Origin of the sequence: Ensifer sp. NM-2 (genome assembly GCF_003024455.1) — a bacterium.
Classification (GTDB): Bacteria; Pseudomonadota; Alphaproteobacteria; order Rhizobiales; family Rhizobiaceae; genus Ensifer; species Ensifer canadensis.
This window is the reverse complement of record NZ_PVZR01000015.1, coordinates 108,513-193,034: the sequence shown is the minus strand read 5'-3', so window position 1 is coordinate 193,034 and position 84,522 is coordinate 108,513. Positions and strand designations below refer to the sequence as shown.

Genomic DNA, 84,522 nt, shown 5'->3' with positions numbered 1-84,522 from the left:
ATTATGACGAGGCGCTTGCCGTCGCCAACGACACGCCGTTCGGGCTGTCGTCGGGCATTGCCACCACCAGCCTGAAACATGCGACGCATTTCAAGCGCAATGCCGAGGCCGGCATGGTGATGGTCAACCTGCCGACCGCCGGCGTCGATTTCCACGTGCCCTTCGGTGGCCGCAAGGGCTCCTCCCATGGCTCGCGCGAGCAGGGTCGCTACGCCGCCGAATTCTACACAACCGTCAAGACCGCATACACCCTGGCTTAATGGGCGCCGTCGCAGGCCCGCGTTACGGCGCGGGCCGCTCAAGGAAGGATAAGATGAAGAAGAAAGCTGAGTGGCCGCGCAAGCTGCGTTCGCAGGAATGGTTCGGTGGCACGGGGAAGAATGCCATCATGCATCGCTCCTGGATGAAGAACCAGGGTCTGCCCGCCGATACGTTCGACGGCCGGCCGATCATTGGCATCTGCAACACCTGGTCGGAACTGACGCCGTGCAACGCGCATCTGCGCGATCTCGCCGAGCGAGTGAAGCGCGGGGTCTACGAGGCGGGTGGTTTCCCGGTCGAATTCCCGGTGTTTTCCGTGGGCGAGAGCACGCTACGGCCGACGGCGATGATGTTCCGTAACCTCGCGGCCATGGATGTCGAAGAGGCGATCCGCGGCAATCCGGTCGATGGCGTCGTGCTGCTCGGCGGCTGTGACAAGACCACGCCGAGCCTGCTCATGGGGGCGGCGAGCGTCGACATCCCGGTCATTCTGGTCTCCGGCGGCCCGATGCTGAACGGCAAGTGGCGCGGCAAGGACGTCGGGTCCGGTACCGCCATCTGGCAGTTTTCCGAAATGGTGAAGTCCGGCGAGATGTCTCTGGCCGAATTCATGGATGCGGAGCAGGGCATGGCCCGTTCGGCCGGCAGTTGCATGACCATGGGCACGGCCTCGACCATGGCGTCGATGGCCGAAGCGCTCGGCATGACGCTGCCCGGCAATGCGGCAATTCCCGCTGTCGACGCCCGCCGGCGGGTGATCTCCCAGCTTTCCGGCCGCCGCATCGTCGACATGGTCAAGGAAGATCTGAAGCCGTCCGATGTCCTGACCAGGCAAGCCTTCGAAAACGCCATCCGCGTCAACGGTGCCGTCGGGGGCTCGACCAATGCCGTGCTGCATCTTCTGGCGCTCGCCGGTCGTATCGGCGTTGACCTGACGCTGGACGACTGGGACCGGCTTGGCCGCGACGTGCCGACGATCGTCAACCTGCAGCCGTCGGGCAAGCACCTGATGGAAGAGTTCTACTATGCAGGCGGTCTGCCGGTGGTCATCAAGGCGGTCGGCGAGATGGGCCTCCTCCACAAGGACGCCTTGACGGTTACCGGCGATACGATCTGGAACGGCGTCAAGGATGTCACCAACTACAATGACGATGTCATCGTGCCGCGCGAAAAGGCGTTGACGCAGTCGGGCGGCATCGCCGTGTTGCGCGGCAATCTGGCGCCCAAGGGCTGCGTACTGAAACCTTCGGCTGCGTCGCCGCACCTGATGCAGCACACGGGCCGCGCCGTCGTCTTCGAAAGCATCGAGGACTACCACGCCCGCATCAACCGCGACGATCTCGACATCGACGAGACCTGCGTCATGGTGCTGAAATACTGCGGCCCGAAGGGCTATCCCGGGATGGCCGAGGTCGGCAATATGGGGCTGCCGCCGAAGGTGCTGAAGAAGGGCATTACCGACATGATCCGCATTTCCGATGCGCGCATGTCGGGCACCGCCTATGGCACCGTCATCCTACACACCGCACCGGAAGCGGCGGACGGCGGCCCGCTGGCGCTGGTCGAGAACGGCGACATGATTGCGGTGGATGTTCCCGCCCGCACCATCCGGCTCGATGTTTCCGATGACGAACTGGCTCGGCGTCGGGCGGCGTGGGTTTCTCCGGTGAAGCCGCAAAAGGGCGGTTATGGCGGCCTTTACGTCAACACGGTGATGCAGGCCGACACCGGCGCCGACCTCGACTTCCTTGTCGGCACGCGCGGTTCTGTCGTCGAACGCGACAGCCACTAGCAGTTTGAGCCGCCACGGCCCGCCGATGCCGATTTATCCCGGCTTCGGCGGGCCGTGGTGGCTTTATTTTAGCGCATTCTTAAGATTGTCGAGTTCGCGAGTTTCACGCCGCCGGTATCCGGTGTAATGATGCAAGCGGAGTAGAATTTTGGGGACCGTGACGCTTTGCTCTCTTCCTGTCCGCAGGAGGCAGACGAGCGTCGCAGCATTGCATCTCAGACTATTGATTTAAGCTTCGTCTGTATTCGCGGGAGGTGTGTGTTGCTCTGCCGTGGTGCCGGTCGTTCACTTGCAGCAAAGCGGGTGATGCATGATCCTACGTGAACGGATCGATATTCCTGCCGACAAAACGTTCGACATTTGCATCGTCGGGGCCGGTGCGAGTGGATTGACGATCGCGTCGGATTTCGCCGGTGGACGCGTTTCCGTCTGCGTGCTCGAAAGCGGAGGGGCCGATGCGATCCCGACGGCCAGTGATCTCTCGGCGGGCGAAAGCACCGGGCTCACCTATGCCGAACTCGATACATGCAGGCTGCGCGGCTTGGGCGGCAGCACCCAGGCCCTGGGCTGGGGTGGTCTCTGCAAGCCGCTCGACGAGCAGGATTTCGCGGTACGCCCCTGGGTCCGGCACAGCGGCTGGCCCTTCGGCCGCGAGCATCTCCTTCCCTATTACCGACGCGCGCAGAAAACGCTAGGGATTGCGGATGTCGAGGCGCTTGGCCAGCGGCAGCCGCTGTTTCCGGGGAGGTCCGACATCATCTCCGTCGATCATCTCGAGCTCTGTCGGCACAATCGGCCCGGCAAACGCCTGCGTCATGCCCTCGAAAACGCTGACAATATCAGCATCCTTCTGCATTCCACGCTGCTCTATCTTTCGTTTGATGAAGAAAAGCGCACGGTCGGATCGGCTGTCGTCAAAAACGGGGCTGACGAAACCATTCACATCCGAGCGCGGACGTTCGTGCTTGCCGCCGGTGGCATCGAGAACGCGCGTCTCTTGTTGCTGAGCGGCGGACCGGGGAGCGACGACAGAACCACTGGGCGGTTTTTCATGGATCATCCGCGATTTTCCATCGGCACGCTGGTGCCGGCCAATGGCAGTGTTCTGAGAACTCTCAACGCTCTTGATCGAATCCGGATCGCGCGCGGCCAGCGGATCCGCGATGCGTTGAGTTACACGCGACAGCGCCCGTATCTCGTCAACGGGCTGACGCTGCCGGCGGAATTGCAGCAGCGCGAGGAGCTTCTCAATTATCGAGCATGGCTCGAGCCATGCTTCATCGGCCAGGACACAGCCAAGCTGCAGGCGATGAAAGAGAAACTGCTCGCTTACAGGGAGCAGCGGCTGCATGGCGTGGAGGCGAAGTCGGCGGTCCGCGCGGCGGGCAAGGAGGGTCTGGTCAGTTGGACCTGGCTCATGCATCTCGTGCGGCCCTCAAGCCTTCTGCGTTCCTTTCGCCTGCTTCACATCGTGGAGCCGGAACCGGAACCGGAAAGCCGCGTCATGCTGTCGAACAAGAAGGACCGTTTCGGATTGCCGATGGTCAATCTGCGCTGGCAGCTTTCGGCCAAAACGGTCGATTCCGTCATGCGTACGATCACAATTTTAGGCAGCGAGTTGACGAAGACCGGCCTGGGCAAGCTGATCGTGAAACCAGAGGAATTGACCGGGCTCGAAAAGCCGATGTGGACCTGGCACCACATGGGCACGACACGGATGCACGTGGACCCCGGTCAAGGGGTCGTGGATACGCAATGCAAGGTCCACGGAACGGATAACCTTTTCATCGCTGGCAGTTCAGTTTTTCCGACGGCTGGAAATGATACGCCAACCCTTACCGTCGTGGCGCTCGCCCACCGCCTCGCCGACCATCTGCTGCAGGTGGTTGGCGGATAGCTTGTCGGTGACTGGGGCGGTCGACGCACCAGCCAGCGCAATCCTTCTCAAAGTTTCATCCGACCCCAGGAAAAACAGCTGCGCCGCGATCGTACGGCTTCATTTTTCCGTCGGCGCGCTGGCGCCGGCCAAATCCGGAAAGCCGCGTCATGCGGACGACCCTAAGCTGAATTTACGGCGTTTCAGGAGATGGTTCTGGGGGACCTTTAGGCACAGGCACGAGATGGAATTGCTCAGCCCAATGGTTGAGCGCTGTCCCGCTTTCCGTCAGTGAATAGACGACCTTGGTCGGGGAACCCGGATAGACTTTTCGGTTCACAAGCCCGTCGGCCTCCAGTTCACGCAATTGCTGCGTCAGCATCTTTTCACTGACCGCAGGGATAGACTGCCGCAGCCGGCCAAATCGACGGGGCGCTGTGCCGAGCTCGCAAAGGATAGTTATCTTCCACTTGCCGGCGACCATCTTCATCGCTGTCGAAAAACCATTGTCCATAGGCCAGTCCGTCCCATTCGCCTTACCTGCGGGTAACCACTTACGCTTCTGTGCGTATTGGCACAGTACTCTTCACATCGTAGCTCTCTCAACGGCAAGCGTACCGAGCGTTGTGCCGACCAATATGGGGTGTCGGAATGAGGCCTGCAATCAGTGTTTTGGGGACCGGACGCATGGGATCGAGGGACCGAACAGCATCTTGCGGCCAGCCAGCCGACCCCATGACGGCCAGCTGGTTCCGGCAAAAGAAGGAGGACGCGCTCGGGTCTTGTTGCCTGCGCAGCAATTCAAAGTGCTACAGCGACCTTTGGGCGTCAAATAAGACGCGCGGCGCTGTAGTCAGACCAATGATCCATAGGAGTAGAATAAAATGCCTTTAGCGCATCTCATCGATTCGTACTGCGCTGCATGGTCGAACGAGGACGGCGAGCAGCGGCGGGCGTTGCTGCTGCCGATCTGGGCCGACGGCGCAACGTATACGGATCCAACAGTTCATGCTGCTGGCGCAGAAGAACTGCTCGCGCACATCGCAGGAATACAGGCCAAGCATCCTGGTGCACGCATTGCACGGACAAGCGACGTGGATGTTCATCATGGGATCGCACGCTTCGCGTGGAGGTTTGTGATGCCGGACGGATCATCCTTCCCTGAGGGGCTGGACATCATCTTCCTCCACCCTGGGCAGGAGCGGATAACACGGGTCGTGGGCTTTTTCGGGCCGTTGGTAAGGTCTTCAGGGGCATAGGCCCCCAATGGCGTGCTGTGGAAGCCGATCTGCAAAGAGGGTGTCGGCCCGATGCACCGGCGTTTTCGGCATTCGATATCGTCGAACGAGATCGAGAATTGATGCCGGACGGAGTTCGATGGGGCGCACTGCGGTGCGCCCCATCGCCAACCTTATTGGCTTTGCGTCTGGCTCTGGCTTTGCGCCTGCTGCTCGACGGTCACCGATACCTTCAGCGTCTCGTTGGCCTCACCATGGATCAGACCCGATATCGGGGCCGCATCGCGGTAGCAGAGGCCGGAGGCGATGCGCACATAGCGGTCATCCGGGCAGATCTTGTTGGCGGCATCGAAGCCGACCCAGCCGAGGCCCGGCAGATGGATCTCGGCCCAGGCGTGGCTTGCTGTCTGCTCCGTTTGCCCTTCCATCATCAGGTAGCCTGAGATGTAGCGCGCCGGCATGTCGAGCGAACGTGCCGCCGAGATCAGGATATGGGCATGGTCCTGGCAGACGCCGTGGCCGGCCTCGAGCGCATCCTCGGCCGCCGTCTCGGCGTGGGTTTCGCCGGCCTTGTACTCCACCGCCTCATGGATCATCGCCATCAATGCATGCATGCGGGCAAGATCGGTGTCGCCCTCGGCCGATTTCGCCAGGTCGCGGATCAGCTTGCCCCCCTTGGTCAAAGGCGTTTCGCGGGCATAAAGCCAAAGCGGGACGTAGGACTGATGCGGGCCCAAGACGCCGTGGCGGTCCTCGGTGTGGACTTCGCCGCTGGCGGTAATGCGGATCGCCTCGCGGTCGCCATCGACGCTGACGAGATGGACGCGATTGCCGAAGTGATCGTCGTAGCTCACCTCCATCACAGCACCGTCGACGAGCGTCTGCCAGCCGAGCACGGTCTGGCCGACCCCGGTGATCGGCGTCAGGCGCAGCCGCTGCAGCGCATACTGCACCGGCTCGTCGTAGTGGTATTCGGTCGTATGGCTGATTTTCAGGTGCATGCTGTCCTCCCGAAATTCAGTTGAAACGATAGCCGTCGGAGATTTCCTGTCCCAGAAGATTGTTCTGGCTGATGAAATCCTCGAGATATTCGTGCAGGCCCTGGTCCATGATGTCGGTGATCGAGCGGCTGCGCAGCGCGGCCAGCGTACGTTCCGCCGTTTCGTGCGCCTCGTGGCGCTCGCCATATTCGCGCTCGAGATAGCCGAGGTTGCTGGCGATCTTTTCATAGCAATAGGCAAGCGAACGCGGCATGCGACCGTTGGAGATCAGGAAATGGGCGATATTCGCCGGCTTCAGTTCGGCATCATAGACCCAGCCGTAGGCGCGGTGGGCCGAGACCGAGCGCAGGATCGATTCCCACTGCACATTGTCCATCGACGAGCCGACGGCGGCGACCGCCGGCAGCAGTACGTAGTATTTGACGTCGAGGATGCGCGCGGTGTTGTCGGCCCGCTCGATGAAAGTGCCGATGCGTGAGAAATTGAAGATCTCGTTCCTGAGCATCGTGCCGTGGAAGGCGCCGCGGATGAGGCCGGCGCGACGCTTGATCGTGTCGATGATCTCCGGCATGTCGGTCGGACGCGCTTTCCTGGAGAGCATCGCCTTCATCTCGAGGTAGCATTCGTTGGTCGCTTCCCACGTCTCGCGCGTCAGCGCCGTGCGCACCATGCGGGCGTTGTGGCGGCCCGCCTCGATGCAGGACATCACGCTCGATGGATTGCTGCGGTCGCGCAGCAGGAAGTCGATGGCATCGATGCTCGTCAGCGCCTCGTGCACTTCGTCGTAGAGTTCGCGCACACCAGCGCTTTGCAGCACGCCGTCCCAATCGCCTTCCGTTGCGCCGCTGCGCGTCAGCGCCATGCGCAGGCCGGCATCGATTAGCCGGGCGCTGTTTTCGGCGCGTTCGATGTAGCGGAACATCCAGTAGAGACCGTTTGCAGTTCTTCCCAACATGGTCTCAGTCCTCCAGCACCCAGGTGTCCTTGGTCCCGCCGCCCTGGCTGGAATTCACGACAAGCGAACCAGCCTTGAGGGCGACGCGCGTCAGGCCGCCGGGAATGATCTGCACCTTGTCGGAGACAAGGACATAGGGACGAAGATCCACATGCCGGGGCGCGATGCCCTTGTTGACGAGGATCGGAACGGTCGACAGCGACAGTGTCGGCTGGGCGATGTAGTTGGTCGGGCGTGCCTTCAGCTTTTCGGCGAAGAGCGCGCGCTCCTTCTTGCTGGCTGTCGGGCCGACCAGCATGCCGTAGCCGCCGGAGCCGTGCACCTCCTTGACGACAAGTTCTTCCAGGTGTTCGAGCACGTATTTCAGGCTTTGCGGCTCGGAACAGCGCCAGGTCGGCACGTTTTCTAAGAGCGGCTTGCGGCCGGTATAGAACTCGACGATCTCGGGCATGTAGGAATAGATCGCCTTGTCGTCGGAGATGCCGGTGCCGGGCGCGTTGGCAATGGTGATGTTGCCGGCGCGGTAGACATCCATGATGCCGGGAACGCCGAGCGCGGACTCCGGGCGAAATGTAAGAGGATCGAGGAAGTCGTCGTCGACGCGGCGATAGAGGACGTCGATCGCCTCGTAACCGCGGGTCGTGCGCATCTTCACCTTGCCGTCGATCACGCGCAGGTCCGATCCCTCGACCAGCTCGACGCCCATCATGTCCGCTAGGAAGGCATGTTCGTAATAGGCGGAATTGTAGATGCCGGGGGTGAGAACGGCGACGCGCGGCTTGCCGCTGCAGCCGGGGGGCGCCAGCGACGCCAGGCTCTGGCGCAGCAGGTTGGGATAGTTCTCGACCGGGCGCACGCGGTTCTGATGGAAGAGTTCGGGGAACATCTGCATCATCGTTTCGCGGTTTTCCAGCATGTAGCTGACACCGGACGGCGTGCGGGCATTGTCCTCCAGCACGTAGAACTGATCCTCGCCGGTGCGCACGATGTCGGTGCCGACGATATGGGTGTAGACGCCGCCCGGCGGCCGGAAGCCGATCATCTGCGGCAGGAACGCCACGTTCTTCTCGATCAACTCGCGCGGCACCCGTCCGGCGCGGATGATCTCCTGCTTGTGGTAGATGTCGTCGAGGAAGGCGTTGAGGGCGATGACCCGCTGTTCGATGCCCTGGGCGAGCTTGCGCCATTCTCGACCTGAAATGATGCGGGGGATGAGGTCGAAGGGGATGAGCTTTTCGGAGCTGTCTGCGTGTCCGTAGACCGCGAAGGTGATGCCGGTTTTCCGGAAGATGTTCTCGGCGTCCTTTGATTTCGCTATGAGCCGATTTCTGTCCTGGCTGGCATACCATTCATGATAGGTCGAATATGGCTGGCGCGGACTGCTGTCCGCATTCATCATTTCGTCAAATGCCAAAGGCGTGATCCCCTTATTTTTGACCATTTGAGTACAACGCTGGATGCAATGCAAGAAGCGTGCACAGTCGCGGGACAAGAAAGTTTTGGCGCGTTATCCCGCCGCTTCCGGGCAAGGCGATGCTCAACAATGGGGCGGGGACGGCCAGTCACCCGATCGGCCCCGACTTTGGCGTCTTAGAAAATAAGCAAATGCTTGAAATTTGGGCGTGTCTGGGAAGCTAGCCCAGGCCGAACACGGTGATTGCGGCGGCTGCCAGACCGGCCAGAACCAGCAGCGACAGCATGGCGGCGGCGCTGGCGCGCGGCCCGGCATCGGCGAGCTTGCGGATGTCGACCTCCAGCCCGAGTGCCGCCATGGCGATGACGGTGAGCCATGTGGCGAGGTGAGCAGCACCGGCGGCGGCCGCGTCGGGGATCATCCCGCTGTTGCGGGCGACCGCCACGGCGAGGAAGCCGAGAATGAACCAGGGCACGAAATACGCAAACGTGGCAAGGCGCACGCGGCGATTGCCGGCAGGCAGGTTAGGCGCCAGGGGATGCGCCTCGCTCTCGCGGTTGATGATCGAGAAGCACAAGACGACCGGGCCGAGCATCAGCACGCGCACGAGCTTGACCAGCGTGCCGACCTGGACGGACAGGGCGCTGAACGGAGCGGCAGCGGCCAGTACCTGCGGTACGGCGTAGACGGTCATGCCGGCCAGAACGCCGAAGCCATAGGGCGACATGTCGAACCAGCCGCCGATCAGCGGCAGGGATAGAACGACGGCAATGCCGAGAATTGCGGTGAACGAGATGGCGGCGGCGACGTCATCGCCCTCAGCACCGATGGCCGGCGCGACGGCGGCGATCGCCGAATTGCCGCAGATGGCATTGCCGCAGGCGATCAGGGTCGCCATCCGCTTTGGCAAGCCGAGCAGCCGCGCTATCAGATAACCGGAGACGATCGACAGAAAGACGATGCCGACGATGGTTGCGAGCAGCACCGGGCCGCTTGCCAGGATCGCCTTGAAGCTGAGGGTCGCGCCGATGAGGACGATCGCCGCCTCCAGCAGCAGCCTGGAGGAAAAGCGGATGCCGGCCATCCAGCGATCGCCCGGTGTCCAGAAGGTGCGCAGCAGGGCACCGAGAAGGATGGCGATAACAAGCGCTTCCAGCCATGGCCGGCCGGTCCAGCTTGCCTCGAGGCGCTCAAGGCCGAAGGCGGCGAGTGCTACGAGACAACAGAGGATCAAACCCGGCGCGATGCGCGCTATGCGGGAAGAGAGCGTGGGTGCGGGGGCGGCCGATGGGGAATGCGATCTGGACATGGCCGCAACCTAGTCCGATTGATGAATCAGTCTAACGGATTGTTCTTGTCAATTCGATCGCTTTTTGCGATTGATTTTCCATGACCCTTGATCAACTTCGCATTTTCGTGGCTGTCGCCGAGCGTCTGCATATGACACGCGCGGCCGAGGCAATGAACGTCACGCAGTCTGCCGCCAGCGCGGCGATCGCGGCGCTTGAAACGCAACACAACGTCAGGGTGTTCGATCGCATCGGCCGCGGGCTGGCGCTGACGGAGGCGGGGAAGGCGTTTCTGCCGGAGGCGAAAGCCGTGCTTGCGCGCGCGACGGCTGCGACCGCTTGCCTCAACGACCTCTCGCATCTGCGCCGCGGCACGCTCGCGATCGCCGCAAGCCAGACGGTGGCAAGCTACTGGCTGCCGGCACGTCTCGCCCGCTTCACCCATGATTATCCGCATATCGACGTGAAGCTGACCGTGCGCAACACGGCGGTGGTCGCCGAGGCGGTCGAGGAGGGAACGGCGCAGCTCGGCTTCGTCGAGGGCAGGGTCGATGCGGAAAAGCTGGACCATCGCAGCGTGGCGGTCGACCGCATCGCGATCTATGCGCCACCCCGCCACCCGCTTGCCGGAAGGCCGGTCGATCTCGAAGCGCTGCTTGCCGCACGGTGGGTGTTGCGCGAGGAAGGATCGGGGACGCGGGCAATGTTCCTGCAATCGATGCGGGCACATGGTGCGGATATCGATCAGCTGAAGGTCGAACTCGAATTGCCGTCGAACGAGGCGGTACTGACGGCCGTCGAGAGCGGTCCCTTCATCACCGCCGTTTCCAGGCTCGCCGCCCAGCCTTTCGCCGATAGCGGCCGGTTGGTGGAATTGCCGTTCGAACTTGCCGAGCGCAGCTTCGAATTGTTGACGCATCGCGACCGCCAGTTCAGCCGCGCGGCCCGCGCTTTCGTCGATCTGCTCTAGGCGAACGCGAAGGCGATTGCCATCCGGTTCGGCTGCCCTAACAATAGTCGCGCCGGTCCCGGGCGGGCCGGTTCTGGTCTTGCCAGGAGGTGCACCGTGTTCGAAATCGTCGAAAGGCCGGCGCAGCGGATTGCCGGCTCCTTCTGGGAGGGGACCTTCGTCGAGGCGGCCGACGGGGCCGTTCGCCGGCTGATCGCTGAGATGCAGGAGCATCACCTGCGTGTCCATCCGAAGGACCATCCGACGCTCGTCGGTCTGTCGTGGAACGACCGTCCTGATGGCTTCCGCTATCTCGTCGGCTTTGTTTCCCAGACGGCGGAAACGACGCGTCACCCTGGCCATGTGGACCTACCGGCCATGCGTTTCGTCAGCGCCATGCACCACCCTGATGATGGCGACGTCTTCGCGCATTATCAGCACATGTTTGACTGGATCGGGTCTGAAGGGCTCGTGGTCGATACCGGCAGGCTGCACTATCGCGAAGAGTACGAGCCGGGCTTCGTCTCTCTCTCGCTGTCGTCGCTCAGGTTGATGGTTCCGATTACAGCGCCGCGCGTCAAACATGACGCGCAAAGGACGCTGTAACACTTTGAACTTGCTGCATAAGTTTGCCATTAAATCGATTCCGATTTAAGGAACTATGCAGTAGCTGATCGTCAGTATCAGAAAAATTGCTTTGACCATCAACGCCCCCGCGTCTATCGCGGCTGACCTCCCTTTGCCCATTCGGATAGGTCAATGACACTCGCCCGCCTGGCTCCGGCCATCTTCGTACTGCTCTGGTCGACCGGTTGGGTCGTCGCCAAATATGCGGCCGTCTATGCCGATCCGCTGACGTTTCTGGTGCTGCGCTACACCCTGGCGATCCTGCTGTTCATCGGCTTCTGCCTGGTGACCGGGGCGAAATGGCCGAAGTCGTGGTCGGCCGCGGCCCATGCGGTCGTCTCCGGCATGTTTCTGCACGGGCTTTATCTCGGCGCCGTCTGGTGGGCGATCGGGCAGGGCGTGCCGGCTGCGATCTCGGGCATCATCGCCGGGTTGCAGCCGTTGATGACGGCCGTCGCCGCCTCCGTCGTCATCGACGAGAAGCTCAGCGTTCAGCAGAAACTCGGACTGGTGCTCGGCTTCTTCGGCATCGCGCTTGCCGTGCTGCCCAAGGTGTTTTCGATCGACACCGGCGCAACGCCGATCCACCTTTTCCCTGTCATCATCAACGTGCTCGGCATGGCCGCCGTGACCTACGGCACGCTCTACCAGAAGCGGCACCTCCAGAGCGGCGACATCCGTACGATCGCAGCGCTTCAATATCTCGGCGCCCTGATCGTCACGGTCCCGCTGGCCCTGGTGCTGGAGGATCTGCACGTCACCTGGAACCTGCAGATCTTTGCGGCACTCGCCTGGTCGGTGCTGGGGCTTTCCATGGGCGCGATCGCGCTGCTGCTTTATCTGATCCGCCGCGGCCAGGTATCGCGCGCAGCCTCGCTCATCTATCTCGTGCCGCCGCTTGCGGCCGTGCAGGCATGGCTGTTCTTCGGCGAGGCGCTGACGCTGCCGATGATCATCGGCACGGTCATTGCCGTTGCCGGCGTCTATCTCACCAACCGCAAACAGCAGGCATAAAAAACGGCGGGCCGAAGCGACCCGCCGTTCTTATCACTTTGTTTTTACGCATTTCCTGATGGAAAACCTGCTTCGCAGGCTTTCTGAAAATGCGCTAGGCAATGTCTTGCCGATCAGCCCTGCTGGCCGCGGTTGCCGCCACCGGCGCCACGACGCATGCCGCCCTGGCCGCCTTCGCGGCGGTCGCCGGCCTGGCCTTCAGGGCGCGGGCCCTTGTTGCGCCATTCGCCCGGCTTCTGGCCGGGACGACCGTGGTGCTTCTTGGGTTCGTGGTTGCGGTTGCCTTCCGAACGGCCGTCGGCGTGGGGCTGGCCAGCCGGACGCTGATCGCGGCGGTCCTGCTTCGGGCGGTCGTCGCGCAGAAGATCGTCACCGGCAAAGCTGCTTGGAGCCAGTGCCGACTGGCGAGCCGGGCGTTCGCGGCGCGGGCGGGCGTCCTGACGCTGGCCGCCGCCGCCATTGCCGCGGTGCTGGCCGTTGCCATTGCCGTTGCCGCGACCGCCGCGTCCCTTGGACGGACGGGCCTGGTCGGCAGGCGCTTCGCCGCTGGCAACCGCGATGTTGATGCCCATCAGCTTCTCGATGTCGCGAAGCAGGCGGATTTCGTCCGGTGCGCAGAAAGCGATCGCGATGCCGTCGCGGCCGGCGCGGGCAGTACGGCCGATGCGGTGAACGTAGGCATCGGGAACTTCCGGCAGGTCGTAGTTGTAGACGTGGGTGACGCCGGGGATGTCGATGCCGCGGGCAGCGACGTCGGTTGCCACGAGCACGCGGATCTCACCGTCACGGAAGGACTTGAGCGCACGCTCACGCTGGCCCTGGCTCTTGTTGCCATGGATCGAGGCGGCCTTGAAGCCGACGTGGTCGAGATGCTTCATCAGCTTCTCGGCGCCATGCTTGGTACGGCTGAAGATCAGCGACAGGCCATCCGGATTGTCGGTCAGGGTCTTCTTGAGGATGGTCGTCTTCAGGTCCTTGCCGGGGACGAAATGAACATACTGTTCGACCTTGTCGGCGGCCTTGCCCGGAGGCGTCACCTGAACCTTGACCGGGTCGGTCAGATATTCGCCGGCGAGTTCAGCGATCAGCTTCGGCATCGTCGCCGAGAACAGCAGCGTCTGGCGGTTCTTCGGCACGAGCTTCGAAATCTTGCGCAGGTCATGGATGAAGCCGAGATCGAGCATCTGGTCGGCTTCGTCGAGCACGAGGTAGCGACCCTGGGTCAGCGTCACGGCCTTGCGGTTGATGAGGTCGAGCAGGCGGCCCGGCGTTGCGACCAGGATGTCGACGCCGCGGGCGAGCTGTTCGGTCTGCTTGTTGATCGAGACGCCGCCGACGACAACGCCGATCTTCAGCGGGGACTTCTTGACGAACAGCTTGAGGTTGGCTGCGATCTGGTTGACCAGTTCGCGGGTCGGCGCCAGCACCAGGGCGCGGATGTTGCGCGGGTCGGGGCGCTTGCCGTCGGCAACGAGCTTTTCGATCATCGGCAGGCCGAAGGCGGCCGTCTTGCCGGTTCCGGTCTGGGCGAGACCGATGAGGTCGTGGCCCTTCAACACCAGCGGAATGGCCTGCGCCTGGATCGGCGTCGGCTTTTCGAAGCCGTTGGCGGACAGGGTCTCCAGAATGTGTTCGGAAAGACCAAGATCTTTGAAGGTGGACAAATGTATATACCTTTTGGGGGCGCCAAACGCATTCGCCGGAACCGCTATCTGCTGTTCCGGTGTCGTTTGGCGTCAAGAACCCCGCGTGAATTGGGAACTTGTGGGTTAAGAAAAAAGTCGTCAAGCGCCTGTGCTGTCGCCGGTTACGGCGTATGGTTGCGCTTTTCCTTCTTCACGGCTTTCTGTGTTGCCGAGGGCGCGCTCACGCGGCGGCCTGAAGGTGACGCTGCGTCCATGTCGTCGTTTTGGCCCCAAAAGTCAAGGTCCATCTTTTCGCAGGTGCGAAATGAGGTGGGGGCTATTCGGCGACCGACAGCTCGAAATCGGCGTCGGCAGCCTCCTGGCCGTTGACGAGGATCACCACGCGATGGGTGCCGGAATAGTAACGACGGGTTGTGATTGGCCGAATCGCGTGACGCTTTTCGATCCTGATCGTCGCGCCCGGCTCCAGCGTCGCCGATGTCCACTTGAACACCTTGGGCGAGGTCGTGCCATTCGCTTTGCGGTGGTGTACGGCGTAGTCGATCATGATCTTCTGGGTGGTCTTCGCGGTGTGCCTGACCGAAAGCTTGAAGACGAGGCTTTCGCCGAGCGCGATGTCCGACCGGTCGAGCGAGAAGGCTGCGTCTATGCCGGCGGGTGCGGCAAAGCCGAAGTTCGAAAGAGCTGCCTCATGTCCCTGTTTCAGAAGCGTTCGCGAGGCATGGCGCAGCAATTGCTGCCGCTCCGGCGAGGCACCCACCATGTGTTCGGCCACGAAACCGGCCACCAGATCCGGGTGATCCTTGGCAATGTCGTTGAGGCTGTTGGCAACCGAGCGGCGCACATAGTCCTCGGGGTCGTCGAGGAGGGCCGTCAGGATCGGCAGGATCGGCAGGATCGGCTGGGGATCGCGGATGAGCTTCGGCAGCCGCATTGCCCAGGGCAGGCGCGGGCGGGTGCCTTCGCTCGCCAGACGCCTGACATGGTGATTGGCGTCCGTTACCAATGAGCCGATGATCGTGAGCGCCCGCTCCTGGTCCGTGTCGATGAACACGCGGATACCGAACTCGGAGGTGAAGTGCGGCGTCAAAGCGCGCAGCAGCCACAGCGATAGCTCGAAATCGCCAAGCCCGCGTGCGGCGACATATTGGCTGACGGGCAACAGGGTCCAGCCGCTGAGGCCGGGCCTCTCGTCGGTGTGCAGACAATCGCCAAGCTTTGCCGCGGCTTGCGGGAAGGACTGCGGTAGGGTTTCGATGAGCGCATCGCGGATCTGCAGCGATCGTTGCATCAGTTCCAGTGCCTCGAGATTGTCGCTGGCAAGCGCCTCGAACCTTTTGCGGTCGAATGTCGGGCAGACCGCGCTCAGGCGGTCTGCGATGGCGGTGACGACGCCCGGATGCAACAGGTTTTTCAGTGGCTCCGCCATCTCTCGGTACTCTCCCGGCTCAGATCTGCTGTTCGACAGCAAAATGCTGCATCAGCATTACCGCGCTGATTGCCGCCATGTAAGGGGCGAAATCCGGGTCGCGACGCACGCGTTCGCCTGCCGATCTGGCATCATCGAGCGTTTCCCACTCGACCAGATCCGCGAGCATGTCGGGCTTTTCGCACGAGCCGACGGCGCGCCAGGAAATGAAGCCCGGATAGTTTGAAACGGCCTGCATCGCCCGATGGCGCGCGGCTGCGGCCGCGGGCTTGTCCACAACGATGCAGACGGCGAGTTCGAGGATGCTCTTGGTGGTCATGTCATGCTCCATGTTGATTGCCGCTTGACTAAAGCACAGTGCAACTGACAGCCTTATGGCCATAGCCTTACATCGACATGCGATGGGAATACGCGAATGAGACCTGCCGACCGGCTGTTTCGAATCATCCAGCTCATGCGGGCGACCGGCCGGGCGATGACGGCGCAGGAAATCGCCGACAAGATGGAGGTGGCGCGGCGGACCATCTACCGCGACATGGAACACCTGATGGCTTCGGGTGCGCCGATCGACGGCGAGCGCGGTGTCGGATACCTCCTGCGCGAGAGCTTTGACGCGCCGCCGCTCGCTTTCACCTTCGAGCAGCTCGAAGCGCTGGCCTTCGGCGCGCGGGCCGTGCAGATGCTTGGCGACCACCGGCTGGCGCAGGCCGCGCGCGAGGCCATGGAAAAGATCGAACACGGACTTCCGCCCGAGCACGTGGCGCGGCTGCGCAGCGCCCCGATCCGCGCCTTCCGTTCGGCGCTGCAGCCGAAGCCGCCGCCGATGCTGGGTGACCTGCGCCGGGCGATCGCCGAGGAGCGCAAGGTGCGCATGGCCTATGAAAGCCTCGCCGATCAGAGCTCGGAGCGCACCGTCTGGCCGCTCGGCCTCAGCGTCTTCGGCCATCACTGGCTGCTGACCACCTGGTGCGAGCTGCGCCAGGACTTTCGCGACTTCCGGGTGGATCGCATCCGGGAGATGAAACTCGAGCGCGATCATTTCCAGTCGTCACCAGAGCGCAGCTTCGACGCCTATCTCTCGCGCATGTAGGATGACACCGTAAAAGTGCGCGCGATCGAGGAAAAGATGGAACCGGATCGGGCTTCATCCGTTTCTATTAAGGGCTTATTCTGGCCTGCCCACGAGCAACATCATTGCATGGGAGACAATCGTGCAGAACCGGACTTGGATACTGGCCGCGGATGGCAATACGGCGCGCTTCGTCAAGGGCGTCAACCTGCGGAAGGACGAACGTCAGCACCCGGAAGAAGAGGTTATTCACACCGACCCGAAACGCGCCCAGGATATCATGGCCGACAAGCCGGGACGCAGCCATTCGTCCGTCGGTCATGGCCGGTCGGCGATGGAATACAGCAGTGATCCGGTACGCGAGGAAAAGCATCGCTTTGCCGTCGATGTGGCCAGCAGGCTCGAAGGCTATCTGAACGACAACGCCTTCGACAGCCTGGTGATCTGCGCGGCGCCAAGGACGCTCGGAGATTTGCGCAAGCTGCTTTCTGCCAATGTAAGGCAGAAGACGGTGGCCGAAATCGACCGCAACTGCGTCACTGTGCCGATCGAGCAACTGATCGCCACCGCCCGCTCGGCCGTTTATCCCTGAAGCTTTTGCAGGGAAAGTGCTTAGCGGTTTCCCGTCTGGGCATGCGTAAGGCAGAGGGCGGAAATGCTCTCATACGCATGCCGCATCTTGATGTAACAAGGCGTCCCGTCAGAAATCCGTCGGGACGCCGCCTTCCTCCTTGCGTTTTGCAACGAAGGCGTCGAGTTCGTCTTCGATCACCGGGTCCAGCGGCGGCCGTTCGTATTCGTTGAGCTTCTGCTTGAAGACACGGTTGGCGTGGTCATAGGTCGTCGGCCGGCCCGCCTCCGTCCAGGTTTCGAAGTTGCGCCAGTCGGAAAGGATCGGCGAATAGAACGCTGTCTCATAGCGTTGCAACGTGTGCAGCGTGCCGAAGTAGTGCCCGCCGGGGCCGACGTCGCGCACCGCGTCGAGCCCGAGTGCATCCTCGCTGACATCGAGCGGCGTCAGGAATTCCGCCACCATCTGCAGCATGTCGACGTCGAGGATGAATTTTTCGAACGAGGCGGTCAGTCCGCCCTCGGTCCAGCCGGCCGCATGCATGACGAAGTTGCCGCCGCCTTGCGTCAGTGCCCAGAGCGATAGCGCGGACTCGTAGGCTGCCTGCGCATCGAGCGTATTGGCGGCGTTGGTGTTGGACGTGCGGTAGGGAATGTTGTAGCGGCGGGCGAGCTGGCCGCCGGCAATGACCGCCTTCATGTATTCCGGCGTGCCGAAGGCGGGTGCGCCCGTCTTCATGTCGACATTCGAGGTAAAGCCGCCATACATGACCGGCGCGCCGCGCCGGACCATCTGGGTGAAGGCGATGCCGCACAGCGCCTCGGCATTCTGCTGCACCAGGGCACCGGCGATCGTGACCGGCGCCATGGCGCCTGCGAGCGTAAATGGCGTGACCACCACCACCTGATTGCGCGACGACATTTCGATGATGCCCTGCAGCATCGGCCCGTCGAGGCGCAGCGGCGAGGAGGTGTTGATGATGGTGAACAGCGACGGTTCGCGCTCCATCTGCTCCATGGATATGCCGCGACCGATGCGGGCGATCTCGATGCCGTCGGTGTTCCGCTCGCGGCCGAGCGAATAGACGTGGAAGACCTTGTCGGTGAGCTTCACCATGTCGGAGAGGCAGTCGAGATGACGCACGGATGCGTGCAGGTCGACCGGCTCGACGGGATAGCCGCCGGTGGTGTGGATGATGTCGTAGGACTGGGCGAGCTTCACCAGCTTGCGGAAATCCTCCTGATTGCCGGTGCGCCTGCCGCCTTCGCGGTCGGCCACGAAGGGGGCGCTGGCGATCTGGGCGAAGACCAGATTGTTGCCGCCGATCGCGACGTTGCGGGCCGGATTGCGCGCATGCATGGTGAAGGAGGAGGGAACCGAAGCGATCATCTCCATGATCAGCCCGCGATCGAAGCGCACGCGGTCGGTGCCGGGGGTGATATCGGCGCCCGCTGCCTTCATGCGCTGGCGCGCCTCGGGCAGGATGACATCCATGCCGATCTCTTCCAGGATCGTCAGCGACGCCTGATGGATCGCCTCGAGCGCGTCTTCTGACAGTACCGAGGATTTGCTCTGGGTGTTGACGAGATTGAGATATTTACCGCCTGAGGATTTTCGTGTGCGCTCGCCACTGCGGCCGCCGGGCCGGCGTCGCCGCTCGAGCGGGGCTGAGGAAGTTTCACCTGTGGCAGCATCCGGAAACTGATCGTCGTTCATGAAAAACCCACCGCGTTGCCGATGGATTTCTGTCGCAGATTTTTCGCGGTCATGCCCCTGCCATTTGCGACAGTTCAGTTCTCTGGTGGAGTAAAGGCCGTCAAAATGCCCGCGGACGCCGACTGCTCGCCTCGCTCAGCGCTTGTCTCCGCGCAGCATCTCGCGCTTCCCGGCGAAGCCCTTGCGCTTCTCGACGGCAAAGCCGGCCGCCTGCAGATTGCGGCGAACGAAGCCGGCGGCGGCATAGGTGGAGAAGCTGCCGCCGGCCGCGGTCTTGTCGAACACCAGCCGCATCAGCTCCTCCGACCACATGTCGGGATTGCGGGACGGTGCAAAACCATCGAGGAACCAGGCATCGAAGCGCTCCTTCGCTTGGGCGAGCCCCTCCAGTGCTGTGCCGCAAACGACGGTCAGGCGAACGCCATCGCCAAGATCGATCTCGATCCTGCCGTCGTTGGTTGCCGGCCAGCGATCGGTGAGGGCCAGCCGTTCGGCGTCGATCTCCGGCCAATGGGACAAGGCGCGGGAGATTTCCTCCGCCTGCATGGGAAAGCGCTCGAAACTGACGAAATGCAGCGTGCCGTCCGTGGTCGCCGTAGCTTTCCATTGCCGCCAGGTTTCACAGAAATTGAGGCCGGTGCCGAAGCCCAGTTCGCCGATGGTGAATGCCCCGCCGGAGGCCCAGCGTTCGGGCAGGCCGTTGCCGGCGAGGAACACATGTCCGCATTCGAGCCGACCGTCGGTGCGGCAATAAAAATGATCGCCAAACTCCCTGGAATAGGGCATATCGCCCTCGTGCCAATCGAGGCTTTGATGGGCCGGGGGCTGGTTCGGTTCTGCGGCGGATCCTGTCATGCGATGGCGATAATCCCGCCACCGGAGAAGGTCAATCGATGAGCGAACTTTTGATCGTCGGCGGCGGCATCATGGGGCTCTGGGCAGCCCTTACGGCAGCACGGACCGGCATGGACGTGCAACTGGTCGACGAGCATCGCATCGGGGCCGGCGCCAGTGGCGGCATACTCGGCGCGCTGATGCCGCACATGCCGGACAAATGGAACGCCAAGAAACAATTCCAGTTCGACGCCCTGGTGTCGCTCGAAAGCGAGATCGAAACGCTCGAGGCCGAAACCGGACTTTCGGCAGGTTACCGCCGCAGCGGGCGGATCATGCCGCTTGCGAAGCCGCATCTGCGCGAGATCGCTCTTCGCCACGAGCAGGATGCGACGCGCAACTGGCGGGCAGGCGACCGCCAGTTCTTCTGGCACGTGCGCGACGAGCTGCCGTCCGGATGGCTCAGTGCCGAGGCGGCGGCTTGCGGATTGGTGTTCGATACGCTTGGCGGTCGGCTTTCTCCACGCCAGATGCTGGCGGTTCTGCGTGCGGCACTGGCGCAATCGCCGAACGTGCGGATCGTCGAGGGGACGGGCGTTCGAGCAATCCATCCGGGCCAGGGCCGCGCCGAACTCGATGACGCCACGGAAATCGCCTTCGGCCATTGCATAGTTGCTGCCGGCGTCGACAGCTTTCCGCTCGTCGATGCGCTGTCGGGACCTCTCCGTGGACCGAGCGGCACGGGGGTCAAGGGCCAGGCGGCGCTGCTTCTGGCCGATGTCGATCCGCAATTGCCCGTCATCTTCACCGACGGCGTCTATATCGTCGCCCATGACGACGGGCATATCGCGGTCGGCAGCACCAGCGAGAACAAATATGCCGATCCGCAGTCGACGGATGAACTGCTGAATGAGCTGCTGGTGCGCGCCGAGGCGCTGGTCCCGTCCTTGCGCGGGGCGGAGGTGGTCGAGCGCTGGGCCGGCATCCGGCCGAAATCGACCGGCCGGGAGCCGATCGCCGGGCGCCATCCGGATCACGAAAACCTGTCGGTCCTGACAGGCGGCTTCAAGGTGAGCTTCGGCATCGCCCACCGCCTCGCGCGCTTCGTCGTCGACGAGATCACCGGCCAGCCGTTGATCGACATTCCGGGATCCTTCTTGTGCCAGAATCACATAGCGGCACTTCGCGAGAAACATCTTTAAGCTGGCGGCATAAGAACGGCCCCGCCATCGGCGGAGCCATGTCGGGACGATCGTAAACCCGATCCTTACATCCAGTAAGGCGGCACGCCGTAATAGTCATAGACCCGGCGTCCGTTCTCGCTGTTCCAGTCGTATTCCTCGTTGCCGTGATATTTCGGCGCCCGCTCGACCTGTTCGCGAGTCACATCAGTCCGATAGCCGCCGAGGTTCTCATCATAGGTCAGCTTGGCCCAAGGCAGTGGATAGTGATCTTCCCCGATGCCGAGAAAACCGCCGAACCCGAGCACGGCATAGGCCACGCGACCGCTGCGCTTTTCCAGGATAACGCGCTCGATCGAGCCGATGTGCTTGTTGTCGGCGCCATAAACCTTCGTGCCTTCAACCTTGTCGCTGGCGATCAGGTCATGGGTTTCCTTGATCCCGGCGTCCTGAAGGTTCGCATTGTGATAGGTCACGCTTCTTCTCCATCGTTGTTTGCTACCTCAGGGGAACGGCTGGTCGGTGGGATGGTTCCGAAAAAGCTGCGGGCGCGATCCGGACGGTAATCGCGTGGTATTGCCCCTTCCACTTCGTCAAGCTGTCACGCAAATCACCTAAGACGCGGGCAATAGAGCGTCGCGTCTTCCCGGGGAGGGTATTGTTGAAGCTCTAAGATTTTGAACCTGCGCACCCTGGCGACGATCGAGATCGATTGTCGCGGGTCTGTGCCAGAACGGATTTCCGGAGCATGCGCATGCGTTACGCCATTTGTTTCACGCCGCCGATGGCCGACCCGCTTTCAACGGTTGCCGCCAGTTGGCTCGGCCGCAATGTCTATTCCGGCGAGCCCACCGAGTTACCATCGATCTCCGGATTGACCGCATCCGAGATCGCCTTCCATACGGCTGTCCCGCGTCGCTTCGGCTTTCAGGCGGTGGTGATGTCGCCCTTCCGGCTTCACCCCGATATGGACGAGGCGCAGCTACTCAAGGCGCTGATGCATTTTGCCGGCGCCCAGACGCCGTTCGAGATCGAGCGCCTGGAAGTGGCCCGGCTCGGCCACTGCTGGGGACTGATGCCGCAGATCCCGAGCACGGCGATGCATCTGCTGGCCGCCAGCATCATCCAGGAATTCGACGCGTTCCGCGCGCCGCTCAGCGAAGACGACATCGAGCGCTCCGACCCCGACAGGCTGACGGCGCCGCAATTTTCCAACCTGCATCGCTGGGGCGATCCTCATGTGATGGATGAATATCGCTTTCACATGATGCTGACCGGGCCGCTCAATCTGGACGCGATGCGCAGCATCGAGGCACCGCTTCGCGACCTGTTCGAACCATGCCTGGCGCCGCCGCTGACGATCGGCAGCCTGGCGCTGTTCGTGGAGCAGGAATCGGGCGCGCCGATGCGCGTCCACTCGCAACACCCGCTCGGCAAGATTTCGGCGGCCAAGCGGGCCGAACGGATCAAGCGGCCGGCAGCCGAGGCGACGCTTGCGCCAGGCCCTATCCCGCCACTGTCGCGGATGGTCGCCTCGCTGATGGCCGGCCGCTAACCGTCTGCACCGACGTCATTTTGTCTCGACAATCCGGTCGGCGGTGATACCGTTCCGGAAAATTCGAAGGGTGATTTGATGTCTGAGACTTCCTATCCGCGTGACCTCGTCGGCTATGGCCGCAACCCGCCCAAGGCAAACTGGCCGGGCGATGCGCGTATCGCCGTGCAGTTCGTGCTCAACTATGAAGAGGGCGGCGAAAGCTGCATCCTCGATGGCGACCTGGCCTCCGAGAGCCTGCTCTCGGAGATCGTTGGTGCACAGCCTTGGCAGGGCCAGCGCAACCTCAACATGGAATCGATTTATGAGTACGGTTCGCGCTCCGGTTTCTGGCGGCTCTGGCGCATGTTCACCAGCCGCGACGTGCCGTTGACGGTCTACGGCGTGACGTTGGCGATGGCTCGCAATCCCGAAGCGGTCGCCGCCATGAAGGAAGCGGGCTGGGAGATCGCCAGCCACGGCCTGCGCTGGCTCGAATACAAGGATTTCCCCGAAGAGGTGGAGCGCGAGCATATCCGCGAAGTCGTTCGGCTGCATACCGAACTGACCGGCGAGCGCCCGCTTGGCCTTTACCAGGGCAAGCCTTCAAGCAACACGCTGAAGCTCGTTCTCGAAGAGGGCGGGTTCCTCTATTCCTCCGATTCCTATGCGGATGAGTTGCCCTATTGGGTGGCGGGGCTGACGGCCGACAAGCCGCATCTGATCATCCCCTACACACTCGACGCCAACGACATGCGCTTTGCGACGAACCAGGGTTTCAACTCCGGCGACCAGTTCTTCACCTATCTCAAAGACACGTTCGACGTGCTCTATGAGGAGGGCAAGGAAGGCAACGCCAAGATGATGAACATCGGCCTGCACTGCCGCCTCGTTGGGCGTCCAGGCCGCGCCGCGGCGCTGGCGCGGTTCATCGACTATGTCATGTCGCACGACAAGGTCTGGGTGCCGCGGCGCATCGACATCGCCCGTCACTGGTATGAACACCACAAGCCGGAAGGGGCTCTCTGATGTCCGATCGCGACGCCTTCGTCAGCCGCTTCGGCGGCGTGTTCGAGCATTCTCCATGGGTTGCCGAACGGGCCTACGACCGGGCGGCCGCAACGGGACTTTCGGCCGGCAACGTGCACTCGGCACTTTGCCAGGCCTTTCGCGCCGGTCTGCCGCGCGAAAGGCTGGCGGTGCTGCGCGCCCACCCGGATCTTGCCGGCAAGCTGGCGATCGCCGGCAAGCTGACGGCGGACTCGACGGCGGAGCAGGCGTCGGCCGGCCTCGACCGCCTTTCGGCCGACGAGCATGCCCGGTTCACGGCGCTGAACGAGGCCTATACGCAGAAATTCGGCTTTCCCTTCATCATCGCGGTCAAGGGCCTGACGAAGAACGACATTCTCGCCTCGTTCGAAAGGCGCATTGACAATTCGACCGAAGAGGAATTTGAAACCGCCTGTGCGCAGGTGGAGAAGATCGCCCGCCTGCGGCTGCAATCCATGCTTCCAGGAGACGAAAATGCCTGACATACCCGTTCGCTATCTGCGCTCATCTTTACCGAGGGCAGTCGAACCGGACCATGCCGACGCCGCCGGCAATGAGCACCGCGGGGCGATGGCCTGATGTCGCGTATTCTTTCGATCGAACCCCTGACGCAGGATGCTTTCGCGCCGTTCGGCACGGTCATCGAGGCTGATCCGGCTTCGATGCGGTACATCAATGGCGGGACCACCGAACGCTTCCATGGCCTGGCGCGTGCCGATGTTGTCGGCGAGGGTGCCGATGTCATCATCAATATCTTTCGCGGCCAGCCGCGCGCCTTTCCTTACGCGGTGGCGATGATGGAGCGACACCCCTTCGGCAGCCAGAGCTTTTCGCCGCTCGAGGACCGGCCCTGGCTCGTCGTCGTTGCCGAAGACGAGGGGGGCCGACCGGGAATGCCGCGGGTGTTCCGGGCGAACGGGCGGCAGGGCGTCAACTACGGGCGCAATGTCTGGCACCATCCGCTGATGTCGGTGGGCGCGGTCAGCGACTTCATCGTCGTCGATCGGGATGGGCCGGGAAACAATCTCGAAGAATATGTCTACGACGAGCCCTTCGTCATCGAGAGCGCAATATGAAGGAAGAGCAGCGATGAGCAGCACCGGCCGCCTGACCACCCATGTCCTCGACACTGCGCTCGGCACGCCGGCCGAAGGCTTGCGCATCGACCTCTTTTGGCTCGAAGGCGACGAGCGGCAACTGATCCGCACCGTTCATACCAACAGCGACGGACGCGTCGATGGGCCCATGGTCGAAGGCATCGGCTTCATGGCGGGCAGCTACGAGTTGGTCTTCCACGCCGGCGACTATCTTCGTCGTGTCGGTGCGGACCTGCCGGAGCCTGCCTTCCTCGACCTGATCCCGCTGCGCTTCGGCATTGCCGATCCGGCCAGCCATTATCACGTGCCGCTGCTTCTTTCGCCCTACGGCTACTCGACCTATCGCGGCAGCTGAGCGTGGGTGGATGAGTGTTCGCGGCGTAAAATTCAGTCGAAAACCGTCGCCTTGATCGGGATTGTGTGAGACGATTTTGAGACTCACGAGGGGAATTCGATGCGTTTCATCAATCCGATCCCTTTCGTCCGCGACATCGATCGATCCAGGGACTTTTACCGGGAGACACTCGGTCTGACGGTGTTGAAGGACTTCGGAAACTTCGTTCTCTTCGAGACCGGTTTTGCGATCCACGAGGGTCGTTCGCTGGAACAAACAGTCTGGCGGGAAGTCGGTCCCGCGGAAGAACCCTATGGGCGAGGGAACCTGCTGCTCTACTTCGAGCATGAGAATATCGAAGCGGCCTTCGAAAGCATTGCGCCGCAGGTGGAGCTGATCCACCCGATTGAGCGGCAAGCCTGGGGACAGCGGGTGTTCCGTTTTTATGATCCCGACGGGCACGCAATAGAGATCGGAGAGCCGCAAACTCTTGGATCTACTGCATAATTCCTCAAATCTGATCCGATTTGAGGATAGAATTATGCAACAAGTTTGAAGCGATACAGCGTCCTTTGCGCGTCATATTTGACGCGCGGCGCTGTAAAGGCGACCTGCATCAATCCTGAAGCTTACGACTGAACCGCCCGTCTCAAAGGACGGTTCGCCGCAAGAAACGATCGCATACGTTTAGTTTATGCGACCAATTTGGAACTGCAGGCATTCCACACACGTGTTGGAGGCCGGCCGCGAAGCCGCCCTTTTCAGGCAATCCGGCTTCGCCGGTTGGCGCGCTCGATCAATCCGCGAGAATGTCGCGGTTGACGTCGTTGATATCGCGCTTGCCGCAGAGCGCCATGGTGATGTCCATCTCCTTGCGGATGATTTCCAGCGCCTTGGTCACGCCTTCCTTCCCCATGGCGCCGAGGCCGTAGAGGAAGGGGCGGCCGATATAGGTGCCCTTGGCGCCCATGGCGACGGCCTTCAGCACGTCCTGGCCGGAGCGGATGCCGCCATCGAGATGCACCTCGATCTGGTGGCCGACCGCATCGACGATGCGCGGCAGCATGCTGATCGAGGAATGGGCGCCATCGAGCTGGCGGCCGCCGTGGTTGGAGACGATGATCGCGTCGGCGCCGGTCGCCGCCGCCATCTTGGCGTCTTCCGGATCGAGAATGCCCTTCAGGATCAGCGGACCGCCCCAGCGCTCCTTGATCCATTCGACGTCCTTCCACGAGAGTTGCGGGTCGAACTGTTCTGCCGTCCAGGCGCCGAGCGAGGACAGGTCGGTGACGCTCTTGGCGTGGCCGACGATATTGCGGAAGGTGCGGCGGTTGGTGCCGAGCATCTTCATGCACCAGCCGGGACGTGTCGCCATCTGCCAGAGATGCTTGGGGGTCAGCTTCGGCGGGGCCGACAGGCTGTTGCGCAGGTCCTTGTGGCGCTGGCCGAGGATCTGCAGGTCGAGCGTCAGCACCAGTGCCGAGCACTTGGCGGCCTTGGCCCGGTCGATGAGGTTCAGCACGAACTCGCGCTCGCGCATGACGTAGAGCTGGAACCAGAAGGGCTTGGTTGTGACCGACGCGACATCCTCGATTGAGCAGATGCTCATGGTCGACAACGTGAAGGGAACGCCAAAGGCTTCGGCCGCCTGGGCTGCCAGCATCTCGCCATCGGCGTGCTGCATGCCGGTCAGCCCCGTCGGCGCCAGCGCCACCGGCATCGACACTTTCTGGCCGATCATGGTCGTTTCCAGCGAGCGGTTGGTCATGTCGACCAGCACCCGCTGGCGCAGCTTCACCTTGGCGAAGTCTTCCTCGTTGGCGCGATAGGTGCCCTCGGTCCAGGCGCCGCTGTCGGCGTAATCGAAGAAGAGCTTCGGTACGCGGCGCTTGGCAAGGGCCTTGAGGTCGCTGATTTCGAGGATTTGCGTCATGGAAACGGCCTTCATCTGAAACACAGGTTAGAGCGGGATGCGGGCGGAAAGCCGCGGACACTTTTCCGCACCCAACTCTTGGGATGACTACCGAGGCCTTACCATGTTTGCCGGAGGCTTGTTAATAGCGCGGACGCAAAGAGGTCAATTTTTTTGACCTCTTTGCCAATGACGGTGAAGTCAGGCAGCAGCGAGTGCCGCCTTGGCCGGTTTTCCCGCCACATAGGTCTCGACGATCGCGCGGTCGTCGCCCATGGTCTGGAGCAGGAAAAGTTCATCGGCGAGTGAGTTGACCACTTCGGCGCGCAGCGCCATCGCCGGTGTTGCCGCCATGTTGAGCACGATGAAGTCGGCGTCGGTGCCGGCCTCGAGCGTGCCGATGCGATCGACCAGCGACAGCGCCTCGGCGTTGCCGCGGGTCATCATGAAGAAGCTGTCGAACGGGTTCAGCCGCTCGCCCTGCAGTTGCAGGATCTTGTAGGCCTCGTCGAGCGTCTTCAGCATCGAATAGCTGGTGCCGCCGCCGATATCCGAGGCGACCGAGGTGCGTACCGGCTTTTCGCGCCGGTTGAGCGCCCGCAACGGGAAAAGGCCCGAGCCGAGGAAGAGGTTGGATGTCGGGCAGAAGACCGCGACCGATCCCGTCTCGCACATCACGTCCGCCTCGCGGTCTGAGAGGTGGATGCAGTGGCCGAACAGGCTCTTCGGCCCAAGCAGCCCATAACGGGCGTAGACGTCGGTATAATCGGTGGCTTCCGGATAGAGTTCGCAGGTAAAGGCGATCTCGTCGCGGTTTTCCGACAGATGTGTCTGGACATGCAGGTCGGGAAACTCATGCACCAGCGATTTTGCGACGTCCATCTGCTCCGGCGTCGAGGTGATGGCAAAGCGCGGAGTGATGGCGACATGGTTGCGGCCCTTGCCGTGCCAGTCGCGGATTACCGCGCGGGTCTCGTCGTAGCCCATCTGCGGCGTATCGAGCAACCCCTGCGGGGCATTGCGGTCCATCATCACCTTGCCGGCGATCATGCGCATGTCGCGGCGTAGCGCCTCGGCGAAGAAGGCGTCGGCGGATGCCTTATGCACGGTGCAATAGGCGGCCGCCGTCGTCGTGCCGTGGCGGACCATTTCGTCGAAGAAACGGCTGGCGATGCGCTCGGCATGGGCGGTCTCGACGAAGCGGCACTCTTCCGGGAAGGTATAGGTGTTGAGCCATTCCAGCAGGTTGGCGGCGTAGGAGGCCATCACCTGCATCTGCGGGAAATGCAGATGCGTGTCGATGAAGCCCGGCACGATCAGGTGCGGGCGGTGATCGATCTCGACGATATCATCCGCTGCCTCGGCCTTCACAGTCGCGTAGGTGCCAGACGTTTTGATCCGGCCGTCTGCGACCAGCAGCGCGCCATCGCTTTCATAGGTGTAGGCGGCGCTGTCCTCGATTGCCATTGGCGCGCGGTGAAAGCTCAAGAGGCGGCCGCGGATGAGCGTCGTTGTCATTGTGTCTTGCCTTCCTCGACGGCGCTTTCGAACCAGGCTGCCAGCAACTGGCGCTCGTCCGTCGTCATGTCGGTTATGTTGCCGGGCGGCATGGCATGGCTGCGCCCCGCCTGGATATAGATTTCGCGGGCGTGGGCGGCAATCTCCTGATCGCTCTCTAACACCACGCCCTTCGGCGGCCGGGCGATGCCCTCATAGACCGGTTCGGCTGCGTGGCACATGGAACAGCGGGTCGAGATCGCGTCCTTGACGGCGGGGAAATGCGCATTCTCCGCAAACCGGGCAAAGACCGGCGCGACCTCGGCTTTTTCTTCGCCGGTCAGCACCTTCGGCACGGTCGACAGCCACATGATCAGGATGAAGAGGAGGACGGTGACGAGCCACGTCCAGGTAGGCCTACCCTTGCGGGCATGGGTCGTATTGAACCAGTGCCGGATGGTGACACCCATCAGGAACACCAGCGCCGCGATGATCCAGTTGAAGGCGGTGGCAAAAGCCAGCGGATAGTGGTTCGACAGCATGAAGAAGATGACCGGCAGGGTCAGGTAGTTGTTGTGCAGCGAGCGCTGCTTGGCCTGGGCGCCGAGCTTCGGGTCGGGCGTGCGCCCGGCGATCAGGTCGGCAACGACGATCTTCTGGTTGGGAATGATGAGGAAGAAGACGTTGGCCGACATGATGGTGGCGGTGAAAGCGCCCAGATGCAGGAAGGCGGCGCGGCCTGTAAACACCTGGGTATAGCCCCAGGCCATGATCACCAGCGCCACATAAAGAAGCGCCATCAGGCCCCAGGTGTTGTTGCCGAGCGGCGACTTGCAGAGCAGGTCATAGAAGACCCATCCGATGCCGAGCGAGGCGAGCGAGATCAGGATCGCGGACGTTGCCGAGATATCGAGCACGTGGCGATCGATCAGGAAAAGATCGGCACCGCCGTAATAGACCAGACAGAGCATGGCGAAGCCCGAAAGCCACGTCACGTAAGATTCCCATTTGAACCAGGTCAGGTGCTCGGGCATCGAGGCGGGGGCGACCAGATATTTCTGGATGTGGTAGAAGCCACCGCCATGCACCTGCCATTCCTCGCCGTAGGCTCCAACAGGCAGGTGGTCGCGCTTCACGAGACCGAGGTCGAGCGCGATGAAATAGAAGGATGAGCCGATCCAGGCGATGGCGGTAATGACATGCAGCCAGCGCACAGCAAAGGCCAGCCATTCCCAGGCGATGGCGAACTCGTACATTCAGGTCCCCTTTATTCTCTCCGTCAGCGCACCTTGCGCAAAAACCGGGAGTTGGGGAAGGGGGCGAATGCGCCTCCAAGCGTAAATTGCCGCGATCGGGACGATTTCGGGGTGAATTCACCCGGAATGATAAACCTGATGGATTCTAATGGGTTACCCTAGCTCGCGGAAGCCGCCTTGCGCTCTTCTACCCAATCGGCCCCGAACTGAACCGACGGGCAGAGTTCGCTGAGGATCCAGTCGCGGAAGATGCGGATCTTCGGGGTGTTGCGGCGCGCATGCGGGTAGGCCAGCCAGTAGTCGCAGCCGTCGCTGCAGCGCAGGTCGAAAGGCTGGTAGAGCCGGCCAAGCGCTACGTCGTCACCGTAGAATTCCGGTGTCAGGATCGCCACGCCCTGGCCGGCAACGGCGGCGCGCGCCTCGAAGGATTGCGCGCCGAGCCGGCTTGTCGGGCGGCCCTCGAGATCCGGATCGTCGACGCCGGCGGCCGAAAACCAGATCCGCCACCAGGGGTCGCCGGCATCGATGATCCTGAGCTTCAGGAGATCACGCGGCTCGCGGATGCCGCCAACGGTTTCGGCGAGTGCCGGGCTCAGCATCGGGCTGAACTCGACGCGCATCAGCGGATGTGTGTCGAGGCCCGGCCAGACGCCGGCGCCGGAGCGGATGGCGAGATCCGTGGGTTCCTTGGCAAAATCGACGAGGTTGTCGTTGGTGTCCAGGCGCACGGCGATGGTGGGGTGGGCGAGCTGAAACGAGCCGATGTTGCGGGCGAGCCATTGCGAGGCGAAGGTCGGGGTCGAGCTGATCAACAGTGTGCTGTCGATATCGCCGCGCGCTGAGGAGACGGCCTCCTGCAGCATCTCGAAGGCTTCGGTGACCCGTGGCGCCAGCCGCTGGCCGACATCGGTCAACGCGATCTGGCGTGGGCGGCGCAGGAACAAGGGCTCGCCGACGCTCTCCTCGATCAGCTTGACCTGGTAGCTGACGGCGGTCTGGGTCATGCCCAGCTCCTCGCCGGCCTTGGTAAAACTGCCGAGCCGGGCGACGGCTTCGAAGACCCTCAACGCATTCAGCGGAAACTGCTTGGACATCTTCATGGATAAGTTCTCTTGATGCATGCAGACGGATGTTCGATTGGAACTCAATCCTCTTCCACGGCATCCTGCAAGTCAACTTCCCAAGACGAACAGGTGCTCAAAATGACTTGCGACGTTATCGAACATACTGAAAGAAAACCGCTTCTTTCGCTGGATGCGGTCGTGCGGCTCACGTCCACCCTGTTTGGCCGTGCCGTTGTCGCCAAGCCGGTGCTCGACGTCAATGCGCTGTCCGACCATATCAAAAGAGACATGGGTTTCATGGATGGCCGTGGCCCCTATGGGGACGATGTCGAGGCGCAGGCCGACGCGCACCGCCTCGTCAACATCGACGAGCTGCCCCGGATCTGACCGGAGCTCTCACACGCCGCGCGTCGAACGGGATGCGCGGCGATGTCATCAATCAAGACGATTGTCGAAGGCGTTCGACGGCCATCAGCACGCGCTCCGGCGTCGCCGGCGCATCAAGGCGCGGGCATTCGCGATAATCGGCAACGCTCGCCACCGCCATCGACAGCGCCTCGAGCACGGAGATCGGCAGCATGAAGGGCGGTTCGCCCACGGCCTTTGACCGCCCGATGGTCTTTTCCGCATTTTCCGACCACTCGGCCAGTTTGACGTTGAAGATCTTCGGCCGGTCCGAGGCGAGCGGGATCTTGTAGGTCGAGGGTGCGTGCGTGCGCAGTCGGCCCTTGTCGTCCCACCACAGCTCCTCCGTTGTCAGCCATCCCATGCCCTGGACGAAACCGCCTTCGATCTGGCCAAGGTCGATCGCCGGATTGAGCGAGCGGCCGACATCGTGCAGCACGTCGACGCGATCGACCATGTATTCGCCGGTCAGCGTATCAACAGATACTTCCGACACCGAGGCGCCATAGGCGAAGTAGTAGAAGGGCGTTCCCCGTCCGGTCGCGCGGTCCCAATGGATTTTCGGCGTCTTGTAGAAGCCGGCGGCCGAAAGCTGCACGCGCGCCGTATAGGCAAGCTTGATGAATTCCGGGAAGGGTACCAGTTCTTCGCCGATCTTCACGTGATCGGGAACGAAAGTGACGTTTTCCGCCGTCGTCTGCCAGCGCTCGGCTGCAAAGGCGACGAGCCGTTCCTTGATCTGGCGCGCCGCATCGAAGGCGGCCATGCCATTGAGGTCGGAGCCGGACGATGCAGCGGTCGCCGAGGTGTTGGGGACCTTGCCGGTCGTGGTCGCGGTGACGCGCACGCGGTCGAGATCGACCTGGAAGCTGTCGGCGATGACCTGCGCGACCTTCACATAAAGGCCCTGGCCCATTTCCGTGCCGCCGTGGTTCAGGTGGATCGAGCCATCCTGATAGATGTGCACGAGGGCGCCGGCCTGGTTAAATGCGGTCATGGTGAAGGAGATGCCGAACTTCACCGGCGTCAGCGCGATGCCCTTGCGAATGACACGGCTCGCACGGTTGAACTCGATAATGGCCATGCGGCGCGCCTGGTAATCGGCGTCGACTTCAAGCTCGGCGACGATCCGGGCGATGATGTTGTCTTCGACCTGCTGGTGGTAAGGGGTGATATCCCGGCCGGAACCCTTCTCGCCGTAGAAATTGAGCTTGCGGATCTCGAGCGGATCCTTGCCGAGAGCGTAGGCGATCTCTTCGATCATGCGCTCGCCGCCGACCATGCCTTGCGGGCCACCGAAGCCGCGATAGGCGGTGTTGGAGACGGTGTTCGTCTTCAGCGGCTGCGACGTCAGTTTTACATGCGGGTAGAAGTAGGAGCTGTCTGCGTGGAACAGCGCGCGGTCGGTCACCGGTCCGGAGAGATCGGAGGAGTAGCCGCAGCGCGCAGCGTAATTGGCGTGAACGGCGTGGATGCGGCCTTCCTCGTCGAAGCCGACATCGTAGTCGACGAGGAAGTCGTGACGCTTGCCGGTGGCGGTCATGTCCTCGTCGCGGTCGGGGCGAAACTTGACCGCACGGCCGAGCTTTTTCGCCGCCACGGCTGCAAGGGCTGCGAACTGGTTGCCCTGCGTTTCCTTGCCGCCGAAGCCGCCGCCCATGCGGCGCACATTGACCGTGACCGCATTGGAGGGAACGCCGAGCACGTGCGAGACCATGTGCTGGATTTCGCTTGGGTGCTGGGTCGACGACCAGACGGTGACCTCGTCGTCCTCGCCGGGAATGGCAAGGGCGATATGGCCTTCGAGGTAGAAGTGCTCCTGGCCGCCGATGCGCATCCGGCCCTTCAGCCGGCGCGGCGCCTTTTCCAGTTCAGCGTCGGCATCGCCCCGCTGCAAGGTCAGGGGCTGGGTGACGAGCTCGCCGCCATGGGCTACCGCATCGGTGATATCGGTGAAATGCGCCAGGTCGCGATAGCTGATCTTCGCCAGCCGGGCAGCACGACGGGCGATGTCGCGCGTCTCGGCGATGACGGCAAAGGCCGGCTGGCCGTGGAACTGCACGATGCCGTCGGCAAGCACCGGCTCGTCATGCAGGTGGCTGGGGCTGATATCGTTGGAATGCGGCATGTCGCTCGCCGTCAGCACGCAGACGACGCCGGCCGCCGCGGCGACGGCCGAGAGGTCCATGGCGGTGATTTCGGCGTGGGCGCGGTCGGTCATCCCCAGCGCACCGTGCAGCGTGCCCGCCGGTTCCGGCATGTCGTCGATGTAATCGGCGGTGCCGGTCACGTGCTTGTGGGCGCTGTCATGGCGCTGGTGCGAATGCATCTGCCCCTTGATCGCCTTGCGTTCTTCGAAGGTCGACTTGTCCATGATTACCTCTCTCCCGCCGCGTAGCGCACGAGCTCCGCCGGCTGGCCGCCACTTTCCAGGAAAAAGCGCATCAGCAGGTTCTTCGCCGCCAGCATGCGATAGGTGCTGGTGGCGCGCCAATCGCTCAAGGGCTGATAGTCGGCCTCGAAGGCTGCCTGAGCGGCGCGCACCGTTTCCTCGGTCCAGGGCTTGCCGATGAGCGCGGCCTCGACGGTTGCAGCGCGTTTCGGCGTGCCGGCCATGCCGCCAAAGGCGATGCGGGCGGTCTCTACCCGGTTGCCGTCAAGCGAAATGCGGAAGGCGCCGAGTAATGCGGAAATGTCCTCGTCGCGGCGCTTGGAGAGCTTGTAGGCCGCAAACAGCTCACCCGCCGGCAGCGCGGGCACGAAGACGCTCTCGACGAATTCGCCGGCTTTGCGGTCCTGCTTGCCGTAGGCGATGAAGAAATCTTCAAGCGGCAGCGTGCGCGTCCCTTCCGTCGAGCGCAGCGTGACAGTTGCCCCCAGCACGATCAGGGGCGGTGGACTGTCGCCGATCGGCGAACCGTTGGCGATGTTCCCGCCGATCGTGCCCATGTTGCGCACCTGTTCGCCGCCGATACGGTCGATCAACCGGCCGAAGGCTGGATAGGCTTTGCTGAGCGCTGCAAAGGCGGCTGAATAGCTGACGCCGGCACCAATGGTCAGGCCGCCGTCGCTTTCCTCGATGCGCTGCAGTTCGGCGATGCCGTTGATGAAGACGACGGGATCGATCGGACGCATCTGCTTGGTGACCCAGAGGCCGACATCGGTGGCGCCGGCAACCACCGTCGCGCCTTTGTGCTCGGCAAGAGCGGTCGCGAGGCCGGTGGCATCCGCCGGCACGATCAGACAGCTTTCACCGTGGCGGACGGTGATCGTTTTCTCGGGTTGAAGCGCCTTGAGGCGGGCGATGGTGGCCTCGCGCGCAGCCGTGATCGGATCGAAGATAGCAGAAGGCCGCGCGCTTGCGGCGGCCTCGGCCGCCTTGACGATCGGCTCGTAGCCGGTGCAGCGACAAAGGTTGCCTTGCAGCGCCTTTTCGATGTCGGCCCGGCTGGGATTGTCGTTCGAAAGCCAGAGGCCATAAAGCGACATGACGAAGCCGGGCGTGCAGAAGCCGCATTGTGAGCCATGGAAATCGACCATCGCCTGCTGCACGGGATGAAGCGTTCCATCCCTGGCGGCGAGATGCTCAACGGTGACCACATGGGTCGCATGCAACGATCCGACGAAGCGGATGCAGGCATTGACGCTTTCATAGACCAGCGTTTCGCCGGCGAGCCGGCCGACGAGCACGGTGCAGGCACCGCAATCGCCCTCCGCGCAGCCTTCCTTGGTTCCTGTCAGCCGGCGCTCAAGCCTGAGATAGTCGAGCAGGGTCGCGGTCGGCGCGACGTCGGAAAGCGCCACCTCGCTATCATTGAGGATGAAGCGAATGCTGTCGTCGTCCTTGCGTTCCCTAACCTTAGGCATGCCATTCATTCCTGCTGATGCATGGCCGCAAAAACCGGAAGCGTTCCCGGCGACGGACCATGCGCATTTTCATAGAGTTAGGGCGTCGTCCGCCTCGTCTCAATGGACGGGCGGCTCTCTATTGCGCCGTCCAGCCGCCGTCCATGGAAACATGCGTGCCGGTGATCTGCGCCGCATCATCGCTTGCGAGATAGACGGCGAGCGACGCTACCTGCTCGACGGTGATGAATTTCTTGGTCGGCTGGCCCTTGAGCATTACGTCGTTGATGACCTGCTCTTCGGTGATGCCGCGGGTGCGGGCCTGATCCGGGATCTGCTTTTCGACCAGCGGGGTCAGCACATAACCCGGGCAGATCGAATTGGCGGTGATGCCATTTTCCGCAACTTCGAGCGCGACGGTCTTTGTCAGCCCCATGATGCCGTGCTTGGCGGCGACATAGGCCGATTTGAACGGCGAGGCGACGAGCCCGTGGGCAGAGGCGATGTTGACGATGCGGCCCCAGCCCTTTGCCTTCATGCCGGGCAGGGCGGCGCGAATGGTATGGAAAGAGGAGGAGAGGTTGATGGCGATGATCCGGTCCCATTGCTCGACCGGGAAATCCTCGACCTTCTCGACATATTGAACGCCGGCATTGTTGACCAGAATGTCGACGCTGCCGAAGCGTTTTGCCGCCGTTGCCATCAGGTCGGCGATCTCGTCCGGCTTCGTCATGTCGGCCGGGTGATAGATGACCGTTCCCGTGGTGAGCGCCCCGACTTCGTCCGTCGCAGCCTTGATTTCGTCCGGCGTGCCGAAGCCGTTCAAGACGATGTTGGCGCCGCCCTTGGCAAAAGCCTTGGCAATGGCAAGGCCGATGCCGCTCGTCGAACCGGTGATGACCGCAGTTCTCGTCATTCCTGATCTCTCCCTTTGCAGCGCCGCTGATCTTGCCCGTTTTTTGCGGCGCAACAGCGTCAACCTACGCGTAAAACCGCTGAGGTGACAATTGTGTTTTTCAGGCCGCCGACGCAGAGTTGCGGCGGGAGGCCTTGTCACGATTTCTTGCGTTTTGTTTTCGTTTGACATTCGTTTTGCCATCGTATTGAAGTTTTTCGAAATGGACGCCACGCCCAAGAGGAAGGGCGTCGAGACACGTGATGTGAGGCCGGGGAGGGGCATATGGGCGGATATATTCTCGCGATCGATCAGGGCACGACATCGAGCCGGGCGATCGTCTTCGACGGCAAGCAGCAGGTAGCAGGCCTCGACCAGAAGGAATTCAGGCAGCACTTTCCGAAATCCGGCTGGGTCGAGCACGATCCGGAGGAAATCTGGGATAGCGTCGTCGTCACCGTCAACGAGGCGATCAGGAAGGCGGGGATCTCCCCAAGCGATATCGCCGGCATCGGCATCACCAACCAGCGCGAAACGGTGGTGGTCTGGGATCGCGAAACCGGCAAGCCGATCCACAACGCCATCGTCTGGCAGGACCGCCGCACATCAGCCTATTGCGACAAGCTGAAGAAACAGGGTCTCGAAAAGACCTTCACCAAGAAGACCGGTTTGCTGCTCGATCCCTATTTCTCCGGCACCAAACTCAACTGGCTGCTGTCGAATGTGAAGGGCGCCCAGGCCAGAGCTGCCAAGGGCGAGCTTTGCTTCGGCACGATCGATACTTTCCTGATCTGGCGGCTGACAGGCGGAAAGTCCTTCGTCACCGATGCGACCAACGCCTCGCGCACGCTGCTCTACAACATCGCCGACAATGCCTGGGACGACGAGTTGCTCGACATCCTGCGCGTTCCCCGCGCCATGTTGCCGGAGGTGAAGGACTGCGCCGCCGATTTCGGCGTCACCGACAAGGAGCGCTTCGGCACGGCGATCCCGATCCTCGGTGTTGCCGGCGACCAGCAGGCCGCCACCATCGGCCAGGCCTGCTTCAAGCCGGGCATGCTGAAATCGACCTACGGCACGGGCTGCTTCGCATTGCTCAACACCGGCAAGGACATGGTGCGCTCGAAGAACCGGCTGCTCACCACCATTGCCTACCGGCTGGATGGCGAAACCACCTATGCGCTCGAAGGCTCGATCTTCGTTGCCGGCGCGGCGGTGCAGTGGCTGCGCGACGGCCTGAAGGTCATCAAGGCGGCTCCGGACACCGGCACGCTTGCCGAAGGCGCCGACCCGTCGCAGGAGGTTTACCTCGTCCCGGCCTTCACCGGTCTCGGTGCGCCGCATTGGGATCCCGACGCTCGCGGCGCGATCTTCGGCATGACCCGCAACACCGGGCCCGCCGAGTTTGCGCGTGCCGCGCTCGAAGCGGTCTGCTACCAGACGCGCGATCTGCTCGAAGCCATGCACAAGGACTGGCGCAGCAACGGCAAGGAAACCGTGTTGCGCGTCGACGGCGGCATGGTCGTCTCGGACTGGACGATGCAGCGGCTTTCCGACCTCCTCGATGCGCCGGTCGACCGGCCGACCATCCTCGAGACGACGGCGCTCGGCGTTGCCTGGCTCGCCGGCAGCCGCGCCGGCGTCTGGCCGAAGCAGGAGGAGTTCGCCAAGTCCTGGGCGCGCGATCGCCGTTTCGAGCCGGCGATGGACGAAGCGACGCGCAAGACGAAGCTCAAGGGCTGGCGCAATGCGGTCAAGCGCACGCTGACCTAGAGCATTTCCAGGAAAAGTGCGAAGCGGTTTTCCGTCAGGAAATGCGTAAAAACAAGGAGATAGAGCGTTTCTGCGACTCCGCTTAAACCGGAAACGCTCTCGCCCCGGACCCTTGGCTTGATCCAAGCGCCGTTTGGCATCATCCGGGAAACACAGTGTTTCCCGGACGCGCATTTGCTGCTTTCGCCGGGGCCAACTATCTGTCGGTAGAACAACGATAGGATGGGCATCATGGAACTCGGGCTTTACACATTTGCGGATGTCGATCCGAACGCTGCCGACAAGGGCCGGGAAGGCCAGCGTCGGCTTGCCAATTTGCTGGAAGAGATCGAACTGGCAGATCAGGTCGGCCTCGATGTCTTTGGCCTTGGCGAACATCACCGCCCTGATTATGCAGCCTCGGCACCAGCCGTCATCCTTGCGGCAGCCGCCGCGAGGACGAAGACCATAAGGCTGACGAGTGCCGTGACGGTGCTGAGCTCGGACGACCCGGTGCGCGTGTTCCAGCAGTTTTCCACGCTCGACCTTCTCTCCAACGGCCGGGCCGAAATCATGGCCGGGCGCGGCTCGTTCATCGAGTCCTTCCCGCTCTTCGGTCAGTCGCTCGACGATTACGACCAGCTCTTTGCCGAAAAGCTCGACCTGTTGATGGCGCTGCGCGAAGCGGAAAAGGTCTCCTGGGCGGGCGAGATGCGCCCTGCGATCAGCGATCGCGGCGTCTATCCGCGTCCGCTGCAGGAGGTGCTGCCGCTGTGGATCGCCGTCGGCGGCACGCCGCAGTCGGTTGCCCGTGCCGGTGCCCTCGGGCTGCCGGTGGCACTTGCGATCATCGGCGGAGAGCCGCGCCGGTTCGCTCCGCTGTTCGATCTTTATCGCGAGGCCGCCCGTCGTGCCGGCCAGGATCCGGCAAAGCTGAAGACCAGCATCAATGTCCATGGCTTCATCGCCGATACGACCGATCTTGCCGCTGACCAGTTTTATCGCCCGCAGGCCGAGGTGATGAACCGCATCGGCCGGGAGCGCGGCTGGGGGCCGACGAACCGGGCGCATTTCGACCAGGCGCGCAGCCCTGCCGGCAATCTCTTCCTCGGCGACCCCGAAACCGTGGCGGAGAAGATCGTCGAGAACTGGAAGCTCTTCCGCAACGACCGCTTCCTGCTGCAGATGGCGATCGGCCCGATGCCGCATGCCCAGATCATGCGCGGCATCGAACTCTACGGCACCAAGGTCGCGCCGCTGGTGCGCAAGGCGCTTGCCGAGCAGGGGGCCGGACAGACCGTTTCGGCCTGAGCCGCCACAGGCCGTTCATGTCTCGCTTGTCGGCGCTGGAAAATCCGGCACCGACCGGCTACATGTGGGCACGAAAGCGAGACACGGATGACCCTCAACAACGAAGAAGATCTGCTGCGGCTGAAGGAAATCGGCCGCATCTGCGCCAATGCGCTGCAGGCTATGGGCGAAGCGCTCGAGCCGGGCATCACCACGGCGGAACTGGATGCCATCGGCCGCAAGGTGCTGGAAGAGGCAGGTGCGCGCTCTGCGCCGGAACTCTGCTACCAGTTTCCGGGCGCCACCTGCATCAGCGTCAACGAGGAAATCGCCCACGGCATCCCCGGCAGCCGCATCATCCGCGCCGGCGATCTCGTCAATATCGACGTTTCGGCTGAGAAAGACGGCATCTTCGCCGACACCGGCGCTTCCTTTCCGGTGCCGCCGGTCTCGGCAGCCATCGACCGCCTCTGCCGTGACGGCAAGCGGGCGATGTGGGTCGGCCTCAAGCAAGTGCGTCCGGACCAGTCGCTTGCAGCGATCGGCAATGCGATCGGCGATTTCGCCCGCAAGAACCGCTATTCGCTGGTCACCAACCTTGCCAGCCACGGCATCGGCCGCTCGCTGCACGAGGAGCCGAAGGAGATCGCGACCTGGCCGGATCCGAGCGAGCGGCGGCGCATGACCGACGGTATGGTCTTTACCGTCGAGCCGTTCCTCTCGATGGGCGCGGACTGGGCCGAGAGCGGCGACAAGGACGACTGGACGCTCTACAGCGAACCGCGGGCACCGACCGTGCAATATGAGCACACGGTCGTCGTCACGCGCGGCGGTCCGTTGGTGGTGACGCTGCCCGGCTGACGGGCCATCGTTCGATTCCTTCAATAGGACATTCAATTATAGTGATTTGTGGTGTTCGTTTTGCAGTGCAATAAAACTGCTTATGACCACGATCGACAGACCACATCACGCAAGCCTCGCCTCCACCGCTACCGCCGGCGCCATTGCCATGGCGGTCGCCATGGGCTTCGGCCGCTTCTCCTACACGCCGATCCTGCCGGCGATGATGACGGACCTCGGCCTATCGCCGGCGGATGCCGGCCTCATCGCCTCGGCCAATTTCGTCGGCTATCTCGCCGGCGCCGTGCTTGGCGCTTACGGCTGGGCGCATGGGCAGGAGCGAAGGATCGGGCTTGCTTCGCTCGCGGCAACCACACTGCTGCTGGCGGCGATGGGCCTGACGTCCTCGGTCTTGGTGCTCAGTCTCATCCGCTTTCTCGCCGGCCTTGCCAGCGCGTTTTCGATGATCTTCATCTCCGGCATCGTCCTTGGTCACGGGCTGTTGGCGCGGTCTGAACATGTGCCGGCCATGCATTTCGGCGGCGTCGGGCTCGGCATCGCCTTCTCCTCGCTCTGCGTCTGGTTGGCACCTCTCGCTGGCGCCGCCGGGCTTTCAGCGTCGCAAGCCGACTGGTTCACCGGCGCTCTTGTCGCGCTTGTCGGCACGGTCGTCGTCGCTCTGATGCTGCCGGCCGGTCCCGTCTCCGGCAACGGCGCCGCACGTGAAAAGCCGCTGACCTGGACCCGCCCCCTGACGGTGGTGACGCTGACCTATGGGTTGTTCGGCTTCGGTTACGTGATCACGGCCACGTTCCTGGTGGCCATGGCCCGCGACGCGAGCGGCGGCCACAGCATCGAGTTCCTTGCCTGGCTGTTGACGGGCCTAAGTGCAGCGCTGTCGGTCTATCTCTGGCGCTTCGCCGTGCCGCGCTTCGGGCTTGCCGGTGTTTACGCGATCGGTCTTCTGGCCGAGGCTGTCGGCCTTGTGCTCACCGTCAGCCTGCCGCTGCCCTATGCGCCGCTTGCCGGTGGCCTGATGCTGGGCGCCACCTTCATGATGATCACCGCCTACGGCCTGCAGATCGGCCGGCATCTGGCGCCGGAAAGTCCGCGCAAGGCACTGGCGCTGATGACGGCGGCCTTCGGTATCGGCCAGATCATCGGTCCGGTGGTTGCCGGCTGGTTGGCCCAGCGCACCGGCAGCTTTGCAGCGCCGACCTTGATCGCGGCCGCGGTGCTGTTCGTCTGCGGCGGGGTGATCGTTGCCGAACTCAGGCGGATCGCAGCGGCGCTGCCGCGCTGAGCGGCGGCGGGAAGGTTGCGCCGCTTGCCGTAACACATGATGAAATAACGGTAACGTTCATATTACCTGATTGTTGAAAAAGGTGCTTTGCCCTAGTTTCGGCGCTTCGAGAGGCGAGTTGTTCTCCTCCCCCGAAACGAGAGTGCCGTACTTTGTTCCTATCTTTCTTCCCGAAGCCGAAGCTCTTTTTCATTTCCTTTGTCGTCTGGTCGCTTGTCGCCATCGCCTTTTGGTATGGTGAAGGCGAGCAGTTGGGTGCAGTCTTCGGAATGCCGCCCTTGCCCTCGGATGCGCCGCCGATCACCGGGATTTCTGCCTTCTGGTCGCCCGCCTTCCTCTGGTTCTATCTCTACTTCGGGCTGGTCGTCGGGCTGTTCGCAGCATTCTGGTATGTCTATTCGCCACATCCCTGGCAGAACTGGTCGATCCTCGGCTCAGCCCTCATTCTTTTCGTCACCTATTTCCAGGTGCAGGTGAGCGTCGCGATCAACAATTGGTACGGGCCGTTCTGGGATCTGATTCAGGCGATCGTCTCGAAGACGAAGGTGGTGACCGCGGCAGAGTTCTACGGAGAAATCGCCGTCTTCCTCGGTATCGCCTTGGTCGCTGTCGCTGTCGCGGTCATGACCCGCTTCTTCGTCAGCCACTATATCTTCCGCTGGCGCACGGCGATGAACGAGTACTACATGGCCCACTGGGGCAAGCTGCGTCGTATCGAAGGTGCTTCGCAGCGTGTCCAGGAAGACACAATGCGCTTCTCCACGACGGTGGAGGGCCTCGGCGTCAGCCTGATCGACAGCGTGATGACGCTGATTGCGTTTACGCCGGTATTGATCCGGCTTTCGGCCAATGTCACCGAACTGCCGATCGTCGGTGACATTCCCTATCCGCTGGTTACGGCCGCTGTGCTTTGGTCGCTGTTCGGCACGGTGTTCCTGGCGCTCGTCGGCATTAAGCTGCCGGGCCTCGAGTTCCGCAACCAGCGTGTGGAAGCGGCCTACCGCAAGGAACTGGTCTATGGTGAGGACCACGCCGATCGCGCTCAGCCGCCGACGGTCGCCGATCTCTTCGAAAACGTTCGCCGGAACTATTTCCGGCTCTATTTCCACTATCTCTACTTCAACATCGCCCGCATTTTCTATTTGCAGATCAACGGCATCTTCTCGTTGCTGATCCTGGCGCCGTCGATCATCGCCGGCAAGATCACACTCGGCGCGTTGAACCAGATCTCGGGTGCCTTCGGGCAGGTGACGTCGTCGTTTCAGTACCTGGTTTCATCCTGGCCGACGATTGTCGAACTGCTTTCGATCTACAAGCGTCTGCGCGCCTTCGAAGCGGCAATCGACGATGAGCCCCTGCCGGAAATCGAGCAGAAGTTCATCGCGGTTGGTGGCGAGGAAGAACTGGCCTAAGCTGGGCCAGGAGAGGACCAATCAGAAGGCGGAGCGATCCGCCTTCTTTTTTGCCTGCTCGATCATCGGCAGCGCCTGGGCGTAGCTGACGCAGGCGACATCAGGCTTGCTGCAGACCTCGGTCAGCAGCCGGTCGAGCGCGCGCCAGTAGGCGCCGCCATTCATCTCGACGAAATGGAAGCCGAGCTGCAGCGGGATGCGGTTGCCGGCATATTCCTTGTCGAAGGCTTGTCTGTAGGCCTCGTAGGTGCGCGCTTCGAAGGTGGCGCTGTCCTTCTTGTTTTCGATACCCATGGAATGGCGCACGAACAGATTGTAGTCCATGCCGATCACCGGCCGCTTGGACGGCCCTTCCGGGATCAGCGGCAGGCCGAAGCGCGGCAGACCGTCCTTCTCCATCGGCCAGCCCGGCCCCTTGGTCACCAGGCTCGCGTCATAGGTAAAGACCGATGCCTTCAGGGCTGGCAGCAGGCCGTCGCTCAGCGACAGGTAGGGCGCACGGAAACCCTTGATGCCGGTGCGGGCAAATTCCGCCCAGCCTTGCGGCTCGGCATCCGGCCTGTCGGCCTTCTTCCAGGCATCGCGCAGGGCGATGTCGAATGTCGAGAATTCGCTTTGCCAATCGGCCTTCGTCCAGCCCTTGCCGTCGAAATGGCCGCAGGCGTGGCTGGCAATGTCGTGACCGTCGAGATGGGCCTGCCAGATGTGACCGGCGCGGGCCGCGATTTCCTCTCGGCTCTGGGCAAAGCCGACATTGGAACGACCCGGTTTCAGCCCCGGCGGTCTGTAGCTCTGCTTGCCGTCGGCGCGCGTCATCAGGAACGTGCAGGAGAGGAAATAGGTGAAATGCGCATTGGTGCGCTTGGCCATCGCCAGGCTTTTCTCCCACAGCGCGTTGTCATGCGCCCCATCGAAAGACACGATGACGAGCTGCTTGTCCTTGGCAGGAACGGTCGGTGCGGCCATATCGGGCGTGGGTTCGGCAGCCGCGACGAGGGCAGGGCAAAGGGCGAGGGAAAGGGCAATAAATGTTCGGATCATGATATCTGCGACGATTTGCGTATGCCGTCCCTTTATCCAGGAATGCGGCAATCCTTTGATCTGTCTGGAAATTTCTGTGCACTCCGGCTATGTCGATAGCCGACAGAACAATAATGAAGGACGGGTGACGACATGGCGCTACTGATATTGGGTATCGTGATCTTCTTGGGCATCCATCTCGTTCGCAGCTTTGCACCCGGCCTGCGCGCATCGGTGATATCGAGCAGCGGCACCGGCGCCTGGCATGCGATCCACGGTATCTGTGCGCTTGTTGGCCTCGGTCTGATTGCCTATGGCTTCGATCAGGCGCGCGCCACCACCGGCATGCTCTATACGCCCCCGGTCTTTCTTGCACACATCGCGCTGACCCTGATGCTGATCGCCAGCATCTGTCTTGTGGCCGCCTATCTGCCCCCGGGCAAGATCCGCGCGGCCACAAAACATCCGGCGATCCTCGCAATCAAGATCTGGGCACTTGCCCACCTGCTTGCCAATGGCGAGACGTCGTCGGTGCTGCTCTTCGGCACCTTCCTCGTCTGGGCGGTGATCCTGCGCATTTCGATGAAAAAGCGCTGGCGCGCCGGCGAAATCACCTATCCGGCGTTCGTTTCCTATCGCTACGACCTCATCGCCATCGTGCTTGGTGCGGCCCTTTATGGCGTGATTGTGTGGAAGTTGCACGAACTGGTGATCGGTGTTTCGCCTATGGTTGTCGGCTAAATAACGCGCGCCCCCTTACAACAGCCGCAAAATCGGGTAGAAGGCGCAAAATCCTAATAGCGTGCAGGGAAGGCCGAGAGGCCGGGGCAATCGATGGCGAACCAAGACGACAGCTTTATCCGCGAGGTGAATGAAGAACTGCGTTCGGACCAGATGAAGAACATCTGGGCCCGTTTCGGCAGCGTCATCGTGGCGATTGCCGTGCTCATCGTTCTCGGAACCATCGGCAAGGTCGGCTACGACTACTGGCGTGACAACGCGTCGTCGAAGTCCGGCGACGAGTTCCTCCAGGCGCTGAACCTCGCCAAGGAAAACAAGGCCGACGAGGCGCTGGCCGCCCTCAACAACTTGCAGAAGGACGGCTATGGCGCCTATCCGGTGCTGGCTCGCCTTCGTGCGGCGACGCTGCAGGCCGAGAAGGGCGAGACCGATGCCGCCATCAAGGCGTTCTCGGAGATCGGCAAAGACACCGGCCTGCCTGAGGCGCTTCGCGACGCCGCCCGCCTGCGCGCCGCCTATCTGCTGGTCGATACCGGCACCTATGACCAGGTTTCGGCCGAAGTCGAACAACTGGCCGTGCCGCAGAACAATATGCGCCACTCGGCCCGTGAGGCGCTTGGCCTTGCTGCCTACAAGGCCGGCGATACCGCCAAGGCGAAGAGCTGGTTCCAACAGATCGTCGATGATCCCCAGAGCCCGCGCAATGTTGCAGGCCGGGCGCAGATGCTGCTCGACGTGATTGCCGCGAGCGGCAAAGCCTAAGCGCATATCCCTGAAGGCCGGCACCGGCCTTTGGAAAGGATATGTTGATTTTCAAAGTGTTGGAGCGCTGTATGTCTTGACGACGTGCAGCGCTTCAGGACGGAAACGGATACGTTCATGAGTTTCACCGTCGCCATCATCGGGCGCCCCAATGTCGGCAAGTCCACCTTGTTCAATCGTCTGGTTGGCAAGAAGCTGGCGCTCGTCGACGATACGCCGGGTGTCACCCGTGACCGCCGTCCGGGCGATGCCAAGCTCATCGACTTGCGCTTCCGCATCATCGATACCGCCGGCCTGGAACAGTCCGCACCCGACAGCCTTCAGGGCCGCATGTGGGCGCAGACCGAAGCCGCGATCGACGAGGCCGACCTGTCGCTGTTCGTGGTCGACGCCAAAGGGGGCCTGACGCCGGCCGACAACACACTTGCCGAGATGCTGCGTCGGCGCGGCAAGCCGGTCGTGCTCGTCGCCAACAAGTCCGAGGCCCGCGGTTCCGACGGCGGCTTCTATGACGCCTTCACGCTCGGTCTTGGCGATCCTTGCCCGATCTCGGCCGAACATGGCCAGGGCATGCTCGATCTGCGCGACGCGATCGTCGCTGCGATCGGCGAAGACCGTGCCTATCCTCAGGAAGACGACGTTGCCGAGACCGATATCGACCTGCGCCCGACCACCGGCGAAGCGGCGGAAGAGGACGACGAGGCCGAGCCTGCCTATGACGAGACCAAGCCGCTGCGCGTGGCGATCGTCGGCCGGCCGAATGCCGGCAAGTCGACACTGATCAACCGCTTCCTCGGTGAAGACCGGCTTTTGACCGGGCCGGAAGCCGGCATCACCCGTGATTCGATTTCGGTCGAATGGGACTGGCGCGGCCGCACCATCAAGATGTTCGACACCGCGGGCATGCGTCGCAAGGCCAAGGTGCAGGAGAAGCTGGAGAAGCTCTCGGTCGCCGATGCGCTGCGCGCCATCCGCTTTGCCGAAACGGTGGTCATCGTCTTCGACGCGACCATTCCGTTCGAAAAGCAGGACCTGCAGATCGTCGATCTCATCATTCGCGAAGGCCGGGCCGCCGTGCTTGCCTTCAACAAATGGGATCTGGTCGAGGACTGGCAGGCCGTGCTTGCCGATCTTCGCGAAAAGACCGAGCGGCTGTTGCCGCAGGCGCGCGGCATTCGCGCCATACCGATCTCCGGCCATACCGGCTACGGCCTCGACCGCCTGATGCAGGCGATCATCGACACCGACAAGACCTGGAACCGCCGTATCTCGACGGCGCGTCTCAACCGCTGGCTCGATTCCCAGCAGGTGCAGCATCCGCCACCGGCTGTCTCCGGCCGCCGCCTGAAGCTGAAATACATGACGCAGGTGAAGGCCCGCCCGCCGGGCTTCATGATCTCGTGCACGCGGCCCGACGCGCTGCCGGAATCCTATACCCGCTACTTGATCAATGGCTTGCGCAACGATTTCGACCTGCCGGGCGTGCCGATCCGCATCCACTATCGCGCGTCGGAAAATCCCTTCGAGAATAAGCGCAAGAAGCGCTGAGCCATCGGCGGCAGCGTCTGTGTCTTTGCAGCCCCTCGCGTCGATTTTGACGCGCAAGGGATGCTATCATGCCCAAAATCCGCAAGCGGCGGTCGGCTGCGGCGATGCCTCAGTCGACGAGCTTGTTCTTGTCGACCAGCGCGCCGTGATGGCCGATGACGCCGGCAGCGATGCGGGCGGCAAAGGCTGCAGATTCACTCGGCGTGTCGCCCGTGACGAGACGCGAGAGGAAGGCACCGTTGAAGCTGTCGCCGGCGCTGGTGGTGTCGACCACGCGCTCGACCGGCGTTGCCGGGACGTGGCTTGCTTCTGATCCCTCGAACGCCAGCGTCACACCCTTTTCCCCGTCCTTGACGACCACGTCGGCGACACCCAGCGCCTTGTAGCGCTCGATCGTCGCCTTGATCGAGCCGTCACCGAAATGCGTGACCTCGTCGTCGAAGCTCGGCATCACCAGGCTGGCGGCACGGGCGCCATCCGTCAGTGTCTGGCGCATGCGCTCGGCGTCGTCCCAAAGGCGAGGACGGATATTGGGGTCGAAGACGACGCGTTTACCCGCGGCCTTGGCGCGGCGCAGTTCGGCAAGCAGCGTTTCCACCGCCTCGGGCGCCAGGATCGCAAGGGTAATGCCGGAAAACAGGATGAGATCGGCGCCCTCGATGGCGCGGCGCAGATGCTCTGGGTCATCGGCGAGAAGTCTCGCTGCTGAAGCCGAGCGCCAATAGGAGAAGCTACGCTCGCCGTCCTTCAGATGGATCATGTAGAGGCCCGGCGTGCGACCCTCGATTTTGCGGACGGCCGCCGTGTCGATGCCCTTCTCGGCCATGAAGGCGAGCATTTCGTCGGAAACCGTGTCGGTGCCGACGGCAGAGCAATAGGCGACGGACCAGTCGATCGGCAGGAACAGGTGTGCATAATAGGCGGCGTTGAAGGTGTCGCCGGCATAGCTTTTGCGCAACAGGCCGCCCTCGGCCTGCATCAGTTCGACCATGCACTCCCCGATCGAAAGCATCGTTCCCGCCAACGTCTTCTCTCCCTTTGGTTTTTGCCGTGCTGACGGGATAAGGTTCAAGACCGGTCTCGGCAAGAGTTGTTTTTAGGGCGCTTGAGATTTGAGCGATGACTTGGCTGCCCTCCGGCGTTTACTCCCGCGCCGGGCGCGGTTACATCTTGGCGCACAGATCGGTTTCACGGGGGCAGGGCATGGCGTCTCAGCAGGTTTCGGGTGACGATTGGTGGCGCGGCGCTGTGATCTATCAGGTCTATCCGCGCTCGTTTCAGGATACCGATGATGATGGCATCGGCGACTTGAAGGGCGTCACGCGGCGGCTCGGCCACATCGCCTCGCTCGGCGTCGACGCCATCTGGCTGTCGCCCTTCTTCACCTCGCCGCAAGCCGACATGGGCTACGACGTCTCGGATTATTGCGACGTCGACCCGATGTTCGGCACGCTTGCCGATTTCGACGCGATGCTGGCGGAGGCGCACCGCCTCGGCCTCAGGGTGATCATCGATCAGGTGATTTCGCATTCATCCGACCGCCATCCCTGGTTCGTCGAAAGCCGGACCAGCCGCGAGAATCCGAAGGCAGACTGGTATGTCTGGGCCGATCCGAAGCCTGATGGCACCGCGCCCAACAACTGGCTTTCGATCTTCGGCGGACCGGCCTGGGAGTGGGACGGGGTGCGCAAGCAATATTACATGCACAACTTCCTTGCCTCGCAGCCGGACCTCAATTTCCACAATTCTGATGTTCAGGATGCAGTGCTGGATGCAGCGCGCTTCTGGCTCGACCGTGGCGTCGACGGTTTCCGGCTCGATACCGTGAACTTCTATTTCCACGACCGCCATCTCAGGGACAATCCGCCGCTGGTGCCGGATCCGGATGCGACGAGCAATGATGCGCCCGACGTCAATCCCTACGGCATGCAGGATCACCTCTACGACAAGAGCCAACCGGAAAACGTCGCCTTTCTCCAGCGGTTCCGGGCCTTGCTCGATGGTTATGGCGGCCGAACGACGGTCGGCGAAGTGGGGGACGGCGCGCGATCGTTGAAGACCGTGGCCGCCTATACCAGCGGCGGCGACAAGCTGCACATGTGTTATACCTTCGATCTGCTCGGCCCGGATTTCACTGCAGGTCATATCCGCCGCTGCGTCGACAATTTCCAGAAGGCTGTCACCGACGGCTGGGTGTGCTGGGCTTTTTCCAACCACGACGTCATGCGCCATGTCAGCCGCTTTGCGCGAAGCGATGCGGAACGGGAAGTGGTCGCAAAGCTGGCAATCACGCTTCTGGCGACCTTGCGTGGCTCGATCTGCCTCTACCAGGGCGAAGAGTTGGGTTTGACGGAAGCGGATCTTGCCTTCGAGGATTTACGCGATCCCTATGGCATCCGCTTCTGGCCGTCGTTCAAGGGGAGGGATGGCTGCCGCACGCCGATGGTGTGGGAGGCGGCCGCCAGGCATGCCGGGTTCTCCGTCGGAAAACCGTGGCTGCCGGTGCCGACAGAGCAGGCCCGCCTGGCGGTCGATACGCAGGAGGCTGGCGCTGGCACGGTGCTCAACCATTATCGCGCCATGCTGGCTTTTCGCCGGTCGCATGCGGCCCTGCACGATGGTGACATGTCGTTCATCGAGAGCAACCGCGACCTGCTGGCATTCATCCGCGAGAAGGATGGCGAGCGGCTGCTCTTCGTCTTCAACCTGACGCGCGTGCCGCAGGAATTTCTCGTTTCCGACGCGGCGATGGAAGGCGTGCCGTTGCCGGGTCAATCGGTGCGGGTCGCCGGCGGCGTGCTGAAACTCGATGCTCTGAGTGCCTATTGCGGGAAGCTCTGATGCGTGTGTTGCTAATGGACGGGGAGATGGTCGGCCGCTGGCTGGAGATGCGGCTTGCGCTCTGGTCCGACACGCCGGCCGCCGTGCACCGCGACGAGATCGATAGCAGTCTGGCTGCAGCCGAGCGACAGGCCGCGTTTCTTTGCGAGGACGATGCCGGTGTCGCGGTAGGCTTCGCCGAAGTGTCGCTACGCACCGACTACGTCAACGGCTGCGAGACATCGCCTGTTGCCTTCCTCGAAGGCATCTATGTGCTTCCGGGCTATCGCCGCCATGTCGTTGCGCGGGCGCTGATTACCGCGGCGGAACGCTGGGCGATCAGTCGCGGCTGCCGCGAGCTTGCATCCGACACCGATATCGACAATCTGGAAAGCCATGGCCTGCATATGGCGCTCGGCTTCGAGGAAACCGAACGCGTCGTCTATTTCCGCAAAGAGCTGTCGGTCGCCGCGGATAACTGAGCGAGCCGCGCTTCAGCCGATCAGCATGAACTTGTCGACGTCGACGAGGCCGCGGTCTGATATCTTCAGGTGCGGGATTACCGGTAGCGGCAGGAAGGCAAGTTGCAGGAATGGCTCTTCCAGCGTGGCGCCCAGCGCAAATGCCGCCTGGCGCAGATGGTGCAGGGTGTCGCGCACGGATTCGTGCGGTTCCAGGCTCATCAGGCCCGCGACCGGAAGCGCGATCTCGCCGGTGAGCTTGCCATCCTCGACGACGACGAAGCCGCCCTTGATCTCGCCAAGGCGATTGGCGGCGGTCGCCATGTCCTCGACGTTGACGCCGACGACGCAGATGTTGTGGCTGTCATGGCCGACCGTCGAGGCGATCGCGCCCTTCTTCAGGCCAAACCCCTGTACGAAGCCGTTGGCGTGGTTGCCGTTGACGCCGTGGCGCTCGATCACCGCCACCTTGATGATGTCGCGACCGAGGTCGACGCCGGTCTCGTTGCCATCCGCGGGCAGCCGGTAGCGGCGGTGCTCGGTGATGATCTTGCCCGGCAGGACGCCGATGACGGATGTCTCGCTGTCGGAGTAGGGCACGCCGAAGTCGCTGGCATTGACATGGCCGGCCTTGACGCTGTCGAGGCCGACGGGGGCGACCGGCTTGCGGGTGGCAAACAGTGCGTCGGTGACGCGGCGGCCGCCGGAAAAGACCATCTGCGCCCGGCAGCTTTCGAGACTGTCGACGACGACGAGGTCGGCGCGCCAGCCGGGGGCCACAAGGCCGCGGTCGCGAAGGCCGAAGGCGCGCGCGGCCGAGATCGAGGCGGCGCGATAGATCGCCAGCGGCTCGACGCCGGCGGCGATCGCGGTGCGGATCATGTGGTCGAGGTGGCCCTGCTCGGCGATATCGAGCGGATTGCGATCGTCGGTGCAGAGCGCCAGATAGGGCGAAAGCCGCTCGGTAATGATTGGCATCAGCGCGTGCAGGTCCTTGGAGACGGAACCTTCGCGCACCAGGATATGCATGCCCTTGCGGATCTTCTCCATCGCCTCGTCCGCGGTGGTGCACTCATGTTCCGTGCGGATGCCGGCCGAGAGATAGCCGTTGAGGTCCTTGCCGCGCAGCAGCGGCGCGTGCCCGTCGATGTGCCCACCCTGGAACGCCTCGAGCTTGGCGAGGCATACCGGATCCTTGTGGATGACGCCGGGGAAATTCATGAACTCGGCAAGGCCGATCACCTTCGGATGATCCCGGAAGGGCAGCAATCTTTCGATCGGCAGGTCGGCGCCCGCGGTCTCCAGATGCGTCGCCGGCACGCAGGACGACAGTTGCACGCGGATATCCATGATGGTTTCGAGAGCGGAATCGAGAAAGAACTGGATGCCCTCGGTGCCGAGCACGTTGGCGATCTCGTGTGGGTCGCAGATAACTGTGGTGATGCCGAGCGGCAGCACGCAGCGATCGAACTCATGCGGGGTGACGAGCGAGGATTCGATGTGCAGATGCGTATCGATGAAGCCGGGAACGACGATGCGGCCGGAGATATCGATCTCCTCGCGTCCCTCATAATCGCCATAGGTGCCAACGATGCGGCCGGCCGATATGGCGATATCGGAGGCGATCAGTTCACCCGTCACCAGATCGAAGAAGCGCCCGCCCTTGAGCACGATGTCGGCCGGCTCGCGGCCGACGCCCTGGTCGATCATTCGTTCCAAAGCCCTAGACATCTCTGCACCCCTCACTTCAGACCCGTAGATAAGATTAACCCTCTCCCCGTTGCCGGGGAAAGGGCCCTATTCGCAGATGGACGACGCAATCAGATATTGTTGACGAGAACGTCGCGAAGCTTGTCGAACAGCTCGTCGATCTCTGCCTTGGAGATGATCAGCGGCGGCGACAGCGCGATGATGTCGCCGGTGGTGCGGATCAAAAGGCCCTTTTCGTAGGCCTTCAGGAAGGCATTGAAGGCGCGCTTGGTCGGTTCGCCGGCGATCGGCTGCAGTTCGATCGCGCCGATCAGGCCGACATTGCGGATGTCGATGACATTAGGGCAATCCTTGAGGGAATGTAGGCCGTCTTCCCAATAGGAGGCAAGCTCGGCGGCGCGTGTCAACAGGCCCTCTTCCTTGTAGGTGTCGAGGGTGCCAAGCGCTGCAGCCGAGGCGATCGGGTTGCCGGAATAAGTGTAGCCGTGGAAAAACTCGATCAGGTGTTCCGGGCCGTTCATGAAGGCGTCATGGATTTCCGAGGTCACGAACACCGCGCCCATCGGGATCACGCCGTTGGTCAGCCCCTTCGCGGTGGTGATGATATCCGGCGTCACGTCGAAATACTGCGCGGCGAACGGCGTGCCGAGGCGGCCGAAGCCGGTGATGACCTCATCAAAGATCAGCAGGATGCCGTGCTTGGTGCAGATATCGCGCAGCTTCTTGAGATAGCCCTTCGGCGGGATCAGCACGCCGGTCGAACCTGCAACCGGCTCGACGATGACGGCAGCGATCGTCGAGGCATCGTGCAGGGTGACGATGCGCTCAAGCTCGGTCGCCAGATCTCCGCCATGCTCGGGCTCGCCACGGGTAAAGGCGTTCTGGGCCGGCAGGTGCGTGTGCGGCATGTGGTCGACGCCGGTCAGGAGCGTGCCGAACATCTTGCGGTTGGAGACGATGCCGCCGACCGAGATGCCGCCGAAATTGACGCCGTGATAGCCGCGCTCGCGGCCGATCAGGCGGAAGCGCGAGCCGTCGCCCTTGGCACGGTGATAGGCGAGCGCCACTTTCAGCGCGGTCTCGACCGATTCAGAGCCGGAATTGGTGTAGAGAACGTGGTTCATGCCCTCAGGCGCGATATCGACCAGGCGGTTCGCCAGTTCGAAGGCTTTTGGATGTCCGAGCTGGAAGGCCGGCGCATAGTCGAGTTCGCCTGCCTGTTCGCGGATCGCCTCGGTGATCTTCGGGCGACAATGGCCGGCATTGACGCACCAGAGACCCGCCGTGCCGTCGAGGACCGTGCGACCGTCATGCGTCGTATAGTGCATGTCCTTCGCGCCGACGAAGAGGCGCGGTTCCTTCTTGAACTGCCGGTTGGCAGTGAACGGCATCCAGAAGGCGCGCAGGTCGTTCGGCGTGGTGTTGAGGCGGTTCGACATTCCAGTTCTCCTCGGCATGGTCCCGTGTCGGGCGATCGCGCCCGCTTGGATTCTTTTACCCTTTGGTCAAACTATCAGGGCGCCGGTTCGGGTCAAGTCTGGAGCGCCGGCGCGTTATCGCTCAGGGCGCGCCCCGGAATTCGAGTGCGGTATATTCCGCTGGTGGCAAATGCCCGCCTATCCGAGGCGTCCCAAGAGTGGGAATTTCCGTTATCGGCTCAGACGTTTTCTCAAGTTTAACCTGTTTGCGTCAACGCTACCGCGCCGTGTATCGCCGGATCCATGGCAATGTTTCCCGCCGTCCCCCGACGGTGCGGTCCGGTGGCGAAAGATGCGGAGTGGCGAGACAGTGTCGAGGTTGGGGATAGCGCCGGCGGCCATTGCCGTCCTCTTTCTGCCAGGCATGGCCGCGGCCGCCGACCTGATCGTCGACGGACGCTTCGAGCAAGGCCGGGACACTTTTTGGGCCGGGGAAGGCGTGGCTCTGACCCGGAGCGGAAGGCAGCTTTGTGCCGACGTTTCGGCGGGCGGTGACACCTGGGACAGGCTCATTGGTGTCAACGGGTTGAAACTCGAGCCCGGCCTTCACTACAGGCTCTCGCTGTCGACCGCGGCTGATCCTGCCCGTGCCGTGTCCGCCCGCATCCAGCGTGGCGCCGAGCCCTGGACGGTGCAGAGCGAGTTCAGCATCGCAGGCGCGCCGGAGCGTGCGCCGTTTTCGGCAGATTTCATGGCCTCCGAAGAGGATGAGGCCCAACTGATTTTCCCGCTCGGCGGCGCTGAAAAATCCTGGCGCTTCTGCATCGATGACTTGTCCTTGGTGGAGATCGAGGCCTCTGCTGGTGCGGCCAGCCGAGCGAACCAGGGGCCGGCCATTCGGGTGAACCAGCTCGGCTATTTCACCGATGGTCCAAAGCGGGCAACGGTGATCTCCGATGCGCGCCGCGCCATTTCCTTCCAACTGATCGATGCAGGCGATGCCGTCGTCGGCGAGGGGACAACGCGACCGAGCGGGTTTGATCCGTCCGCCGGCGTCAGGACGCACGTGGCGGACTTTTCCGCCTATGCCGTTCCCGGCAACGGGTACCGACTGGTCTCCGGTGACTGGACTAGCGATCGCTTTTCGATCTCTGACGATCTCTATGGCCGCCTGCGCGTAGACGCGCTCTCCTGGTTCTACCCGCAGCGCAGCGGTATCCAGATCCGCGGCGATATCGCCGGCAAGGCCTATGCCAGGCCGGCTGGGCATATCGGCGTCGCGCCGAACGAGGGCGACCAATCAGTCGGCTGCTTGACTGGCGACGAGGCCAAGGCGCTCTATGGCGACTGGTCCTGCTCCTATCGTCTCGACGTTTCCGGCGGCTGGTACGATGCCGGCGATCACGGCAAATACGCGGTCAACGGTGCGGTCTCGGTCGCGCAGCTGCTGGCGACATTCGAGCGCGGCCGTGTCTTTGGCGGTGCTGCCTCGCCCGTCCTCGGCGATCGGCTTTCGCACATTCCCGAAAGCGGCAACGGCATTCCCGATCTGCTCGACGAGGCGCGATGGGAGCTGCAGTTCCTGCTTGCAATGATGGTGCCGGACGGTGAGCCGCTTGCCGGGATGGTGCACCACAAGATCCATGACACAGAGTGGTCGTCGCCGCCGATGCTGCCAAGCGAGGATCCGAAACCGCGGGCGCTGCACCGGCCCTCGACGGCGGCGACCTTCGATGTGGCGGCCGTTGCCGCGCAGGCCTCGCGGCTGTTCGCGAAGGACAACCCGACCTTTGCCGCAACGCTGCTTTCGGCAGCGCGCAAGGCATGGGTGGCGGCCAATGCCAATCCGGTCCTGCTCGCGCCGAAATCCGACGGCAATTCGGGCGGCGGCGATTACGATGACGACGACGCGTCGGACGAACTCTATTGGGCCGCGGCAGAACTGTTCCTGACAACCGGAGAGGCGACGTACCTCGATGCGCTGCGCGCTTCTCCGCACTGGTCCGGCGATGTGCTGCCGTCGACCGGCGCGTTCCACTGGCGCAATGTTGCCGGTTTCGCCCGGCTGCAGCTGGCGCTCTACGGCGTAGCCCTGCCCAAGGCCGAACTCGACATGGTGCGAAGTTCGGTTCTGACGGCCGCGCGGACATTCCTGTCGCTGCAGGCAGCGGAACCGTTCGGGCAGATCTACCGCCCGGCGAACCACCAGTACGACTGGGGATCGAACCAATTGATCCTGCAAAACATCATCGTCCTGTCGACGGCCTTCGACCTTTCGGGCGACAAGGCCTTCCTCAATGCCGCGCGCGAAAGCATGGATTACATTCTCGGCCGCAATGCCATGGCGATGTCCTACATTACAGGTTATGGCGCGCGCTCGCCCGAGAACCAGCACAGCCGCTGGTACGCGCACCAGGTGGACCCGACCCTGCCCAATCCGCCGGTTGGCTCGCTTGCCGGCGGGCCGAATTCGACGCCGGTGGATGCGATCGCCAAGCAGCGGCTGCAGGGCTGTGCGCCGCAGACCTGCTATGCCGACGATATCGAGGCTTATGGCTCCAATGAGATCACCATCAACTGGAATGCGCCGCTCGTCTATGTCGCGTCGTTCCTTGCCGACGCACGCTAGGGGGCTGCAGCAATGACCGGGATAGCCTTTGTCGGAACCGGCTTCGTTGCCGACTACTACATGACGACGCTTGCCAACCATCCGCAACTGCGCCTCGCCGGCGTCTGGGATCGCGATGAAGCCCGCCTGGCGGCGTTTGCCGGCTACTGGAAGGTCAACCGCTACGCTTCACTGGACGCGGCGCTGGCGGATCCCGCGGTCACGATCGTCGTCAATCTGACGACGCCGGAAAGCCACTACATGGTAAATCGCGCAGCACTTCTGGCCGGCAAGCATGTCTATTGCGAAAAGCCGCTGGCCATGGATGTCGAGCAGGCCAGCGAGCTGGTGGATCTGGCGCGAGTGCGGGGGATGGTGCTTGCCGGTGCGCCGGCCAATGCGCTCAGCGAAGCGCACGCGCTCTGCACCTCGCTTCTTGCGAGCGGCGCCATCGGCACGCCACGCCTCGTCTATGCGGAAATGGAAGATGGTCCGGTGTTCCAAGCCAACTGGCGCGAGTGGCGCAGCCGTTCCGGCGCCCGCTGGCCCGGCGTGCATGAGTTCGAAGTCGGCTGCACACTCGAACATGCAGGTTATGCCGCAAGCTGGCTCGTTTCGCTGTTCGGACCGGTTGCCGAAGTCAGCGCCATTTCCGCCCTGACCTTCCCGGACAAGGGGCCGGGCACGGAAAACTTAAGCCTTGGCCCGGATTTTTCGGTCGGTTGCCTTTCCTTCCGCTCCGGCGTGACGGCTCGTGTGACCTGCGGGCTTGCGGCTCCGCGCGACCGCTCGCTGACCATCATCGGCGACAAGGGCACCATCGTCGTGCGCGATCTCTGGGACAACCGCTCGCCCATACATCTGGAGGCCTTCGGGGCGAAGCGCCCGCTGCAACACCGTATCCTCGACTGGGTCGAGTGGAAGGTCGGCCGCAAGCTGCCGCTCCGGCTCTATGCCGGCCGGAAGGTACGCTATCCTGCCCGGGTCGTGGCGTCGCAATTGCCCGCCTATCCCTCGAAGATCGATTTCGTTGGCGGGATTGCCGCCCAGGCCGAGGCGATCGCTCGTGGGGAAACGCCGTACTTCTCCGGCGCGACCGCGCGCCATCTGACCGAGATCGTGCTTGCGCTCAACAGCGGTCGTCAGGGCTATCGCCCGCTCGATCTATGACGGCGGTAAAGCACGGATCGTCTCGATGATTTCGATCGCCTGGATGCTGCGCGATGTCGGCATCAGGATGTGCTCGTGCCAGCCCTCCAGGATCGCCGCACTTGCCGCCTCGATCTCGAATTGCAGTCCGTTGCCCGGGAACGGCAGATCGAAGCGTTGAAGGCCGGGCAAGGAGACGCGCCTGGCAATGCGCGTCAGCATCTTTGCCCACGGGCCCTGGCCCCGAGGTGCGATGACTTTGCGGACAAGACCGTTGTCGCCAAGAAACAGTCGGCTCGCCTTCAGAAACGGCGCGTCGATGACGAGGGTGCCGCGATCGCCGTCGATGATGAACCGATTGTCGCCGTCGCGGTCGAAGCCGCAGGAAAGATGGGCCTGGAAGCCGGTGTAGGAAAGCCGCATTTCGGCCGAAAGATCGACGCCGGTGGGCGCGCTTTGCCAGCGTCCGTCGACCGCCCGTGGTTGTCCGAACAGGTTGAGGCACAGGGACAGTGGATAAATGCCGAGGTCGAGCAGCGATCCGCCGCCGAGCCTTGCGTCGAAGAAGCGGCTGGTGGGATCGAATGGTTTTTCATAGGCAAGCTCGGCTATGACATGCCGGATGCCGCCGAGAGCCTCTGCGCCGAGCAGGGTCCGGACTTTGGCGATCGCTGGCAGGAAGCAGGTCCACATGCCTTCCATGGCGAAAAGGTTTTTGGCTGCAGCCAAGGCTGCGAGTGAGCGCGCATCGTCGAACGACGTTGCCAGCGGCTTTTCGACCAGCACAGTTTTGTTCGCCGACAGGAAGACGATCGCGTGCTCCAGGTGCACGGCGTTTGGCGAGGCGACATAGACGGCATCGATACCTGGATCGGCGGCAAAGGCATCGATGCTGGAATGGCTGGCGATGCCGCCGAAACGGGCGGCGAAGGCGTTGGCCTTCTCCTTGCTCCGGGAATAGACAGCGGCCAGCTCAGCATTGCCGGTAAACTGGATATCGGACGCGAAGCTGTTCGCGATCGCGCCGGTACCAGCGATGCCCCAACGGACCTTGTCTTGCATTGCGTGAAACCCGATGTCCCGGCAGTAGGTTCAAAATGCTACAGCGTCCTTTGCGCGTCATATTTGAGGCGCGGCGCTGTAATGTCCGGGCGCATCCTGACCCCGAAACCTCAAGGCCGCGTAAACATCGCAGGCAAGCCCCTGGCAACATTGACGGTCGATGTTACCTGGGCAACGAGGCACTTCGGCCGGGCAATGGCTTGCCCCGTCTGCCGATCTTCCAGAAAAGAGTAAGCCCCGCGCGATTTCTCGTGTGGGGCTACTTCAGGGCATGATCCCTGTTACGGACTGAGTAGGTCAGGCCGAGCGGCGGACCAAAGTCTTTTCTGTCACGGCATTTGCTTCGACGCCGTAGATATCGGAGAGCGTACCCAGAATTCTCATGACCGCGTCGGACGAGCTGGAATAGTAGATCGTCTGAGCGTCACGGCGAGTGCTGACCAGATTCTGGGCTCTCAGTTTGGACAGGTGCTGGGACAGGGCGGACTGGCTCAAGCCCACCTTATTGGCCAATGCGCCGACAGCCATCTCTTCCTTGACAAGGGAATCGAGGATGAGAAGGCGCTTAGGATTTGCCATGGCCGAGAGGAAGCCAGCTGCTATCTCAGCTTCATCGTGTTTTTCAGGCGAAAGTGGCTGCATTGCGTGCTCCATGCGAAAATTACATCACACGTAGTTATGGTTGACGAAGGACGATAATTAGTCGTGATGCATAAAAGGGCAACCACCTACTGCAAGAAATGGGGGTATCTGGCGAGCGATTAACCGTAAAGTTCGCGCAAAAGTGGCCGTAACTCCGAGCTGTCCCGCATTGGCGCGGGGAACTCGAGCCGCTTCAGTTGGTCGCCAAGGGCCAGATCCAGGCCGGCAGCGTCGATACCGACCACTTTCCAGTCACCCTCCGGGCCGTTGCAAAGTTTTTCAGCGTAAAATCTGACCGCTTCGGCATGATCGGCGTTCATATGCTCGATAGCGCCTGCTTCCATGGCGGCGAGCGATGCGGTGGCGGGTGATTCGATCACCAGATCCTGCGCGGTCAGCACATAGGCGCGGCCGAAACCACCGTTAAGGCTGGCGCGTAACGGGTTCAGGCGGAAGAAACCGAAATCCGGAAAATCGACATAGAGCTTCGATTTCGGATGGCGGCGAACGAATCGTTCGCGGATGCGGGCATGGGCATCCGAATCACGCGAGATCGCTTCGGCCTCGCACTGAACCGTCAGCCGTGGATGGGCGAGGGGATCGCCCTTGCCGGGGTCGCCCGTCAGCAGCGAGGCGCGCGTGTCGGCAAGCAGTGCCTTGGTATGGGTCGACAGCTTGGAAATCAGGATCAATGGCACGCCGTCGACATCCATGCCGACGAGAACGCGACTGACGAAAGGAAACCCACCGCTCTCCGGTTCGATCGCCGCAAGCGAGCCGCTGCGTGCGCCGCGCAGAAGCGTGTGCGCAAGCTTGCGCGCCTCGTCATCGGTTTCGCGCAATACGTTCGGTTTGTCGGTCATTCGTCGGTCCTTCCAGAAATTCAAGCGCGGTTCCAGACGAAAAAGCCCGGAACTGGTGCCGGGCTTTTATTGGCTTCTTGTGCGTTTTCGTCAACTTTTGTTGCGGTGTCGCGTCAGGCCTTCAACGATGTTTTGCGCGTTGATCGTGCCGACGACGGAGCCGTTGTCGACGACGCCGACGCTGCCCGGCTGTCGGGACATGGCGTCGAGGATATCGACGAGCGGCGTCGTCGGCTTGGCGGTCGCCGTCACGCCGGCCACGGCCGCTCCGCGTTGGATGCCGGTCTGCATCACGTCCTTTGCCGTCAGCATGCTGATCGGGTTCATGTGCTGGACGAAATCGGCGACATACTGGTTCGCCGGGTTTCTGACGATGTCCTGCGGGGTTCCGCACTGGATGATGCGGCCACCTTCCATGATGGCGATGCGGTTGCCGATGCGGAACGCCTCGTCGAGGTCATGGCTGACGAAGACGATTGTCTTCTTCAGGCGGCGCTGGAATTCGAGCAGTTCGTCCTGAAGCCGGGTGCGGATCAGCGGGTCGAGGGCCGAGAACGGTTCATCCATCAGGAGGATCGGCGCGCCGGTTGCAAAGGCGCGGGCAAGACCGACACGCTGTTGCATGCCGCCTGAAAGCTCGTTGACCTTGCGGTCGGCCCACTTCGTCAGGTTGACGAGCTCTAGCTGCTCGCCGACGCGGGCCTTGCGTTCCGCGTCGGGCATGCCGGCAAGCTCTAGGCCGAAGCCGACATTGTCGGCGACGGTGCGCCAGGGCAAGAGCGCGAACTGCTGGAACACCATCGACACAGTGTGCATGCGGAAGTCGCGCAGCGACTTTGGTGTGGTGCGATAGGGGTTGAGCGGCCCGTTTGCGGTCTTGACCTCGACCTCGCCGCGAACGACGGGCGCAAGGCCGTTGACGGCGCGGAGCAGCGTCGACTTGCCAGAGCCTGACAGCCCCATCAACACGAGGATTTCACCCTCGTTGATCGCGAGCGACGCACCGGCGACACCCAGCACCAGGCCGGTTGCGGCGCCGATTTCGTCACGGGTCTTGCCCTGGTCAACCATCTGGAGCGCGGTCTGCGGATTGTTGCCGAAGATGATGTCGACATTCTTGAAAACGACGGCGTCGGTCATGCACCCTCTCCTTCGTCGGACGAGCGGAACAGGCGGTCGAGGATGATGGCGAGGATGACGATGCAGAGACCAGCCTCGAAACCCTTGGCGACGTTCACCGAGTTCAGTGCGCGAAGCACGGGAACGCCAAGGCCGTTGGCGCCGACGAGTGCGGCGATGACCACCATCGACAGGGAGAGCATGATCGTCTGGGTAAGGCCCGCCATGATCTGCGGCATGGCGAAGGGAAGCTCGACCTTGCGCAGCACCTGGCCGGGTGTCGCGCCGAAGGCCTGTGCCGCCTCCACCAGCGAGGGCGGCGTCGAGATGATGCCGAGACGGGTGAGGCGGATCGGTGCGGGAATGGCGAAGATCACCGTTGCGATCAGGCCCGGCACCATGCCGAGACCGAAGAGAATGAGCGCGGGGATCAGATAGACGAAGGTCGGGATCGTCTGCATCAGGTCGAGGATCGGCCGCATGACGGAGTAGACCCAGGCCCGGCGCGCGGCGGCAATGCCGAGCGGAACGCCGACGGCCATGCTGACGACGCTGGCCGCCAGCACCAGCGCCAGCGTTTCCGTCGTTTCCTTCCAGTAGCCCTGATTGATGATCAGCAGCAATCCGAGGCCGGTGAACAGTGTCACGCCGAGCGAACGGCGGAACCACCAGGCGAGTGCGGTGATAACCGCAACGACGATCAGCGGGTGCGGCGTCTGCAAGATATAAAGCAGAACGCCGACGACGCCGGACAGGAAGCGAGCGAGCTGGTCGAAGAACAACTCGAAGTTCGTCGTCAGCCAGTCGACGAACGCCTTGGCCCAGCCGCCAATGGGAATGCGGTATTCTGTCAGAAATTCCACAGGGTGAATCCGTCTCGTCAGATCAACACTATCGCGCGATGCGGTGAAAAAAGGCGGGGACTTCCCCCGCCTTGCTGCCGGTCAGAGCCCGAGCGCGGTCTTGACAGCGGCGAGACCTTCGCCGCCATCCTTGGTCGTGACGCCGGCAAGCCATGGGTCGATCGCCGTCGGGTTGGCCTTCAGCCATTCCGTTGCGGCAGCGTCCGGCTCCTTGCCGTCATTCAGGATCTTGCCCATGATCTCGTTTTCCATCTGCAGCGAGAACTTGAGGTTCGTGAGCAGCTTGCCGACATTAGGGCATTCGGTGGTGTAGCCGGCGCGCACATTGGTAAAGACGCTGGCGCCGCCGAAATTGGCGCCGAAGATGTCGTCGCCGCCGGAGAGATAGGTGAGCTTGAAATTGGCGTTCATCGGATGCGGTTCCCAGCCGAGGAACACGATCGGCGCGCCATCCTTCTCGGAGCGGGCGACCTGAGCCAGCATGCCCTGTTCGGAGGATTCGACAACTTCGAAACCCTTGAGCCCGAAGGTGTCCTTGTCGACCATGTCGATGATCAGGCGGTTGCCGTCATTGCCCGGCTCGATGCCGTAGATCTTGCCCTCGAGCGCGTCCTTCTTGGTGGCGATGTCCTTGAAGTCCTTGATGCCGAGTTCGGCACCCTTGGCGTTGGTCGCCAGCGTGTATTTCGCGCCTTCGAGGTTCGGTCCGAAGGATTCGACCGACTTGTCGTCGAGATAGGGGCGCACGTCGTTTTCCTGGGTCGGCATCCAGTTGCCGAGGAAGATGTCGATGTCCTTGTTTTTGAGCGAGGTGTAGGTGACCGGAACGGAGAGAACCTTGATATCCGTCTCGTAGCCCAGGCCCTTGAGGACAGCGGAAACCGTAGCGGTGGTGGCGGTGATATCGGTCCATCCGACGTCGGAGAACCGGACGGTGCCACAGTTTTCAGGCTCGGCTGCCGCGGCGTTTCCGGCAACAAGGGCAGCCACCGAAACGGCGCCCGCGAGCATGAATTTGAGAGAGAGTGCTTTGTTCATCGTTGTCGTTCCCCTGCCTCTATTATTGTTTTAGCCAAACACATTGGAGCTTTAGCCAAACACCATTGGATAGCGAATTCAAGCGCTTTGATGTCGAAGGAAGTGTATTGCGTCAATACGCGGACGGGATGCACGCTGCGACGCAGAATGTCGCAATGCCCACGAAATGGTCAAGTTGGGCGAAAAACTGTGGGTCGCGCAAACGGGCTCTGGCCTTCGGGCCCAAGCCTCGTCATGAACCGGCAAGACGATTTCCGGGAACGGCAGGATATGGCCAAACTCTATTTCAGCTATGCGACGATGAATGCGGGCAAGAGCACATTGCTGCTGCAGGCATCCTACAACTACCAGGAACGCGGCATGCGCGTCGTCATGCTGATCGCAGCGTTCGACGACCGTGCCGGCACCGGGCGCATTTCGTCACGCATCGGCCTCGATGCGGATGCCATTCCGTTCCACGGTGGCGACGATCTCTACGCGTTGATCGAAAAGCTCAACACCGATGGTGCGGGCCAGATTGCCTGCGTCTTCGTCGACGAAGCGCAGTTTCTCGACGAGGAGCAGGTCTGGCAGCTGGCGCGGGTCGCCGACCGCATCGGCGTTCCCGTCATGGCCTACGGGTTGCGCACCGATTTCCAAGGCAAGCTTTTTCCGGGCTCGATGGCGCTGCTGGCCATTGCCGACGAGCTGCGCGAAGTGCGCACGATCTGCGACTGCGGCCGCAAGGCGACCATGGTCGTCCGTCTCGACGGGCAGGGCAACGTCGTTCGCGAAGGCGCCCAGGTCGAGGTCGGCGGCAACGAGAAATATGTCTCCTATTGCCGGCGCCATTGGGAAGACAAGATGCGCTGCGACCCCGCCTGAAGCCGATAAACCGGATTCGATTCAGGGCGTTATGCCGCGAGTTTGCAGTGCTACAGCATCCTTCGCTCGTTCTATCGGACGCGCGGCATCGCGGTGCGACTGCATGGCGTCTTGAAAGCCACGCATTCTGGATGCCATGCTGATCCCGGTTTTCCCCGATGAGGTTCGCGATGCCGCGTCTGCTTCCCTATCTTCTGCTCTGTCTCTGTCTCGGAGCGACGCCCGGCCATGCTGGCGGTGACGCCAAGGCGGGGGCATCAGTCTTCCGTAAATGCGGCGCCTGCCACACGGCGACCGAGCCCAACAATAGGGTGGGGCCGAGCCTGATGGGCGTGATCGGCCGTCCGGCCGCCTCGGTCTCCAGCTACAGCTATTCGGAAGCGATGAAGGCCTTCGGATCCGAGGGGCATGTCTGGGACGAAGCGACGATGAGCGAATATCTCCTCAGCCCCAAGGCGATGGTCGGCGGCACCAAGATGAGCTTTGCCGGGCTGAAGAAGCCGCAGGACATTGCCGACGTCATCGCCTATCTCAAGGACCCATCCGCGGCCAAATAGGCAATGCCTTCGATATCTCAATCACTTCGACGGGACGGCTGACCAAAAAAGCCGGCCGGCGAGGCTTGTTCTCTTTCGATAAACACCCTTTATATACCTGCAATCGAAGGCTGAACAATTTGGCCCGGATGGCATCTGTTGCCTCAACCGATCCAGGGGGATGATATGGCGACTCTTCAGAATTTTGACGCGGAAATCGAGAAGACGAAAAGCGTTGTCGAGGAGATGCGCGGCAAGCTTGAGCAATCCGGCGTCGTGCTGGAGCAATTCGCCAAGGCCGAGACCAAGCTCGGCGACGTCAATTTCGATATCGAGAACGCCCGCATCCAGGACGTCATCAGCCAGCAGAAGGTGATGGAGGCCAACATCGCCGACCTGATCATCGGGCTCGAAGATGCGACCAACGTCTTCGGCTCCGAATTCGAGAGCATGAAGAACTATACCGGCTACGAGAAATTCATCGGCATGTTCTCCAAGCAGAAGATGCAGCGCATGCGCACCGACCGGGTGCGCAACATGTCGCTCGCCGGCAACCTGCAGGAGCTGCTGTCGAAATCCGATACCATCGTCGGCATCCTCAAGGACCAGAAGTCGATCCTCGACCAGCGCTACAAGACCTCCGAGCAGAGCCTGATCCAGGTGATCGAGCGCCGCAAGGGCACGATGTCCAATCTCGAAGCGGTGCAGAAGCGTATCGAGGAGCTCAACCCGCTGCTGCTCGACATCGAGAACCGCATTGCTGCGTCGACCGAGCAGAAGGTGCGCACCGAGCTTGAAGGCGAGCGCTCGGCGCTGGCGACGGAATACAACGAGAAGCAGGCGAAGGAGCAGGAGCTGCTGGCCGAGAGCCAGACGCTCGAGCGCTACACCTCGATGTTCCAGACCTTCGTCGATTCGCTCAACAACCAGATCGCCGCACAAAACACTCTGATCAACAAGCTGACGATCGATACCGAGCAGCGCATCGTGCTCTACAAGGCGCTCGAGGATTCGTTGAAGACCGCCGCCCAGCAGGATGTCGCCCACAAGATCAATACGCTCGGAAGCCAGGTCGATACGGCAGCGGAAGAGACGATGGCGGGCATCGGCGCCGCTGCCCAGCGCCATATCGGCGACTTGCTCGAAATGCACGAGAAGAACATGCTGTCGACGCAGGATATCCAGCGCCGCAAGAAGCTGGCCGACGATGCGTTTGCCCGACGCTTCCAGACGGTCATGGACAAGCACAACACCGCCAACTACGTGAAGCAGTGATCGGCGGCAGGGCACGGGCATGCACATGATAGGGTCCGAGTTTGCCTTGCGGCACGCGCCAGGGGGAACGGCATGAAAGTGGCTGCATCCCCCGCCGTGACGCAGTATTTCGCCTCGATCCATTCGGCTCTTGCCGGGCTCGAGCTGTTTCTCGGTGACCGCAATTCGCCGCTCTATCGCAATACGGTGGTCGGTGAGGTGATCGTTCCCTATCTCGCCCGGCTGAAAGCTTCGATCGCCTGCTGGGAGAACCGCATCGGCTTCGTCGATCAGTTCAGGATCTCCCGGGCCGAGAGCGGCTTCCCGGTTTTCCAGAACGTGCTCGAACTGGAAAACGACCGCCAGGCGGCGCCGAAGCGGCTTGCGGATATTCCCTCGGCCGATGCCCTGCGCGAGGAGATGGCCGACTTCATCCTTAGGCAGAAGGCTTTTCCTGAGGCGCTGCAGTCGCGCATGGCCGAGCGGCTCTATCTCGAGCAGATCGGCAAGGGCGAGATTTTTTCGCCGTTCATCCTGCCGGAAACGATCCGCGTTGCCGTCAACCCGAAGACGATGCGGCCCTATTACATCGTGAGCTGGGGCGCCTTCGACGGCACCCAGACCCTGCCGATGGTCTATATGGCGACGATCGAGGATTCCTCCGAGAAGATCGTCGAGATGCTCGTCACCGCGGATGGCAAGCTCAACCCACAGGTCGAGATTCCGCTGCCGGTCGGCGGCCTGCTCAATCCGGAGCTTGCCAGCCGCTTCGATGATTTCGCCTCTAAGAACAGCACCTACTCGCTGACGCCGGTGACGATCGCGACCAATATGGACAAGGATTTCCCCGAGCTGCACCCCAAGCAGTTGCGGCGCATCGTGCTTGGCCCGTTCTATTCGGCCGGGATCACCGAGAACAATGCGAAGATCAACGAGATCCTGTCCAAGGTGCGCAAGCCCGAAAATGCCTGGCTCTTGACCTGGACCGTGCAGGAGGTGTTTTCGAAGGCCGAACGCGCCGCACAGCGCGGCTTCTGGTCGACGACGCCGGCGCAGGAGGAATTCCACATCGACACCGACAATCTGGAGGCCACGCGCATGGGCGTTTCGTCCTACGAGAAACATGCGCTGGTGCCGCACGACGCCTATCAGGCGCTCTATGCATCGGGCGAGGCGGCCCAGGTGTTCGGTGACTACAAGGTGCATGTCATCTCCGGAAACCAGGTCGTGAGCGAGGTTTAAGCATGACGCTCAATACCGGGCTGACGACGCTGCACGAGGACGAGATCGCCAAGCACCAGGCGGTCGCGCAGGGGCTGGTGACCAAGCTGGTGATCCTCGAGCGGGACGAGGGATCAGCCGGCACACCGCTCGCCGGCACCGGGCGACGGTTTGTTTCGACGGTTTCGACCGGCGGCCAGCGCCGCACCCGCGAGGTCGAGCTTGCGCGCACGGTTCAGGCGGTGCGGCAGGGCGACCAGATGCTGTCGCCGGCGCAGCATGCGGTTCTCTACAGGACCCGTCGCGGCATCCAGGTGGCGCTGGCTGTCGCCGACGTCTTCGCGCGCCAGACGAACCTCGAACAGCTGCAGGCGCGCAACACGACCGCGCCGCTTGCCGGCGAGGACGCCAACCAGTTCAAGGCGCTGCTCAACGCTTCCGCCTATATCTCCGCCTTCACGCTGGCCGCCTATCTCGGCTCGACGCTGTCGGGCGAGGGCGAGCCGGTGGACGATGCCGTCGAGCCGGACTTCCTGTTCGATACGCCGCAGGATGCCCTGAAGGGGCTGATCGCGGCGCTCGACCGCAGCATTTCCGGTGCGGCCGACGATTTGGCGCTGACGGCGCGTGCCCGTGCGTTTTCGCGCGTTGCCATCGAAGGGCTTATTGCGCGCAAGGGCCGCTTTACCGGCCTGCAGAGCTTCGAGAACGTGCATATCCGGCTCGACCAGGACGACTTCACCCTGAACGGCTTCGACGTCGCGCCCGGCCAGAAGCGCAAGCCGCTGGTGATGACCTTCAAGAAACCGGAAGAGATCATCGGCAACCATATCGCCAAGTATCAGGCGCTGAAGCTTGCCAAGATGCTGATGGCCTATGACTTCGACCGACAGATGAACCCGTTCGTCGAACTTGGCGGCTTCCTGTTCACCTTTATCGGCGACGGCATGCCGGGCACCGGCAAGACGATCCTGATCCAGATGCTCGCCGGCATGCTCAACGAATATTGCGAGATCGCCGGCTACGCCTTCCACTACGAAAACTTCGGCGTCGACCAGATCTCCTCCTATCAGGGCAAATCGGGCCAGAACTGCAAGGAGTTCGTCAACAACGTCATCAACCCGCGCGCCATCGGCTTCGGCACCATCGACGATGTCGACCAGGTTGCGGCCAAGCGCTCCGACGACCGGGCATCGGCCGGCCAGCACGAGGTGACGGCGGTGCTGATGGAAAGCTTTGCCGGCGCATCGACGGTGGTGCGCGGCAACTGCACCTTCGGCATGTTCTCCAACTATCCCGAGAATGTCGACGATGCGCTGCGCCAGCGCGCCGGCGCCCGCTGGCTGGTCGACGGGCCGCAGACGGAAGACGACTATATCGACATCTTCGCGCTGCTCGTCGGCAAGAACCACAAGATCCCACTCGGCGAGCACGCGCTGTTCGAGGGACAGGAGATCAAGCGCGCCGTGTCGCAATCCTACGGGGCGCATTCGCGACCGCAGGAGGAGGGGCTGGTTTCCGTCTGGGAGCGGTACCAGAAGGAGAAGGGCGCGCTTGCCACGCTTGCCGATGTCGGCGCCTATCTGCACATGATCAAGGAGGCAGAGCCGCGCTTTACCGGCCGGGCGATCAAGAACATCACCGACGCGGTCAAGCTGAGGGCGATGGACGTCGAATTGCCCGACGACTGGTTCAAGGATGCCGGCTCGTTCATGCACAAGGGCTATGACGAGAAGAAAGCGATGATCGAGGCGCTTCGCGGCCCGATCACCATCGAGATGGTGCTGCAGGAAATCAACCGCTACGCCGACAGCGAATTCCGCTACACCGACAAGTCGGACGATGCCGCCGTCACCGACATCATCCGCCGCGAGCGCCAGCGCGAAAAGGCGATCCGCGAGATCGAGGCGATGAAACGCGACGGCCGGTGGCAGGGCTGATGGCGGGGAGCGCTGAGCTATGAAACGTCTGCTCGAAGCCGAGCTTATCTATGGACGCCTGCTCGATATCGCCGAGCCGCATCTGATCGCGCGCTACAACAAGGCGCTGGAGGGCTTTGGCCTGCGTCCGACGGCGCTGGAACGCTTCAGCATCGACATGACGGGGTTCTCGCCGGAGATTGCCGACGAGCTTGGCGATCGCGACTATCTCGACCCCAACCGGGTGAACCGCCGTTTCATCATCATGACGCCGGATCAGGCGGAACTGCCGGTGGTGCACACAAGCTTTTCCAACACGGCGGCGTTGATGCACGAGTTCTTCAACGCCAACAGTCGGGCGATCAACGCAGTGACGATCAAGGATGCACTCTACGGCGAGATCGAGGATTCGGTTTCCATCGTCGACGACATCGATGATCTGCTGTCGATCAACGAGGTGCGCTTCCGGGTGCTTTCCGCAGAAGACATGCTGGGCAAGGCGGCCGAACTCAGGAGCCTGGTCGACCGACTGAAGAAGGTGCCGACCGCCTGGACTGATGACGAGATGCTGAACCGCATGGTCGAACTGGCGAAGGTGACGGGCGACATCCGCCAGAACGCGCTGGTGCCGGATCAGCTGGTTTTCCGCCACGATGCCTTCTGGGCCAATCACTTCGGCGGCGTCTATGTCTTCCTCGACGAGAAGACGACGACCGTCATCTGCGACCCGTCGGTCCCCGGTTTCCGCCGGTCGCGGCCCTGGCAGGTCAGCTACATCGCGATCGACGATCACGCCCGCATCTACGATTTCCTGGCCTCGACAAAGCGGTTGCAACTGCCCCAGGCGTCCTGGGTCGAGGACTCAGGGCTCTACCAGCATCGCGCCGACATGGTGGTGCGCGGTTTGATCAACGATGCCGATCCGACGACGGATCTTGCCCGCGCCGACCGGATCTGGCTGCAGACCTGGATGCATCGCAACGCGGCACTCGTTGCCCAGGATGCCACCTATCCCTTCCTGCAGGAGATGCAGCGCATGGTGCAGACGACGGGCAGCATCCGGATGCAGGATGTCGCGCCGGCAAACCGCTTCATGCTGGTGAGGGCCGCGCCCGTTCATCCCGATCAGTGGCTGGTCAACCGCTTGATCGCCCAGCTCGTTCCCCGCGATTTCGTTTCCCGCTTCGTCTTCGACAAGCAGGGGTTTTATGACGCCTACGAGCGTTACAGCGAAAAGTTCAGGGAATATGTTGTGACGACCTTGACCGGCACATATCTCAAGGACAAGGCGGCCTTCCGCCGCAAGCTTTACGGCCTCAGAGAGGAATAGGACATGTTTGATCCGATCGTCGCGTTTTTCCAGCGTGTCTTTACCGCGATCGGTCGCGGCATCGGCCTGGCCGTTGCCTGGCTGCTGTGGCCGTTCGTTGCGCTTGGAAACTGGTATCGCCAGCGCAACTGGATCATCAAGGGGCCGATCGGCATCATCCTGCTCGGCCTGATCTTCTTCTACGGCTATTTCATCTGGCAGACCCAGGCCTGGACGAATTTCGATGCCGACTATGTTGATCGCTACAAGCTCGCCGAGCGCAAGGTACCGGCGGGTTCGCCTGTGGCGGGGCCCGGTGTCACGACCGGACAAACGACGACCGGCGCAGCGGCAGCCAACCAGGCGGCCGCGGTTACGCCGCCGGCCGAAGTTACGCCTGAGGCACTTGCCGCCGTGCAACTGCCCGCCGGGACCCAGTGCCAGACCTCGGCGATCGTCGATGTCGCGGCCGATCTCATCGATTTCAACGTCAATGAGAATGCCTGGATTTCGTCGATGCTGCTCTACAAGGTCGGCTTCTTCGGCCTCGATTGGGACGATACGCCTTGGCTCGACAACAAGGCATCGTTCCAGCGCGGCATCAACCAGGCGGTTCGCCGTACCTCGGTTGAACTGGTCGATTCACTCGGTCGCGTTCGCGGCACGTCAGGCATCAACAACGATCTGCAGCGGGCGCGTGGCAACATCCAGTTCGACGAGGAGACCTGGTACTTCGGCCTCAATCCGTTTGGCCCGAAGACCCCGACACCGAGCTTCTATCGCGCTGCCATGCGGGACATGCGCACCTTCAACACCACGCTTGCCAAGTGCGATGCCGTCTTTGACGGTCGCGCCGATAACCTGGTGGAGTTCCTCGACCGCATCGCCAACGATCTCGGCAACACCTCGGCGATCATTCGCGAGCGCTCGGAAAACCACAATGGCGGCTGGTTCGACACGCGTGCCGACGACCGTTTCTGGTTCGCCTACGGACAGCTCTACGGTTACTACGGCATCCTTTCGGCTGCCGGCGCCGACTTCGAGAACGTCGTCGCCCAGCGCGGCCTGACGCCGATCTGGACGGAAACGATCAAGCAGCTGCGCTCGGCACTTCGCATCCAGCCGTTCATCATCTCCAACGGCGAAGAGGCCGGCTGGATCATGCCGACGCATCTGGCGACCATGGGCTTCTATATCCTGCGGGTGCGCTCCAACATCGTCGAGATGCGCGACATTCTCGCGCGATAAAGATCAGCGCCTGATGGGCGGCAGCTCCAGCCGGAGTTGTGCCTTCCGGCGAAGGTGCAAGAAACGCCTCATCCCGAATGGGGTCAGGCACAGAAATGCAGCTTGGGGGGAGGGGAAAACCCATGGTGGAGGTCAAGTCCGATATCGAAATCGCGCGTGCCGCGAAGAAGAGGCCGATCCTGGAGATCGGTGCAAAGCTCGGCATTCCGCCGGAGCATCTGCTGCCCTACGGCCATGACAAGGCAAAGATCGGCGCGGAATTCATTGCTGCACAGAAGGACCGCAAGAACGGCCATCTGATCCTGGTGACCGCGATCAATCCGACGCCCGCCGGCGAGGGCAAGACGACGACGACGGTCGGTCTCGGCGACGGCCTCAACCGCATCGGCAAGAAGGCGATCGTCTGCATCCGCGAGGCGTCGCTCGGCCCCTGTTTCGGCGTCAAGGGTGGGGCGGCCGGCGGCGGCTACGCCCAGGTGGTGCCGATGGAGGACATGAACCTTCATTTCACCGGCGATTTCCACGCCATCACATCCGCCCACAACCTGCTTGCGGCGCTGCTCGACAACCATATCTATTGGGGCAACGAGCAGAACATCGACATCCGGCGCATTTCCTGGCGACGGGTGATGGACATGAACGATCGGGCGCTGCGCAACATCGTCGGCTCGCTCGGCGGCGTTGCCAACGGTTATCCGCGCGAGACCGGTTTCGACATCACAGTTGCTTCCGAGGTCATGGCGATCCTTTGCCTTTCGATGGATCTGAAGGACCTGGAAAAGCGCCTCGGCAACATCATCATCGGCTACCGGCGTGACAAGAGCCCGGTCCTTGCCCGCGATATCAAGGCGGACGGGGCGATGACCGTGCTGTTGAAGGATGCGATGCAGCCGAACCTGGTGCAGACGCTGGAGAACAATCCGGCCTTCGTGCACGGCGGCCCGTTCGCCAATATTGCCCATGGCTGCAACTCGGTGATCGCGACGACCACGGCGCTGAAACTCGCAGATTACGTGGTAACCGAAGCCGGCTTCGGCGCCGATCTCGGCGCGGAAAAATTCTTCGACATCAAATGTCGCAAGGCCGGGCTCAAGCCCGATGCCGCCGTCATCGTCGCCACCGTGCGCGCCATCAAGATGAATGGCGGCGTCAAGAAGGACGATCTCGGCAAGGAGAATCTCGAGGCGCTGCGCAAAGGCTGCGCCAACCTCGGCCGCCACGTCCAGAACGTCAAGAAGTTCGGCGTGCCTGCGATCGTCGCGATCAATCACTTCACCTCCGATACCGAGGCCGAGGTGCAGGCAATCAAGGACTATGTCGCAACGCTCGGTGCAGAGGCCGTGCTCTGCCGCCACTGGGCCGAAGGTTCTGTAGGCATCGAGGAACTGGCGCGAAAGGTAGCAGCACTCGCCGAAGGCGGCCACTCGCAGTTTTCGCCGCTCTATCCCGACGAGATGCCGCTGTTCCACAAAATCGAGACGATCGCCAAGGACATCTACCACGCCAGCGAAGTGATCGCCGACAAGTCGGTGCGTGATCAATTGCGCACCTGGGAGGATCAGGGCTACGGCCACCTGCCGATCTGCATGGCCAAGACGCAATATTCGTTTTCGACCGACCCGAACCTGCGCGGCGCGCCGACGGGCCACACGGTGCCGATCCGCGAAGTGCGGCTTGCCGCCGGCGCCGGCTTCATCGTCGTCATCACCGGCGAAATCATGACGATGCCGGGCCTGCCGAAGGTGCCGTCATCGGAGAAGATCTACCTCAATCAGCAGGGCTATATCGAAGGCCTGTTCTAGAGCAGTTCCAGGAAAAGTGCGAAGCGGTTTTCCGTCAGGAAATGCGTAAAAACAAAGAGATAGAGCGCTTATGCGATTCCGTCTAAATCGGAAACGCTTGAGCTCCCGGCTACTGTAAGTTTCCGTAAATCGCATTCGATTTAGGGATAAAAGCAGCGGCAATTTAAAGCGCTACAGCGACCTTGGCGCGTCTAACAAGACGCGCGGCGCTGTAGGCATAACGCCTCAAACCGAGATCGATTTGAGGCGTTATGGATTGATTTTAAAGCGTTTCCGCTCCCGTTTCGCTTCCCGAGGCGCCACGTCTCAGTTGAGGCTGATGAAGTCCGCCTTGCCGACGGGAACGCCCTTATGGCGGAGAATGTCGTAGGCCGTGGTCAGGTGGAAATAGAAGTTCGGCAGCACGAATTTCAACAGATAGTCCTCGCCGCTCAACGTCATCTTCAGCTTGGTGAAGGTCAGGGTGACCTCGCGGGTTTCGCTGCCGTCGAGATCGGACGGTCGAACGGTCTCCAGGAATGCGACGGTCTTGCCGATGCGCTCGCGCAGTTCCCCGAACGTCTTCTCCTCATCGGGAAAGCTCGGCACCTCGAGCGCGGTCAGCCGGGCGATGGTGCCCTTTGACGTGTCGCTGGCGCGCTGCACCTGGCCTGCAAGCGGCAGCATGTCGGCGACCAGTCGGGCGTTGACCAGATCGTCGAGCGAAAGACCGGTTTCGCCGGCATGGGCCTCGGCCTTGTCGAGCAATTTGCCGAGGACATTGAAGCCATGGACGAAGGTGGGAACGGAGAGCCTGTACATTGTGAGCGCCATGGAGGTTTCCTCGGGCTTGGGGGGCAGTGATATTCCTGGGCTGCTATCTGGGGAAGGAAACCTGATCCTGCAAGGTATCTACGCCACCTTTGTTGCCGTGCAAGCCGTGCGGGTTGCTCGCTTGATGGTGACGAAAGGGAGAGGGTATTGTCCTGATCAGTGCGTCCGTGCTGATGTTGCGAGTGCCTGCCCACCGATACGATGTGAGCAAAATCGATCTGAGCCGCCATGACCCCGTTGGACCTTGAAGCTTATCTTCACGCCCATATTCCGCTTTCGGCAGCGATGCAGGTTCATGTCGACGAAGCGATTGATGAGCACGTGCGGCTATCTGCGCCGCTCGCTCCCAACATCAATCATCGCGAAACGGTGTTCGGCGGCAGTGCCTCCGCACTCTCCATCCTTGCCGCCTGGTCGCTGCTGCACGTGCGGCTGACGCACGCGGGCGTTCCGGCCCGCCTCGTGATCCAGAGCAACCGGATGGAGTATCTGAAGCCGGTTGCCGGTGCATTCTCCTCTCGGTCAACCCTTGCGGACATGGGGCAATGGCCGAGCTTCCTGCGGCTGTTTCACCGTCGGGGCAGGGCAAGGATCGTCGTTGCCGCCGAGTTGCTGGATGACGGTGAGCTTGCCGGGCGTTTCGAAGGCGAGTTCGTCGCCCTTGGCTATGGTGCGGATTAAAGCGTTCCAGATAAGGCGCGAAGCGGTTTTCCGTCAGGAAATGCGTGAAGCAAAACGATAGAGCGGTTCAGCGACTCCGTACAAGGCGGAAACGCTCTATCGGCAGTAACGATATCCGTTCCCGCGCTCGATCACGTCGAGATGCAGGTGCGTCTCATGCGCCGCGTCGCTGCCCGGATCGAGCACGGTCTTGAAATACAGGCAGGCCGAAGCGGTGATCGCACGCTGGAAGGCGCCGGTCATGGTGCCATCCTCGTCGCGAGGCTGGATCTCGATGGTCTTGCCGTCGCTGAGCGTGAACGAAGCGATGTCGACGGCGTTGCCGTGGGCATGCTCTGAGATCTTGCCTGTCGGGGCGTTGTTGCGCAGGCGGCAGATATAGGTGGAGGCCTGGTTCAACATCTTGACGGTCGTACCCTTGGCAAACGCCACGTCGGCCGCCGGCTGTACTGCTTCCTTGGTCCAGCGCGCCAATGCCAACGCCGCCTCGCAGCGCATCAGCCCCTTCGGCGCCAGTTTCACGTCGGGCAACACGCTTGTCACATCAAGCGGCTTGTCGATGCCGCAGCCCTTGCCATCGTCGATCCGCTTGGCTTCGGTGAAAACGGCACCCAATGCTTTCAGCTCCGATAGGCACTTGGCGTATTCGGTCGGGTTCTCGTTTTCGACCGGCGGGTAGATGACGGGGGGCTCTTCCGCCTTGTAGTCAGTCGGCTTGTCCGTGGTCTTCTCCTCGCTGGCGGCGTCGCCCTTCTTGCCGTCGGCTCCCTTGTCGCCGTCCTTCTCAGTTTCTGTGCCTTCCGCCGGCTTCGGCTCAGGCGTTGGCGCTTGGCTGCCCTGTTGACCGCTGGGAGGCTGCTGGTCCTTGTCTTCGTCACCTTCCTTCACCCGCGTTTCCGGCTTCTTTTCAGGAGCGGGTACCGGCGCCTCGGCCTGTGCGTCCGCAGGTGGTTTGGGTAGGGGAAGGGGGCCGGTTTTGGGAAGGCTCGCGCCTGTGAGGAGCAATGTCGACAGGAAAATCAGGGGGATATGGCAACGCATGCGTTTCCTTTCACATGTCCGCGAGGGCAGGCCTCGACGGGGAGGAACGCATGGGAAGCCATCTGGTTTCATCGGCTTGATGCAAAGAGCGTTGCAGTTCGGCAACGCCCCGAATTGGGACGATCCCATAAATTGTTGGGGAGGCGTTTCTATCTTGACAATAATAGTCATGTTTTTTATGCGGCATAAATGAGGCGACGCAATGTCGCCACGTATTCGAACCCCACGCCCAGCCAGCCCCTTGAGTTCGCCGCTCAACAGCAAGCCCGGCCCATGAATTCAAAAGGATTGGTCCATGCTCAACCGGCACCGTCGCCTGGCACTTTTGGCGTGCACGACTACACTTGCTCTTTCCGCCGCCTCTGGTGCCTTCGCGCAGACCGCGACGACCGCGCCGAAGGCAAACGAACAGAATGCCGAGGCCGCCAAGAAGGGCGAGACCTTCCTTTCGCCGATCGTCGTCAAGGGCGCGCGCACCAGCGACCCCTATGCAAAGGCCGGCCCGGTCAGCGTGGTGACGACCGACCAGATCGACCTGCAGTCCGGGCTTGAAACCGATGACCTGCTGCGCGGTGTTCCCGGCACGTCGACGGCGAACAATCCGCAGAACCCGGGTGTGGCCGTCAACATTCGCGGCTTCGAAGGTTCCGGTCGCGTCAACATGATGATCGACGGCGTGCGCCAGAACTTCCGCTTCACCGGTCACGAAGCGCAAGGTCTCGCCTATTTCGACCCGGCGTTCCTGTCCGAGATCGACGTCACCCGCGGCGCCGTCACCGGTGTCGGCGGTGGCGCATTGGCCGGCTCGGTCAACTTTAGGACCTATGACATCGAAGACCTGATCCAGGACGGCAAGACCTATGGCGGCATTGCCTCCGCCACCTATGGCACCAACGGTGCCGGCTGGTCGGAATCGCTGATCGGCGCCTACCGCTTCAACGACGTCTTTTCGGTACTGGGCGGTATCAGCAAGGCCGACCCTGGCAATTACGACAACGGCAATGGCGTTCAGGTGCCCTATACCGAGGAAGACCTGCTGTCTGGCATGCTGAAGTTCGAGATTACGCCGGATGAGGATCATACCTTCAAGTTCAGCGGCATCACCTATGACAATGACTTCTTCGCCAACTCCTACTTCCAGAACGTGAAGAACCAGACGCTGGCCGCAAGCTATTCCTATACGCCAGACAACGAACTCATAGATTTCCGCGCCAACGCCTATTGGAACCGGTTGAAGATGAAGTACGACACCGACGTCAGAGGTGGCGGTACTGCCGCCGGCCGTCAGATCATCGACACCGGCAAGGGCTTCGACATCTCCAACACCTCGCTGTTCGATCTTGGTGACGTTGCGGTCAGGGCCAATTACGGCGTCGAGTATTTCCGCGATGATTACGACGTCATCAACAGCACGGCGCGGCCGAGCGGTGGTGTCAACGGTGGCGGTCGCAATGCCACGACCGGCGTCTTCAGCACGACGACCTTCACCTACGGTATCGCCGACCTGACGGCCGGGCTGCGCTACGACCACTACAGCCTCGACGGCTCGGGCGCCGTTGTCGCCGGCAACCCGATCGGCCTTCCGGCAGGTCCCTACACAGTTGACAAGTCCGATGGACACCTCAATCCGAGCATCACGCTTGCGCTCAACCCTACGGACTGGTTCCAGCCCTACGTGACCTACGCAGAGACCTCGCGCCCGCCGACGGTCAACGAAACCTTTGCCGGTGGAACACACCCGGGCTCTAGCGGTCAGTCCTTCTTCCCCAATCCGTTCCTGGAGCCTGAAATCTCCAAGGGCTGGGAAGTTGGTGCCAACTTCTCCTTCGACGGTCTGCTCGACTCCAGCGATAGCCTGCGTGTGAAGGCCAACTACTTCCACAACAGGATCGACAACTACATCACCGCGGCAATGCTTGGTGGCGGTCGCCAGATCTTCTTCGTCAACAACCCTGGCACGTCGACGGTTCAGGGCTTCGAACTGCAGGCGGCCTATGATGCAGGCTTCGTCTTCGGCGACCTCGCCTATACCTATACCGACAGCAAACTGCCATCGCAGATCAACGGTTTCGGCGTGCAGACCTACCTGCCGGACACTATCGTCAGCGCGACGCTCGGCGCCCGCTTCCTCGAAGATCAGCGCCTGACGGTCGGCACGCGCTTCTACGCGGTTTCGAGCGCCGACGTCGGTGCGATCAACCGCACGCCGCCGACCGTTCCGGGTTACGGGCTGGTCGATATGTTCGCGAACTACAAGTTCGAGAATGGCTTCGAAGTGACGGCAACGGTCACGAACCTGTTCGACAAGGCCTACACGCCGTCGTCGAGCACCATTGCCGGCAGCACGATCGACACCGGTCGCGGCCGGACCTTCCTGGTCACGGCGAAGGCCAAGTTCTGATCGATCGCAGACGAGCTCCAGTCGGAAAGGCGGCCCTTCGTGGCCGCCTTTTCTTTTGCTCCTGCGGCGGCACTTTTTCCCGCTTGCGCAAGGCTGCAACCCGCGCTAACACTTTCGCCCATGACAAATGCACGCAACATTTCGATCTGGTGGTGGGCTCGCTGAGGCGGCCTTGACCAGTCATGCGTGATTGAGACATCAAGCCGCCCGGAGATTTCGAGGCGGCTTTTTCGTATTCTGGCCGCGTGGAAAAACCGGGCTTTTACGGAGCGAGACGAATGGCAACGGTAATTCTCGAAGACGGCGCGGAAAGCTATACCACCAGGGGCGGGATCGTCGTCACCCGCAGGCGGCGCGAAGCCTCCTATGCGGATTCGATTTCAAGCTATGTCGACAGGCTGGACGAACGTCGCGGCGCGGTGTTTTCGTCCAACTACGAATATCCGGGCCGCTACACGCGCTGGGACACTGCCGTCGTCGACCCGCCGCTCGGCATTTCCTCCTTCGGCCGCTCGCTCTGGATCGAAGCCTATAACGGCCGCGGCGAAGTGCTGCTGTCGATCATTTCGGACCATCTGAAAACCGTCGCCGACATCACGCTCGGCACCTCGACGGCGACCCGTCTCGACCTGACGATCAACGCGCCCGACCGTGTCTTCACCGAGGAAGAGCGCTCGAAGATGCCGACGGTCTTCACCGTGCTTCGGGCCGTCACCAACCTCTTCCATTCGGCGGAGGATGCGAGCCTCGGCCTTTATGGCGCCTTCGGTTACGATCTCGCCTTCCAGTTCGACGCCATCGAGCTGAAGCTGAAGCGCCCGGACGACCAGCGCGACATGGTTCTGTTCCTGCCGGATGAGATCCTGGTCGTCGACCACTATGCCGCCAAGGCCTGGATCGACCGCTATGACTTCGCCAAGGACGGTGTTTCGACTGAAGGCAAGACGGAGGAGATCGCCAGCGAACCCTTCCAGACCGTCGACATCATTCCGCCGCATGGGGACCACCGGCCCGGCGAATATGCCGAGCTTGTGGTCAAGGCGAAGGAAAGCTTCCGCCGCGGCGATCTCTTCGAGGTCGTTCCCGGCCAGAAGTTCTTCGAGCGCTGCGACAGCAAGCCGTCGGAGATCTCCAAACGGTTGAAGGCGATCAACCCGTCGCCCTATTCCTTCTTCATCAATCTCGGAAACCAGGAATACCTGGTCGGCGCCTCGCCGGAAATGTTCGTGCGCGTGTCCGGCCGCCGCATCGAGACCTGCCCGATTTCCGGCACGATCAAGCGCGGTGACGACCCGATCGCCGACAGCGAGCAGATCCTGAAGCTGCTGAATTCCAAGAAGGACGAGTCCGAACTGACCATGTGCTCGGATGTCGACCGCAACGACAAGAGCCGCGTCTGCGTTCCCGGCTCCGTCAAGGTCATCGGCCGCCGCCAGATCGAGATGTATTCGCGCCTGATCCACACGGTCGACCACATCGAGGGGCGCCTGCGCGACGATATGGACGCCTTCGACGGCTTCCTCAGCCACGCCTGGGCCGTCACCGTCACCGGTGCGCCGAAACTCTGGGCGATGCGCTTCATCGAAGGCCACGAGAAGAGCCCGCGCGCATGGTATGGTGGCGCCATCGGCATGGTCGGCTTCAACGGCGACATGAACACCGGCCTGACGCTCCGCACCATCCGCATCAAGGACGGCATTGCCGAGGTGAGGGCGGGCGCGACGCTGCTCTACGATTCAAACCCGGAAGAAGAAGAAGCCGAAACCGAACTGAAGGCCTCTGCCATGATCGCAGCCATTCGTGACGCGAAATCCGCCAACAGCGGCAAGGCCGGCCGTGACGTCGCCGCCGTAGGCGCCGGCGTCAACATCCTGCTTGTCGACCACGAGGACAGCTTCGTGCACACGCTGGCGAATTACTTCCGCCAAACGGGGGCAACGGTGACGACGGTGCGCTCGCCGGTGGCCGAAGAGATCTTCGACCGGGTGAAGCCGGATCTCGTCGTGCTGTCGCCGGGACCCGGCAACCCGAAGGATTTCGACTGCAAGGCAACGATCAAGAAGGCGCGTGCCCGCGATCTGCCGATCTTCGGCGTCTGCCTCGGCCTGCAGGCGCTTGCCGAAGCCTATGGCGGCGATCTCAGGCAGCTGGCGATCCCGATGCACGGCAAGCCGTCGCGCATCCGCGTGCTCGAACCCGGCATCGTCTTCTCCGGCCTCGGCAAGGAGGTGACCGTCGGTCGCTATCACTCGATCTTTGCCGATCCGTCGAGCCTGCCGCGCGATTTCATGATCACCGCCGAAAGTGAAGACGGCACGATCATGGGCATCGAGCATACCAAGGAGCCGGTGGCAGCCGTGCAGTTCCACCCGGAATCGATCATGACGCTCGGCGGCGATGCCGGCATGCGCATGATCGAAAACGTGGTGGCGCATCTGGCCAAGCGGGCGAAGGTCAAGGCCGCCTAAGAAACGAACCGCAGACAATCAGGCGCCGCCTCCGTATCAAAGGGCGGCGCTTTCGTTGTCGGGCTGGCAGGTGCCTTCATGGGGCGCTTGGCGCGCCCGGAATTTCGCAGCGATCGGCAAACAGCCGCTCGCTGAGGAAATCGACGAAGACCCGGACCTTGGGCGAGAGGTGCCGGTTCGAGGGCCAGAGAAGGTGAAACTGGCCGGGTGCGTTGAGATGGGCGTCGAGCACCGTTTTAAGCGCGCCGTCGGCAAGCGGCCCGCGCGCCAGAAAGTCCGGCATGCAGCCAATGCCGAGACCGCTGATCACGGCGCCACGCAATGCCTCCATATTGTTGCAGGTCAGCACTGTGCACATCGGCGGCATGGTGCCTGACATGACAATCGGCCAGTCCTGCAGTTTGCGGCTGTTGGGAAACCGGAAGCGGATTGCCCGGTGACCATCGAGATCCCGTGGGCATTCGGGCGTGCCGTGATCGGCGAGGTAGCTTGGGGCGGCGCAAAGCAGAAGCCGGAACGGGCGCAGGGCTCTCGACATCAGCCGGGAATCCGGCAAATCGCCGCTGCGGATAGCGACATCGACCTCCTCATCGATCAGGTCGACGATGCGATCGTTGAAATCGAGATCGAGTTCGACTTCGGGATAGCGCTCAACGAATTCCGGCAGCACCGGCAGCAGCAGGTGATAACTGACGATCGGAACGCTGACGCGCAGGCGCCCGCGTGGAGCCGCGACGGCTTGGGCTAGCGATGCCTCGGCATCGTCTAGATCGTCGAGGACGCGACGGCAGCGCTCGTGAAACAGCCGCCCTTCCTCCGTCAGCCGGATGCTGCGTGTCGAGCGTTGAAACAGGCGAACGCCAAGCTGTCTCTCGAGATTGGTCACCGCCTTGCCAACGGCCGAAGCGGATAGGCCAAGGACCCGTCCGGCAGCGACAAAGCTGCCGAGATCGGCGGTTCGAACAAAGGCCGTCAGTCCACCCAAGCGATCCATTGCCTCTCCTATTCGAGCGTTTTTTTCCGCCAAGAGTGGAATGATGGCGGTATTTCCCAGCCATTCTGTCCAATCTATCCTCCTCAAGTCAATCGATACCCACCGACCGGCGACCGGTCGCCTCACGAAGTGCGACCGGCGGGTCCTTCCTTGCTCGAACACATCGGGACTGCAAGACATGAGAGAAAAGACCAGGAGTAGGAGCAACGCCGGACGGTTGTGCGTTCTTGTTGCTGTTTGTTGTGCGGCCGCCGCCATGCCGCTGACCTTCACCGGGCCGGCGGTGGCACTGCCCGCGATCAGCCGGACGCTGGGTGGAAGCCCGCTGGCGCTCAACTGGGTCACGAACGCCTTCATGCTGACCTTCGGCAGCACCCTGATGGCGGCGGGCGCGCTTGCCGATAGCTATGGCCGCAAGCGCATGTTCCTCGGCGGGCTTGCAGCCTTCGGCCTGTTCTCGCTCGGCCTTGCCTTCGCCAACGATATTGTCTTGTTCGACATTCTCAGGGCCTTGCAGGGTGTCGGGGCGGCGGCAGCGTTTTCGGGCGGCATGGCTTCACTGGCACAGGAGTTTGAAGAGGGGCAACGGCTGCGGGCGTTCAGCGTCGTCGGTGCGAGCTTTGGCGTCGGCCTGGCATTTGGCCCCATTGCCTCCGGCCTCGTGGTCGAGGCGCTCGGCTGGCCGGCAATCTTCCTGCTTGTCGTCGCGCTCGCGGCCTTTGCCTTTGCGCTCGGTGCCGTTTTCCTGCGGGAAACGCGCGACCCGAATGCGGGCGGCCTCGACTGGAAGGGGGCGGTGACGTTCACGCTGGCGCTGGCATTCCTGACATTTGGCATCCTGCAGCTGCCCGAGGCCGGCTGGAGCGATCCTTTCGTCCTCGCTGTGCTGGTAGCTGCGGTTGTCTTCTTCTTTGTCTTCTACCGAATCGAGCGTTCCGTGGCGCGGCCGATGCTGGATCTGTCCTTGTTCAAGTATCCGCGCTTTGTCGGCGTACAACTGCTCGCGGCGGCGCCGGCTTATGGTTTCGTCGTGCTGCTCATTCTTCTGCCGGTGCGGTTCATCGGCATCGAAGGCATGAGCGAGATTGCCGGGGGGCGGATGATGATTGCGCTCTCGGCTCCGCTGCTCCTCCTGCCGATCGCCGCCGGTCTGTTGACGCGCTGGTTTGCGCCGGCCGTCATCTGCGGGACCGGATTGCTGGTTTCAGCCGCCGGGCTTGGCTGGCTCAGCCAGTTTCCCGTGGGCTCGGCGCCGGGGCTGCTGGTCCCACCATTGCTGCTCGTCGGCATCGGCATCAGCCTGCCCTGGGGTTTGATGGATGGGCTGGCGGTCAGCGTGGTGCCGAAGGAGCGGGCGGGAATGGCGACGGGTATCTTCAGCACCACCCGTGTTGCGGGCGAAGGGATCGCCCTTGCGGTGGTGACAGCGCTTCTCTCTGTCTTCACGCAGATCAAATTGGGGTCGGCAGCCGGCGGCCACGCCGCCGATGTCGCCCAGAGGCTCGTCACCGGCAACGTGGCTGCGGCCGGCAGCATAGTGCCGTCGGTTGAGCGCCTTGCACTGCTTCAAGCCTATAGCAGCGCGTTCGGGACGCTGCTCTGGCTGTTGACGGCCATTACCACGGCAACGGCCGTGGTCGTCTTCCTGTACCTCGGCAAGGGCGCCGAAGAAGTCGAAAGCGCCGAAACCGATCTGATGCCGGGTACGATTACGGACCCTTAAAAAACGGGCAGGAGCCGAACGCACCTTTGACAAGCCCGCATCGATGGCACATATGTTTCCCATTGACCGCCTGCGCGAAATTCGCGCGGGCGGTTTTGCGTTTCAATGGGCTTGCGTTTGCAACTCGTTTGCATCTGCATGAGGAATGAAGAAGATGTCTCTATCCGATAACCGAACCGTCCTGCGGCTTGCCTTCTGGGGCATTCCGCTTTCTCTGGCTGTGCTGGGGCTGAAGCTGCTTGCCTGGTGGCTTACCGGCTCGGTGGCCCTTTTGTCGGATGGTCTTGAGTCGACAGTCAATGTGATTGCGGCGGTGATCGCCTATCTGATGATCGGCTATGCGGCGAAACCGGCGGATGCCGGCCATCCCTTCGGGCACCACAAGGCGGAGTATTTTTCCGCGGTTATCGAGGGCGTGCTGATCGTCGTTGCCGCATTGCTGATCGTCTGGGAAGCGGTGCCGGCGATGATGGCGCCGGTGATGTTGGAAGCTCCGGCGCTCGGCCTGGCGATCAACTTTGCTGCTGGTGTCGTCAACGCCATCTGGGCCTATGTGCTGATCAGCGCCGGTCGGAAGCATCGCTCGCCGGCTCTCAGCGCCGACGGCCATCATATTCTGTCTGACGTCGTGACCTCGATCGGCGTTTTGATCGGCCTTGGTCTTGCCATTGCCACGGGTTACGCGATCCTTGATCCCTTGCTGGCCGTCATCGTCGCCTGCAATATCCTGTTCCAGGGCTGGATGGTGATCTCGCGGTCGATTGACGGGTTGATGGACCGGGCGGTGCCGGCCGAGGAGGAGGAGGCGATCAAGCAGGCGATCGCCGCCAACGGCAAGGGCTCGCTTGGAGTGCACGATCTCAAGACCCGCCAGGCAGGCCCGGTGATTTTTGTGGATTTCCACATGGTCGTGCCGGAAATGATGCCGGTCGGCGAGGCGCATGATATCTGCGATCGCATCGAGGACGCGATACGCGCCGTTCAGCCCGGCGCCAAGATCGCGATCCATGTCGAGCCGGAAGGTGAAAAGGCGCACGGCGTGCGCGTAAAGGTAAGTGGAGCACCACGCAAATGAGCAAGACTGACGTATCCGGCCTGTCGCAACTGGGCGCCAAGGTCGACCTGCCGCAGAGCCCCGACGAAGCGGTGCTCGAGCGCGTGCCGAGCGGCAATCAGGGCGCGGACTTCCTGGTGCGGTTCACCGCGCCGGAATTCACCTCGCTTTGCCCGATGACCGGCCAGCCGGATTTTGCCCACATCGTCATCGACTACGTGCCGGATGAATGGCTGGTGGAATCGAAGTCGCTGAAGCTGTTCCTGCATTCCTTCCGCAATCATGGCGCCTTCCACGAGGACTGCACCATTGATATCGCCAAACGGCTGGTCAGCCTGTTGTCGCCGCGCTGGCTGCGCATCGGTGCCTACTGGTATCCGCGCGGCGGCATTCCGATCGACGTTTTCTGGCAGACCGGCAAGCCGCCGGAAGGATTGTGGCTGCCCGATCAGGGCGTGCCGACCTATCGCGGTCGCGGATAAAAATGGCGGGCATGACCCGCCATTCCCCGTTCGTTTCGTCAGCCGAAGATCAGGGCCGTGCCGGCAAGTGCCGTAAGGCCGCCGAGAATGCGCGCCAGCGTGCCGCCGCCTGAGAGGCGACCAAGCGCCACGCCAAGGCCGATGCCGGCCGCGTGAAGGGCGGCGGTGGCAAGCATGAAGCCGATGGCGAAGGGAAGGGCGCCGGCGCTGCCGAGTTCGCCGCCATGGGCATGGCCGTGAAAGAGCGCGAAGAGGCCGACGACCGCAGCCGACGCGGCCGCATCGAGGCGCACGGCCATTGCCACCAGCAGGCCCAGCGCGACAACCGAGGCGAGGATCGCGGGCTCGACAAAGGGAAAATGGATGCCGGCCGTTGCCAGCGAAAAGCCGGCCGCCATCATCGCGACGAAGGCCGACGGCACGAGCCACAGCGCCCGGCCGCCGATCTGTGCGGCCCAGAGGCCGACGGCGACCATGGCCAGGATATGGTCGAGGCCGAAGAGCGGATGCGAGAAGCCGGCGGCAAACGAGCCGTGCTC

The 84,522-nt window shown here is 62.4% G+C and carries 78 protein-coding genes (1 of these 78 cut by a window edge); 44 read left to right on the top strand and 34 right to left on the bottom strand.

Annotation, left to right across the window (positions count from 1 at the left end):
* The coding region (locus C6558_RS26170) for an aldehyde dehydrogenase family protein (RefSeq protein WP_146160913.1) at positions 1-260 on the top strand (260 nt) is incomplete at its 5' end.
* 53 nt (positions 261-313) lie between these two features.
* Positions 314-2,053, top strand: a complete 1,740-nt coding sequence (gene araD / locus C6558_RS26165; RefSeq protein ID WP_025428040.1) for an L-arabinonate dehydratase — start codon at positions 314-316, stop codon at positions 2,051-2,053.
* Positions 2,054-2,369: 316 nt separating this feature from the next.
* On the opposite strand, the gene C6558_RS40020 is transcribed toward araD, so the two are convergent.
* Complete coding sequence (locus C6558_RS40020; RefSeq protein WP_158071695.1) at positions 2,370-2,711, bottom strand: hypothetical protein; 342 nt, start codon at positions 2,709-2,711, stop codon at positions 2,370-2,372.
* 33 nt (positions 2,712-2,744) lie between these two features.
* Positions 2,745-3,113, bottom strand: a complete 369-nt coding sequence (locus tag C6558_RS40015) for a hypothetical protein (RefSeq protein ID WP_158071696.1) — start codon at positions 3,111-3,113, stop codon at positions 2,745-2,747.
* Positions 3,114-3,137: 24 nt separating this feature from the next.
* Here C6558_RS40015 and C6558_RS40010 point away from each other — a divergent pair, with 24 nt between their 5' ends.
* The gene (locus C6558_RS40010) at positions 3,138-3,950 is read left to right on the top strand and encodes a GMC family oxidoreductase (RefSeq protein WP_158071697.1); all 813 of its coding nucleotides are present in this window, start codon (positions 3,138-3,140) and stop codon (positions 3,948-3,950) included.
* 172 nt (positions 3,951-4,122) lie between these two features.
* Here the strand turns inward: C6558_RS40010 and C6558_RS26155 are convergent, their stop codons facing one another.
* Positions 4,123-4,443, bottom strand: coding sequence for a helix-turn-helix domain-containing protein (locus C6558_RS26155; RefSeq protein WP_084814550.1), 321 nt, complete (start codon positions 4,441-4,443; stop codon positions 4,123-4,125).
* 370 nt (positions 4,444-4,813) lie between these two features.
* On the opposite strand from C6558_RS26155, the gene C6558_RS26150 reads away from it, so the two are divergent.
* Entirely contained in the window at positions 4,814-5,188 is a 375-nt protein-coding gene (locus C6558_RS26150; RefSeq protein WP_025428037.1) for a hypothetical protein, read from the top strand.
* Between the two features lie 152 nt (positions 5,189-5,340).
* On the opposite strand, the gene C6558_RS26145 is transcribed toward C6558_RS26150, so the two are convergent.
* From C6558_RS26145 to C6558_RS26130, 4 genes are all read right to left on the bottom strand, one after another.
* Complete coding sequence (locus tag C6558_RS26145; protein ID WP_025428036.1) at positions 5,341-6,168, bottom strand: transglutaminase family protein; 828 nt, start codon at positions 6,166-6,168, stop codon at positions 5,341-5,343.
* Positions 6,169-6,184: 16 nt separating this feature from the next.
* The gene (locus C6558_RS26140) at positions 6,185-7,123 is read right to left on the bottom strand and encodes an alpha-E domain-containing protein (protein WP_025428035.1); all 939 of its coding nucleotides are present in this window, start codon (positions 7,121-7,123) and stop codon (positions 6,185-6,187) included.
* Positions 7,124-7,127: 4 nt separating this feature from the next.
* Positions 7,128-8,522, bottom strand: a complete 1,395-nt coding sequence (locus C6558_RS26135) for a circularly permuted type 2 ATP-grasp protein (protein WP_081788908.1) — start codon at positions 8,520-8,522, stop codon at positions 7,128-7,130.
* A gap of 235 nt (positions 8,523-8,757) precedes the next feature.
* Positions 8,758-9,846, bottom strand: coding sequence for a YeiH family protein (locus C6558_RS26130; RefSeq protein WP_081788880.1), 1,089 nt, complete (start codon positions 9,844-9,846; stop codon positions 8,758-8,760).
* 80 nt (positions 9,847-9,926) lie between these two features.
* Here C6558_RS26130 and C6558_RS26125 point away from each other — a divergent pair, with 80 nt between their 5' ends.
* From C6558_RS26125 to C6558_RS26115, 3 genes are all read left to right on the top strand, one after another.
* A complete protein-coding gene (locus tag C6558_RS26125) occupies positions 9,927-10,796 on the top strand; it encodes a LysR family transcriptional regulator (RefSeq protein WP_025428032.1) in 870 nt (289 codons plus the stop codon).
* A 96-nt stretch (positions 10,797-10,892) separates the two neighbouring features.
* The gene (locus C6558_RS26120; protein WP_025428031.1) at positions 10,893-11,381 is read left to right on the top strand and encodes a GyrI-like domain-containing protein; all 489 of its coding nucleotides are present in this window, start codon (positions 10,893-10,895) and stop codon (positions 11,379-11,381) included.
* 153 nt (positions 11,382-11,534) lie between these two features.
* Positions 11,535-12,416 carry a DMT family transporter gene (locus C6558_RS26115; protein ID WP_038576343.1) on the top strand — a complete coding sequence of 294 codons (882 nt, stop codon included), beginning with the start codon at positions 11,535-11,537 and terminating at the stop codon, positions 12,414-12,416.
* A 113-nt stretch (positions 12,417-12,529) separates the two neighbouring features.
* On the opposite strand, the gene C6558_RS26110 is transcribed toward C6558_RS26115, so the two are convergent.
* The 3 genes from C6558_RS26110 to C6558_RS26100 form a co-directional block, all read right to left on the bottom strand.
* Complete coding sequence (locus C6558_RS26110) at positions 12,530-14,080, bottom strand: DEAD/DEAH box helicase (protein WP_025428030.1); 1,551 nt, start codon at positions 14,078-14,080, stop codon at positions 12,530-12,532.
* Between the two features lie 298 nt (positions 14,081-14,378).
* On the bottom strand, positions 14,379-15,491 hold the full coding sequence (locus tag C6558_RS26105) for a DNA alkylation repair protein (protein ID WP_084814551.1): 1,113 nt from the start codon (positions 15,489-15,491) through the stop codon (positions 14,379-14,381).
* 19 nt (positions 15,492-15,510) lie between these two features.
* A complete protein-coding gene (locus C6558_RS26100; RefSeq protein WP_057212598.1) occupies positions 15,511-15,810 on the bottom strand; it encodes a hypothetical protein in 300 nt (99 codons plus the stop codon).
* Positions 15,811-15,906: 96 nt separating this feature from the next.
* On the opposite strand from C6558_RS26100, the gene C6558_RS26095 reads away from it, so the two are divergent.
* Together C6558_RS26095 and C6558_RS26090 are read left to right on the top strand one after the other, a co-directional pair.
* Positions 15,907-16,581 carry a YafY family protein gene (locus tag C6558_RS26095; RefSeq protein ID WP_025428028.1) on the top strand — a complete coding sequence of 225 codons (675 nt, stop codon included), beginning with the start codon at positions 15,907-15,909 and terminating at the stop codon, positions 16,579-16,581.
* Between the two features lie 121 nt (positions 16,582-16,702).
* On the top strand, positions 16,703-17,152 hold the full coding sequence (locus tag C6558_RS26090) for a host attachment protein (RefSeq protein WP_025428027.1): 450 nt from the start codon (positions 16,703-16,705) through the stop codon (positions 17,150-17,152).
* A gap of 108 nt (positions 17,153-17,260) precedes the next feature.
* Here C6558_RS26090 and C6558_RS26085 read toward each other — a convergent pair whose 3' ends face one another.
* A complete protein-coding gene (locus tag C6558_RS26085) occupies positions 17,261-18,847 on the bottom strand; it encodes a trimethylamine methyltransferase family protein (protein ID WP_025428026.1) in 1,587 nt (528 codons plus the stop codon).
* A 135-nt stretch (positions 18,848-18,982) separates the two neighbouring features.
* Complete coding sequence (gene mnmD, locus C6558_RS26080; RefSeq protein ID WP_025428025.1) at positions 18,983-19,702, bottom strand: tRNA (5-methylaminomethyl-2-thiouridine)(34)-methyltransferase MnmD; 720 nt, start codon at positions 19,700-19,702, stop codon at positions 18,983-18,985.
* A gap of 38 nt (positions 19,703-19,740) precedes the next feature.
* On the opposite strand from mnmD, the gene C6558_RS26075 reads away from it, so the two are divergent.
* On the top strand, positions 19,741-20,883 hold the full coding sequence (locus tag C6558_RS26075; protein ID WP_025428024.1) for an FAD-binding oxidoreductase: 1,143 nt from the start codon (positions 19,741-19,743) through the stop codon (positions 20,881-20,883).
* A gap of 65 nt (positions 20,884-20,948) precedes the next feature.
* On the opposite strand, the gene C6558_RS26070 is transcribed toward C6558_RS26075, so the two are convergent.
* Positions 20,949-21,338 carry a PRC-barrel domain-containing protein gene (locus C6558_RS26070; RefSeq protein WP_025428023.1) on the bottom strand — a complete coding sequence of 130 codons (390 nt, stop codon included), beginning with the start codon at positions 21,336-21,338 and terminating at the stop codon, positions 20,949-20,951.
* A gap of 278 nt (positions 21,339-21,616) precedes the next feature.
* On the opposite strand from C6558_RS26070, the gene C6558_RS26065 reads away from it, so the two are divergent.
* The 6 genes from C6558_RS26065 (at position 21,617) to C6558_RS26040 (ending at position 25,384) form a co-directional block, all read left to right on the top strand.
* The gene (locus tag C6558_RS26065) at positions 21,617-22,417 is read left to right on the top strand and encodes a DUF1045 domain-containing protein (protein ID WP_025428022.1); all 801 of its coding nucleotides are present in this window, start codon (positions 21,617-21,619) and stop codon (positions 22,415-22,417) included.
* A 78-nt stretch (positions 22,418-22,495) separates the two neighbouring features.
* Positions 22,496-23,425 (top strand): allantoinase PuuE, encoded by a 930-nt coding sequence (gene puuE, locus C6558_RS26060; RefSeq protein ID WP_025428021.1) that lies wholly within the window; start codon positions 22,496-22,498, stop codon positions 23,423-23,425.
* A complete protein-coding gene (gene uraD / locus C6558_RS26055; protein WP_025428020.1) occupies positions 23,425-23,928 on the top strand; it encodes a 2-oxo-4-hydroxy-4-carboxy-5-ureidoimidazoline decarboxylase in 504 nt (167 codons plus the stop codon). The genes puuE and uraD overlap by 1 nt, the downstream gene beginning before the upstream one ends.
* 96 nt (positions 23,929-24,024) lie before the next feature.
* Positions 24,025-24,522 (top strand): ureidoglycolate lyase, encoded by a 498-nt coding sequence (locus C6558_RS26050; RefSeq protein ID WP_025428019.1) that lies wholly within the window; start codon positions 24,025-24,027, stop codon positions 24,520-24,522.
* Between the two features lie 13 nt (positions 24,523-24,535).
* Positions 24,536-24,898 carry a hydroxyisourate hydrolase gene (gene uraH, locus C6558_RS26045; RefSeq protein ID WP_025428018.1) on the top strand — a complete coding sequence of 121 codons (363 nt, stop codon included), beginning with the start codon at positions 24,536-24,538 and terminating at the stop codon, positions 24,896-24,898.
* A gap of 99 nt (positions 24,899-24,997) precedes the next feature.
* Positions 24,998-25,384 carry a VOC family protein gene (locus tag C6558_RS26040; protein WP_025428017.1) on the top strand — a complete coding sequence of 129 codons (387 nt, stop codon included), beginning with the start codon at positions 24,998-25,000 and terminating at the stop codon, positions 25,382-25,384.
* Positions 25,385-25,673: 289 nt separating this feature from the next.
* On the opposite strand, the gene C6558_RS26035 is transcribed toward C6558_RS26040, so the two are convergent.
* The 4 genes from C6558_RS26035 to C6558_RS26020 form a co-directional block, all read right to left on the bottom strand.
* Positions 25,674-26,810 (bottom strand): alpha-hydroxy acid oxidase, encoded by a 1,137-nt coding sequence (locus C6558_RS26035; RefSeq protein ID WP_025428016.1) that lies wholly within the window; start codon positions 26,808-26,810, stop codon positions 25,674-25,676.
* 180 nt (positions 26,811-26,990) lie between these two features.
* Positions 26,991-28,307 (bottom strand): guanine deaminase, encoded by a 1,317-nt coding sequence (guaD, locus tag C6558_RS26030; RefSeq protein WP_025428015.1) that lies wholly within the window; start codon positions 28,305-28,307, stop codon positions 26,991-26,993.
* Positions 28,304-29,542, bottom strand: a complete 1,239-nt coding sequence (gene puuD / locus C6558_RS26025) for a urate hydroxylase PuuD (protein ID WP_025428014.1) — start codon at positions 29,540-29,542, stop codon at positions 28,304-28,306. The genes guaD and puuD overlap by 4 nt, the downstream gene beginning before the upstream one ends.
* Positions 29,543-29,700: 158 nt before the next feature.
* Positions 29,701-30,642 (bottom strand): LysR substrate-binding domain-containing protein, encoded by a 942-nt coding sequence (locus C6558_RS26020; protein WP_057212610.1) that lies wholly within the window; start codon positions 30,640-30,642, stop codon positions 29,701-29,703.
* A gap of 102 nt (positions 30,643-30,744) precedes the next feature.
* Here C6558_RS26020 and C6558_RS26015 point away from each other — a divergent pair, with 102 nt between their 5' ends.
* A complete protein-coding gene (locus tag C6558_RS26015; RefSeq protein ID WP_025428012.1) occupies positions 30,745-30,993 on the top strand; it encodes a hypothetical protein in 249 nt (82 codons plus the stop codon).
* A gap of 52 nt (positions 30,994-31,045) precedes the next feature.
* Here C6558_RS26015 and xdhB read toward each other — a convergent pair whose 3' ends face one another.
* From xdhB to C6558_RS26000, 3 genes are all read right to left on the bottom strand, one after another.
* Entirely contained in the window at positions 31,046-33,385 is a 2,340-nt protein-coding gene (xdhB, locus tag C6558_RS26010) for a xanthine dehydrogenase molybdopterin binding subunit (RefSeq protein WP_025428011.1), read from the bottom strand.
* Between the two features lie 2 nt (positions 33,386-33,387).
* Entirely contained in the window at positions 33,388-34,878 is a 1,491-nt protein-coding gene (xdhA, locus tag C6558_RS26005) for a xanthine dehydrogenase small subunit (protein ID WP_057221007.1), read from the bottom strand.
* Between the two features lie 118 nt (positions 34,879-34,996).
* Positions 34,997-35,773: a 3-hydroxybutyrate dehydrogenase gene (locus C6558_RS26000; RefSeq protein ID WP_025428009.1), complete on the bottom strand. Its 777-nt coding sequence runs from the start codon at positions 35,771-35,773 to the stop codon at positions 34,997-34,999.
* Between the two features lie 264 nt (positions 35,774-36,037).
* Between C6558_RS26000 and glpK the strand changes: the two genes are divergently transcribed.
* The 5 genes from glpK to sbmA all read left to right on the top strand — a co-directional run bounded on the left by glpK (position 36,038) and on the right by sbmA (position 42,349).
* Positions 36,038-37,525 (top strand): glycerol kinase GlpK, encoded by a 1,488-nt coding sequence (gene glpK / locus C6558_RS25995; protein ID WP_025428008.1) that lies wholly within the window; start codon positions 36,038-36,040, stop codon positions 37,523-37,525.
* Between the two features lie 231 nt (positions 37,526-37,756).
* Entirely contained in the window at positions 37,757-38,815 is a 1,059-nt protein-coding gene (locus C6558_RS25990) for an LLM class flavin-dependent oxidoreductase (protein ID WP_025428007.1), read from the top strand.
* Positions 38,816-38,902: 87 nt separating this feature from the next.
* The gene (map, locus tag C6558_RS25985) at positions 38,903-39,655 is read left to right on the top strand and encodes a type I methionyl aminopeptidase (protein WP_025428006.1); all 753 of its coding nucleotides are present in this window, start codon (positions 38,903-38,905) and stop codon (positions 39,653-39,655) included.
* A gap of 82 nt (positions 39,656-39,737) precedes the next feature.
* Positions 39,738-40,937, top strand: a complete 1,200-nt coding sequence (locus tag C6558_RS25980; protein WP_164474910.1) for an MFS transporter — start codon at positions 39,738-39,740, stop codon at positions 40,935-40,937.
* Between the two features lie 152 nt (positions 40,938-41,089).
* Positions 41,090-42,349: a peptide antibiotic transporter SbmA gene (gene sbmA, locus C6558_RS25975; RefSeq protein WP_025428004.1), complete on the top strand. Its 1,260-nt coding sequence runs from the start codon at positions 41,090-41,092 to the stop codon at positions 42,347-42,349.
* A gap of 21 nt (positions 42,350-42,370) precedes the next feature.
* On the opposite strand, the gene C6558_RS25970 is transcribed toward sbmA, so the two are convergent.
* Positions 42,371-43,390 (bottom strand): polysaccharide deacetylase, encoded by a 1,020-nt coding sequence (locus tag C6558_RS25970; protein ID WP_025428003.1) that lies wholly within the window; start codon positions 43,388-43,390, stop codon positions 42,371-42,373.
* A 132-nt stretch (positions 43,391-43,522) separates the two neighbouring features.
* On the opposite strand from C6558_RS25970, the gene C6558_RS25965 reads away from it, so the two are divergent.
* The 3 genes from C6558_RS25965 (at position 43,523) to der (ending at position 46,420) form a co-directional block, all read left to right on the top strand.
* Positions 43,523-44,110: an NnrU family protein gene (locus tag C6558_RS25965; protein WP_057205760.1), complete on the top strand. Its 588-nt coding sequence runs from the start codon at positions 43,523-43,525 to the stop codon at positions 44,108-44,110.
* Positions 44,111-44,203: 93 nt separating this feature from the next.
* Positions 44,204-44,872, top strand: a complete 669-nt coding sequence (locus tag C6558_RS25960) for a tetratricopeptide repeat protein (protein WP_025428001.1) — start codon at positions 44,204-44,206, stop codon at positions 44,870-44,872.
* Between the two features lie 117 nt (positions 44,873-44,989).
* Complete coding sequence (gene der, locus C6558_RS25955; protein ID WP_057221002.1) at positions 44,990-46,420, top strand: ribosome biogenesis GTPase Der; 1,431 nt, start codon at positions 44,990-44,992, stop codon at positions 46,418-46,420.
* A 109-nt stretch (positions 46,421-46,529) separates the two neighbouring features.
* On the opposite strand, the gene C6558_RS25950 is transcribed toward der, so the two are convergent.
* On the bottom strand, positions 46,530-47,444 hold the full coding sequence (locus C6558_RS25950; RefSeq protein ID WP_057212591.1) for a sugar kinase: 915 nt from the start codon (positions 47,442-47,444) through the stop codon (positions 46,530-46,532).
* Positions 47,445-47,623: 179 nt separating this feature from the next.
* Here C6558_RS25950 and C6558_RS25945 point away from each other — a divergent pair, with 179 nt between their 5' ends.
* Together C6558_RS25945 and aac(6') are read left to right on the top strand one after the other, a co-directional pair.
* Positions 47,624-49,261, top strand: coding sequence for an alpha-glucosidase family protein (locus C6558_RS25945; RefSeq protein ID WP_025427998.1), 1,638 nt, complete (start codon positions 47,624-47,626; stop codon positions 49,259-49,261).
* Positions 49,261-49,722, top strand: a complete 462-nt coding sequence (gene aac(6'), locus C6558_RS25940; protein WP_025427997.1) for an aminoglycoside 6'-N-acetyltransferase — start codon at positions 49,261-49,263, stop codon at positions 49,720-49,722. Before C6558_RS25945 ends, aac(6') begins: the two co-directional genes overlap by 1 nt.
* A gap of 12 nt (positions 49,723-49,734) precedes the next feature.
* Here aac(6') and ade read toward each other — a convergent pair whose 3' ends face one another.
* Positions 49,735-51,432: an adenine deaminase gene (gene ade / locus C6558_RS25935; RefSeq protein WP_025427996.1), complete on the bottom strand. Its 1,698-nt coding sequence runs from the start codon at positions 51,430-51,432 to the stop codon at positions 49,735-49,737.
* A gap of 89 nt (positions 51,433-51,521) precedes the next feature.
* Positions 51,522-52,850, bottom strand: a complete 1,329-nt coding sequence (locus C6558_RS25930; protein WP_025427995.1) for an aspartate aminotransferase family protein — start codon at positions 52,848-52,850, stop codon at positions 51,522-51,524.
* Between the two features lie 349 nt (positions 52,851-53,199).
* Between C6558_RS25930 and C6558_RS25925 the strand changes: the two genes are divergently transcribed.
* Both C6558_RS25925 and C6558_RS25920 read left to right on the top strand, forming a co-directional pair.
* On the top strand, positions 53,200-55,458 hold the full coding sequence (locus C6558_RS25925) for a glycoside hydrolase family 9 protein (protein ID WP_239637558.1): 2,259 nt from the start codon (positions 53,200-53,202) through the stop codon (positions 55,456-55,458).
* Between the two features lie 12 nt (positions 55,459-55,470).
* Positions 55,471-56,607, top strand: coding sequence for a Gfo/Idh/MocA family protein (locus C6558_RS25920; RefSeq protein ID WP_025427993.1), 1,137 nt, complete (start codon positions 55,471-55,473; stop codon positions 56,605-56,607).
* Here the strand turns inward: C6558_RS25920 and C6558_RS25915 are convergent.
* The 6 genes from C6558_RS25915 to C6558_RS25890 form a co-directional block, all read right to left on the bottom strand.
* The gene (locus C6558_RS25915; protein WP_084814554.1) at positions 56,602-57,648 is read right to left on the bottom strand and encodes a Gfo/Idh/MocA family protein; all 1,047 of its coding nucleotides are present in this window, start codon (positions 57,646-57,648) and stop codon (positions 56,602-56,604) included. The two genes, C6558_RS25920 and C6558_RS25915, sit on opposite strands and share 6 nt — an antisense overlap.
* 297 nt (positions 57,649-57,945) lie before the next feature.
* Positions 57,946-58,290: a helix-turn-helix transcriptional regulator gene (locus C6558_RS25910; protein ID WP_025427991.1), complete on the bottom strand. Its 345-nt coding sequence runs from the start codon at positions 58,288-58,290 to the stop codon at positions 57,946-57,948.
* Between the two features lie 119 nt (positions 58,291-58,409).
* Positions 58,410-59,153: a HugZ family protein gene (locus C6558_RS25905; protein ID WP_025427990.1), complete on the bottom strand. Its 744-nt coding sequence runs from the start codon at positions 59,151-59,153 to the stop codon at positions 58,410-58,412.
* 90 nt (positions 59,154-59,243) lie between these two features.
* On the bottom strand, positions 59,244-60,293 hold the full coding sequence (gene choV / locus C6558_RS25900) for a choline ABC transporter ATP-binding protein (RefSeq protein WP_025427989.1): 1,050 nt from the start codon (positions 60,291-60,293) through the stop codon (positions 59,244-59,246).
* The gene (choW, locus tag C6558_RS25895; RefSeq protein WP_025427988.1) at positions 60,290-61,135 is read right to left on the bottom strand and encodes a choline ABC transporter permease subunit; all 846 of its coding nucleotides are present in this window, start codon (positions 61,133-61,135) and stop codon (positions 60,290-60,292) included. Before choW ends, choV begins: the two co-directional genes overlap by 4 nt.
* Before the next feature lie 81 nt (positions 61,136-61,216).
* Positions 61,217-62,173: a choline ABC transporter substrate-binding protein gene (locus C6558_RS25890; protein WP_025427987.1), complete on the bottom strand. Its 957-nt coding sequence runs from the start codon at positions 62,171-62,173 to the stop codon at positions 61,217-61,219.
* Between the two features lie 270 nt (positions 62,174-62,443).
* Here C6558_RS25890 and C6558_RS25885 point away from each other — a divergent pair, with 270 nt between their 5' ends.
* The 8 genes from C6558_RS25885 (at position 62,444) to C6558_RS25850 (ending at position 72,326) form a co-directional block, all read left to right on the top strand.
* On the top strand, positions 62,444-63,037 hold the full coding sequence (locus C6558_RS25885; RefSeq protein WP_025427986.1) for a thymidine kinase: 594 nt from the start codon (positions 62,444-62,446) through the stop codon (positions 63,035-63,037).
* A 158-nt stretch (positions 63,038-63,195) separates the two neighbouring features.
* Positions 63,196-63,594: a cytochrome c family protein gene (locus tag C6558_RS25880; RefSeq protein WP_371412300.1), complete on the top strand. Its 399-nt coding sequence runs from the start codon at positions 63,196-63,198 to the stop codon at positions 63,592-63,594.
* Positions 63,595-63,759: 165 nt separating this feature from the next.
* Complete coding sequence (locus C6558_RS25875; RefSeq protein WP_107027894.1) at positions 63,760-64,848, top strand: hypothetical protein; 1,089 nt, start codon at positions 63,760-63,762, stop codon at positions 64,846-64,848.
* A gap of 72 nt (positions 64,849-64,920) precedes the next feature.
* Entirely contained in the window at positions 64,921-66,069 is a 1,149-nt protein-coding gene (locus C6558_RS25870) for a hypothetical protein (protein ID WP_025427983.1), read from the top strand.
* 2 nt (positions 66,070-66,071) lie between these two features.
* Positions 66,072-67,988, top strand: coding sequence for an AAA family ATPase (locus C6558_RS25865; RefSeq protein WP_057221003.1), 1,917 nt, complete (start codon positions 66,072-66,074; stop codon positions 67,986-67,988).
* A 19-nt stretch (positions 67,989-68,007) separates the two neighbouring features.
* Complete coding sequence (locus tag C6558_RS25860; protein WP_025427981.1) at positions 68,008-69,297, top strand: DUF6638 family protein; 1,290 nt, start codon at positions 68,008-68,010, stop codon at positions 69,295-69,297.
* A gap of 3 nt (positions 69,298-69,300) precedes the next feature.
* The gene (locus C6558_RS25855) at positions 69,301-70,524 is read left to right on the top strand and encodes a DUF2333 family protein (protein ID WP_025427980.1); all 1,224 of its coding nucleotides are present in this window, start codon (positions 69,301-69,303) and stop codon (positions 70,522-70,524) included.
* A 122-nt stretch (positions 70,525-70,646) separates the two neighbouring features.
* Entirely contained in the window at positions 70,647-72,326 is a 1,680-nt protein-coding gene (locus tag C6558_RS25850; RefSeq protein ID WP_025427979.1) for a formate--tetrahydrofolate ligase, read from the top strand.
* 306 nt (positions 72,327-72,632) lie between these two features.
* Here the strand turns inward: C6558_RS25850 and C6558_RS25845 are convergent, their stop codons facing one another.
* On the bottom strand, positions 72,633-73,139 hold the full coding sequence (locus C6558_RS25845; RefSeq protein WP_025427978.1) for a DUF1993 family protein: 507 nt from the start codon (positions 73,137-73,139) through the stop codon (positions 72,633-72,635).
* Positions 73,140-73,367: 228 nt separating this feature from the next.
* Here C6558_RS25845 and C6558_RS25840 point away from each other — a divergent pair, with 228 nt between their 5' ends.
* Positions 73,368-73,820 (top strand): YiiD C-terminal domain-containing protein, encoded by a 453-nt coding sequence (locus C6558_RS25840; RefSeq protein ID WP_025427977.1) that lies wholly within the window; start codon positions 73,368-73,370, stop codon positions 73,818-73,820.
* A 96-nt stretch (positions 73,821-73,916) separates the two neighbouring features.
* Here the strand turns inward: C6558_RS25840 and C6558_RS25835 are convergent, their stop codons facing one another.
* Positions 73,917-74,861: an extensin family protein gene (locus C6558_RS25835; RefSeq protein ID WP_025427976.1), complete on the bottom strand. Its 945-nt coding sequence runs from the start codon at positions 74,859-74,861 to the stop codon at positions 73,917-73,919.
* Between the two features lie 295 nt (positions 74,862-75,156).
* On the opposite strand from C6558_RS25835, the gene C6558_RS25830 reads away from it, so the two are divergent.
* The 3 genes from C6558_RS25830 to C6558_RS25825 all read left to right on the top strand — a co-directional run bounded on the left by C6558_RS25830 (position 75,157) and on the right by C6558_RS25825 (position 79,730).
* Positions 75,157-77,262 carry a TonB-dependent hemoglobin/transferrin/lactoferrin family receptor gene (locus C6558_RS25830; protein WP_025427975.1) on the top strand — a complete coding sequence of 702 codons (2,106 nt, stop codon included), beginning with the start codon at positions 75,157-75,159 and terminating at the stop codon, positions 77,260-77,262.
* Positions 77,263-77,382: 120 nt separating this feature from the next.
* Positions 77,383-77,427: a trpE operon leader peptide TrpLE gene (trpLE, locus tag C6558_RS40365; protein WP_178385073.1), complete on the top strand. Its 45-nt coding sequence runs from the start codon at positions 77,383-77,385 to the stop codon at positions 77,425-77,427.
* A gap of 113 nt (positions 77,428-77,540) precedes the next feature.
* Positions 77,541-79,730, top strand: a complete 2,190-nt coding sequence (locus C6558_RS25825) for an anthranilate synthase (RefSeq protein WP_025427974.1) — start codon at positions 77,541-77,543, stop codon at positions 79,728-79,730.
* 76 nt (positions 79,731-79,806) lie between these two features.
* Here the strand turns inward: C6558_RS25825 and C6558_RS25820 are convergent, their stop codons facing one another.
* Positions 79,807-80,724, bottom strand: coding sequence for a LysR substrate-binding domain-containing protein (locus C6558_RS25820; RefSeq protein WP_025427973.1), 918 nt, complete (start codon positions 80,722-80,724; stop codon positions 79,807-79,809).
* Positions 80,725-80,902: 178 nt separating this feature from the next.
* Here C6558_RS25820 and C6558_RS25815 point away from each other — a divergent pair, with 178 nt between their 5' ends.
* The 3 genes from C6558_RS25815 (at position 80,903) to queF (ending at position 83,983) form a co-directional block, all read left to right on the top strand.
* Positions 80,903-82,447: an MFS transporter gene (locus C6558_RS25815; protein WP_025427972.1), complete on the top strand. Its 1,545-nt coding sequence runs from the start codon at positions 80,903-80,905 to the stop codon at positions 82,445-82,447.
* 154 nt (positions 82,448-82,601) lie between these two features.
* Entirely contained in the window at positions 82,602-83,522 is a 921-nt protein-coding gene (locus C6558_RS25810; protein ID WP_025427971.1) for a cation diffusion facilitator family transporter, read from the top strand.
* Positions 83,519-83,983 (top strand): preQ(1) synthase, encoded by a 465-nt coding sequence (gene queF, locus C6558_RS25805; RefSeq protein WP_025427970.1) that lies wholly within the window; start codon positions 83,519-83,521, stop codon positions 83,981-83,983. The genes C6558_RS25810 and queF overlap by 4 nt, the downstream gene beginning before the upstream one ends.
* Positions 83,984-84,021: 38 nt before the next feature.
* Here queF and C6558_RS25800 read toward each other — a convergent pair whose 3' ends face one another.
* Positions 84,022-84,522, bottom strand: partial view of a HupE/UreJ family protein gene (locus C6558_RS25800; RefSeq protein ID WP_025427969.1) — the 3' portion only. Its footprint extends 78 nt past the window's final position; 501 of the gene's 579 nt are visible here — the last part of the coding sequence; the start codon falls outside the window, past its right edge; its stop codon occupies positions 84,022-84,024.

Excerpts from the sequence above, each read along its gene's own strand:
- araD (WP_025428040.1), top strand. The coding sequence starts at position 314 with ATGAAGAAGAAAGCTGAGTGGCCGCGCAAGCTGCGTTCGCAGGAATGG.
- C6558_RS40020 (WP_158071695.1), bottom strand. The coding sequence starts at position 2,711 with ATGCTCGCGGCCGAAGGGCCAGCCGCTGTGCCGGACCCAGGGGCGTAC.
- C6558_RS40015 (WP_158071696.1), bottom strand. The coding sequence starts at position 3,113 with ATGATCCATGAAAAACCGCCCAGTGGTTCTGTCGTCGCTCCCCGGTCC.
- C6558_RS26155 (WP_084814550.1), bottom strand. The coding sequence starts at position 4,443 with ATGGACAATGGTTTTTCGACAGCGATGAAGATGGTCGCCGGCAAGTGG.
- C6558_RS26150 (WP_025428037.1), top strand. The coding sequence starts at position 4,814 with ATGCCTTTAGCGCATCTCATCGATTCGTACTGCGCTGCATGGTCGAAC.
- C6558_RS26145 (WP_025428036.1), bottom strand. The coding sequence starts at position 6,168 with ATGCACCTGAAAATCAGCCATACGACCGAATACCACTACGACGAGCCG.
- C6558_RS26140 (WP_025428035.1), bottom strand. The coding sequence starts at position 7,123 with ATGTTGGGAAGAACTGCAAACGGTCTCTACTGGATGTTCCGCTACATC.
- C6558_RS26135 (WP_081788908.1), bottom strand. The coding sequence starts at position 8,522 with ATGATGAATGCGGACAGCAGTCCGCGCCAGCCATATTCGACCTATCAT.
- C6558_RS26130 (WP_081788880.1), bottom strand. The coding sequence starts at position 9,846 with ATGTCCAGATCGCATTCCCCATCGGCCGCCCCCGCACCCACGCTCTCT.
- C6558_RS26125 (WP_025428032.1), top strand. The coding sequence starts at position 9,927 with ATGACCCTTGATCAACTTCGCATTTTCGTGGCTGTCGCCGAGCGTCTG.
- C6558_RS26115 (WP_038576343.1), top strand. The coding sequence starts at position 11,535 with ATGACACTCGCCCGCCTGGCTCCGGCCATCTTCGTACTGCTCTGGTCG.
- C6558_RS26105 (WP_084814551.1), bottom strand. The coding sequence starts at position 15,491 with ATGGCGGAGCCACTGAAAAACCTGTTGCATCCGGGCGTCGTCACCGCC.
- C6558_RS26100 (WP_057212598.1), bottom strand. The coding sequence starts at position 15,810 with ATGACCACCAAGAGCATCCTCGAACTCGCCGTCTGCATCGTTGTGGAC.
- C6558_RS26095 (WP_025428028.1), top strand. The coding sequence starts at position 15,907 with ATGAGACCTGCCGACCGGCTGTTTCGAATCATCCAGCTCATGCGGGCG.
- C6558_RS26085 (WP_025428026.1), bottom strand. The coding sequence starts at position 18,847 with ATGAACGACGATCAGTTTCCGGATGCTGCCACAGGTGAAACTTCCTCA.
- mnmD (WP_025428025.1), bottom strand. The coding sequence starts at position 19,702 with ATGACAGGATCCGCCGCAGAACCGAACCAGCCCCCGGCCCATCAAAGC.
- C6558_RS26075 (WP_025428024.1), top strand. The coding sequence starts at position 19,741 with ATGAGCGAACTTTTGATCGTCGGCGGCGGCATCATGGGGCTCTGGGCA.
- C6558_RS26065 (WP_025428022.1), top strand. The coding sequence starts at position 21,617 with ATGCGTTACGCCATTTGTTTCACGCCGCCGATGGCCGACCCGCTTTCA.
- puuE (WP_025428021.1), top strand. The coding sequence starts at position 22,496 with ATGTCTGAGACTTCCTATCCGCGTGACCTCGTCGGCTATGGCCGCAAC.
- uraD (WP_025428020.1), top strand. The coding sequence starts at position 23,425 with ATGTCCGATCGCGACGCCTTCGTCAGCCGCTTCGGCGGCGTGTTCGAG.
- C6558_RS26050 (WP_025428019.1), top strand. The coding sequence starts at position 24,025 with ATGTCGCGTATTCTTTCGATCGAACCCCTGACGCAGGATGCTTTCGCG.
- uraH (WP_025428018.1), top strand. The coding sequence starts at position 24,536 with ATGAGCAGCACCGGCCGCCTGACCACCCATGTCCTCGACACTGCGCTC.
- C6558_RS26040 (WP_025428017.1), top strand. The coding sequence starts at position 24,998 with ATGCGTTTCATCAATCCGATCCCTTTCGTCCGCGACATCGATCGATCC.
- C6558_RS26035 (WP_025428016.1), bottom strand. The coding sequence starts at position 26,810 with ATGACGCAAATCCTCGAAATCAGCGACCTCAAGGCCCTTGCCAAGCGC.
- guaD (WP_025428015.1), bottom strand. The coding sequence starts at position 28,307 with ATGACAACGACGCTCATCCGCGGCCGCCTCTTGAGCTTTCACCGCGCG.
- puuD (WP_025428014.1), bottom strand. The coding sequence starts at position 29,542 with ATGTACGAGTTCGCCATCGCCTGGGAATGGCTGGCCTTTGCTGTGCGC.
- C6558_RS26020 (WP_057212610.1), bottom strand. The coding sequence starts at position 30,642 with ATGAAGATGTCCAAGCAGTTTCCGCTGAATGCGTTGAGGGTCTTCGAA.
- C6558_RS26015 (WP_025428012.1), top strand. The coding sequence starts at position 30,745 with ATGACTTGCGACGTTATCGAACATACTGAAAGAAAACCGCTTCTTTCG.
- xdhB (WP_025428011.1), bottom strand. The coding sequence starts at position 33,385 with ATGGACAAGTCGACCTTCGAAGAACGCAAGGCGATCAAGGGGCAGATG.
- xdhA (WP_057221007.1), bottom strand. The coding sequence starts at position 34,878 with ATGCCTAAGGTTAGGGAACGCAAGGACGACGACAGCATTCGCTTCATC.
- C6558_RS26000 (WP_025428009.1), bottom strand. The coding sequence starts at position 35,773 with ATGACGAGAACTGCGGTCATCACCGGTTCGACGAGCGGCATCGGCCTT.
- glpK (WP_025428008.1), top strand. The coding sequence starts at position 36,038 with ATGGGCGGATATATTCTCGCGATCGATCAGGGCACGACATCGAGCCGG.
- C6558_RS25990 (WP_025428007.1), top strand. The coding sequence starts at position 37,757 with ATGGAACTCGGGCTTTACACATTTGCGGATGTCGATCCGAACGCTGCC.
- map (WP_025428006.1), top strand. The coding sequence starts at position 38,903 with ATGACCCTCAACAACGAAGAAGATCTGCTGCGGCTGAAGGAAATCGGC.
- C6558_RS25980 (WP_164474910.1), top strand. The coding sequence starts at position 39,738 with ATGACCACGATCGACAGACCACATCACGCAAGCCTCGCCTCCACCGCT.
- C6558_RS25970 (WP_025428003.1), bottom strand. The coding sequence starts at position 43,390 with ATGATCCGAACATTTATTGCCCTTTCCCTCGCCCTTTGCCCTGCCCTC.
- C6558_RS25965 (WP_057205760.1), top strand. The coding sequence starts at position 43,523 with ATGGCGCTACTGATATTGGGTATCGTGATCTTCTTGGGCATCCATCTC.
- C6558_RS25960 (WP_025428001.1), top strand. The coding sequence starts at position 44,204 with ATGGCGAACCAAGACGACAGCTTTATCCGCGAGGTGAATGAAGAACTG.
- der (WP_057221002.1), top strand. The coding sequence starts at position 44,990 with ATGAGTTTCACCGTCGCCATCATCGGGCGCCCCAATGTCGGCAAGTCC.
- C6558_RS25945 (WP_025427998.1), top strand. The coding sequence starts at position 47,624 with ATGGCGTCTCAGCAGGTTTCGGGTGACGATTGGTGGCGCGGCGCTGTG.
- ade (WP_025427996.1), bottom strand. The coding sequence starts at position 51,432 with ATGTCTAGGGCTTTGGAACGAATGATCGACCAGGGCGTCGGCCGCGAG.
- C6558_RS25930 (WP_025427995.1), bottom strand. The coding sequence starts at position 52,850 with ATGTCGAACCGCCTCAACACCACGCCGAACGACCTGCGCGCCTTCTGG.
- C6558_RS25920 (WP_025427993.1), top strand. The coding sequence starts at position 55,471 with ATGACCGGGATAGCCTTTGTCGGAACCGGCTTCGTTGCCGACTACTAC.
- C6558_RS25915 (WP_084814554.1), bottom strand. The coding sequence starts at position 57,648 with ATGCAAGACAAGGTCCGTTGGGGCATCGCTGGTACCGGCGCGATCGCG.
- C6558_RS25910 (WP_025427991.1), bottom strand. The coding sequence starts at position 58,290 with ATGCAGCCACTTTCGCCTGAAAAACACGATGAAGCTGAGATAGCAGCT.
- C6558_RS25905 (WP_025427990.1), bottom strand. The coding sequence starts at position 59,153 with ATGACCGACAAACCGAACGTATTGCGCGAAACCGATGACGAGGCGCGC.
- choV (WP_025427989.1), bottom strand. The coding sequence starts at position 60,293 with ATGACCGACGCCGTCGTTTTCAAGAATGTCGACATCATCTTCGGCAAC.
- C6558_RS25890 (WP_025427987.1), bottom strand. The coding sequence starts at position 62,173 with ATGAACAAAGCACTCTCTCTCAAATTCATGCTCGCGGGCGCCGTTTCG.
- C6558_RS25885 (WP_025427986.1), top strand. The coding sequence starts at position 62,444 with ATGGCCAAACTCTATTTCAGCTATGCGACGATGAATGCGGGCAAGAGC.
- C6558_RS25880 (WP_371412300.1), top strand. The coding sequence starts at position 63,196 with ATGAGGTTCGCGATGCCGCGTCTGCTTCCCTATCTTCTGCTCTGTCTC.
- C6558_RS25875 (WP_107027894.1), top strand. The coding sequence starts at position 63,760 with ATGGCGACTCTTCAGAATTTTGACGCGGAAATCGAGAAGACGAAAAGC.
- C6558_RS25870 (WP_025427983.1), top strand. The coding sequence starts at position 64,921 with ATGAAAGTGGCTGCATCCCCCGCCGTGACGCAGTATTTCGCCTCGATC.
- C6558_RS25865 (WP_057221003.1), top strand. The coding sequence starts at position 66,072 with ATGACGCTCAATACCGGGCTGACGACGCTGCACGAGGACGAGATCGCC.
- C6558_RS25860 (WP_025427981.1), top strand. The coding sequence starts at position 68,008 with ATGAAACGTCTGCTCGAAGCCGAGCTTATCTATGGACGCCTGCTCGAT.
- C6558_RS25855 (WP_025427980.1), top strand. The coding sequence starts at position 69,301 with ATGTTTGATCCGATCGTCGCGTTTTTCCAGCGTGTCTTTACCGCGATC.
- C6558_RS25850 (WP_025427979.1), top strand. The coding sequence starts at position 70,647 with ATGGTGGAGGTCAAGTCCGATATCGAAATCGCGCGTGCCGCGAAGAAG.
- C6558_RS25845 (WP_025427978.1), bottom strand. The coding sequence starts at position 73,139 with ATGGCGCTCACAATGTACAGGCTCTCCGTTCCCACCTTCGTCCATGGC.
- C6558_RS25840 (WP_025427977.1), top strand. The coding sequence starts at position 73,368 with ATGACCCCGTTGGACCTTGAAGCTTATCTTCACGCCCATATTCCGCTT.
- C6558_RS25835 (WP_025427976.1), bottom strand. The coding sequence starts at position 74,861 with ATGCGTTGCCATATCCCCCTGATTTTCCTGTCGACATTGCTCCTCACA.
- C6558_RS25830 (WP_025427975.1), top strand. The coding sequence starts at position 75,157 with ATGCTCAACCGGCACCGTCGCCTGGCACTTTTGGCGTGCACGACTACA.
- C6558_RS25825 (WP_025427974.1), top strand. The coding sequence starts at position 77,541 with ATGGCAACGGTAATTCTCGAAGACGGCGCGGAAAGCTATACCACCAGG.
- C6558_RS25820 (WP_025427973.1), bottom strand. The coding sequence starts at position 80,724 with ATGGATCGCTTGGGTGGACTGACGGCCTTTGTTCGAACCGCCGATCTC.
- C6558_RS25815 (WP_025427972.1), top strand. The coding sequence starts at position 80,903 with ATGAGAGAAAAGACCAGGAGTAGGAGCAACGCCGGACGGTTGTGCGTT.
- C6558_RS25810 (WP_025427971.1), top strand. The coding sequence starts at position 82,602 with ATGTCTCTATCCGATAACCGAACCGTCCTGCGGCTTGCCTTCTGGGGC.
- queF (WP_025427970.1), top strand. The coding sequence starts at position 83,519 with ATGAGCAAGACTGACGTATCCGGCCTGTCGCAACTGGGCGCCAAGGTC.